We start from the raw sequence: 112,551 nt of genomic DNA on the forward strand, positions 1-112,551 counted from the left end.
GCCGCGTACCAGGTGCCGCTCTACACGGCGCTGGCCGGCTGCGCGGACGAGCGGCTGGCGGCGGTCGGCGCGAAGGCGCGCAAGGAGTCGGCGTACCACCTGGACCACGCGGCGCTGTGGGTGAAGCGGCTCGGCGACGGCACCGAGGAGTCGCACCGGCGCATGCAGGACGCGGTCGACGAGGTGTGGCCGTACGTCCACGAGCTGTTCGACCCCGATCCGGCGGCGCCGGTCGACCCGGCCGCCCTTCGGGCCGACTTCGACGCCACTGTGGCCGCCGTGCTGGACGAGGCGACGCTCACCCGCCCGGAGACGGGCTGGACGCCCGGCGGCGGCCGGGACGGCCTGCACACCGAACACCTCTCCTACCTGCTCGCCGAGATGCAGGTGCTGCACCGCGCCCACCCCGGAGCAAGCTGGTGACAAGCGCGAGGGACGCCGCGGCGGCGGTGGTGGACCCGGAGATCCGGGTCATCACCATCGACGAGCTGGGCATCCTGCGCGCGGTCGACGAGGAGCCCGGCACCGGCCGGGTCGTCGTCACGATCACCCCCACCTACACCGGCTGCCCGGCCATGGACGTGATCCGCGAGGACATCCGCCGGGCGCTGACCGTCGCCGGGCATCCGGACGCCGAGGTGCGCACCGTCTACCACCCGGCGTGGAGCACGGACTGGCTCTCCGACGCGGGCCGGGCCAAGCTCGCCGCCGCCGGTATCGCCCCGCCCGCGCCGCGCGGCGACGACACGGTGGTGCCGCTGACCCTTGCCGTACGCTGCCCGCGCTGCGGGTCGCCGGAGACCACGCAGATCAGCCGCTTCGGCTCGACCGCGTGCAAGGCGCTGTGGCGCTGCCGCTCCTGTTCCGAACCCTTCGACCACCTGAAGGCGCTGTGACTGTCACCATCACGCGGCCGGTTCGCCGCCGGCCGGTCTTCCACCCGCTGCCCGTGGCCGCCGTGGACCGGCTCACCGACGACTCGGTGTCGATCACGTTCGCGGTGCCGGAGGAGCTGCGCGAGACGTTCGCGTTCTCCGCCGGCCAGCACCTCACCGTCCGCCGCCCGGCCGACGCCGACGGCGGGGAGGTGCGGCGGTCGTACTCGATCTGCTCTACCCCCGACGAGCTGGCCCGGCACGGCCGGTTGCGGGTCGGGGTGCGTGAGGTGCCGGGCGGGGCGTTCTCCGCGTACGCCTGCGGTGCGCTGCGCGGCGGCGACACCGTCGAGGTGCTGCCGCCGCTGGGCCACTTCACCTCCGCGTTCACCCCGGACCGGGTCCGCCGGTACGGCGCGGTGGTCGCCGGTTCCGGCATCACCCCGGTGCTCGGGCTGGCCGCGACCGCGCTGGCGGTCGAGCCGCGCAGCACGTTCACGCTGGTGTACGGCAACCGCACGGCGAACTCGGTGATGTTCGCCGAGGAGCTGGCCGACCTGAAGGACCGCTACCCGACCCGGCTGCACCTGGTGCACGTGCTGTCGCGGGAGATGGGCGAGTCGGCGCTGCTGTCCGGTCGGATCGACGCCGACCGGCTGACCCGGCTGCTCGACACCGTCGTACCGGGGGACGAGATCGAGGAGTGGTTCCTCTGCGGCCCGTACGGGATGGTGGTGGACGCCAAGGCGGTGCTGGCGGGTCGCGGCGTGCCGGACGCGGCGGTGCACACCGAGCTGTTCCACGTCGACGCCCCGCCGGAGCCGGTGCGCCGCGAGGTCGAGCGGTCCGGCGCCGGCGCCGAGGTGACGATCGTGCTGGACGGGCGCTCGTCGAGTTTCACGATGGGCCGGGACGAGCGGGTGCTGGACGCGGCCCTGCGGGTGCGCGGCGAGCTGCCGTACGCGTGCAAGGGCGGGGTGTGCTCGACGTGCCGGGCCCGGGTGATCTCGGGCGAGGTGACGATGGCGCGCAACTACGCGCTGGAGCCGGACGAGGTGGCCGCCGGTTACGTGCTGACCTGCCAGTCGAGCCCGGTCACCGACGAGCTGACAGTCGACTACGACGCGTGAGGTGACCGGCGGGCCGGCGCCCGCCGGTCAGATCGGCAGCGGCGCCATGGCCTGACGGCCCCGGGCCCGGCGGACGTGGCCACGCCATCCGGCGAGGAGCGCGAACAGCGTCCAGCCGACCGCGCCGAACACGAGCATGCTCCGCTTGCCGGCGACGTCGACGTCCTCGGCGTCGGCCAGTTCCACCTGCCGCTGCGGGTCGGTGAGCACCGTGAGCTGCTGGCCGACCCGGTAGCCGGGAGCGCTGCCGGAGTAGACGAGCGGCTCGTCGAGCGGACCCGCGTCGCCCCGGAGCGCGAACTCGTGCCGCTTGCCGGACGTCTGCACGTCGGTGATGGTGACCTGCTGGGCGACGCCCCGCTCCCGCAGCACCGCCTCGGGGGCGAGCTGCACGGTGCCCACCAGCACGAAGAGGGCCGGCACCACCGACAGGACAGCCAGCCACCAGGCCCGGTGCAGCAGGCGCAGGGCGACGGCGAAGGCGAAGCAGCCGGCCAGGCCGAGGCAGATCGGCACGGCCTGCGACAGCCGACGTCAGTAGCCGACGGCGTGTTCACCACGATTACGGCGGCCGCCGGCCACTACGTCATTCGGCAGGACCAGTGGCGGCGCCCGCCACGACGACCGGGGTGGCGGATGCGGTGCGACGGACACGCGGCGAGCCTAGGCGGCGGGCGCAAGATCCCTCGCGCCCGTCGCCCGGCGCGGCTCAGCTCGGCGCTTTGACCTCGCCGTCGAAGGCGATGCTGCGCCAGAGGTCAAACTGGCGGTCGTTGCCGATCAGCGGGTTGCCGACGAGCGCGACGGCGGCGTAGACCTCCTCGTTGTTGCGGAGCAGGCGGAAGTAACCGGGGCCGACCAGGGCGATGCCCCGGTTGGTGGACTGGATGAGCTTCATGTCGTCCTTCCAGAGTTCGAGGGGTGGGTTTCCGGTGAGCTGCCGGGCGACGTCGGCGCGCATGCTGTCGAGGTCGATGAAGGAGGGGTCGATCTTGCCGGTGGTGCTGGTCTCCCGGTGCCCGCGCGCGTAGGAGGCGTCGCGGCCCAGCCGGCGCAGCACGGCGGCGGTGGCGAGCACGGAGGCGGAGTACTGGGCGGGGGTCATCCGCTGGTCGACGCCGTTGTAGTCGATCTCCCAGCCGACCATGAGCGTGTTGCCGTCACCGGCCGGGATCGGCCCGCTGCCGCGGCTGGACCCGGCGTGGTTGGCCCGCCCGCCGGAGATGACGTGGAAGACGCCGTGGTAGTCGACGAGCGCGTGGCAGAGCGGCCCGGGCAGGTCGGAGCGGCCGTTGATGCAGATGCCCAGGGCGGGGTGCGGGTTGGTGGCGCTGGAGGTGGCGGCGGTGTGGTGCCAGAGCACGCCGATCGGGTTGAACGAGCTGCCGGCCACGCGGCCGAGCCAGTTGCCCTCCTCCACCACCGTGACGCCGGCCGAGCGCAGCACGTCGGCGAGCCACGGAATGGTGGCCATCAGCGCTCCAGCAGGTCGGCGAGGCACTCCGGCGCAGTGGTGGCCGCCGCGGCGGGGCGAGGGCCGGCGGTGAGGGCCAGGCCGCCGGCCGCGAGTGGCGCGAGGACGAGCAGGGCGCGCCGGGGGAGCGCGCGCCTCGTGCGGGGTACGGGTTCCTCAGTCATCGATGAATCGTAGGTTATCGATGGAATTCCCGGGGGGCGTGGCGCTCGTCACCGTGTTTCCCGCGCCGGATCCCCAGGGTGGGCCGGTCGGGGCCGGGGGCGGTCGGCGTACGCTCGGGAGTGTGACGGCGAACCGGGAGATCGACGACATCCTGCAACGCGGCGCGGACGGCGGGCGCATCACGCCCGAGGAGGCGCTGCTGCTCTACATCGACGCGCCCTTTCACGCGCTGGGCGAGGCGGCCGACGCGGTACGGCGGCGCCGCTACCCGGACAACATCGTCACGTACCTGATCGACCGCAACATCAACTACACGAACGTCTGTGTGACGGCGTGCAAGTTCTGCGCGTTCTACCGGGCCCCCAAGCACAAGGAGGGCTGGACCCACCCGACCGAGGAGATCCTGCGCCGTTGCGGCGAGGCGGTCGAGCTGGGCGCCACCCAGGTCATGCTCCAGGGCGGGCACCACCCGGACTACGGCGTGGAGTACTACGAGGAGCTGTTCTCCTCGGTCAAGAAGGCGTACCCGCAGCTCGCGATCCACTCGATCGGCCCGAGCGAGATCCTGCACATGGCGAAGGTCTCCGGTGTGAGCCTGGACGAGGCCATCGCCCGGATCAAGGCCGCCGGCCTGGACTCGATCGCCGGCGCCGGCGCCGAGATGCTGCCGGACCGGCCGCGCAAGGCGATCGCGCCGCTGAAGGAGTCCGGCGCCCGCTGGCTGGAGGTCATGGAGCTGGCGCACCGGCAGGGCCTGGAGTCGACGGCCACCATGATGATGGGCACCGGCGAGACCAACGCCGAGCGGATCGAGCACCTGCGGATGATCCGCGACGTGCAGGACCGCACCGGCGGCTTCCGGGCCTTCATCCCGTGGACGTACCAGCCGGAGAACAACCACCTGAAGGGCCGCACCCAGGCGACCACGCTGGAGTACCTGCGGCTGGTCGCGGTGGCCCGGCTGTTCTTCGAGACGGTGCCGCACCTGCAGGCGTCCTGGCTGACCACCGGCAAGGACGTCGGGCAGCTCGCGCTGCACATGGGCGTGGACGACCTCGGCTCGATCATGCTGGAGGAGAACGTCATCTCCTCCGCCGGCGCCCGGCACCGCTCCAACCTGCACGAGCTGATCGGCATGATCCGGTCGGCCGACCGGATCCCCGCGCAGCGGGACACGCTCTACAACCGGCTCGCGGTGCACCACACGCCCGCCGACGACCCGAGCGACGACCGCGTGGTCTCGCACTTCTCGTCGATCGCGCTGCCCGGCGGCGGGGCCGGGAAGTCGCTGCCGCTGGTCGAGGTCAACTGACCTCGTTCCCCCGTTCGGCCGGTCGGCCCCCGTCGTGCGGCCGGAGCTCCGGCCGTTTCCGGTGAAGCTTCCGCCAGGGGTCTTCACCTGCGTGATCACCGGCGGCTAGCCTGCCCGCGCGACACCACCGATCCGGCCCGCGAGCAGGCAGGTAACAGGTCGGCGGCGACCCGGGTGAGCACGGCCCGGCACGCCGGCGACGCCATTACGCTGGCGGCGTCCGTCGGGGACGGTCGTCCTCCATCGGCCCATGAGGGCCGTTCACATAACGCACCGCGGCAAGGGCGGGATGGGTGACCATCCCGCCCTTGCCGTCTGTCGGAATCGATGGGAACTCCCACCGTGGGACGCTGGCGCGACGCTGCGTCGCTCCGGTACCGTCCCTTCGTTCGTGCGTTGATCGGCGTCCCTACCCCCGGGGGAGCAATGACCTTCCGCTACCGGTCCACGCTGGCGAGCGCCGGCGTCGTGGCCCTTCTCTCCAGCGCCGGTCTCGGCGCGCTCGCCGGCCCGGCGCAGGCGGCCGACAAGGCCGACCTCCAGCTCATCCCGCTCAGCTACCAGATCGCCAACGGCGTCACCAAGGCGAAGGCCAAGCCGTTCAAGTTCCAGGTGAACAACACCGTCGGGACCGTCGACGCGAAGGGCGTCCGGGTCACTGTCGAGACGAAGAACCTCAAGACCGGCAAGGTGGGCGTGCTGGTCCCGAAGGGCTGCGACATCCGCGGCACCGCCTTCTCCTGCCTGCTGGGCGACCTGCCCGCCGGGACCACTGAGGACTTCGGCATCCCGCTGTTCTCCACCGGCGGCAAGGGCGCGGCCGGCACGCTCACGGTCGCGATCAGCGCGGCGAACGGCACCGGCGTGCTGGACACGGTCGAGCACGACATCACCGTCACCGACCCCGGCTACGACCTCACCACGTGGGTCCAGGACGTGTACGCCGACGTGGCGGTCGACGGCGACGACGCCGGTGAGTCGGGCCTGCGCCCGGTCCGGCCGGGCCAGACCGCGCCGCTGGACTGGGCCGTGTTCAACGACGGCAGCGAGAACGCCACCGGCATCAGCTACGGGATCACGCTGCCGGCCGGCGTGACCTTCGCCGAGCTGCCCGAGGGCTGCGTCGAGCAGAACCTGGGCGGGTTCGCGAACGCGTACTGCGAGGACCTGGGCGTGGTGCTCAAGCCCGGCCAGTACTACACCGCCGACGTGCGGGTGAAGGTCGGCGCGGACGTGACCGAGAAGCTGCTCCGGCCGGGCTTCGTCTGGGCCGCCGGGCTGGACGCCGCCACCGGAACGCCGGAGGAGCAGCCGAAGGTCGCCAGCTCGGCGCAGCGCCGCGCGTTCTCGGAGGCCGACGACGGCGACAACACCGCCCAGTTCGACGTCTTCGTCGACCAGAGCCCGCAGTCGACCCCGAGCCCGACGCCGACGGTCCAGCCGACCTCGACGCCGACCGCCGGGCCGACCCCGACCGGCAGCGTGACCGCCGTCCCGACCCCGACCGCCGATGGTGGCGCGGGTGGCGGCACCGGCGGCGGTGGCCTGCCGGTGACCGGTATGCAGGTCGGCCTGATCGGCGGGATCGGCGCGGCGGTCCTCGCCGCCGGTGTGGCGCTGATGATGCTGTCCCGGCGCCGCAAGGTGGTGCTCGTCACGCCGGGCGAGGAGCGCACCGAGGACTGACCCGTCACCGCGGACGCGGCGAGGGCGGGGTGGGCGACCACCCCGCCCTCTCGCGTACCCGGGGCGGGGCGGGGGCGGCGCGGCTGGCAGAGTGGAGGGGTGAGCCGTACCCCGCAGGGCCAGCGCGCCAGCCTGGACAAGCAGCCGCACGAGGTAGCCGCGATGTTCGACGGTGTCGCGGCCCGCTATGACCTGACCAACACCGTGCTCTCCTTCGGGCAGGACCGGTCCTGGCGGCGTGCCACCCGGGCGGCGCTCGGGTTGCGGCCGGGCGAGCGGGTGCTCGACGTGGGCGCCGGCACCGGCGTCTCGACCGAGGAACTGGCCCACTCCGGGGCGTACGCGGTCGGCGCCGACCTGTCGCTGGGCATGCTGTACGCGGGCAAGCGCACGCGCCCGTCGGTGCCGCTGCTGGCCGGGGACGCGCTGCGGTTGCCGTTCGCCGACGCCAGCTTCGACGCGGTGACCATCTCCTTCGCGTTGCGCAACGTCAACGACACCGACGCGGCGCTGCGCGAGCTGGCCCGGGTGACGCGGCCGGGCGGGCGGCTGGTGGTCTGCGAGTTCAGCACCCCGGTCAATCAGGCGTTCCGCACCGTCTACCTGTCGTACCTGATGCGGTCGTTGCCGGCCGTGGCGCGCGCGGTGTCCAGCAACCCCGACGCCTACGTCTACCTGGCGGAGTCGATCCGGGCCTGGCCGGACCAGCCGGCGCTGGCCGCGCGGATCGGCGCGGCCGGCTGGGGCCGGGTGGCGTGGCGCAACCTGACCGGGGGCGTGGTGGCCCTGCACCGGGCCGTCCGAAACTGACCGGACGACCAGGCGCGAGCCGGTCATTTCGTGAATATCCGGTTCTGGTCTACTTTGTCCCGTAGGCTCGCCCCCATGACGGGACCAGACCAGGCCGCCACCGACGACGACGCCGCCGAGCTGATCGCCCAGCTCCGCGAGTTGGCCGGCGCGGATCCCGCTGATGTCCGGCAGGTCGTCGCCGAGGTGCTGGCGGCGCTCGACCGCGCGGCGGGTGGCGCGTTGCGCGACCACCTGCCCGAGGCGATCCGGCTCGACGCCGGGCTCGGACCGGCGGCGCCGGCCCGCCCCTGACCGGTTTCGGTACTCCTACCGGCCCGTTTCCGCGAAGTTAGGCCCCCCTCAGCGCGGCCTGGTGTAACGGCGGTCATAGACTCCAACCGGATGGGCTTGTGAAGCATTTCACGAGCATGCGGGAGGAGGCGCGGATGACCGCGGTGGAGAACGACGCCGACGTCATCGTCGTGGGCGCCGGTCCCGGAGGATCGGCCACGGCGTACCACCTGGCGCGGCACGGCGTACGCGTGCTGCTGCTGGAGAAGACGGAGTTTCCCCGGGAGAAGGTCTGCGGCGACGGGCTCACGCCCCGCGCCGTGCGGCAGCTCATTCGGATGGGCGTGGACACCTCGCCCGAGGCCGGCTGGCTGCACAACAAGGGCCTGCGGGTGATCGGCGGCGGGGTGCGCCTGGAGCTGGACTGGCCCGACCTGGCCAGCTTCCCCAACTACGGCCTGGTGCGGACCCGGCTCGACTTCGACGACCTGCTCGCGCAGCGGGCCGTCGCCGCCGGGGCGAAGCTGCGCACCAGCGTCAACGTCCTCGGCCCGGTGCTCGGCGCCGACGACCGGGTGATCGGCGTGCAGGCCGAGGTCGGCCCGGAGAAGGAGCCCGCCACCTTCCACGCGCCGCTCGTGGTCGCCGCCGACGGCGTCTCCGGCCGCTTCCCGCTCGCCCTCGGGCTGACCAAGCGGGAGGACCGCCCGATCGGCGTGGCGGTCCGCCGCTACTACCGCTCACCCGCCAAGCACGACGACGACTACCTGGAGTCGTGGCTGGAGCTGCGGGCCAAGGGCAGCGACGCGCTGCTGCCCGGCTACGGCTGGATCTTCGGCCTCGGCGACGGCCGGGTGAACGTCGGCCTCGGCGTGCTGAACTCGTCCTCCGCGTTCGGCAAGACGAACTACCGCAAGCTGCTCACCGACTGGCTCGCGAACACCCCCGAGGAGTGGGGGATGACCGACGAGTCCAACGCGGAGGGTCCGACCCTCGGGGCCGCGCTGCCGATGGGCTTCAACCGGGTCCCGCACTACACCCGCGGCGTCCTGCTCGTCGGCGACTCCGGCGGCATGGTCAACCCGTTCAACGGCGAGGGCATCGCGTACGCGATGGAGTCCGGCGAGATGGCCGCGGAGGTCATGGTGCAGGCGCTGGCCCGCCCGGCCGGCGCGGAGCGGGAGCGGGCGCTGATGGCGTACCCGCAGGAGCTGAAGGCCCGCTTCGGCGGCTACTACCGGCTCGGCGGCGTGTTCGTGAAGCTCATCGGCCGCCCCGAGGTGATGCGGCTGGCCACCCGGCACGGCATGCCGCACCCGATGCTCATGCGCTTCGTGCTCAAGCTGCTGGCGAACCTGACCGACCCGCGCGGCGGGGACGCGATGGACCGGGTCATCAACGCGATGACGAAGGTGGCCCCGGCCGTGTAGGAGACGACCGGCCGCGGCCGACCGACCGACCACGAGCCGGACAGAGATCGACCCCCCGACGACCGAGGTCCCAGGGACGTGAATAGTGTGATTTTGGCCAACCACCGAGGTCAGGGAAGGACGAGCAGGGGACAACGATGACGCTCTCTCCTTACGCACCCATCATCGGGCTGTTCGCCCTCGCTGCGGCGTTCGCGCTGTTCTCCGTGGCCGCCGCCCGACTCGCCGGCCCGCGGCGTCTCAACAAGGCCAAGCTCGAGGCGTACGAGTGTGGCATCGAACCGAGCCCGCAGCCGGTCGGCGGCGGCCGGTTCCCGATCAAGTTCTACCTGACGGCGATGCTCTTCATCGTCTTCGACATCGAGATCATCTTCCTCTACCCCTGGGCGGTCTCCTTCGACGCCCTGCCGATCTTCGGCTTCGTGGAGATGGTCCTGTTCATCGTCGCGGTCTTCGTCGCATACGCCTATGTCTGGCGTCGCGGCGGCCTGGACTGGGACTGAGGAGGTAGCAGATGGGCATCGAGGAGAAGCTCCCCTCCGGCGTCCTGCTCACCAGCGTCGAGAAGCTGGTCAACTGGACGCGGAAGACCTCGGTCTGGGGCGCCACGTTCGGTCTGGCCTGCTGCGCCATCGAGATGATGGCGGCAGGCGGCCCGCACTACGACATGGGCCGCTGGGGCATGGAGGTCTTCCGCGCCTCGCCCCGGCAGGCGGACCTGATGATCGTGGCCGGCCGGGTGAGCCAGAAGATGGCCCCGGTGCTGCGCCAGATCTACGACCAGATGGCCGAGCCCCGCTGGGTCATCTCGATGGGCGTCTGCGCCAGCAGCGGCGGCATGTTCAACAACTACGCCATCGTGCAGGGCGTCGACCACGTCGTCCCGGTCGACATGTACCTCCCCGGCTGCCCGCCCCGGCCGGAGATGCTCATCGACGCCGTGCTCAAGCTGCGCGAGAAGATCATGCACGAGCCGCTGGGCCCGAACGGCCGCAAGATGCTGGAGGCCCGCCAGGCGCGCGGTGACGTGCCGGTCGTGCCGTACGGCTCGATGCCCTCGTCGTACCGCAGCGACAAGGCCCGGCGTGCCGAGTGGACGAAGGCCGTCCGCGAGGGGCGCGAGGAGCAGCTGCGGATCGAGAACTGGATGAAGGCGCAGAACCACCTTCAGGCGTCGCATAGGGGCCCGAAATGACCGCACCGAACGACAAGAACAACGACGGCGGGGTGCCGGTGCCGACCACCCCGGCCGGCGCCAGCTCCACCGCTCCGGCCGAGTACCCGCCGGCCAGCCCGGCCGGCCGGGGGATGTTCGGCAACCAGGGCACCGGTGACGTCTCCGGCTACGGCGGGCTGGTCCGCCAGCGCAAGCCGATCGAGGAGGCGACCCGCCCGTACGGCAGCTACTTCGACGAGGTGCGGGACGCGCTGGAGGAGGCGTACCCGGACTTCGGCGACGCGATCGAGAAGGTCGTGGTCGACCGGGGCGAGCTGACGCTGCACGTGCGCCCGGAGCGCATCGCCGAGGTCTGCCAGGTGATGCGCGACGACCTGTCGCTGCGCTTCGAGCTGCTCTCCTCGCTGTCCGGCGTGGACTACCTGGGCGCGGAACGCCGCCTGCACGTGGTCTACCAGCTGACCTCGATGACCTACCGCCGCATCGTCCGGCTGGAGGTGGCGGTCTCCGCCGAGCAGCCGCACGTGCCGAGCGTCACCGCCGTCTACCCGACCGCCGACTGGCAGGAGCGGGAGACGTACGACATGTTCGGCGTCGTCTTCGACGGCCACCCCGCCCTGACCCGGATCCTCATGCCGGACGACTGGGAGGGCCACCCGCAGCGCAAGGACTACCCGCTCGGCGGCGTACCGGTCGAGTACAAGGGTGCGGAGATCCCGCCGCCGGACCGGAGGAGGTCGTACCAGTGACCACGTCGAACTACGCGACCGAGCGCGAGACCACCGAGGGCAAGGTCTTCACCGTCACCGGTGGGGACTGGGACGAGGTCGTCTCCGGCGCGGACCCGATCAACGACGAGCGGATCATCGTCAACATGGGTCCGCAGCACCCGTCCACCCACGGCGTGCTCCGGCTGGTCCTAGAGCTGGAGGGCGAGACGGTCCGCGAGGCCCGCTCGGTCGTCGGCTACCTGCACACCGGCATCGAGAAGAACCTGGAGTACCGCAACTGGGTCCAGGGCTCGACGTTCGTGACCCGGATGGACTACCTCTCCCCGCTGTTCAACGAGACGGCGTACGCGCTCGCGGTGGAGAAGCTGCTCGGGATCACCGACGACATCACCGAGCGGGCCAACACCATCCGCGTGCTGATGATGGAGCTCAACCGGATCTCGTCGCACCTGGTCTGGCTGGCGACCACCGCCATGGAGCTGGGCGCGATCAACATGATGTTGTACGGCTTCCGCGAGCGGGAGTACGTCCTCGACATCTTCGAGACCATCACCGGCCTGCGGATGAACCACGCGTACGTGCGGCCGGGCGGTGTGGCGCAGGACGTGCCGGACGACGCGATCCGCAAGATCCGCGACTTCCTCACGCTGATGCCGAAGCGGCTCAAGGAGTACGAGGACCTGCTCTCCGGCCAGCCGATCTGGCTGGAGCGCACGCAGAACGTCGCGGTGCTCGACGTGACCGGCTGCATGGCGCTCGGCGTCACCGGCCCGGTGCTGCGCTCCGCCGGCCTCGCCTGGGACCTGCGCAAGACCATGCCGTACTGCGGCTACGAGACGTACGAGTTCGACGTGCCGACCCACACCGACGGTGACGTGTGGGGCCGCTACCTGGTCCGGGTCGCGGAGATCCGGGAGTCGCTGAAGCTCGTCGAGCAGGCGCTGGACCGCCTGAAGCCGGGCCCGGTGATGGTCTCCGACAAGAAGATCGCCTGGCCGGCGCAGCTCGCCATCGGTGTCGACGGCATGGGCAACTCCCTGGAGCACGTCGCGAAGATCATGGGTCAGTCGATGGAGTCGCTGATCCACCACTTCAAGCTCGTCACCGAGGGCTTCCGGGTTCCGCCGGGCCAGGTGTACGTCGCCATCGAGTCGCCCCGCGGCGAGCTGGGCGTGCACGCGGTGTCCGACGGCGGCACCCGGCCCTACCGGGTGCACTACCGGGAGCCGAGCTTCGTCAACCTCCAGGCCCTCCCGGCGATGGCCGAGGGCGGCCTGATCGCCGACGTGATCGCCGGCGGCGCCTCGCTGGACCCCGTGATGGGTGGTTGTGACCGATGAGCACGTTCACTGAAGAGACCCGGCTCCGGGCGCGGGAGATCATCGCCCGGTACCCGGCCGACCGGTCGCGCTCGGCGCTGCTGCCGCTGCTGCACCTGGTCCAGTCCGAGGAGGGGTACGTCTCCCCGGCCGGTGTCGAGTTCTGCGCCGAGGTGCTCGGGCTGAACAAGGCCCAGGTCGGCGCCGTCGCCACCTTCTACACCATGTACAAGCGCAAGCCCACCGGTGACTACCTGGTCAGCGTCTGCACCAACACCATGTGCGACGTGCTCGGCGGGCAGAAGGTCTACGACGCCCTGGCCGAGCACCTCGGCGTCGGGCACGAGGAGACCACCGCCGACGGGAAGATCACGCTGGAGCACGCCGAGTGCCTCGCGGCGTGCGACTACGGCCCGGTCATGACCGTCAACTACGACTTCTTCGACAACGTGGAGCCGCAGGGCGCGCTCGACGTGGTCGAGGAGCTGCGGGCCGGCGGCCGGCCGATGCCCACCCGGGGCGCGCGCCTGTGCACGCTCAAGGAGATGGCGGTCCAGCTCGCCGGTTTCGCCGACGAGCGCGACGGCGCGGTGGCCGACGGCGGGCCGGGCGAGCCGAGCCTGCGCGGCCTGCGCCTGGCCGAGCAGCACGGCGTGTCGGTGCCGGGCTTCGACCCGAAGACCCCGATCCGCAGCAAGGCCGAGGCCGACCGGGCCGCCGCCGAGGCGAAGGCCGAGGCCGCGAAGCCGGCGCCGGCCGTCGAGCCGGCCAAGCCGGAGGCGGCCACCGGCAGCACCGCGCCGGACGTGAAGGCGCCGGACGCCAAGTCGCCGCAGGTGCGTACCGCCGAGACCCGGCAGCCGGACGCGGCCACCGCCGTACCGGACGCGCCGGGCACCAAGGTCCCGGTGGACGGCCCGGCGCCGGTGCCCCGCGACGCGCAGGCGGCGCAGGCGGCCGGCACGGCGGCGAACCCGCCGGCCGGCGACGGCAAGCCCGCCGGCGACGCGGCCGGCGCGCAGGAGCGCAACCTCAAGGAAGCTGAGGCCGGTACGGGCGCGGACGGCGCCGACCGGGCGGACGCGAACGGATCGGGGGCCCGGAAGTGACCACTCCTCGGCCGGAGACGCTGGCCAAGCTCACGCCGGTGCTCACCAAGCGCTGGCTGTCGCCGGACGCCTGGCGGCTCGGCACCTACGAGAAGCTGGACGGCTACGCCGCCCTGCGCAAGGCGCTCAAGGCGCACCCGGACGACCTGATCCAGCTGGTCAAGGACTCCGGGCTGCGCGGCCGTGGCGGCGCGGGCTTCCCGACCGGCCTGAAGTGGGGCTTCATCCCGCAGGGCGACGGCAAGCCGCACTACCTGGTGGTGAACGCCGACGAGGGCGAGCCGGGCACCTGCAAGGACCTGCCGCTGATGACCTACGACCCGCACTCGCTGGTCGAGGGCGTCATCATCGCCTCGTACGCGATCCGGGCCAACCGCGCGTACATCTACATCCGGGGCGAGGCCGTGCACGCCGCCCGGCGGCTGCGCAACGCCGTCCAGGAGGCGTACGCCAAGGGTTACCTCGGCCGGAACATCCTCGGCTCCGGGTTCGACCTGGACCTGGTGGTGCACTCCGGCGCCGGGGCGTACATCTGCGGCGAGGAGACCGCGCTGCTGGACTCGCTGGAGGGCTTCCGCGGCCAGCCCCGGCTGCGCCCGCCGTTCCCGGCGACCCACGGCCTGTACGCCAGCCCGACGGTGGTCAACAACGTCGGCACCATCGCCAGCGTGCCGTACATCGTGCTCGGTGGCGCGGACTGGTGGAAGACCATGGGCACGGAGAAGTCGTCCGGCCCGATGATCTACTCGCTGTCCGGCCGGATCGCGAACCCGGGCCAGTACGAGTGCTCGATGGGCATCACGCTGCGCGAGCTGATCGAGCTGGCCGGCGGGATGCAGCCCGGGCACGACCTGAAGTTCTGGACCCCGGGTGGCTCGTCGACGCCGCTGCTGACCGCCGAGCACCTGGACGTGCCGCTGGACTTCGAGGGGGTGGCGGGGGCCGGCTCGATCCTGGGCACCACCGCCACGCAGATCTTCTCCGACCAGGACTGCCCGGTGTACGCGACCTACCGGTGGCTGGAGTTCTACCACCACGAGTCGTGCGGCAAGTGCACCCCGTGCCGGGAGGGCAACTACTGGATGGTCCGGGTCTACCGGCGCATCCTGGCCGGCCAGGGCACCCACGAGGACCTGGACACCCTGCTCGACACCTGCGACAACATCCTCGGCCGCTCGTTCTGCGGTCTGGGTGACGGCGCGACCAGCTCGGTCACCTCGTCGCTGAAGTACTTCAAGCAGGACTACCTCGACTACATCGAGGGACGTACCGCTCCGAAGCTGTCGGAGAAGACCCTGGTAGGGGCGCACTGATGACCGACGTAGCCAAGCAGACCGAGACCGTCACGCTGACCATCGACGGCGTCGAGGTCACCGCCCCCAAGGGGGCGCTGCTGATCCGGGTCGCCGAGCAGCTGGGCACCGAGATCCCCCGCTTCTGCGACCACCCGCTGCTGGCCCCGGCCGGCGCCTGCCGGCAGTGCCTGGTGGAGGTGGAGGGCCAGCGCAAGCCGGTCGCCTCCTGCACCCAGACCGTCGCCGACGGCATGGTGGTGCGGACCCAGCTCACCTCCCCGGTCGCCAAGAAGGCCCAGGAGGGGGTGATGGAGCTGCTGCTCCTCAACCACCCCCTGGACTGCCCGATGTGCGACAAGGGCGGCGAGTGCCCGCTGCAGAACCAGGCGATGTCCACCGGCCGGACGGACTCGCGGTTCCACGAGCACAAGCGGGAGTACCCGAAGCCGCTGCCGATCAGCACCCAGGTGCTGCTCGACCGCGAGCGCTGCGTGCTCTGCCAGCGCTGCACCCGGTTCTCCGAGGAGATCGCCGGGGACAAGTTCATCGACCTGATGGGACGCTCCTCGCACGAGGAGATCAACATCTACCGGGACGAGGAGTACGGCGAGGAGGGCGACGAGGGGGACGTTCCGTTCAACTCGTACTTCTCCGGCAACACCGTGCAGATCTGCCCGGTGGGCGCGCTGACCGGCGCGCAGTACCGGTTCCGGGCCCGCCCCTTCGACCTGGTCTCCACGCCGAGCGTCTGCGAGCACTGCTCGGCCGGTTGCGCGCAGCGCACCGACTGGCGGCGCGGCAAGGTGCTGCGCCGGCTGGCCGGCGACGACCCGGCGGTGAACGAGGAGTGGAACTGCGACAAGGGCCGCTGGGGCTTCCAGTACGCCCGCGCGTTCGACCGGATCAGCACCCCGATGGTGCGCGACGAGAAGACCGGTGAGCTGCGCGAGGCGTCCTGGAGCGAGGCGCTGACCCGGGCCGCCGAGGAGCTGCGCGAGGCCCGTGACGGCGCGACCGGCACGGCGGTGCTGACCGGCGGCCGGCTCACCGTCGAGGACGCCTACGCGTACGCGAAGTTCGCCCGCATCGCGCTGCACACCAACGACATCGACTTCCTGGCCCGCCCGGTCTCCCGCGAGGAGGCCGACTTCCTGGCCAGCAGCGTCGCCGGGGTCACCGACGTGACCTACACCGACGTGGAGAACGCTCCCGCGGTGGTGCTCGTCGGCCTGGAGCCGGAGGAGGAGTGCCCGATCCTCTTCCTGCGGCTGCGCAAGGCGTACCTGAAGAAGAAGCTCACTGTGTACGCGATCGCGCCGTTCGCGACGCGCGGCCTGGAGAAGCTCGGGGCCAAGCTGGCCCGGGTGGTGCCGGGCGAGGAGGCCGGCGTGCTGGCCGAGCACGCCACGGTGGCCGAGGCGCTGGGGCAGCCCGGCGCGATCCTGATCGTCGGCGAGCGGCTGGCCGAGGTTTCGGGCGGGCTGTCGGCGGCGGCGGACGTCGCCCGGCGTACCGGCGCCCGGCTGGTCTGGGTGCCGCGGCGCGCGGGCGACCGCGGCGCTGTCGACGCGGGCTGCCTGCCCAACCTGCTCCCCGGCGGCCGTGTGGTCACCGAGCCCGCCGCCCGCGCGGAGCTGGGCGAGGCGTGGGACATCCCGGCCGGGGTGATCCCGAGCCAGGCCGGCCGCGACACCGACGGCATCCTCAACGCCGCCGCGAACGGTCAGCTCGGCGCCCTGGTGGTGGCCGGTGTGGACCCGGCCGACCTGGCCGACCCGCGCCTGGCCGAGAAGGCCCTGGACGCGGTGCCGTTCCTGGTCAGCCTGGAACTGCGGATGAGCGCGGTGTCGCGCCGGGCCGACGTGGTCCTGCCGATCGCGCCGGTGGTCGAGAAGGCCGGCAGCTTCCTGGACTGGGAGGGCCGGCTGCGCACGTTCGAGAAGGTGCTGGACACCGGTGCGATGACCGACGCCCGGATCCTCGACGCGATCGCCGCGCAGCTCGACGTGCGGCTGGGCACCGGCGACGTGCCGAGCATCCGCCGCGAGCTGGGCGCGCTGCCGCGTACCCGGGTCGAGCGGCCGTCGGCGCCCTCGGTCGAGCCGGCCGCTGTCCGGCAGCCCGGCGCGGGCGAGGCCGTGCTGTCCACCTGGCACCAGCTCATCGACCTGGGCAGCCTCACCGACGGCGACGAGCACCTCGCCGGCACCGCCCGCCCGCCGGTGGTCCGGCTGGGCAAGGGCACCGCAGAGTCCCTCGGCGTGGCCGACGGCGACGCGGTCACCGTCGGCACCGACCGGGGCGCCGTCACGCTGCCGGCGGCGATCACCGAGATGCCGGACGGCGTCGTCTGGCTGCCGACCAACTCGCCCGGCTCCACCGTGCGGCGCAGCCTCGGCGCGACGTCCGGTTCGCTGGTGAAGGTCTCCGTCGGCGCCGCCGGCGGTCCGGCCGTCCCGGCCGGACGGGTCGCGGCGGACGCCGCGGACCGGCCGGGCCCGCTGCTGAACACCGGGAGTGCACAGTGAGCGCGCGCAGGCAACGAGCGGAGCGAGTACGCCTCGCGGTCGCGAACGAAAGGTGGGTGCAGTGAATCTCTACCTCGCGGCGCAGGACCCGACGCTTGCCGACTTCGGCAAGGACCCGTGGTGGCTGGTCCTCGGCAAGATCCTCTTCGCGTTCGTCGTCGCCGTGGCGGCCACGCTGCTGGGCGTCTGGTTCGAGCGCCGGGTCGTGGGCCGGATGGCGGTGCGGCCCGGTCCCAACCAGGCCGGCCCGTTCGGTCTGCTCCAGACGCTCGCCGACGGCGTGAAGCTGGCCTTCAAGGAGGACATCCTCCCGCGCAAGGCCGACAAGGTCGTCTACTTCTTCGCCCCGGTGATCTCCGTGGTCTGCGCGGTCACCGCGCTGTCGGTGATCCCGTTCGGGCCGATGGTGAGCATCTTCGGGCACCGCACGCCGCTGCAGGTCACCGACGTGTCGGTGGCGGTGCTGGTGGTGCTGGCCTTCTCCTCGCTGGCCGTGTACGGCATCGTGCTCGGCGGCTGGGCCAGTGGCTCCACGTACCCGCTGCTCGGTGGTCTGCGCTCCGCCGCCCAACTGGTGTCCTACGAGGTCACCATGGGTCTGAGCGTGGTCGCGGTCTTCATGACCGCCGGCACCATGTCGACCAGCGGGATCGTCGCCGCGCAGGGCGACGGCACCCGGCTGAGCATCGGCGGCTTCGACCTCGCGGCCCCCGGCTGGTACGCGATCCTGCTGCTGCCCAGCTTCATCATGTTCTTCATCGCCATCGTCGGTGAGACCAACCGGGCGCCGTTCGACCTGCCCGAGGCGGAGTCGGAGCTGGTGGCCGGCTTCCAGACCGAGTACAGCTCGCTGAAGTTCGCGCTGTTCATGCTCAGCGAGTACGTCGCGATGGTGACGATGTCGGCGTTCACGGTGACCCTCTTCCTCGGCGGCTGGCACGCGCCGTGGCCGATCACGATCTGGTCGGGCGCCAACGAGGGCTGGTGGCCGATGCTGTGGTTCTTCGGCAAGGTCATCCTGCTGGTGTTCGTCTTCGTCTGGCTGCGCGGCACGCTGCCCCGGCTCCGCTACGACCAGTTCATGCGCTTCGGCTGGAAGGTGCTGCTGCCGCTGAACCTGGTCTGGATCATGGTGCTCGCCGGGCTGCGCTCGATCGAGGACTGGCAGGCCCGGGACCGGCTGCTCGTCACCGCCGTCGGCGCGGGCGTGCTGCTGCTGGTCACCCTCTTCTGGCCGAGCCGGAAGAAGGAACTCAAGCCGTCGCCCCAGGAGCAGGCGGACAGCCGGCCGTACGGCAGCTTCCCGCTGCCGCCGATGGATCTTCAGGTTCCGCCGAGCCCGCGCACCAAGCGCGTGCTCGCCGAGCGGGAGCCGGCCAACGTCGTCGCCGGCCCGGACTCCAGGGAGGTGTGACGTGGGCGCGATCACCGGAACGTTCAAGGGCTTCGGTGTCACCTTCTCGCACATGTTCAAGAAGGTCGTCACCACCGACTACCCGTTCAAGCCGCCGGTCTCGGCGCCGCGCTACCACGGGCGGCACATCCTCAACCGGCACCCGGACGGGCTGGAGAAGTGCATCGGCTGCGAACTGTGCGCCTGGGCCTGCCCGGCCGACGCGATCTACGTTGAGGGTGGCGACAACACCGAGGAGCAGCGCTTCTCCCCGGGTGAGCGGTACGCCAGCATCTACCAGATCAACTACGCCCGGTGCATCTTCTGCGGGCTCTGCATCGAGGCCTGCCCGACCCGTTCGCTCACCATGAGCAACGAGTACGAGCTGGCCCGGGACAACCGGCAGGACCTCATCTTCACGAAGGAGCAGCTGCTCGCGCCGCTGCTCGAGGGCATGGAGCAGCCGCCGCACCCGATGCGGCTGGGCGACAGCGAGAAGGACTACTACGTCGGCGCGCTGACCAACCCGGGCACCTCGGCCGGCGCCGAGCGCTCGCCGATGGGCCCCGGCCGGTACCAGGTGGAGGAGCACCCCGGCGTGACCTTCCCCGGCGCCGAGCAGGCCGAGCAGCGGTCCGCCGCGGCGGGCAAGGGAGGCAAGGCATGACCTCGGCTACGGTGCTCGCCGCTGCGGGCCAGGTGTCCGGGGGTGAGGAGGTCACCTTCTGGATCCTCGCCCCGCTGGCCCTGCTCGGGGCGGTCGGCATGGTGTGGGCCCGCAACGCGGTGCACTCCGCGCTGTGGCTCGTGCTGACAATGCTCTGCCTGGGCGTGTTCTACGTGCTCCAGGCCGGGCCGTTCATCGGCATGGTGCAGATCATCGTCTACACCGGCGCGATCATGATGCTGTTCCTGTTCGTGCTGATGCTCGTCGGCCGGGACGCGTCCGACTCGCTCATCGAGACGCTGCGCGGCCAGCGGGTCGCCGCTGTCGTCCTCGGGCTCGGCTTCGCCGGTCTGGTGGGCAGCGGCCTGTACCGCGCGCTCGACGGCGTGCGGGCGGCCGGGCTCGACGAGGCGAACGCCGAGGGCAACGTGCAGGGCATCGCCCGGCTGCTGTTCACCAAGTACGTCTTCGCCTTCGAGCTGACCTCCGCGCTGCTGATCACCGCGGCGGTGGGCGCGATGGTGCTGGCGCACGTCGAGCGGCGCAAGGCGGACCGGATGGACCAGATCGCCACCATGAAGGCGCGGTTCCGTCCCGGCAACTACCCCGGCCCGAAGCCCGGCCCGGGTGTCTACGCGACCTCCTCCTCGGTGGCCACCCCGGCCCGCCTGCCCGACGGCCGGCTGACCGAGCGCAGCATCCCGGAGATCCTGCCGGTGCGCGAGCTGACGGCCGAGGAGACCGCACTGAAGGGGACGGATCGGTGAGCGCGAGGAGTGCAGCGGAGCGGAGCCCCGCAGTCGCGAACGAAAGGTCAGCACGGTGACCCCGGACTACTACCTGATCCTCGCGGCGGTGCTGTTCACCATCGGCGCCGTCGGCGTGCTGGTCCGGCGCAACGCGATCGTGCTGTTCATGTGCATCGAGCTGATGCTCAACGCGGCCAACCTGACTCTGGTCACGTTCAGCCGGATCAACGGCGACCTGAACGGCCAGATCATGGCGTTCTTCGTGATGGTGGTGGCGGCGGCCGAGGTAGTGGTCGGTCTCGCGATCATCATGGCGATCTTCCGTACCCGGCGCTCGGCGAGCGTCGACGACGCCAACCTGCTGAAGTACTGAGGGGCTCGTGGTGGAACAGATTCTGACGATCGCCCAGTCTGAGCCAGCCGAGGCCGTCACCTTCGCCACGGCGGACGGGATGCTGGGCTCGGTCTGGCTGCTGGTGGCGATCCCGCTGGTCAGCGCTGCGATCCTGCTGCTGCTGGGCAAGCGGGCGGACCGCTGGGGCCACTGGCTCGGCGTGGGCGCCATCGGCGCCGCCTTCCTGCTCGGGCTCACCTACTTCTTCCAGCTTCGCGGCCTGGAGAACAAGCAGGTCGAGCTGAGCCTCTGGGACTTCATGGTGGTCGGCGACCTGAAGGTGGACTTCGGTCTGCTCTTCGACCCGCTGGCCGCTGTCTTCGTCCTGCTGATCACCGGGGTGGGCTTCCTGATCCACCTCTACGCCGTGGAGTACATGGCGCACGACGAGGGCCGGCGACTGTTCTTCGCCTACTTCAACCTGTTCGTCGCCGCGATGCTGCTGCTGGTGCTCGGCAACAACTACGTGATGCTCTACTTCGGCTGGGAGGGCGTCGGTCTGGCGTCGTACCTGCTGATCTCCTTCTGGTACGGCCGGCCGAGCGCGGCCACCGCCGGCAAGAAGGCGTTCCTGATGAACCGGGTCGGCGACGCCGGCCTGGCCATCGGCATCTTCATCATGTTCGCCATGCTCGGCACCACCCAGTACGACGAGGTGTTCAACGGGGTCGGCTCGCTGACCTCGACCACGGTGCTGGTGCTCGGCCTGCTCCTGCTGCTCGGCGCGGCCGGCAAGTCCGGCCAGTTCCCGCTCCAGGCGTGGTTGCCGGACGCGATGGAGGGCCCGACCCCGGTGTCCGCGCTCATCCACGCGGCCACCATGGTCACCGCCGGCGTCTACCTGATCGCCCGCTCCAACGCGATCTTCTCGGCCAACGAGACGCTCCAGCTCGTGGTGGTCAGCGTCGGCGCGCTCACCCTGCTGATGGGCTGCATCATCGGCGCGGCCAAGGACGACATCAAGCGGGTGCTGGCCTGGTCGACGGTGAGCCAGATCGGCTACATGTTCCTCGGCGTCGGTCTCGGCGGCGGCGCGTACGCGCTCGCCATCGTGCACCTGCTGGCGCACGGCTTCTTCAAGGCCAACATGTTCCTCGGCGCCGGCTCGGTCATGCACGGCATGAACGACCAGGTCGACATCCGCCGCTTCGGCGGACTGTCGAAGTACATGAAGGTCACCTGGCTGACGTTCATGATGGGCTGGCTCGCCATCATCGGCATGTTCCCGTTCTCCGGCTACTTCTCCAAGGAGCCGATCATCGTGGCCGCGTTCGAGCGGGAGGGCTGGACGGCCTGGCTGTTCGGCCTGGCCGCGCTGCTCGGCGCCGGGCTCACCGCGTTCTACATGACGCGGCTGTTCGTGCTCACGTTCCACGGCCCGAAGCGCTGGACCGAGGACATCGAGCACCCGCACGAGTCGCCGAAGCTGATGACGATCCCGCTGATCCTGCTGGCGATCGGCTCGGTCGGCGCGGGCTTCCTGCTCGCCACCTCCGTGCCGGACTGGCTCACCGCCACCAACGGGCTCGCCGCCGAGAGCGGGGAGCACGCGCCGGTGCTGGCGCACTGGCTGCTCACCGCGCTGTCGCTGCTGATCACGGTGCTGGGCGCCGGGCTGGCCTGGTTCCTGTTCCGCGGCGGCACGGCGACCGAGCCGCAGCCGGCCGGCGTGGTGGTCACCGCCGCGCGCCGGAACCTCTACACGGACGCCTTCAACGAGGCGGTCTTCGAGAAGCCGGGCATCTTCCTCACCCGGGCGCTCGTGTTCCTCGACAACCGGGGCGTCGACGGGCTGGTCAACGGCCTGGCCGCCGCCGTGGGCGGGGGCTCGGGCCGGCTCCGGCGGCTCCAGACCGGCTTCGTGCGGTCGTACGCGACCTCGATCCTCACCGGCGCGCTGCTCGTGGTCGCGGCGTTCCTGGCGGTGCAGGCGGGGTGGCTGGCGTGATCGACCTCAACGCGGCCGCCCCCGCCGGCGGGCCACGCAGTCACGACGGAGGTAAGGCCGAATAATGTCCAACTTCCCGTTCCTCTCGGTGCTGACCGTGGCGCCGCTGGTCGGCGCCCTGGTGGTGGCACTGCTGCCCCGCAGCCGCCCGGACCTGGCCAAGCTGGTGGCGTTCGGCTGGTCGCTGCTGGTGCTGGTGCTCTCGGTGGTGATGTGGTTCGCCTTCTCCGCCGGTGGTGACCGGTTCCAGTTCCGCGAGTCGTACCCGTGGATCCCGAACTGGGGCGTGAACTTCACCTTCGAGGTGGACGGCATCGCGCTGGTCATGCTGATGCTGATCGCGATCCTGGTGCCGCTGGTGATCCTGGCGTCCTGGCACGACGCCGAGGCGTCGAAGCGCTCGGTGCCCGCCTACTTCGCGCTGCTGCTCGTCCTCGAGTGCACGATGATCGGCGTCTTCGCCGCCGCCGACGTCTTCCTGTTCTACGTGTTCTTCGAGGTCATGCTGGTGCCGATGTACTTCCTGATCGGCAGCTACGGCGGCCACCAGCGGCAGTACGCGGCGGTCAAGTTCTTCCTCTACTCGCTGGTCGGCGGTCTGTTCATGCTGGCCGCGGTGATCGGCCTCTGGGTGGTCGGCGGGAAGACCTTCGACTGGCAGGCGCTGAGCCAGGCGGAGTTCGCCACGGACACGGCCCGCTGGCTGTTCCTCGGCTTCTTCGTCGCCTTCGCGATCAAGGCGCCGTTCTTCCCGTTCCACACCTGGCTGCCGGACGCCGGTGGCGCGGCCCCGGCCGGCGCGGCCGCGCTGCTGGTCGGCGTGCTGGACAAGGTCGGCACCTTCGGCATCCTGCGCTACTGCCTGCCGCTGTTCCCGGAGGCGTCGCGCTGGTTCGCGCCGTGGGCGCTGGCGCTCGGCGTGATCGGCATCATCTACGCCGCGCTGCTGGCGGTCGGCCAGAACGACCTGAAGCGGCTGGTGTCGTACACCTCGATCGCGCACTTCGGGTTCATCGGCGTCGGCATCTTCGCGTTCACCACCCAGGCCGGCACCGGCGCGGTGCTCTACATGCTCAACCACGGCCTGGCCACCGGCCTGCTGTTCCTGGTGGTCGGCATGCTGATCGCCCGGCGCGGCTCGGCGCTGATCAGCGACTTCGGGGGCGCGGGCAAGCTGGTGCCGGTGCTGGCCGGCGTGCTCTTCTTCGCCGGTCTGGCCTCGCTGGCGTTGCCCGGCACCGCGCCGTTCGTCTCCGAGTTCCTGGTGCTGATCGGCACGTTCACCGTCAACAAGCCGGTCGCGGTGATCGCCACGCTCGGCATCATCCTGGCGGCGGCGTACGTGCTGTGGATGGTGCAGCGCACCACGCAGGGCACGCTGAACCCGGCGCTGACCGAGATCGAGGGCATGCGCCGGGACCTCACGCTGCGCGAGAAGGTGGTAGTCGCGCCGCTGATCGCGCTGATCGTGCTGCTCGGCTTCTACCCGAAGCCGGTCACCGATGTCATCAACCCCGCCGTCCAGGCGACCATGCAGGACGTCGGCAAGTCCGATCCCGCCCCTGAGGTCGGCAGCGTCCAGGAGGCCGCGAAGTGAGTGAACTGAAGCTGCCGTCGATCGACTACGCGGCGCTCGCTCCGATCCTGATCATGCTGGGCGCGGCCCTGGTCGGGATCCTGGTCGAGGCGTTCGTGCCGCGTCGCCTGCGCAACGCGGTGCAGCTCGGGCTCGCCCTGGTGGCGATGCTCGCGGCGATCGTGATGGTGATCCTGAACGCGGACGTCCGGCTGATCACTATCGGCGGGGCCATCGCGGTCGACGGGCCGACGCTGTTCCTCCAGGGCGCCATTCTGGTCCTGGCCGTGATGGCGCTGCTGCTCGTCGGCGAGCGCACGGTGGAGCGGGGCGGCGCGTTCGTGGCGCACGCCGCGGTCACCGCCGAGTCGGCGGAGGACCGCCGGCAGGCCGAGGGCGCCGGTGGCGCCACCGAGGTCTACCCGCTGATGTCGTTCGCGATCGCCGGCATGCTGATCTTCGTGGCGGCGAACGACCTGCTGACGATGTTCATCGCGCTGGAGGTCTTCTCGCTGCCGCTCTACCTGCTCTGCGCGCTGGCCCGCCGCCGGCGTCTGCTGAGCCAGGAGGCCGCGCTGAAGTACTTCATGCTCGGCGCGTACGCCTCGGCGTTCTTCCTGTTCGGTGTCGCCCTGATCTACGGCTTCACCTCCGGCATCCCGGGCCGTGGGGCCGGCGTCGACTTCGCCACCGTGCACGCCGCGGTCACCGAGTCCCCGTCCAGCCCGGTGCTGCTGTTCGCAGGCATGGCGCTGCTCAGCATCGGCCTGCTGTTCAAGGCCGCCGCCGCGCCGTTCCACGTCTGGACGCCGGACGTCTACCAGGGCGCTCCGACCCCGGTGACCGGCTTCATGGCCGCCTGCACCAAGGTCGCCGCGTTCGGCGCGCTGCTGCGCGTCTTCCACGTCGCGTTCGCCGGGGCCTCCTGGGACTTCACCCCGGTGCTCGGCGCGGTGGCGGTGCTGACCATGCTGGTCGGCGCGGTGCTCGCGGTCACCCAGACGGACATCAAGCGCCTGCTGGCGTACTCGTCGATCGCGAACGCCGGCTACCTGCTGGTCGGTGTGCTGGCGCCGAGCCGCGAAGGGCTCTCCGGCACGATGTTCTACCTGGCCGCGTACGGCTTCTCGGTGCTCGCCGCGTTCGCCGTGGTGACGCTGGTGCGCGACAGCAACGGGGAGGCCACCCACCTGTCCCGCTGGGCCGGGCTGGGCCGCCGCTCGCCGTTCTTCGCGGCGATCTTCACGTTCATCCTGCTGGCCTTCGCCGGCATCCCGCTCACCAGCGGTTTCACCAGCAAGTTCGCGGTCTTCGGCCCGGCCCTGGAGGCCAACCAGGTCTGGCTGGTGATCGCCGGTGTGCTGACCAGCATGGTGCTGGCCTTCCCGTACCTGCGGGTCGTGGTGATGATGTGGCTCTCCGAGCCGGGCGAGGCCACGCCGACGGTGACCGTGCCGGGCGCGCTCACCTCGGCGGCGCTGGTCATCGGCGTGCTGGCCACGCTGGTGCTCGGCGTGGTCCCGGGTCCGCTGCTCGACCTGACGACTGGCGCCGCCGAATTCGTCAGATGACCGAGGTGTTCCCACCGGGGGCCGGTACGCCGTGGCGTGCCGGTCCCCGGCCCGTATCCCCCTCGACGAGCAGGTCGAACGGGTGTGGCATGGTTGAGGACGTGGCGAATCCGGCTGGCGAGCGTTCAGGTCAGTTCGGCGCGCTCGGCCTGCACCTCGCGGACCCGCGCGTCGAAGCCTCAGTGCTGGGCGTGCTCGACCGGGTCGAGGCGGAGCTGCGGGCCAGCGTCGCCAGCGCGGACCCGCTGGTGACCGAGGCGGCCCGTCACCTGGTCGAGGCCGGCGGCAAGCGGTTCCGCCCGCTGCTGGTGGCGCTGAGTGCCCAGTTCGGCGACCCGGAGGCCGCGCAGGTCGTCCCGGCCGCCGTGGTGATGGAGCTCACCCACCTGGCGACGCTCTACCACGACGACGTGATGGACGAGGCCGCCGTGCGGCGGGGCGCGCCGAGCGCCAACTCCCGCTGGACCAACTCGGTGGCCATCCTGGTCGGCGACTACCTCTTCGCCCGGGCCGCGGACATCGCCGCCGACCTGGGCACCGAGGCGGTACGCCTCCAGGCGCGCACGTTCGCGCGGCTGGTGCACGGCCAGATCGCCGAGACGGTCGGCCCGCGCGACGACGACCCGGTCGCGCACTACCTGCACGTGATCGCCGAGAAGACCGGCTCGCTGATCGCCACGTCGGCCCGCTTCGGCGGCATGTTCGGCGGCGCGGCGCCCGAGCACATCGAGGCGCTCGCCGAGTACGGCGAGATCATCGGCGTCGCGTTCCAGCTCTCCGACGACCTGCTGGACATCTCCAGCGAGTCGATCCAGTCCGGCAAGACGCCCGGCACCGACCTGCGCGAGGGCGTGCCCACGCTGCCGGTGCTCTACGCGCTGGCCTCGGACGACGCGGACGCGGCGAGCGTACGGCTGCGGGAGATCCTCGCCACCGGCCCGCTGGTGGACGACGCGCTGCACGCCGAGGCGCTCGGCCTGCTGCGGGAGTCCCCGGCGCTCAAGCGCGCCCGGGAGACAGTGCGCAGCTACGCCGAGGACGCCCGCGCCCGGCTGGCCCCGCTGCCCGAGGGCCCGGCGCGGCGCGCGCTGGAGTCCCTCTGCGACTACATCGCCGACCGCACCAGCTGACCCCCGCGCCCGGGGCGAGGGCGGTCAGGGGAGCGCGGGGGCGCGGCGGAGCAGGCGGGCGCCGAGCAGCATCAGGACGGCGGCCAGGAGCATGAGCGCCGCTGCCGTCAGCCACATCGCCGGGTAGCCGGCCGCGCCGGCCAGCGCCGCCAGGCCGAGCGGACCCAGGCAACCGCCCGCGTACACGCCGGTCTGGGTGATCGAGGTCGCGGCGGCCGGTGCCTGCGGATGCAGCCGGACCACCGCGAAGTTCATCAGCCCCGGCCAGGCCCAGCCGAGCCCGAAGCCGAGCACCACGCCCGCGACCAGCGGCGCCGGGCCGGCCACCGCGAGCAGGATCAGGCCGACCGAGCCGGTCAGCAGCATCCCCGCGATCAGCCCGACGTGCCCGCCGGCGCGCCGGTCGGCGAGCCAGCCGACGCCCACCCGGGCCAGCACGCACACCGCGCTGCCGAGCGTGAGCGTCAGGCCGGCCAGGCCGGGGGAGAGGCCCCGCGCCGCCGCCGAGTCGACCAGGAACGTGCCCAGCGCGTTCGCCGCGGCCGCCGCCAGCGTCGCGGCCAGCCCGATCACCACCAGGGGCCCGGTGCCCCCGTAGCGGCCTCCGGAGGCGGCCCGGGCGCGCCGGTCCCGCCCGGTCCGGGGTACGGCCGGCAGCGCGGCCAGCGCCGCCCCGGCGGCCACCACGAAGGCCCAGCGCCAGCCGGCGGTGAGCGCGACGGTGGGGACCGCCACGCCGGCCAGCAGCGTGGCGACCGGTACGGCGGCCTGCTTCACGCCGAAGGAGAGCCCCTGGCGGTGGGCGGGCACGTGCTCGGCGAGCGCGGCGTTGCTGGCGAGCTGTCCGAGCGCGTTGGCGGCGGCCCTGAGCGCCAGCAGCGTCACCAGCATCGGGTACGACCGGGCCAGCCCGGCCACGGCGAGCAGGGAGGCGGCGGAGAGCAGGACGCCGGCGCGGGCGACGGTGGCCGGGCCGTACCGCTCGACCAGGGCCCCGGAGGGTACCGAGGCGAGCGCGCTCACGCCGAAGTAGATCGAGACGGCCAGGCCCAGGCCGGCCGGGCTGAACCGGAGTTCGTCGCCGAGCTGCACGGCGAGACCGCCGACGAGGAAGACGGGCAGGACGCACACGATCGTGGTGACGGTGGCGCCGGCGCCCGCCCGGACCGCCCGCCGGGCCGACGCGGGCGCGTCTTGCGAAACTGTTTCAGTCATTGCGAGCACACCCTACGCCCGCACGTTTTGGCTGCTCATCGTGTCCGTCGACCTACCGTCTGTGTCCGGTGATCTGGCATCCTCCATCCGAACAGGCATTTCGCACTCGGCCGGTTTTTCATATGGTGTAAGTCCCCGGCGGCGGAGGTGGTTGTGCGCGACCCCTTGGCGGAACCTTCGGACCTGATCCGCAGCGTGTCCCGCGCGCTTCGAGTGCTCGAGTCGGTCGGCCGTGCGCCGAGAGGGCTCACCGTGAAGCAGATCGCCCGGCGTTGCGAGTTGACAGTCGCCACGACGTACCATCTCGTGCGCACTCTCGCGTACGAGGGCTACGTGATCCGGCGCGAGGACGGGACGTACATCGTGGGGTTGGAGGTGGCCGACCGCTACCGCGAGCTCGTCACCGCGTTCCGGGGGCCGCCCGCGGTCGGCGAGGCGCTGCGCCGCGCCGCGTCGGACACCGGCTGGAGCCACTACCTCGGCCGTTTCATCGGCGGACAGGTGGCGGTGACCGCCTCCGCCGAGGGACCGCGCTCGCCCTACCTGGAAGACCTGGTGCCGGGCTTCGACGAGGGCGCCCACGCCACCGCGCTGGGCAAGAGCCTGCTCGCCACGCTCACCACCGAACAGCGCTTCCGTTACCTGCGCGAGTACGGCATGCGCCCGTTCACCACCGCCACGCTCACCACGGTCGAGGCGTTCGAGGCCGACCTGGCCGCCGGTGACCGCCGCGGCATGCAACTGGAACTCGGGCAGTTCCGGCAGGGTGTGGCGTGCGCCGCGGTGCTCGTCGCCCCGGACAAGGACATCGAGCGCCGGGTGGTGCTCGCGTGCGCGTTGCCGGCCGGCGAGATGATGACCTCCGCCCGGGTGGTCCGCGCGAAGCTGCTCACCGCCGCCAGGTCGATCGCCGACGGCATCGCCTCCGAGAACTAGGAAGGCCACCACCCTGGCGGGGTGGTGGCCTTCGGCGGGCGGTCCGGCGCCGGACCGCCCCGGGGTGGGTCAGCTGCCGACCGGGCCGCCGTCGAGGCGCCAGGTGACCACCACGCCGGGCTTGGCGTAGTCGCCGTCCGGCCAGGTGGAGGCCGGATTCTCCACCGACGCGCCGGTCACCTCGCCCGGGTGCTGCACCGCGACGAAGACCGAACGGTTGTCACCGGTGATGAACGGGCCGCAGGTCTCCGCGCCGAGCGGCACGGTGAGGAACTGCTTCAGGTGGCCCCGCTCCGGCCCCTCGACGGCGGTGGCGAACAGGCCGTCGTTGCTGCCGAGCGCGTTGCCGTCGGTCGAGATCCACAGGTTGCCGGTGGCGTCGAACGCGACGTTGTCCGGGCAGGAGATCGGCGAGACCTTGGTCTTGTCGTACCCGGCGAAGTAGGTCGAGGCGTCGGCCGGGTCGCCGCAGACGATCGGCAGCGACCAGGCGAAGGTCTCGGCGGTGTTGTCGCCGCGGTCCTCGACCAGTTCCAGGATCTGCCCGTGCCGGTTGTTGTTGCGCGGGTTCGCCTCGTCGGCCGGCGCCTTGCCCGCCTTGCCGCGGTCGCTGTTGTTCGTCAGCGCCACGTACACCTTGCCGGTGAGCAGGCTCGGCTCGACGTCCTCCGGGCGGTCCATCTTCGTCGCGCCGACCTTGTCCCCGGCCAGCCGGGTGAAGGTGAGCACGTCGGCGGCGGTCATGCCGTCGACGTACGAGCGGTTGCCGCTGACCAGCTTGATCCAGCGGCCCCGGCCACCGAAGCCACCGTCGGCCGGGAGGGTGCCGGAACCGTCGATCTCGGCGGCCGGGCTGTCCCCCTCGATCTTGGCCACGTAGAGCGTGCCCGACTCCAGCAGCGTCAGGTTGTGCCGCCGGGCCACCGCGGACTTCCCCGGCATGAACTTCTTGTCCGACACGAACTTGTAGAGGTAGTCGAAGCGCTCGTCGTCGCCCATGTACGCGACCACGCGGCCGTCGCGCGCCACTATGACGTTCGCGCCCTCGTGCTTGAACCGGCCCAGCGCGGTGTGCTTGCGCGGCTTGGACTGCGGGTCGAACGGGTCGATCTCGACGATCCAGCCGAACCGGTTCGCCTCGTTGGGGTGCCTGGCCAGGTCGAAGCGCTCGTCCGCCCGGTCCCACTTGCGGCTGCCGCTCGGATAGCGCACGTCCGTCGGGATGCCGTAGCGGGTCAGCTTCGCCTTCTGCTCCTCGGCCACGCCGTCGCCGCCGACGAAGTACTGGTTGAAGTTCTCCTCGCCGGAGAGCACTGTGCCCCACGGGGTGACGCCGCCCGCGCAGTTGTTCAGCGTGCCGATGACCGTCCGGCCCTTCGGGTCGGCGGCGGTACGCAGCCAGGCCGACCCGGCCGCCGGCCCGGTCAGCTCGAACTTCGTGGCCAGCGCCGTGACCCGGCGGTTGTACTCGCGCCGGCCGCGTCGCACCGGCTGCCACTGCCCGGTGTTCTCCACCCGCTCCAGCTCGACCACTGACATGCCGTGCGCGGCCATCGCCACCCGAAGCTGCTCCACGGTGAGCGCGTCCTGGCTGGTGAACCCGGGGAACATCAGGTCCTCGTTGGTGTACTCGTGGTTAACCACGAGCAGCGCGCGCCGACGGTCGATCGGCAGCACGCCGACGAAGTCGTTGTTGTAGCCGAACTGCCTGGACTGAGCGGAGGCGGTCTGCCGGCCCAGGTCGAACGCGGGCGCGCCGGGCACGACCTCGTCGCCCCAGCGGATCACCACCGAGTGGTCGTACCCGTTCGGCACGACGAGCGTGTCGAACTTGTTCGGCGGGATCGGCTTGAAGGTCAGCGCGCCGCTGCCGGGACGCCCCGCGCCGGTGGCGGCCACCCCGCCCCCGCCGGGCACTGGCGGAGCGGCGGGCGCGGCGGCCGCCGGAGCGCCGGCCAGCGCGCCCGCGGCGGCGCCGCCGAAGCCGAGCACCAGCGCGCCGACCGCGCCGGCCCGGACCACGCCGCGCCGGGAGATCTCGGTGTCGACCACGTCACCGAAGTACGGGTTGTCGGTCGGGTTGGGCACCGGGTGGTCACAGGCGTTCCCGCACCGGTACAGACAGGTCATCGCGTCGCGGCTGCCGTGGCGGGTGCCACCGAGCAGCGGAAGCAGGCGAGGCCGGTCGCTCATGAGGTGGAGCCTCCAGATCGGACGAGGGAGAAGGCGCACGGGCGAACGGCCCGCGCTCACCCGCCGGACGCTGCCAGGGCGCCGTGAGCGGCGGTCGGCCCGGAGCTGAACCGGACGTGAACAGCTCCGACGTGACCTGCGGCTGAACCGTTCGGCGGCACGGCACGTATGGAAGGGCGTACACATCGCCGGTTTCCCCGCCGCCGGAAGCGAGGTACCGCCATCAGCGACCACGACGCCCAACTGCTGCGCGCGCTGCACGACGAGCATGCCGACGCGCTGTACGCGCACGCCCTGCGGTTGGTCAACGGCGATCGGCCCCGCGCCGAGGACCTGGTGCAGGAGACGCTGCTGCGCGCCTGGCGGCACCCGGAGTCGCTGGATCCGCGACGCGGCTCGGTACGCGCCTGGCTGTTCACCACCGCGCGGAACCTGGCCATCGACGCCTGGCGGCGGCGCTCTGCCCGGGTCGGCGAGGTGTACACGGACGAACTGCCGGAGACCGCCGAGACGGTCGACGAGACGGAACGCGCGGTGGAGGCGTGGACCGTGGCCGAGGCACTCAACCGGCTCAGCCCGACCCACCGGGAAGTGCTCGTCGAGTGCTTCTATCAGGGGCGTTCGGTGGCGGAGGCGGCCGCCCGGCTGGGCGTACCGCCCGGCACGGTGAAGTCGCGCACCCACTACGCGCTGCGCTCACTACGGTTGGCGCTGGCCGAGATGGGGGTGACCGGATGACACGCTGCGAGTTCGCGCACGACGACGGGGCGTACGTGCTTGGTGCCCTCGCCCCGGCGGACCGGGTCGCCTACGAGCGGCACCTGGCCGGCTGCGCCCAGTGCCGGGAGGCGGTGGCCGAGATCGCCGTGCTGCCCGGCCTGCTGGGCCGGCTCGACCCGGCCGGGTTGGAGCAGTTCCTGGAGGTCGGACCGGAGACGTCGCGCGTGCCCGCGCTGCTCGACGCCGCGCGGGAGCGCAAGCGCCGCGAGCGGTCCCGCTCCCGCCGCCAGTACGCGCTGACCGCGCTCGCCGCCGCCGCGCTGGCGGTGGTGGCCGGTGTCGGGGTGGCGCTGGTCCAGCCGTCGGCCGAGCCGTCCACGCCGCAGGTGGCGCTGACCTCCATGCGGCCGGTGGCCGGGACGGTGCCGGTGCACGCCGAGGTGGGGCTGACCGAGACGCCGTGGGGCACCGAGGTCACCATGCACTGCGGCTACGACAGGCGGGCCGGGCACCGGGAGGCGTACACGTTCCGGCTGGTCGCGCACGGCCCGGACGGCGCGACGGAGCAGATCGGCTCCTGGCTCGCCGCCCCCGGCGACGACCTGCGCTTCTCCGGCGTCACCCGCTTCACGAAGGGCGAACTGGTCCGCCTGGAACTCCTCCGAGGCAACAACGCCCCGGTCCTGGCCTACGACTTCCGCTGACCCGCTGCCTCTCCCCGTTGATCTTGCACTTCCGGCCCTCGGCGCGGGCGTTTCACCCCTTTCGCCGGGGCGGTAAGTGCAAGATCAACGGGACGGGGTGGGGGTGGCGGCGGGGGTAGGGGTGGTGCGGGCGGCGGATCGGGTGCGGTGGGAGTGGTGGAGGGCGTCGGCCGTGAAGACCATCAGGGCCAGCCAGACCAGCGCGAAGCCGGCCAGCCGGACCGGGGGCATCGGCTCGTGGAAGATCAGCACGCCGCAGCCGAGCTGGAGGATCGGGGCGAGGTACTGCAACATGCCGACAGTGGACAGCGGCAGGCGGTTCGCCGCCCCGGCGAAAAGCAGCAGCGGGATCGCGGTGGCGGCGCCGGCGAGCACCAGCAGCGCGGTGTGCCCGGCCGAGACGTGCCCGAACGTCGAGTCGCCGCGCGCCGACAGCCAGCCCAGGTACGCCAGGGCGGGCAGCGCCAGCACCGCCGACTCGACGAAGAGCCCCTCCGTGGCGGGCAGCGCGAGGCGCTTCTTGACCAGGCCGTACCCGGCGAAGCTGAACGCCAGGGTGAGCGCCAGCCAGGGCAGCCGGCCGTAGTCCACGGTGAGCACCGCCACCGCGAACGCGCCGACGCCGAGCGCCGCCCACTGCGCCGGGCGCAGCCGTTCCCGCAGCAGGAACACGCCGAACAGCACCGACACCAGCGGGTTGATGAAGTAGCCGAGCGCCGTCTCCACCACCCGGTCGGAGTTCACGCCGTAGATGTACGTGCCCCAGTTGACGGCGATCAGCGCGGCGGCGAGCCCGATGCCGGCGAGCGCGCGGGGCCGCCGGGCCAGCTTGCGCAGGAAACCGGCGTGCCGCGTCGCGGCCAGCAGCAACGCGACGAACGCCACCGACCAGAGGATCCGGTGCGCGAGGATCTCCACCGGTCCGGCCGGGCGCAGCAGCTTGAGGTAGATCGGGAAGAAGCCCCAGATCAGGTACGCGCCGACGCCGTACAGGTAGCCGAGCCGGAGCTGGTTCACCGCTCCACCGTAAGTGGTGGATCGGTCTGCTGGTCCTTATCGGTGACCGGCGTCACCCGCTGATCCAGCTCCATCCACCGATCCGGCGCGACCGGGCGGAAGCCGAGCTTCGCGTAGACCCCGTGCGCGTCGAGCGTCGCCAGCAGAATCCGGCGTACGCCCAGCTCGTTCAAGTGGTCGCGGACCGCGCCGGCCAGCCAGGTGCCCAGGCCGCGACCCCGCTCGGCCGGGTCCACGTAGACGTCGCAGAGCCAGGCGAACGTGGCCCGGTCGGTGACCACCCGGGCCACCGCGACCTGCCGCCCGTCATCGGGCCGGTAGACGCCGAAGCCGATCGAGCCGGCGAACGAGCGCGCCACCATCGCCCGCTCCCGCCCGCGCGCCCAGTACGCGTCACCGGCGAGCCAGGCGTGCACCCGGTCCAGGTCGATCCGGTCCGGGTCGGTGCTGATCTGGTAGCCGTCCGCGCGGGTCAGAGTGAACACCCGGCCGACGTTAGCGCCGTCCCCCGGGCCGCTCGCCAGCCAATTCCCTCCTGGTGGCCCCGGCCGGTCGCCGTCGCGGCCGGCCGGGACCGGGGCGTCAGTCGCGGTCGAGGACGGCGCCGAGGATCCAGGTGACGATGCCGACGAACAGCGCGCCCAGCACCGCCTCCGGCCAGAACCCGTCCACGTGGAAGGGCAGCCCGGCCTCACCGGCGATCCAGCTGGTGAGCAGGAAGAGCAGGCCGTTCACCACGATCGCGATCAGGCCGAGGGTCAGCAGGTAGAACCCGCAGCCCACGGTCTTGATGATCGGCTGGAGCACCGCGTTGACCACACCGAAGATCACCGCGACGAGCACCAGCGTGATCACGGTCTCGGTGGCCGACTCGGAGTCCAGCGAGATGCCCGGGATGAGCAGCGTGGCGAGCCAGAACGCCACCGCCGTCGAGCCCACACGAATCAGAAGACCCTTCAGGAAATCCATGGCCGGGATCGTGCCACGGACGTACCACCAGGGAAAGCAGCGTCGTCCGACCGGGCGGGGCGCGGCGCCTCAGTGTCGCGCCGGGCGACCGACCAGTTGCGACTCCACAGGCGTCGGTGAGAGCAGCGCCCACCGCAGGGCCCGCCGGTTGACCACCGCCACCATGTCGTCGCGGATGCGGGTCAGCCAGTCGGCGGAGCCGCCGAGCCCGAGCGCCGCGCCGGCCAGCGCCGCCTCGTCCGGGTCGAGCGGTTGGAGGATCGCCAGATCGGCGCGAGCCAGCGCGGCCGTGTCGGCCGAGGTCAGCTCGTCGCGGACCACGAGCACCGACTGCCAGGCGGCATCCGGGCCGGCGTCCGGGGGCACCGGGCCGACGTCGACCACGATCAGCAGCGGGCACAGCGGCGAGCCGGACGCGCGGCCCACCGGACGCCCCGGTGGGAGCAGCGGTACGCCGCCGCCGAGCGTCCCGACACCGCGTACGAACGGCTCCCAGACCCGGGGGCGGCCGGTCTGCACCGCCACCCGGGCACCCAGCGCCAGTGCCCGCAGCACGAGCAGTTGAGCGGCCGGTACGCCGCCGACCAGCAGGACCCGTGTCGTGGCCGGCCGGAACAGGCGCACGGTGAGCGCGGCGCCGTGGCGGTTGGCGCCCACCATCAGGCCGGCGGCGGCCAGGGGCAGGTCCAGCGCGGGCGGCGACGACCCGGGCCCGCCGGTCACCCCCAACGGCAGCGTGGCGGCCAGCCCGACCAGGTGCCCCCCGTCCAGCCGGCGCAGCTCGGCGCCGACGTCACCGGCGACCCGCCGCAGCGTCCGATCCGCCGCCGACAACTCGTCCACGCTGCCCGCGGCGACCCGCACCGCCAACTCGGCCGGGGCCGGACCCGCACCGGTGCGGGGGCCCACAGTCAGCGCGACGGTGGTGGCGGTGGCCGGCACCGCGAGCAGCCGGGTGACCAGACCCCGGGCGGCCTCGCCGCGCGGATCCGGCCACCGGCGCAGTCGCCAGGTGGCCTGCGCCAGCCCGCCCAGCGCGAGCAGCGGCCACGTCTCCCGGACCGGTGCGCCGGGCTCGTGATGCGCCAGCTCGGCGATCACCCGCAGCGCCGCGTCCCCGCCGAGCGGCCGGGCGGTGAGCGGCCCGAGCCGGCGGACGATCCGCCGCAGCGTGCCGGAGAGCGCCCGCAGCAACTCCTCGTCCGGCCAGCCGTCCGCGCGCAACACCTGAACGGCCAGGACCGCCCGCGCCCGCCCGGCCACCCGGCCGTCGGTGAGCTGCCGGTACGACGTCCCGGCGGGACCGGCCGCGACGGCCGGCGCGGGCGCGGGGGAGGACGAGAAGACGAGCTGCAGCCGGATCGCAGGGGCGTCCGGGCTGCTCGGCGGGAGCAGGTCCAACGGCGCGGGCAGCCGGCGCGCGTGGTCACCGAGCAGGTCGTCCGGGTCGCCGAGTTCCAGCAGCGCGGTCAGGCCGGCGGCGTCGTGCAGCACGGCGGCCGGACCGCCGGCCAGCTCGGTGGAGCCGGCCACCGAACCCGGCCGGACCAGCTCCAGCAGCGCCGCCGGATCGGCGGCCGCCGGCAGGGCGCGACGCCGGGTCAGGTACGCGACGGCGGTGACGAGCCATTCGTGCAGCCAGCGGCCACGTACCCGGATCCAGGCGGCCGGCAGCACCAGCGCGGCCGTGAGCAGCGCGACGGCGGTCGCCACGACACCCCGCCCGGCGGCAGCCACCAGCACGGCTGCCGCGACCTGTGTCGCCACGACCTGACCGGCCCGCTGCCGGGGGCTCGGCCGGTGTGTCCACAGCGGAGTGGGCGCGGCCGGTCGGGTCGTTGTCGTCGCGGTCACCGCACCTCCTCGCCCGGGCCTCGCTGTGACGCCACCGTGGCACATCGTAATGGGCGGGTTGTCCACAGGGGAGCCCGAAGGGGTAGCAGAACCGGAATGGGACGGCTACCGTCAGCGACGAAATCGTCGAGTCGCGTGTCCGCCGCCGCCTGGCCTTCCCCTCCACCGGCCCCGGACGCCCTCCCGGCGAGTCCACGGTGGTCACTGTGGTGACCAGCCACGACCGAGGAGACGAGGTGACGTCCGGGATGTCCCAGACCCAGGCAGAAGCCGCGGTGATGCAGCAGACCGCCGCGAAGTTCGAGCAGGTCGACCAGTCGCTGCAGACCATGCTCAGCGGCCTGATGGCCGAGCTGGAGGTGTTGCAGCAGGCCTGGCGGGGCGCCGGTGGGCGCTCGTTCGCGCAGGTCAAGCAGCAGTGGTCGCAGGACCAGGCGGCCCTTCAGCGAGCGCTGCGGGAGACCGCCACCGCGATCCGCACCGCCGGCCGGCAGTACGACCTGTCCGACACCGAGGCCGCCGGCCGGGTGGCGGGCACCAACCGCGGCATCCAGCTGCCCCTCTGACAACCGGAAGGATCGAACTCATGGAGCACGGTGTGCTGGTCGTCAACTTCGCCGCCCTGCAACAGGCCGGCGCGGACATCCAACGGGCGCTGTCCACCCTGGAGAGCCAGCTCGGCCAGCTGGAACGCGACGCCGCCCCGCTGGTGGCGAGCTGGAACGGCTCCGCCCGCGAGGCGTACGAGGTGCGGCAGTCCCGGTGGCGGGCCGCCTCGCAGGACCTCCAGGCGATGCTGCGTGACATCAAGCTCGCGGTGGAGGATTCCGCGGCCGACTACCTCGACACCGAGAAGCGCAACGCCAACCTGTTCCAGTGAAGCGGAGCCGTGCGGCCCGGGTCTCCCTGATCCGGGCCGCACGGCGGTTCAGGCCGGGTCGGCCGCCCGCCAGCGCCGCCGTGCTCCGCGCGGCAGCACCAGGGCGAGCGCCGTCACGAGCGCCACCGCCCCGCCCACGACGGCGGCGGTCAGCAGCGCCCGGTCCCGGGCCGTCCCGCGGCGAGCCGCGCGGGCCAGCGCGGCCGGATCCGGCCGGTCGGCGGGCAGCGCGGCGCCCGGCCGGGGCCGGGAGTCCACGGCGCCCGCCGACTCGGTCACCGCCCGGTACGGGTTGAGCACCCCCGCCCCGTAGCCGGCATCGCGCCCCGGTGCCGGGTCGGCGGCGGCCACGATCCGGGCGGCCACCTCGTCCGCGCTCAGCCGGGGCCGGTACTCACGCAGCAGCGCCGCGGTGCCGGCCACGAACGGGGTGGCGTAGCTGGTGCCCTCCGCCCGGTGGTGTCCCTGCCGGGGAGCCGCCATCAGCACCTCGCTGCCCGGGGCGACCACGTCGACGTACGGGCCGGTCTGGGAGAACGCCGAGCGGGTGCCCTCCGGGCCGATCGCGCCCACCCCCAGCACGCCGTCGTACGCCGCCGGATAGGGCCGGGGATCGCCGTTGTCGTGCAGGTTCCCGGCGGCAGCGACCACCACCACGTCCCGTCGTAGCGCGTAGGCGACGGCGGCGCGCACGTCGGGGTCGTCCGCGTACAGCACGACCGAGAGGTTGAGCACGTCGGCGTCGTGGTCCACCGCCCACCGGATCGCCCGGGCGAAACCGGCTGCGTCGACTGTGCGCCCCGACTCCCGTCCCTCGACCACCTGCTGCTCGCTCACCCGTACCGGCAGGATGCGCGCGTCCGGCGCGAGGCCGCGGAACGCGATGCCGGGCTGCGGGGCGGCGGCGACGATGCTCGCCACGCCGGTGCCGTGCCCGGCGCAGTCCCGGGTGCCGTCCCCGCCCCGCTCGAGGAAGTCGGCGCCGGACAGGACGCGCCCCGCGAGTTGCGGATGGGACCGGTCCACACCCGAGTCGACCACCGCGACCACGACTCCGGCGCCGGTGGCAAGCGGGGTGAGCCGGTCCGGGGCGTACCGTTGCTGCGGCCACGGCTGTTGCGCCACCGGCCGCGCCGGGGTGGGCGGCGAGGCGCAGCCGGCCGGTGCGCGAGCCGCCGCCGGGGCGACCGGAGACCCGATGAGGAGGAGCGTCGCCAGGGCGGCCACTGCGGGGTACGCGACAGGCCGAGACATCGACGACCTCCGTAACGTGTCGGCTCCGGGACGGGATGTTATCGCCTCGCGGACATCTGGGCCGACCGTCGATGGCCAGAAGTCCTGATCTTGCTGCCACCTTGTAGGTTGTAGGCGATGCCTGTGGCCTGTTCGCGGAAGGAGAGGTGGCCGTGACCGGATGGGAGCCGGCCACCGAGGCCGAGGTGGCGATGCGGGACGCGTTACGCGCCCAGGACCAGCAGCAGTACTTTCGAGCTCTGACGCGCGTCGATCTGTTCCTGCCGGTCGGCGGCTCGGCCGGCGGATGGGGCACCTGGACCTCCGGCGGCCGCACGCACGTGCTCGCCTTCACCTCCGCCGCCGCGCTGCGGGCCAGCCTGGGGGAGAACGCCGGTACGGCCCGCCGTGTCCCCTACCCGGAGCTGGCGGCCGGCTGGCCCAACCCGGAGTGGTGGCTGGCGGTCAACCCCGGGTTGCCGATCGAGGGCTACCTGCCCGCCTGGTACGTCGCTCAGCTCTCCCGGGGCGACGTCCGGCTGCCCGGCCGGACCATGGGCGCCCGGGCCCGGCTGGACCGGGTGGAGAGCGCGGCCCGGAGCGCTCGCAACGGCGTACCCGAGTCCGCGCCCCGCCCCTCGGCCGTGCCCGTCCCGCCGGCCGCCGTTCCGCCCCCTGTGGTTCCCCCGGCCGCGGTGCCGCCCGTAGCCGTTCCGCCTCCCGCGGTGCCGCCTCCCCCGGTACCGAACGGCCGGGGCGAGCGGCGGACGGAGCACGACGAGCCGCCCACGGTGCCGATGCGCGGCGCTTCGGTCCTGGGACGGCGGCTGCCGACCATGCCGCCCCGCCGCCGGGAGCCGGACCGGGACGGCGCGGGCCGCGCCGACGCCGGCGACGAACCGGGCACGGACGCCCTGGACGGCTGGCTCACCGATCTGCGCCGCCGCCCCGACGAGCCGGACCCGTTCGCCGCCCAGCCGGCGTCGACCGACGAGCCGCCGGAGACCCCCACCCCGCCGCCGCCGTCCCGCTCCTTCTTCGAGCCCGCCTCCGGCCGCTCGACACGCCGCTCGTCATCGCTGGACGCGCCGCGGCGGGCCGCCGACCGGGCCGCCCCGCCGACCCGGTTCGCCGGCGGCCAGCCGTTTCCGCGTCGCCGTCCGCTGAACGAGCCGGTACGCGAGGAGCCCACCCAGGCGTTCGCGACGCGGGCGGACGAGCCGCCTCCGGTTTCCCGGGCCGACGAGGCGACCCAGGCGTTCCGGCCGACCCGCCCACCCGAGGACGCCGTCGAGACGCTGCCCCGGCGTAACTCCGGCCCCGCCACCCCCGCGACGGACGCCTGGGCCGATCCGATCGGCCCCGACCGGGAGGCCCCGCCCTGGAACGCGGCCGAGGACCCGGCGGAGTCGCTGTCGCCGTCGATCGCCGAGCCGGTGTCGAGCCCGCCCGCGTCGCGCCGGGACTTCACTCCCATCGTCATCGAGGGCACCGTCATCGAGGCCCGCGACCTGACCGAGCCCGACCCGCCCTGGTCCTCGCAGTACGCCGACCCGGTGCGTTCCGCGCCCGCCGATCACGTGGCGGCACCCTGGGCCGGCGCCGCCGACCCGACCGCGCCGCTGCCGGCCGACCCGCTGCCGGCCGACCCGCTGGTGACGACCGGCGACGAGACGACGCACCTCACCGAGGCCGCCCACACCGTTCCACCAGCCGAAACGGCGCCGTTCGACCGGACCGGGCGGCTCGATGAGTCGACGGTGTCGTTCGCCTCGACGTCCGAACCCACCGCGCCGTTGCCCGGCTCGCCGCCGGAGCCGCTGTTCGACCGGACGTCGGAGGACGCCACCACGTCCCTGTTCGGGGCGTCGGCATCGTCGGCTGAGCCGACCCAGTCCCTGTTCGGGACGCCGTCATCGTCAGCCGAGCCGACGCAGTCCCTGTTCGAGCCGTCGGCCGAGCCGTCCGAGTCGCTTTTCGGGCGCCCGGCGTCGTCGACCGAACCCACCGTGTCCCTGTTCGAGGCGAACACGCCGTCGGCCGAGCCGACCACTCCGCTGTACGAGCCGACGCCGGCCGAGCCGACCACCTCGCTGTATGAGCCGACCCCGGCCGAGCCGACCACCTCGCTGTACGAGCCGACCCCGGCCGAGCCGACGGCTTCCCTGTTCGCGCCGGCCATCGCCGAGGAACAGGCCACCGTGTCGCTCTTCCAGCCGACCACCGACGCCGACCCGGCCACGCAGCCGACCGTCCACGCCGAACCGACGGCCGCCGAACCGACCGCCTTCGACAACTCCGCCACCACGTCGCTGTTCGCCCCGGGTGAGCCGACCGTCGCGCTGTCCACCCCGCACGAGGCGCCGGACGTGGCGGAGCCGCCCGCGCCCGTAGCGGAGCCGGCGCCGATCGGCGGCGACGCGGCGGACGCCGTCGCTCCGGCCGACTTCGTGCCGGCGAACGACGTGGAGGAGGAGTTGCTGGCCGCCGCGGGCAGCGGGCGCACCGACGGCTTCCTCACCACTTTGCTGCTGGCCCGGGTACTGCTGCCGGCCGCGCCCGACTCGGCCGCCGGCAGCCGACCGGGTGATCCGGGGTTCGTCTGGCACACCGAGCCGGTCGACGGCGAGACGTCCGTCTCGGTCTACACCTCCCCGGAACGCCTCGCCGAGCACGCCGGAGACGCGGTCGAGACGGTACGGGTCAAGTTCGTCCAGCTCATTCGCAAGTGGCCGGACGTGTCCTGGTCGTTCCGGGTGAACCCGGACAGCCCGGTCGGTGCGACGTACCCGGGGGAGCAGGTTCTCGCGCTCGCCAACTGGGCGGCCGAGGTCGGCCTCGGCGACGACCCGGAGCCGGCCGCCGCGCCGCAGCCGGCGGAACGACAGCGCCCGGCGGCGCCGACCATCGCCGTGAACCGGCCGGTGACCATGCAGAAGGCGATCGCGGCGAGCCAACTCGCGTACTACCTGGAGCGTGGCTATGACCGGGTCTCCGGTTTCGTGCACCGGGCCGGGGAGTTGGCGCACCTGAACAGCCCGGCGGTGCTGTACCGCGCGCTCGGCCTCGGCCACCCGGGATCCCCGTTCTCCCCGGACGACGAGGAGATCTACCTGCTGCGGTGGCCGGCCTACCGGCCGAGCCTCTACCGGATCCCCTACGGCGGCCCGAACGAGTCCGCCATGCGGGCGATGGAGGGCTGGGTGATCGAGCGGCTGCCGTTCCGCGGCAACGGCTTCGCCCCCGGGGAGAGCAGCGACGTGATCGCCGAGTTCAAGGTGGACAGCGCCCGCCTGCCGCACGGCGCCGAGCTGTGGCGACTCGGCGCGGACGGCGACACGCGGCTGGTCGCGGTCCTGGACACCGACGCGCTGGTCTGGCGGAAGGCGGACGAGGCGTGACCCGCGACGGCTACGTCGCCCGCTGGCGGGGGCGGGAGTATCAGGCCAGCCCCGCCGGGGACGAGGTCCGCCTCTACCAGCCCGGCCCGGACGAGGGATTCACCGAGGTACGCCCCGGCCGGTACGTCCGGGTGGTGCCGGCGGCCGAGGTCGACGATCTCGCGTACGTGCGGACCACCTGCACCTGGCAGGGGCAGCCGTTCATCGTGCTGGCCGAGCACGAGGGCTGGTTGCGGCTGGAGTACACGGGCGGGCGCTGGCCGGTGGCCGAGGCGATGGGGCTGGAGGCGTTCGACTTCGGCGTCTACCAGGGCTGGGCGCCCGCGTCCGAGGTGGCCGACCTGGGCGAGCAGCGGGTCTGAGTCAGGACTTCGCCCAGCGCAGGATCTCGCCGAGCACCAGGTCCCGGGCCTCCACGTGCGGGAAGTGCCCCACGTCGTCGAGCAGCCGCCACTCGTACGGCGCGCTGACGTAGCGGCCGGAGCCCTGGGCGGTACGGGGCAGCGAGGCGCGGTCGAGCGCGCCGTGCAGTTGCAGGGTCGGCGTGACGAGCGGCTTCTGCATCAGTTTCACGAAGCGGTAGCCGTGCAGCCGCAGCACCGAGCGGAACGCCCAGCGGTAGCCCTCCATCGCGCAGAACGCGGCCTGCGGGATCTGCATCGCGACCCGGCAGCAGTGGGCGTAGTCGGCGAAGTCGGGGCTGTCCGCCCAGCTTGGGCCGCCCCACCGGCGCAGGATCTCCTCCACCTCGGCGGCGTCGTCCCGGGTCAGGACGTGCTCGTAGCGGGGGAGCTGGAACTTCAGCGTCGCGGTGGCCGAGGCGAACTGGCCGCGCGGGTCGGCGAAGATGGCGGCCCGCAGCCGCAGCGGGTGCGGCGCGCCGAGCACCACGAGCCGCCGGACCAGGGTCGGGTGGAAGGAGGCGGCGGTCCAGCCGATGAGCCCGCCCGCGCCGGTGCCGACCACCGTGGCCGACCGCTCGCCCAGTGCGCGGATCAGGCCGGCGACGTCGGCGGCGAGCGTGTAGCCGTCGTACCCCCGGGGTGGCTTGTCGCTCGCGCCGTAGCCGCGCAGGTCGACGGCGACCGCCCGGAAGCCCGCGTCCGCGACCGCCGGAAGCATCTCGTGCCAGGCGTACCAGTACTCGGGGAAGCCGTGCAGGAAGAGCACCATCGGGCCGGCGCCCGCCTCGACGACGTGGAACCGGCTGCCGTTGGCGCCGACGAACCGGTGCGTCCACGGCCCTTCGGGCAGGACGCAGGACTCGTCGACGGGTCCGCCGCGCTGGTCGGTCATGGGGCACAGCCTAGGGCCGCCGGTCGCGCATCGGGCTCGCAGGTGACCAGGATCAGGGATTTCTCCGGGAGGCGACCCATGAGCCCCGAGACCGCTTGTGAGGTCAGGATTCGACGACGCGCATCGGGATGCCGGGACCGCAGTCGACCGAGCGGTCCCGCGCGGTGAGCCGCAGCGAGACGAAGTCGCCCTTGCGCAGTTCCCCGGTGTTCGGGCCGTAGACGGCGTACTCCGTGCCGTTCTCGTCCATCAGGCCGTAGCAGGGGCCGGAGCCGCCCCGGATGATCCAGCCGGCGACGACGCCGGCCGGCCGGTTGTCGGTCGGCTTCTTCGGGGGGCCGGCGGGGCGCCGCAGCGTCGGCAGTTCGGTGGCGGACAGCGGCGTGGGCCGGTCGGCAGGCGTGGCCGCGCCGCTCGCGGCCGGTGCGTCGGCTCGGGACGCGGGCGGCGTGGCCGGGCCGGCGGAGGGCGGCGTGACCGGGGTGGGCGGCTGGCGGTCGTCGGACACGGGTCCTCCGTTTCCGGCGCAGCCCGCGGCGGCGAGCAGCGCCATCGCGAGAGCGGCCGGCAGGGCGGTACGGGGCGTCACCGGGGTAGGACGCGGGCACGGGCCGGCGGGTTCCGGCGGAAAAGGGCGATGCCCGGGCGGTGAGCCCGCCCGGGCATCGCGTGGCGCGTCGATCAGTGGATCAGGAGAAGCGGACCTTCAGCGAGGTGCCGTTCTGCTCCAGGACCTTGATCTTGGTGCCGGTGGCCGGGAGCTTGACGCCGTGGTTCGGCAGCTCCGGGTACCAGTACTGCTTGGTGTCGTCGAACAGCGGCTGCGCCGCCTGGCCGCGGATGTACTGCGGCTGGCTGTTGATGTGCAGCGTGAACGAGTCGGCCTTCTTCAGGCTGAACGGCGCGTCGTAGACCTGGACACGGGCCCGCCAGGGCTGGCCGGTCAGGTTGTAGATCGGCCGCGGGTGCGCGTCGATGATCATGTTCCGACCCTCACCCGGGTGCGCGAACGTGTCGTTGTCCGCGAACCGGAGGTTCCAGTAGGAGATCAGCAGACCCTCCTGGTACGCGTAGTGGTCCACGTAGTCCGGGCGGGTGTTCGCGTAGCCGAAGAAGTACGGGCCGGTCTTGAGGTACTTGTCGTACGAGACGTACGACCGGTGACCGGCGATGTAGTAGTTGTCGAACTTACGGGTGTAGGTCTCCTCGACGATGCTGAAGCCGCTGAGGGTCCAGCCGTTCGCGCCGGCCTCGGCGCCGTCGGTGAGCACCGTCTGACCGTCGGCGGTCACGGTGACCGCGTCACCGTAGAAGCCGCCCTCGGAGACGCCGCCGTCCGTCTGGTAGCGGAGCCGGAACTGCACGACCTTGCCGGCGACCGCGTCCATCGGGATGTTGACGTCGACCCACTGGTTGTTGCTGGAGCCGTCCAGGGCGTAGCGCCCGGGGGAGATCTCCTTCAGCGGGGTGCCGTTGGCCGTACCGGGCAGCGAGGCCCAGGTCTGGCCACCGTCGGTGGACGCCTCGAAGAAGAGGTAGTCGTAGTCCGCCTCGATGCTGTAGCGACCCTTCATCGACAGCGCGGCGCTGGTCTTCCCGGTGAGGTCGACAGTGCGCGTCATCGTGTTGTTCAGGTCGTCGTCGTTGCCCGAGAAGAACTGCTTCGTACCCTCGAAGGGCTTGCCGTTCTGGAACGTGTACTCCCGCTGCGGCAGCACCACCACGGCGCCCTGGGCCTTGTTGGAGTTGTACTCCTGCGGCCCGAGTTCCAGGGTGCGCTTCTGGCCGGCCACGATCACCTCGTAGTCGAGCCAGCCGAGCTGGAGCTTGTTCCAGGCGCCGAGGTCGCCACCGCGCTCGCCGATGCCACCGTCGTTCTTGGCGCCGAGCCGGCTCTGGGCCATCAGGGTCCAGTGCTCGTTGTTGTTGTCCCCACCACTGACCACGTTGTAGTCGTCCGGCAGACCGAGGTCGTGGCCGTACTCGTGGTAGAAGACGCTGCGGCCACCGTTCTCCGGCTGGATCGTGTAGTCACCGATCCAGACGCCGGTGTTGCCGATCTGGGTGCCGCCGGCCGGGAAGTTCTCCGGGCCGGTGTTGCCCTGGTCGCTGGCGAAGGCGTACCACCGGTGGCTCCAGATGGCGTCCTCACCCTGGTACGGGTCACCGTCGGCCTCGTCACCGCCGGCGTGGACGATCTGGAAGTGGTCGATGTAGCCGTCCGGCTCGTTGAAGTCGCCGTCGCCGTCGAAGTCGTACCGGTCCCACTCGTCCATCGCCTTGACGTCCGCGGCGATCTCCGCGTCGGAGCGGCCCTGCGCCTTCTGGTCGGCGACCCACTGGTTGGCGGCGTCGCGGACCAGGGCCCAGGTGTTGGTGCAGACGTTCGAGGCGCACGGGTAGCCGCCGGAGCGGCCGTAGCGAGCCTCGTTGTACCGCACCTTCACCCAGTTGGTGACCTCGCCGTCGACGCTGTACCGACCCGAGGACTGGGCCTCGTAGTACTGCTTCAGCGACTCCTCGCCGGGCTTGGTGCCGAAGTACAGATCCCGGTAGTAGTCGGCGCTGTAGTCCGCCTGCCAGACCGTGGAGTTGTCCACCGCCCGGTTGGGCTGGGGGATCTGGTTGCGGAGCGGACCGTCGAACCGGGTCGGGCCCGGGGTGTCCGGGTCGGTGTCCTGGTCCGGGTAGTTCGGGTGCCGCTCGTCGCCGAACTCCGCGAGGATGACGAAGATCTTGTCGGTCCGCTCGCGGGAGAGTTCGACGTACTGGTCCTTGGTCGGACCCTTGCCTGCCTTGGTGCTCTTGGCTGCCTTGCCCGCCGCGGGACCGGCGACAGCCTGCTCGCCGACCTTGACGACCTTGCTGCCGTTGATCTTCTGGGCCTTCGCCCTGCCGGACAGGACCTCGCTGAGGCCCTCCTGGCGCAGCGCGCGCCGCTTCTCCTCCAGCGGGTTGGGCAGGTCGTGCTCAGCCTGCGCAGGCTCGGCCACCGACGGAGCGGCGGCCGGCAGCTTCGGCGTCGGCGCGGCGCTGGCGGATGTGCCTGCCATCAGCCCCGTCGCGGTCAGCGAAAGCCCGAGCAGACCCACTGCGACTTTGCGCACGTGGTACCTCCGGTGTGAGGGAACCGGCCCAACTGGGGGTACGGGCCGGTGGAACGTCCCACTAGTGGGACCAAGGGTGAACATAGACACTGCTGCGACTGGTGGGAAGATGCGTGCGTCGATTTGTTGCAACTTTTTGTTGAGAACGCTTTTCACCGTCACATGACCGCCGGTCGCCGAGCCGTTGACCAGCAACGATGCGCTCAGCGGTGAGTGCAGTGACATGCATGGATTAATCGGTTACGCGGAAGGGCCGGGAGCGCTCGCGCTCCCGGCCCTTCCCCCATCGAGCTGGATCAGATCATTTTTCGGTCATTCCGGTTCCGCTTTGACCGCGCCCGTTTCAGCTGCGCGGCGGTACCACGTACACCTGGGCGTACGAGTTGTCCTTGGCGGCCCGCTTGATGATGATCGAGACGCCGTACTGGACGCCCGCGTCACCCGGGTTGCCGGTGCCGAGCACGATCGCCCCGCCACCCAGCGTCGAACCGTAGTAGTCGGTCGCCGGAGTGCCGTCCGGGTTCACCACCCGGGTCGTGTACTGCTGGTTGCCCCGGGACGGGATGACCACCGAGGCGTCGTTGTCCCGCGCGTACGCGGCGCCGTCCCGGATCTCGATGCCCGGGTACCAGCCCTTGGCGTCGGTGAAGCCCTTCACCGGCGCCTGCGGGCCGAACTTCGTGCAGTACTCGCTGTACGGCTCGTCCGCCGCCTCCAGGCACTCCTTGAAGGGGTACGTGGGCTTGAGGCCGAACGCGGCGTTGGAGGACTGCGGCCGGCTGGGCAGGTTCTTCAGCACCGACGGGTCCTTCTCGGCCGCGGTGCCCTTGCGGCGCAGCGGGTCGTTGTGCGAGTCGACGATCAGCAGACCGCCCTTCGCGCCGTAGCTGGGCAGCGCGGTCATCTGCGCGGTGACGTGGTTGACGTCGCCGAGCTGGGTGTCCCGGTACCAGACCAGCATGCCCGGCGCGTTGTACGCGATCCGGTCGACCTTCCAGGCCTCGTGCGAGTAGACGGTGTCGTAGGTGTACTTCAGGCCGTTGTCGAAGCCGTCGAAGTTGCGCCACTCGGCCAGGTAGTAGTGCGACTTGACCTGCGTGCCCGAGTCGATGTACCAACCCGCGCCGCTGGTGTCGGTGAAGGTGCCGCCGGTCTGGGTCCAGCCCGCCGCGCCGCTCTCGACGTCGTCGCTCCACGTGGTCGCGCCGCCGCCGGTCACCGAGAAGTCGTCGGCGAACCAGCCGCGCTCGACGAACGCCTCGTCGGTGGCGTACCGCAGCCGCACCTGCACGGTCTGCCCGGCGAACGACGACAGGTCGACGTAGTCGTGCCGCCAGCCGCCGGTGCTGCCGGTCAGGCCGTACTTCTTGTTGCCGAAGTCGACCATCCGGCCGTTCGGGTCGGCGTAGCCGTCGTTGGTGGAGACCAGCGCGCCGCCCTCGGCGTACACCTTCTGCTCGTTCCAGGTGGCGCCGCCGTCGGTGGAGACCTCGACGAAGCCGAAGTCCCAGTCCGCCTCGATGACGTAGTTGTTCCACATCCAGAACTTCGCGTCGGCGGCGTTCGGGACGGTCACCGTGCGGCTCAGCTTGACGTCGGCCCAGTTCTGGTCCGCGCCGGAGTACCACATGTTCCCGCCGCTGTGCGGCGTCGCCAGCGAGATCACCTTGTCCGGCAGGTCGATCTTGATGCCGTCCTCGGTGCCGACCGGCGTACGCGAGGTCTGCCCGAGCTTGACCAGCTTGGACCGGTCACCCGGCCCGAACGTCTTCGGCTCGGCCCAGCCGAGCACCCACTTGTCCCAGAGGCCCATGTGGGTGGGGAGCGCCTGGAAGATCTCGCCGGAGTGCGAGCCGGACGCCATCAGGTCCCAGAAGTCCACGTCGGAGTCGGCGTTGCCGGAGGTGTCGTAGAGGTCCGGCAGGCCCAGGTCGTGCCCGAACTCGTGGGCGAAGACGCCGACGCCGGCGTCCTCCGGCTGCACGATGTAGTTCGACACCTTGAGGTTGGTGCCCGGGATCGTGTAGCCGCCGGTCACGGTCGAGGAGTGCGCCCAGACCGAGTAGATCCCGACATCGCCGCCGCCACGGGACTTGCCCTGGTTGGCGTGCACCAGCACCAGGTGGTCGATCACGCCGTCCGGCTCGTGGTAGTTGCCGTCGCCGTCGCGGTCGCTCTGGTCCTCGATGTCGTAGTCGGCCCACGGGAAGTTCGGGTCGGACGCGGCCAGCGCGTCGATCGCGTCGGTGGCGAGACGCCCGGCGCCCTGCGGGTTGTCCGGGTGGCCGTTCATCGACTGCTCACGCCCGGCGACCCAGTTGCCGTTCTCGTCCTGGAAGCAGCGCGACGCGGCGTACCAGCCCTCCGAGTGCGGCACCGTGATCCACGGGCTGGCCTGCCCGTCCACGGTGTACGCGCCCTTGGACATCTCCAGGTACATGTTGTGCATGGTCCGCCCGGCGAGGCTGATGCCCGGCTTGCCGTCCGGCCCCTTGAGGTCCTTGCGGACCCGCTCGGTGATGCCCTTCTTGCTGTAGAGCATCTTGTCGTAGTGGGCCGGCGAGAAGTCCGGCACCCACATCGAGTTGTTGTCCTTGTGCGGCAGCGTGGCCGGGTTCGGGATGGTGTTGTGCCGCGGCCCGTTCTGCACGGTGCCGGGAACGCAGGTGCGGTCCTCGAACACCGTCTTCGGGACCATCACGTTGGTGAAGTCGTCGTTGGCCTTGTCGTTGAACTCGACGAGCAGGGTCAGCAGCTTGGCGGTCTGCGTGCTCTTGGCCTTCTTGATCTTCCGCGGGCTGTGACCGGTCCGGATGGACTTGGCTTCCAGCTTGGCCAGCTCGCGGGCGGCGATCGGGTTGCCGCCGGCGTACTTGCGGTCGTAGGCGCGGGCCTCGTCCGCCGGTGAGGAGAAGACGCCGTCGCGACCCTTGATCTCCTTGCCGCCGGTGTCCGGCTGCACCTCGGGCTCGGCGTAGTTGATGTAGTGCTCGTCCGCCCCGATCGTGACCGGTGCGGACCGGGACGGCTGGGCCGCCGCGCTGCCCGTCGCGGTCAGCGACGTGGCCGCGAGCGCGATGACGGGCAGCGCGACGAGTAAGCGTCGCCGTGCCCTGTGCTGCGACATGGGGAGCATGCCACTCCGTTCGTAGGGAATGGTGGGGAACCGGCCGTCTCACTGACGCTCGTCGAAATCCGCCGGTGCGGCTGAACGTAACCGACAACCAGCGACATCGACAGTGGTGGAAAAGTGCTCTGGCCGATCAGGTCAGATCGGGTCCACCGATCGACCAGCGCGGATCCCGGGTACGACGAAGGGGGCGGACCGCAGTGCGGTCCGCCCCCTGGCCAGGCCGTGGTCAGTCCTCGTCGGACTTGCCGCCGCTCATCCCCGACGAGATCAACTCCATCACCGAGGAGTCCTGGAGCGTGGTCACGTCGCCGAGCGACCGGTTCTCCGCCACGTCCCGCAACAGCCGGCGCATGATCTTGCCGGACCGGGTCTTCGGCAGCTCAGGCACCAGCATGATCTGCCGCGGCTTGGCGATCGGGCCGAGCGTCTTCGCCACGTGGTTGCGCAGCTCGGCGATGAGCTGCTCGCCCGCGTCGCCGGCGGTCTCCGCGGTGCCGCGCGGGATGGCGAACGCGACGATCGCCTGCCCGGTGGTCGGGTCGGTCGCGCCGACCACCGCCGCCTCCGCCACCGACGGGTGGCTGACCAGCGCCGACTCCACCTCCGTGGTGGAGATGTTGTGGCCGGACACCAACATCACGTCGTCGACCCGGCCCAGCAGCCAGATGTGCCCGTCGTCGTCCTTCTTCGCGCCGTCACCGGCGAAGTAGACCCACTCGTCGCCGGTGTTGGCGCCCGCGCCGAACCGCGACCAGTACGTCTCCAGGAACCGGTTGTCGTCACCCCAGATGGTCCGCAGCATCGACGGCCACGGCTCCTTCAGCACCAGGTACCCGCCGCCGCCGTTCGGCACCGACTGGCCCTGGTCGTCCACCACGTCGGCGACGATGCCGGGCAGCGGGGTCATCGCGGAACCGGGCTTCGCCTCGGTCACGCCGGGCAGCGGCGAGATCATGATGGCGCCGGTCTCGGTCTGCCACCAGGTGTCCACCACCGGCAGCTCACCGCGGCCGACGTGCTGCCGGTACCAGATCCACGCCTCCGGGTTGATCGGCTCACCGACGCTGCCGAGCAGGCGCAGCGACGACAGGTCGTACCCGGCCGGGATGTCCTCGCCCCACTTCATCATGGTGCGGATCAGCGTCGGCGCGGTGTACAGGGTGGTCACCTTGTACTTGTCGACGATCTCCCAGAACCGGCCCTTGTGCGGGGTGTCCGGGGTGCCCTCGTACATGACCTGGGTGGCGCCGTTGGAGAGCGGGCCGTACACGATGTAGGAGTGCCCGGTCACCCAGCCGATGTCGGCCGTGCACCAGTAGACGTCCGTCTCCGGCTTCAGGTCGAACACCGCGTGCGTGGTGTACGACACCTGGGTCAGGTAGCCGCCGGTGGTGTGCAGGATGCCCTTCGGCCGGGCGGTCGTGCCGCTGGTGTAGAGGATGAACAGCGGGTGCTCGGCGTCGAACGCCTGGGCCTCGTGCTCCGGCGACGCGGTCTCCACCGTCTCGTGCCACCAGTGGTCCTTGCCCGACCAGGCGACCTCCTCACCGGTACGCCGGACCACCAGCACGTGCTCCACCGACGGGCACTTCGCCACCGCCTCGTCCACCGTCGGCTTGAGCGCCGACGGCTTGCCCCGCCGGTACCCGCCGTCCGCGGTGATCACCACCTTGGCGCTGGCGTCCTGGATCCGGTTGGTGAGCGCGTCGGCGGAGAAGCCGCCGAACACCACGCTGTGGGTGGCGCCGATCCGGGCGCAGGCGAGCATCGCCACCGCCGCCTCCGGGATCATCGGCATGTAGATCGCCACCCGGTCACCGGCGCTCACGCCCAGCTCGGTCAGCGCGTTCGCCGCCTGGCAGGTGAGCCGGTGCAGGTCGGCGTAGGTGACGGTGCGGGTGTCGCCGGGCTCGCCCTCCCAGTGGATCGCCACCTTGTCCCCGAGGCCCGCCTCGACGTGCCGGTCCAGGCAGTTGTACGCCACGTTCAGCCGGCCCCCGGTGAACCACTTCGCGAACGGGGCGTTCGACCAGTCGAGCACCTGCTCCCACGGCTGGGCCCAGGCCAGCCGGCCGGCCTGACGCTCCCAGAAGGCCAGCCGGTCACCGGCCGCCTCCTCGTACGCCTCGGCGGTCACGTTGGCGTTCGCGGCGAGTTCAGCCGGCGGCGGGAACTGGCGCGTCTCGTTCAGCAAGTTGGCCAATGCCTCGCTCATGCGGTGACTCCTTCGTCGCGTGACCTGCGTCTCCTACTCCGGGGAAGGTTAGTCCCGCCGTACCCCGGTCGCGACCGCCCGACCCCTCGCCGCGCGCCCAGCGGCCTTCCCCTCGCGCCGAGGTGTAAGGAAGGGCCCCCTGTTAACGCCTCCGGTAGAGGAAGGGCCCCTTCTTAACAACCCCGGGCATGCGGGGAGCCCGGCGGTCGCTAGCGTGACGGGGTGACCACCGATCCGCTCGCCCCGCTGCTCGCGCTCGCCGACGTCGCCCCCGCCGTCGAGCAGGCCCGCGACCGGGTCGACCAGGCCCACCGGCACCGCGCGCTGCGCCGCCAGGGCGGCCAGGTCGCCGCCGAGGTCAGCCTCCGCTCGGCCGTGGCCAGCGCCGCGCTGGAAGGCCGCGACCACGACCGCGAGGAGGTACGCGCCGGCACGGTCACCGACCCGGTGCTGCAGGGCGCGCTGCGGGTGGCCGGAGCGCTCCCCGGGCTCAGCGACCTCTGGCCCAAGGCGCCCCGGCAGGTGCTGGCTCGGCTGCACGTGCTCGCTGCCCGTGACGTGGTGACCGAGGAGGAACTGGGCCGGCCGGTCGCCGATCCGGTGGTCGCGGCCCGCCTCGACGGCCTGGCCGCCCTGGTCGCCGGCGGCACGAAGGTGCCACCGCTGGTGCTGGCCGCCGTCGTACACGGCGAGCTGCTGAACCTGCGCCCGTTCCCCGGCCCGTCCGGGGTGGTGGCCCGGGCCGCCGCCCGGCTGGTGCTGATCTCCACCGGGTTCGACCCCCGCGGGCTGGTCGCGGTGGACGTCGGTCACCGCGAGCGCGAACCCGAGTACGTGGGCGCGGCCGGCGCGTTCGCCACCGGCACGCCCGACGGCCTGCGCTCCTGGCTGCGGCACTACATGACGGCTGTGGAGGTCGGCGCGGACCAGATCACGCTCATCGGCGACGAGATCCTCGCCGCGTCCTGAGGGGTGGCCGACCTGTCCGGTGGCCCGTCCGGTCAGGCGGTGGGTGCGGCGGCGCGGGTGCGGCGGTGCCGGCCGTACCAGGCGATGCCGATGGCCACGCCGACGCCCACACCGAGCGCCGCCGCCGCGACCGGCACGGCCGGCCGCTCACGCAGGCGGCGGCCCAGCGGAATCGGGTGGCGGAACTCCAGCACCGGCCACGAGTTCTCCACCGCAAGCTTGCGCAGCGCCCGGTCCGGGTTGACCACCGTCGGATGCCCCACGCACTCCAGCAGCGGCCGATCCGAGTACGAGTCGGAGTACGCGTACGAGTCGCTGAGGTCGTAGTCGCGTTCCAGAGCCAGCTCGCTGACCGCCTCGACCTTGCTCGGACCGGCGGCGTAGAACTCGACCTCACCGCTGTAGCGGCCGTCCACCACACCCATGCGGGTGGCGATCACATCGGTGATCCCGAGCAGCTCGCCGATCGGCCGGACCATCTCGTCACCCGACGCGGAGACCAGCACCACGTCCCGGCCGGCTGCCTGGTGCTCCTCGATGAGAGCGGCCGCTTCGGCGTACACATAGGGGTTGATCAGCTCGTGCAGCGTCTCCGCGACGATCTGGCGGACCTGTTCCACCGGCCAGCCCTTGCAGAGTGTGGCCAGGTAGTCCCGGGTGCGGGCCATGGTCTGCTCGTCGGTGCCGCCCAGCCGGAACATCAACTGCGCGTACGCCGACTTGACCACGTCACGCCGAGTGATCAGCCCGTCCCGGTAGAACGGCCGACCGAATGCCAGGGCGCTCGATTTGGCGATGACGGTCTTGTCGAGATCGAAGAAAGCGGCGCTGCGGCCCACGGCGCGAAAGTCTAGCCCGACGGCGGCACGGAGGCGTCCGCCCAGGGTCATGGAAGTTGATGAGCACCCGCAGGAGTGACGGCGGTCACATCTGATGTGCGAGAAATTAGCTTTGCGTGGACTGAACACCACTCGACGTATAAGGGTCGGCTGCGGCATGCTTGTCCTCGCGACGGGAGTTCGCATTCCCGACGCCGCCGGCCTCGGCGGTTGCACCCCCCGTAACCGCTGAGTCGGTTCGGCTCGACCCCCCCGGAGCCGAACCACAAGACGACCCCCGTCTCCCCCCGACGGGGGTCGTCCCTTTGCCCCGTGAGCGTTCCGCCGCAGGTCACAGGCCCTCCCCGGCGTCGTCCAGGTCACCTCCCGGCGGTGATGCCAGCGCCGGAGGCGGCAGAAGCCACATGGGCCTCCAGGCGCTCGGCGAGCGCCGCTATGGCTGGTCAGTACCTCGACCGGAACGATGCAAGGCAACTTTCCAACCGACCGTGCGAGGAACGCAGGGCCACTGGGCGTGCAGAACACCTCTGCCGAGCTGACAACCGTGCGCGCGCACCTGCTCGTTGACGTGTGCGGCTACAGATCGGTCTCAGGGGTCTGTGACAGACCACCAAGCCGACATGATCGTCGGGAGCGGAAGGAGCGACGTGGGCGCGAAAACGGCACTGCTGGCGTTTACTGACGGCGACATTCGTCCGGCGCTGCGGAGCGCCAGGCAATCGGAGCGAGCCGACACCGAGGCGTTGGTGCGTCGAGTCCACCCCGGCTACGTCGTCGAGCCCGGCGATGACGACACCTTGCTCGACGGCGTCTACCCGCCGGACGGCGTCACGTACGCCACCGTGCTGGCCGGGGCGGAGCTGTACTGCGACCGACGGCTCGTGCTCGACCGCCCCTCTGAGCTGCCGGAGCACCTGCGCCTGGCCGGAGCAGGCCGGCGAATCATCATGCACGGGATGCACTCGGCCGTGGACTGGCTCGGCTTCGCGGTGTGGGAGGACGGCGTGCTGGTCAGATCACTGAGTCTGTCGCCCAGCGGCGGCATCCAGGAGAACATCGGCGAGCCGTACGACTTCGAGTTGCCGTACTGGACCGGTGAGCATTCCGTCGAGCCGGTCCCGGGCTGGCACGACCAGGACCCGTACCCGCTGCCGTTTCATCCCCTCGACCTTGGCGAGGAAGCGTTGCGTGCGCTGTTCGGTTTCATCATCGAGGGCCGTCCGTCGCCCGACGACATCGACCCTGACGACGTGCATCTGCACGGCTTTCACGCGACCGATCCGTCCGTTGACGCGCGGGCCGCGCGCGAGGCCGCCCATGCGGAGGCACTGCAGACCATGGGGCCACCGAGGATGTACCGCATGGGTCCGGACGGAACGATGCGCGAGGTCAGCTCCTGATCCGCCGACGGGCGGACCAGCAGGCGCATGCCCGGGTCAGGTGAGGCCGAGCGCCGTGAGGAGTTGCGTGAACCTGGGCGCCACGAGCCGCCAGGAGCATCGGCTGGGGTCGGTCCAGAAGTCACTGGCGACGACCCTCGGGTCAGCGAAATCGGTGCGGTAGTCGAGCGCGAGGGCGACGTCGTCTCCGGGGTTCCGGTTGACCGCGATGAGGACTGCACGATCGGCGTCGAGCCACGGCAGGTCGACCGGACGATCCATGCGGTTGCCGCGGGTCACTCGAAACAGCTGCGACGACGGGGCGTCGTCGGCGAAGAGATCCAGGGCGTCGTTCTCGAACCGCATCCGGTCAAGACTGGCGGGGAACATCAGTGGGTATTGGAACCACGGCATGACGCTCTGAAGCACGTGGTCCCCGGGGTGCCGCCAACGGTCCTGTTCCAGCACGTCGACCAGCGTGGTGGGCAGAGGAAGACCTCGGATCGTCCAATCCTGCCGATCAGAGTCCTCGTACACGTGACCTCGCAACGTCAGCTGTCCGCCAGGGCGGACAGGGTAGCTGTTCAGGGCGCGTAGCCGGGATCGGCGACGGCCTCGGCGATACGGGTGAGCCAGTGCAGGTCGTTGGCCCGGGACTCCGGACTGGCCTCGGAGTCGAGGATGCTGCGGAGAAAAGCGGCCACGTCGTCGAGATGCCGCTCGCCGCGGTAGTAACTCAGCAACCCCTGATCCGGCTCCACCGGCCCGTAGCCTCGCCGGAACAGTGCGGCCCGGTGCGCGTCGATCGGGTGGTCGCCGAAGTCCTGGCTGTGGACGAACATCAGGTCCCGCTCGCGCGGCGCGAGCATCGGCGCGTCCCAGTCCACGACGTGCAGCGGACCGTCGCCGTCGGCGATCAGGTTGCCCGGGTGGATGTCGGCGTGGGCGACGACGTGCCGAGCGCGCGTCACACCGGACGCAAGCTCGTCCACCGTGTCCGCCAGCCGGTGCAGCGCGGCACCGTACCGCTTCCAGAACGCGCCGAGGGCGTCGCTCGCCGCGGCCTGCTCGCCGAGCGTTCGCACCCGCTCGCCCGCGGTCGACCGGTAGGTCTCCACCGGCAGGACAGCGGCGAGTTCGGCGCTCGGCGTGACCTCGTGCAGCCGGCCCAGGAACTCGCCGTACTCGATCCACTGGCGGTCGGTGAGACCGCGAGTCCACAGACTGCCGCCCTCATGGAACGGGTAGAGCAGCAGCCGGTAGCCCTCGAAGCCGTGGACGGCGCCGCCGTCCGGAAGGTCGATCGGCGCGACGACCTGCCGTAGGCCCCGCGCGCGAAGGAAACCGGGCAGCGCGACGGCGGCCCGGGTGAACTCGCCGCGGCGCAGCTTCAGGAAGTACCGCCCACCGCTGGCCGTGTCCACCCGGTACGCCCAGGCGTTCCCGTCGAGCCTGACCGGCAGGAACACGAGGTCGGCGACGTCCAGTGACCAGGCGGCGGCTACCTCGGCCGCCACCATCTGCTCGTCAACGCCAGGTTTGTCGATCACGGCCCGGAGCGTCGCAGCCGGCATCCCGACCGGCAAGCGAGTTGCGGTCGGGTCAGCGGATCACCGCACGCATCGGGCGCCTGGCCGGCTCGAAACACACCAGCCCGCCGCCGCGCTCGTCGGTGACCACCCAGGGATGACCGACGTACGTCTGCTGCCGGTAGGACTGCCCGGGCTCGAGCAGCGCGTACCGCTGGCGCCGGCCCTCGTAGTTGAGCCAGTAGACGGTGACAGGCGCCCGCCGGGTGTTGACGAAGTCGATGAACGTCTCCGGTCCGCCGCCGTGTGAACGCAGCGTCCGTTCGCGTGACGGCGGCAGCGGGCTGAGCTCGCCAGGACCGATGACCGGCGGTTTCGACCTGGAACGTGAGGGCTTCGGCGACGCCGGCTTCCTGGTCGGAGCGGCGGCCCGGGTCGGCGCGGCCGTCCGGGTGGGCAGGACGGAGCGGCTGGAGAGCGACACCGGCGGCGGCGACCAGGACGCAGCCGGTGCCTCCGTGGCCTGCTCGGGCAGCGGCGGGGACGCCAGGATCGCCTGACCCTCGATCGGTGGCGGAAGGTCGGGGCGGCGGGGCGTCGCGAAGGCGCTGACGATGCTGGCGAGTACCACGACCACGAGCCCGACCGCGATCGCGGCGAGCGCTGTCGGTGAAGGATCACGCAGCCAGGCCTCGCCGCCGGTCGGTTCGCCGGGCAGCGCGTGACGTGGAGGTGGGGGAATCGCGAGGGGGTGCGACGAATCGGTCATGGCCTCGAATCCGCAAGCCGGTGCCGTCCATAGAGCGGCGAGGGGGTCCCGATTATCCGTTACTGATCATCCCCGTAGTCAATGGCTGACCGTGCGCTCAGTGCTCCGGCCCTCGCGGCACATAGCAGATCCACTCTTCCGCCGAGGTCTGTCCACATCACACTTCGTTGTCCACAGGCGAGCGGTCATTCCCCTCGCTCGGCTCGTCGGCTCGGCAGGCTGCCGGGCACGTCCGAGTCCGACCGATGGAGGCCGCCATGCCGCCGCGCACCCCGCTCCCGCCGTACCGCCGCCTGCCTCTGCTCGTCACCTCCGACGGCGACCTTCTCGACGAGCTGCTGCGGCTCGCGGCGGCCGGTGGCACCGAGGTCGAGCTGGCCGCCGACCCGGCGGCCGCCCGGGCCCGCTGGGCGCCGGCGCCGCTGGTGCTGGTCGGCGCCGACCAGGCGGCGGCCTGCCTGCGGGCCCGCCTTCCCCGCCGTCCCCGCACGGTCCTGGTCGGTCGCTCCGGCCAGCTCGATCCGGGTACGGAGTTGGCCGAGCTGATCGGCGCGGAGCACGTCGCGACGCTGCCGGCCGCCGAGCCCTGGCTGATCGACCGGTTCGCCGAATGCGGGGCCGGCCCGTCGGGACCGGCGTCGGCGCGGGTGGTGGCGGTGCTCGGCGGGCGGGGTGGCGCCGGGGCCAGTGTGCTGGCCGGCGGGCTCGCCGTCACCGCGGCCCGCTCGCGCCTGCGGACGCTGCTTGTGGACGCCGACCCGCTCGGCGGGGGCCTCGATCTCGTACTCGGGTGGGAGCAGCTCGACGGGTTGCGCTGGCCCGAGCTGGCCGGCACGGACGGGCGCGTCGACCCGCCGTCGCTGGTCCGCGCGCTGCCCAGCCGAGGTGACCTGGTGGTGCTCTCCTGGGATCGCGGGGACCTGCGGCACCTGCCGGCCGAGGCGATGGCCGCCACCGTCGACGCCGGCCGTCGAGGGCGGGACCTGGTCGTGCTCGACCTGCCCCGGCACCTCGACGACGCGGCGGTGATCGCGCTCCAGGCCGCCGACCGTGCGCTGCTCGTCGTACCGGCCGAGCTGCGGGCCGCAGCCGCTGCGGCCCGGGTCGCCGCCGTCGCCGCGCCACACTGCGTCGACCTGTCCGTGATCGTGCGCGGCCCGGCACCCGGCCGGCTTCGCGCGGCCGAGGTGTCCCGGGCGCTGGGGCTGCCGCTCGCCGGCACGCTGCGGCCCGAGCCGGGGCTGTGCCGAGGGCTCGAGCGGGGCGAGGCGCCGGGCGCGAGCGGCAAGGGCCCGCTCGCCGTCCTGTGCCAGCGGCTCGTGGACGAGCTGGTCGGGTCGCCAGCGGCAGGTGCGGCATGACCGGGCCGGCCGACCCCGGGGAGCTGGCCGTCCGGGTCCGGCACCGGTTCGCCGCCGAGGCGACGCCGGTCACGCCGGCGGCGATCGTCTCGGCCGTACGCGCTGAACCGGCGACCGCGGTCCTCGGCGACACCACGTTGCTGCGGATCGCCGACCGGGTGCACGACGACCTGATCGGCGCCGGCCCGCTCGCGCCGCTGCTCGCCGACCCGCAGGTCACCGACGTGCTGGTGAACGGGGTACGGGTCTGGGTCGACAGGGGGCAGGGGCTGCGTCAGGTGGCCGTGCCGCTGGGCACGCTCGACGACGTACGCCGGCTGGCGCAGCGCCTCACCGCCGCTGCCGGTCGCCGGCTGGACGACGCCTCCCCGTACGCCGACGCGCGGCTGCCCGACGGCACCCGGTTGCACGCCGTGCTGCCGCCGGTGGCGACCGACGGGCCGTACCTGTCGCTGCGTACCTTCCGGCAGCGGCCGTTCACCCTCGACGAGCTGGTGGATCGGGGCACCGTCGCCCGGCCGGTCGCCCCGCTGCTCGCCGCGGTGGTGGCCGCCCGCCTCGCGTACCTGGTCAGCGGCGGCACCGGCTCCGGCAAGACGACACTGCTCAACACGCTGCTCGGGCTGGTGCCCGGCACCGAGCGGATCGTGCTGGTGGAGGACGCCGCCGAGCTGCGGCCGGTGCATCCGCACGTGATCGGGTTGCAGGCGCGTACCGCGAACGTCGAGGGCGCCGGGGCGGTCGGGCTCGGCGATCTGGTCCGGCAGGCGCTGCGGATGCGGCCGGACCGGCTGGTCGTGGGCGAGTGCCGGGGCGCCGAGGTGGTGGACCTGCTCGCCGCGTTGAACACCGGCCACGACGGCGGGGCGGGGACGCTGCACGCGAACGCCCCGGCCGACGTCCCGGCCCGGCTGGAAGCGCTCGGGATGCTCGGTGGCCTGCCCCGGCTCGCGCTGCACGCGCAGGTCGCGGCCGCGTTGCAGGTCGTCCTTCAGCTCCGCCGGACCGGCGAGGGACGGGTGCTGGACTCCATCGGCCTGCTGCTGCCCGACGGCCCCGACCGCGTGGTGACTGTGATTCCGGCCTGGGTACGAGGGCGAGGCCCCGGTCCGGCGGCCCGTGCGTTCGGCGCCCTGCTGCGGCAGCGGGGTGTGCCGGTGCCGCCGATCCTCCAGGTGTCCGGGGCGGAACCGTCGTGACCGCCCGGCTCGGGCTGGTGGCTCTGCTCCTCGCGGTGGCGGCGGCGGCCGTCGCCTGGCCGGTACGCGCGGGTCGCGCCCGGCGACTGGCGGTCCTGGGCGGTGGTTCGGCCCAGCGCGGAAGGGGTCCGCGCCGGCCGCTCGACGCCGGGCCGCAGTCGTCCGGCCGACCGTCGGGCCGCGCTCGGGAACCACGTCGGCCCGGAGCCGGGCACCCGACACATCGGTGGGCTGGCCTCGGGCCTGCATCCGCGCCAGCGCATCGGGCAGCGCAATGGGCCGGCCTCGGGCCGGCCCACCGGGCAGGGGAGTGGGCCCGCCCCGGGCCTGCTTCCGCGCTGGCGCACCGGGCACGGCAGTGGGCCGGCCTCGGCCCGGCGACGCTCGCGGTGAACGGCGACCGATCGGCCGGCCCGTCGGCGCCTCCGCTGTTCACCCTCCGACGCGCGCTACCCGTGTCGGCGCTGTCCGGCGCCGTGACCGGGGTGCTGCTCGGTGGCCCGGTGGCGGCGCTGGCGCTGGCCACGTACGGCGTCCTCGCGGCGCGGGCGGTGCTGCGTCGGCATACCCATCGGGCGGCCGCCCTCGCGCACCGCCGCGACCTCGACCGGCTGGCCGCCGTCGCCGCCGACCTGCGGGCCGGGCTGCCGGCCGACCTCGACGACGGGCCGGGTCGGGTCGCGCGACTCGCCCGGGCCGCCGGAAAGCTCGCCGACAGCACCGGGGCGCCCCTGGCCGACCTGCTGGAACGGATCGAGGCCGACGCCCGCGCCGCCGACCGAGGGCTCGCCGCTGCCGCCGACCAGGCCGCCGGGGCACGGGCGACCGCCTGGTTGCTCGCCGCGCTGCCCCTGGGCGGGATCGGTCTGGGCTACGGCATCGGGGTGGACCCGGTGGCGGTGCTGCTGCACACGCCCGTGGGTGGCGGCAGCGCGCTCGCGGCCGTCGCGTTGCAGGTCGGCGGGCTGCTCTGGGCGGAGCGGCTCGGCGTCACACCGGGATGGGCCGCCTGATGTCCCGTCAGGTGCTGGCGGCCGTGTGCCTCGGTGGCGCCGCGTTGCTCCTGGTCGTCGCCGCTCCGACGGTCCGCCCGGCCCGGCGGTTGCGCCGGCTGGCCCCGGCGCCCCGGCCGCCCCGCCCGGCGTGGTGGCCGGATCGGGTACGGCTGGGCGCAGCGCTGGCCGGGCTGGCCGTGCCGGTGGTGGTCGGCGGCTGGACCGGTCTGGTCCTCGGGCTGCTGACCGGTGTCGCCGCCGATCGTCTGCTGCGGCGGATCGAGCCGCGCGCAGCCCGGGACCGACGTCTGCGGGAGACAGCCGATCTGCCGCTGGCCGCGGACCTGCTGGCCGCCGCGCTGCGGGCGGGCGCACCGGTCGACCGTTCGGTGCTGGCGGTCGCCGAGGCGCTCGGCGGCCCGCTCGCCAACCGGCTCGGCCGGGTGGGCCGCACGCTGGGCCTTGGCGGTACGGCAACCGAGGCATGGGCGCACCTGAGCTGCGTGGCCGGGGCCGAACCCGTGGTCGCGGCGGCGGTCCGGTCGGCGAACAGCGGCGCCGCGCTGGCTCGCGCGCTGACCCGGCTCGCCGACGATCTCCGCGCCGAACGGTCGACCGCCGCCGAGGCGGCCGCCCGGCGCGCGGGCGTGCTCATCGTGCTGCCGCTCGGGCTCTGTTTCCTGCCCGCCTTCATTCTCGCCGGTCTGGTGCCGGTGATCGTCGCCGTCCTCGGCGACGTGCTGTGAACCATCGAGAAAGGACTACCGAGATGCGCAAACTCCTCACCCGCCTGCGGGGTGACGCCGGCATGAACACCGCCGAGTACGCCGTCGGCACGCTCGCCGCGGTCGCCTTCGCCGGGATCCTGCTGAAGGTGCTCACCTCCGGCAACGTGCAGTCCGCGCTGACCGCCGTCATCGACCGGGCCCTGAAGTGATTCCGCGCCGGTGGGCCGGCCGTCACGGGCGCTGGTTCCCCGCTCCGACTTACCCGCTGAGCGTCCCGACCGGAGCGGGCCCGATCCGCGACGCCGCCGGCATCCGGGCCGGGGTGGTCGCGAGTGCGCTCGTCCGCCTGCTCCGCCGGGGACGTTCGTGGGTCGCGTGCGAGCGGGGCTCCTTCACCGCCGAACTGGCGGCCGGCCTGCCGGCGCTCATGCTGCTGCTCCTCGCGGGGCTGACGGCGGTGAACGCGGTGGGTACCCGGATCGGCTGCGTCGACGCGGCCCGGGAGGCGGCGCTCGCCGCGGCCCGGGGCGAGTCCGGCGCGGTCGCCGGCCTCCGGTACGCCCCCGACGGCGCCGAGGTGTCGGTGACTGTGGCAGGCGACCGGGTCACGGCGACGGTTCGGGCACCGGTCCGGACGTTCGGTGCTCGGCTGCCGAGACTGAGCGTGTCGGGGCAGGCGGCGGCGGCAGTGGAACCCGGCGCGCCGGGGCCGGTGCCGTGACAGCCATCCGGCCGTCGCGCCGAACCGCCGCCGAGCGGGGCGGAGCCACGGTGTGCCTGCTCGCGATCGGGCTGGTGTTCGTGCTGGTCGGGATGTTCGGCGCCGCGCTCGGGGCCGCCCGGTGCGCTCGGCACCAGGCCCGCAACGCGGCGGACCTCGGGGCGCTCGCCGGCGCCGGGCGGGTGCTCGACGGCGTCGAGGGCGCGTGCGCTCGCGCGGCCGAGCTGGTGGCGGCCAACGAAGGCCGGATGACCGGCTGCCGGGTCGACGGGCTCGACCTGATCGTCACAGCGCGGGTACGAGTCGAGCCGCTGCCCGGGCTGACCCGTCACGCCACCGCGGCGTCCCGGGCCGGGCCGGCCCGGCACGCCGACGGCTGACGCGGCCAGGCCGGGGCGGGACGTTGCCGGCCGAGGCGGCCGGGGCGGGACGGGACGCCGCTGGTTGACGTGTCGCCCAGCCCAGGGCGCCGCTGGGTGACGCGGCCGCGCCGGACCGGGCGTAGCCGGCTGACACGGCCGAGCCGGGGCGGTACGCCGATGGCGCTGACACGGCCGGAGCCGGGGCGTCATTCGCTGGCGCGCCCGGCTCCGGCCGGCGGGTTGAACAGGTGGCGCAGGGTCAGCGGGACTGGAGCGCATCCAGCCCGACGGCCATCGCGATCACCAGGCGACGGTCGATCTGCGGGTGGTGGATGTCGACGACGTACCGGTCGCGCAGGCCCCACTTCTTGTCGACCGAGAACACCGGCTGGCCACCGGCCACGAAGTCGAAGTGGTACGGCAGCCAGGAGAGCGAGTCGACGAACCGGCGCAGCAGCGCGACCGGCAGGCTGCGCTCCTGCCCGGTGGCCGGCGGCAGCCCGGGCTGCTCGACGTGCCACGTCGAGCGCAGCAGCGACTGCGCGAAGTCCTTGCGGAACAGTCCGATCGGATTGCCGGCGTGGTCGGTCACGTCGTAGGTGGCGCCGAGGTCGAGCCGCTGCCGGGCCTTGAAGCCGAGAAGGGGGTACTGCTTGGAGTCGTCGGTGTAGATGGTCACCTGCTCCTTGAAGGCGAGCCGCTTCTGCTGCGCGAACGCGAGCAGCCCGGCCTCGGAGCCGTCGGGCGCCGCGGCGTGCACCTCGTACTGGTTGACCATCATCCGGATTCGCTGGCGGACGATGAACCGGTTATGGGCCTGCAGATTGTCGAGCGACATCAGATCTCCTTCGAGGGGTCGCCGGAGTCTCGCACAGCAGGCCCGCCGCCGCTTACCCCCACTCGCGCCAGGATCACCGCTCGCGGGGGCCTCCGGCTTCCGGGCAACCACCCACCCCACAAGGCGAACGACGACGGAAGGTCAACGACCGCCGTCGACCGTGGCCTTCATCGCCCAGGTGTTCAGCACCTGATGAATGCCGCGCAGGCGCTCGTTGATCTGCTCCAGCCGCTCCGCCTGGGCGAGGGTGGCCAGCGCGGTGCCCAGCGCGATCTGCTGGTCGGGGGTGAGGTTTTCCTGGTCGATGGTGTAGAGCAACTCGACGGTCTCGGCGATCGTGTCGGCCATGGCGGCACCTCCGGCGGGACGGGTCTGGGGTCACCTCTGCGCTACCGGAAATGATGCATGGAAGCGCTCCCATACATCAATGCCCCGAGCGCCCTACGCTCATGCACCTGTCCCACCAACCAGACTCCCCGGGCCCCGCGGAACCGCACGGCCTAGCTTGATCGACACCAGTTCGGCGAAGTGGTGGGGTCCAGCACCTGTCGATACCGCAACGTCCCCGAACTGGCGGGCGGGCAGCGGCCCTGAGCGCCCGCCCGGCGTGGCTCGGCGGGGCCGGCCGGTCAGGCGGGTGGGCCACCGGCCGTCTGAGCTGGGCGGGCCACCCGGTCGCCCTGCCGGGGGAGCGCCTCGCCGCGCCCCGGGCCGGTATCCGCCTCCGGGCCGGCATCCGCCTCCGGGCCGGTATCCGCCTCCGGGCCGGCATCCGCCTCCGGGCCGGTATCCGCCTCCGGGCCGGCATCCGCCTCCGGGCCGGTATCCGCCTCCGGGCCGGCATCCGCCTCCGGGCCGGTATCCGCCTCCGGGCCGGCATCCGCCTCCGGGCCGGTATCCGCCTCCGGGCCGGCACCCGCCTCCGGGCCGGTATCCGCCTCCGAGCCGGCACCCGCCGCCGCGCCGCCGACCTTGGCGAGGTTTGCCAGCACCACGTCGAGGACCTTCACCGCCTCCGGCTTCGCCAGCGGGTTGTTGCCGTTTCCGCACTTCGGGGACTGGACGCAGGACGGGCACCCGGTCTCGCACCCGCACTCGGCGATCGCGTCCCGGGTGGCGCGCAGCCAGGCGGCGGCAGTGCCGTACGCCCGCTCGGCGAAACCCGCGCCGCCGGGATGCCCGTCGTAGACGAAGACCGTGGGCGCCTCGGTGTCCGGGTGCAGGGCGGTGGAGAGCCCACCGATGTCCCACCTGTCGCAGGTCGCCATCAGCGGCAGCAGGCCGATGGCGGCGTGCTCGGCCGCATGCAGCGCGCCCGGCACGTCGGCCGCCTCGACTCCGGCGGCGGTGAGCGACCCGAGGGAGAGCGTGAACCACACCGCGACGGTGCGCAGCTCCCGCGCGGGCAGGTCGAGCGGGCGGGTGTCGATCACCTCGCCGGTGGCGATGCGCCGCCGCTGGTACGACACCACCTGGCTGGTCACGTCCACCTCGCCGAGGAACAGCCCGACCGGGCCGGCGTCCACGTACGAGCGGACCGACACCACCGACAGCGAGGTGACGTCGCGGGCGTGGGTGGACCAGTCCGGCTCCTCGGCGTGCACCAGCGCGCACCCGTCGGCCAGGTCGAGCGAGTCGACCACGTACGAGACGCCCTGGTGCAGGTAGACCGCGCCGGTGTGCAGCAGGAAGTGCGCCGATCCGCCGTCGACGGTGCCGAGCAGCCGGCCGGTGGACTCCTCCACCACGCAGACCGGGGCGCCGCCCTCGCCGCGCAGGTCGACCTCGGGCCGTTCCCGGTGCCGCCAGTACCAGCCGGTGGGCCGCTGCCGCAGCGCCCCCGCCTCGACCAGCGAGTCCACCGCCTCCTTCGCGCCTTCACCGAACAGGTCCAGGTCGGCGGGGGTGAGCGGGGACTCGTGGGCGGCGCAGGCGAGTTGCGGGGCGAGCACGTACGGGTTGGCCGGGTCGAGCACCGTCGCCTCGACCGGCCGCCCGAACAGCGCCTCCGGGTGGTGGACCAGGTAGGTGTCGAGCGGGTCGTCGCGGGCCACCAGCACGGCGAGCGCCTCGTCGCCGGAGCGCCCGGCCCGCCCGGCCTGCTGCCACAGCGACGCGCGGGTGCCGGGCCAGCCGCAGATCAGCACCGCGTCCAGCCCGACCAGGTCGACGCCGAGTTCGAGCGCGTTGGTGGAGGCGAGCCCGAGCAGGTCGCCGTGCAGCAGCGCCCGTTCCAGCTCGCGGCGCTCTTCGCGCAGGTAGCCGGCCCGGTAGGCGGCCACCCGCTCGCCCAGCCCGGGCACCGCCTCGTCCAGCGACCGCCGGGCGTTCGCGGCGACCACCTCGGCGCCCCGGCGGGACCGCACGAACGCGAGCGTGCGTACCCCCTCGACCACGCTGTCGGCGAGCAGGTCCGCGGTCTCCCGCAGCGCGGAGCGCCGGACCTGGACGAGGTCGGCGTCGACCGACGAGTCGCTCGGCGGCAGCAGCGGCGGCTCCCAGAGCGCGAACGTCACCCCGCCGCGCGGCGACGTGTCCTCGGTGACGGCGGTGACGGGCAGGCCGGTGAGCCGCCCGGCCGCCGTCGCCGGGTCGCCCGACGTGGCCGACGCGAGCAGGAACACCGGTGTACGCCCGAAGCGCGCGCACTGCCGCCGCAACCGCCGCAGGACGTGCGCGACGTGGGAGCCGAACACGCCCCGGTAGGTGTGGCACTCGTCGACCACCACGTACGCGAGCCGGCGCAGGAACCCGGACCAGTGGGCGTGGCCGGGCAGGATGCCGTGGTGCAGCATGTCCGGGTTGGTCAGCACGAACCGGGAGTGCCGGCGGATCCACTCCCGCTCGGCGCGCGGCGTGTCCCCGTCGTAGGTGGCGGGGCGTACCCCGTCGAGTTCGAGACCGGCGACGGCGCGGAGCTGGTCGGCGGCGAGCGCCTTGGTCGGCGCCAGGTAGAGCACCGTGGCGCGCGGGTCGGCGAGCAGCGTGCTCAGTGCCGGCAGCTGGTACGCCAGTGACTTGCCGGACGCCGTGCCGGTGGCGACCACGACATGCTTGCCCGCGTACGCCAGCTCGGCGGCCTCGGCCTGGTGCCGCCACGGGGCGGTGACGCCGCGCCGTGCGAACGCCGCCCGCAGTTCCTCCGGTGCCCAGCCGGGCCACCCGACCGGCTCGCCGGCGCGGGCCGGGACGCGTTCGACGTGGGTGACCGGGTCGGTGGCGTGACGGAGCCGCAGCCGGCGCAGCAGCTCGCCCGGCGCACGCCGCGGGCCGGAGCTGTGGTCGGTCACGTCCTGCACTCTCGCACTGGTGTTCGGAATTGGGAACCGCGGGGTGGGGGTAAGGGAGGGGCGTGGCCGGTGATCCGATCGGGCTGCACGGGGGATGGTTAGATGCCCAGGAGAGTTTACCGAGGAGGGGCCGATGGAGCTGTCGCTGGCGACCCGCGCCGTGGGGGAGCACACGGTGCTCGAGGTCGGTGGTGAGGTGGATGTCTACACCGCCCCCCGCCTGCGGGAACGGCTTCTTGAGTTGATCGACGGCGGGGCCCGCCACGTGGTGGTCGACCTGGGCCGGGTGGACTTCCTCGACTCGACCGGACTGGGCGTGCTCGTGGGCGCGCTGAAGCGGCTGCGCTCGGCCGGTGGCTCGTTCGCCCTGGTCTGCGACAAGGAGCCGCTGCTCAAGATCTTCCGGATCACCGCCCTGGACCAGGTCTTCCCGCTGCACCCGACGGTCGACGCGGCCATCGCCGCCGACTCCACCGGCGCGTGATGGCCACCGTCAAGCTTTCCTTCTCTCCGGCCCCGGTGCACGTGCGCACCGCACGCCTGGTCGGCGTCGCGGTGGCGCGGCGGGCCGGCGTACGCGAGGACCTGCTGGACGAGGTGCGCCTGGCCATCGGTGAGGCGTGCACCCGGGCGGTCGCGCTGCACCGGCAGTACGGCCTGGCCGAACCGGTGTACGTGGAGATGTCCGACACCGGTGGCTACACGGTCCGGGTGGTCGACCGGGCTCCGATCGAGGCGGGCCTCGGCCTGGCCGCGCTCGGGCCGGACGAGCTGGCCAAGGAGTCGCTGAGCGAGGACGCGCTCACCACCGGGGTGGGCTTCGCGCTGCTCGCCGGTTTCGTGGAGGACCTCCAGGTCCGCCCGGTCGAGGAGGGCGTCGGCACCGAGGTCCGGATGACCTGGCCCGCCGGACGCGCCTGACCTTTCCGCTCACGCAGGCCGCGTTCCCCGCTCGGGGAGCGCGGCCTCGTCGTGTTGACCGGGCCATATATCAGATTTCTTCGCATAACACAGTTACGAAGATCATCGAGACACGGTGCCCCCTGCCTGTGACCCTCGCCACGCCAGAGGGCTACAGTACCCGGGTTGTCAGCAAGTGATCCGGTCCCGCAGCCAGCGGGAACGGGAGTAGATCGCTGGTCCGCCAGGGTGGGTTGGCGCGCGCTTGCGAGTCCGCATCCAGGCGTCGGCCCGTGCGTCTCCACCGGCCGGCGCGAGTTGTTCGGTACAGGAGGACATAGATGTCCGGGACCTTGGCCGCCGACGGCGGCGCACTGTCCCTTACCGGAGCCAACGTGACGTACGTCGTCATCGCCGCGGTCATCGCGCTGGTGGCGCTCGTCTTCGCGGCCGCCCTCACCAGGGCGGTCCTGGCGGCCGGTACGGGAACCCCCAAGATGCAGGAGATCTCCGGGGCGGTGCAGGAGGGCGCCTCGGCGTACCTGCTGCGGCAGTTCCGCACGCTGGCGATCTTCGTGGCGATCGCCGTCGTGTTGCTGTTCCTGCTGCCGGTGCACGACACCGACGGCAACGAAACGCTGGTGAAGGTCGGCCGCTCGGCGTTCTTCGTGGTGGGTGCGCTGTTCAGCGCGTTCATCGGCGGCGCCGGCATGTGGCTGGCCACCCGCGCCAACCTGCGGGTGGCAGCGGCCGCGCGGGAGCGCGAAGGCGGGCGCGAGGGCGCCATGAAGATCGCCTTCCGCACCGGCGGCGTGGTCGGCTTCCTCACCGTCGGCCTCGGCCTGTTCGGCGCGGCGCTCGTCGTGCTGATGTTCCGGGGCGACGCCCCGACCGTGCTGGAGGGCTTCGGCTTCGGCGCCGCGCTGCTCGCCATGTTCATGCGGGTGGGCGGCGGCATCTTCACCAAGGCCGCCGACGTCGGCGCCGACCTGGTCGGCAAGGTCGAGCAGGGCATCCCGGAGGACGACCCGCGCAACGCCGCCACCATCGCCGACAACGTGGGCGACAACGTCGGCGACTGCGCCGGCATGGCCGCCGACCTGTTCGAGTCGTACGCGGTCACGCTCGTCGCGGCGCTGATCCTCGGCCGGGCCGCGTTCGGTGAGACCGGCCTGGTCTTCCCGCTGATCATCTCCACCATCGGCGTGCTCGTCGCGATCGTCGGCGTCTTCATCACCCGGCTGCGCGCCAGCGACCGCAACGGCCTGACCGCCATCAACCGGGCGTTCTACCTCTCCGCGCTCCTCGCCGCGGTGCTCGTCGCGATCGCGGCGTTCGCGTACCTGCCGGCCACCTTCGCCGAGCTGGAGGGCGGGCTGACCGACGTCGACCGCGACCCGCGGCTGGTGGCCATCGGCGCGGTCGTGATCGGCATCGTGCTGGCCGCCGCGATCCAGGCGCTGACCGGCTACTTCACCGAGACCAACAGGCGTCCGGTGCAGGACATCGGCAAGAGCTCGCAGACCGGCGCCGCCACCGTCATCCTCGCCGGCATCAGCATCGGCCTGGAGTCGGCCGTCTACTCGGCGCTGCTGATCGGCGCCGGCGTGTTCGGCGCGTTCCTGCTGGGCGGCAGCTCGATCACGCTGTCGCTGTTCGCTGTCGCGCTGGCCGGCACCGGCCTGCTCACCACCGTCGGCGTCATCGTCGCGATGGACACGTTCGGCCCGATCTCCGACAACGCGCAGGGCGTGGCCGAGATGTCCGGCGACATCGACGAGCACGGCGCGCAGACGCTGACCGAGCTGGACGCGGTCGGCAACACCACCAAGGCGATCACCAAGGGCATCGCGATCGCCACCGCCGTGCTGGCCGCGACCGCGCTGTTCGGCTCGTACACCGACACGCTGAAGAACGCCTACAGCGACGCGACGGGGGCCGAGGAGACCGACGCGCTGATCGACCAGCTGCTCAACGTCGCCAACCCGCGCAACCTGGTCGGTCTGATCATCGGCGCCGCGGTTGTCTTCCTCTTCTCCGGCCTGGCCATCAACGCGGTCTCCCGCTCGGCCGGCGCCGTGGTGATGGAGGTACGCCGCCAGTTCCGCGAGCTGCCCGGCATCATGGACCGCACCCAGCGGCCCGAGTACGGCAAGGTCGTGGACATCTGCACCCGCGACGCCCAGCGTGAGCTGTTGACCCCCGGCCTGCTGGCCATCCTGGCTCCGATCGCTGTCGGCTTCGGCCTCGGCGCGGGCGCGCTCGCCGCGTACCTGGCCGGCGCGATCGGCGCGGGCACGCTGATGGCGGTGTTCCTGGCCAACTCCGGTGGCGCCTGGGACAACGGCAAGAAGCTGGTGGAGGACGGCGCGTACGGCGGCAAGGGCTCCGACGCGCACGCCGCCACTGTCATCGGCGACACCGTCGGCGACCCGTTCAAGGACACCGCCGGCCCGGCGATCAACCCGCTGCTCAAGGTGATGAACCTGGTGTCGCTGCTGATCGCCCCGGCCGTGGTGGCCTGGAGCGTGGGCGACGACAAGAACAACCCGCTGCGCATCACGATCGCCGTGGTCGCCGCGCTGATCATCGCGGGGGCCGTGGTGTTCAGCAAGCGCAAGGGCGTGGCGATGACCGACTCGGACAGCGACGCCGGCAAGCCGGACCAGCAACCGGAGACGGTCAACGCCTGATCTCCACGCGACGGTTCCCGGCCGGCCCCGGCCGGCCGGGAACCCCGTGCCCGCCAAACCTGAGCGGTGGCGGTTCCGCCTGGAGGTCGTACGCTGCAACGCATGCGTACGCGCCGGGCGGCAACCGCCGGAAAGCTCACGGTGGTCCTGGCCACGCTGGTCCTCGTCGTCGCCGGGTGCGGCGGCGGCCCGAGCCCGCGGGTCTGGGCCGCGTCGGTCTGCCAGGCGCTCACCCCGTGGCGCGCGGAGATCTCCAAGCTGACCAGCAGCACCCAGCAGCAGATGACCGCGCAGACCACTCCGACGCAGGCCAAGGAGAACCTGGTCCGCCTCTTCGCGGGTGCCGAGCAGGCCAGCGAGACGGCCCGGCGCAAGGTCGAGGAGGCGGGCGTGCCGGAGGCCGAGCGCGGCGCCGAGGTGTCCGCCGGGTTCCTGGGGTCGCTCAGCAAGATGCGCGACGCGTACGGCCGGGCCCGGGACGCCATCGACCAGCTCGACACCGCCCAGGCCGGCCCGTTCTACGACGGCGTGCGCGCCGCCGTGGACACGCTCAACAAGGAGTACGACGCGAGCGCGCTGGACACCAGCAAGCTCAACTCGACAGAGCTGAAAGAGGCCTTCGACGAGGTCCCGGAGTGTCGCTGACCCCTCCCACCCCGAAACCGGCCCGCCAGCCCTCGCTGTTCTCCACCGAGGCGGCCGATCCCGCGCTGGCGGATCTCGCCGGCCTGCTCGCCGGGCCGGGTGAGGTGGGGCGGATGGGCGGAACAGCCCGGATCTCCGTGGTGGTGGACGCCGCCTGGCGGGTGCACGTGCTGGTGGCGGAGCTGGGCGCCCGGGGCGTGCCGGCGAGCTGGGAGCCGACCGAGGACGGGCGGCACCGGGTGCGCACCGCGTACACGAGCATGCTGGCGCCGCTCGCGCGGGCCTGGCTGCGCGGGGCGGTGAAGCGGCCACCGGCCCGCTTCCACCTGGACGGGCGGCGGCTGCGGCTGTGGGCGGCAGCAGCCGGCACGGCCGAGCCGGCCGGGTTCCGGCTGCTGCTCGGCGCGGCCGACGAGCCGTGCTGGCCGGTGGTCCGCGCCGCGCTGGCGGCGGTCGGCCTGCCGGCCGCGTTCGTGGAGCCGGACGAGGGTGGGCCCGCGTTCCGGATCGGCGGGCGGCGCATGTCGCGGCTCGCCGAGTTGGTGGGGGAACGGCCGGCCACGGCGCCGGCGACGGAGTGGCCGGGCTCGCACGGCTGACCGTCCGGGTGTCCGAACCCGGACACCCGGAGACGACTCCGCCGGGTGTACGCGATCGTCACAGTGACACGCCTGCCGCCCTACCCACGGTGTACCGTGACGCCGTCCGGCAGGGTGCGGCCGGCGGTCGCCGGGAGAGCGGCCCGTTTGCCGCCCACGAAACCCGGAACGCGGACGGCGCGTTACGTTGGACATCCGGACCGCCCGTGGTCCGGGTGGCGCAACACGGCCCGAAGCGGGCATGGCGTAGGAGTGAGGTCGGGGAGAGACGTGCCGAGCAACGCTGGAACCACCCGTCTGGTCATCGTCGAGTCTCCGGCGAAGGCCAAGACGATCTCGGGCTACCTCGGCCCGGGGTACGTCGTGGAGGCCAGCTTCGGCCACGTCCGGGACCTGCCCCGCAACGCCGCCGACGTCCCCGCGAAGTACAAGGGTGAGCCGTGGGCGCGGCTCGGCGTCGACGTCGACAACGGCTTCCACGCGCTCTACGTGGTCTCGGCCGACCGTAAGCAGCAGATCAGCAAGCTGGTGAAGCTGGCCAAGGAGGTCGACGAGATCTTCCTGGCGACGGATGAGGACCGCGAGGGCGAGGCCATCGCCTGGCACCTGGTGGAGACGCTCAAGCCCAAGGTGCCGGTCAAGCGGATGGTCTTCCACGAGATCACCAAGCCGGCCATCCAGGCCGCGGTGGCCAACCCCCGGGAGATCGACCGCGACCTGGTCGACGCCCAGGAGGCGCGGCGCATCCTCGACCGCCTCTACGGGTACGAGGTCTCGCCGGTGCTGTGGAAGAAGGTCATGCCGAAGCTGTCGGCGGGCCGGGTGCAGTCCGTGGCGACCCGGATCGTGGTCGAGCGGGAGCGCCAGCGGATGGCGTTCCGGACCGCCGAGTACTGGGACATCCTGGCCACGCTCGCGGTGGCGAAGCCGGGCGAGGGCCCGCGCACGTTCAACGCCACGCTCGTCGCGCTGAACGGCGACCGGATCGCCACCGGCAAGGACTTCGAGCCGACCACCGGCAAGGTGCGGCCCGGCGCGGGCGTGGTGCACCTGGACGAGGGCGGCGCCCGTGGGCTGGCGGCCCGCCTGGCCGACCGGCCGTTCACAGTCACCCGGGTCGAGGAGAAGCCCTACCGCCGCCGCCCGTACGCGCCGTTCATCACCTCCACGCTCCAGCAGGAGGCGGCCCGCAAGATGCGGTTCTCGTCGCAGCAGACGATGCGCACCGCGCAGCGCCTGTACGAGAACGGCTACATCACCTACATGCGTACCGACTCGGTGAACCTGTCCGAGACGGCCATCGCGGCCGCCCGCCGGCAGATCGTCGAGCTGTACGGCGAGCGCAGCGTGCCGCCGGAGCCGCGCCGCTACACCGGCAAGGTGAAGAACGCGCAGGAGGCGCACGAGGCGATCCGCCCGGCCGGCGACAACTTCCGCACCCCCGGCGAGGTGGCCAAGGAGCTGTCCGCCGAGGAGTTCAAGCTCTACGAGCTGATCTGGCGGCGCACCATCGCCTCGCAGATGACCGACGCGGTCGGCTCCAGCGTGTCGGTGCGCATCCGCGCCGTCTCCTCCGCCCAGGAGGAGGCCGACTTCGGCGCGACCGGCAAGACCATCACCGACCCGGGCTTCCTGCGGGCGTACGTCGAGTCCAGCGACGACGAGAACGCCGAGGCCGAGGACGCCGAGCGGCGGCTGCCCACGCTGGTCAAGGACCAGCCGCTGACCGCCGACGAGCTGAACGCGCAGGGCCACCACACCCAGCCGCCCTCCCGTTACACCGAGGCGTCGCTGGTCAAGGCCCTCGAAGAGCTGGGCATCGGCCGGCCCTCCACGTACGCGTCGATCATGCAGACGATCCAGGACCGCGGGTACGTGGTGAAGCGCGGCCAGGCCATGATCCCGTCGTTCCTGGCGTTCGCCGTGATCGGGCTGATGGAGCGGCACTACCCGCGCCTGATCGACTACGACTTCACCGCCAGCATGGAGAACGAGCTGGACGAGATCGCCGGCGGTGACCACGCCGCCGTCGACTTCCTCACCTCCTTCTACTTCGGCAGCACCAACGGCACCGGCGACCAGGCCATCGCGCACGCCGGCGGCCTGAAGAAGCTGGTCACCGAGAACCTCAGCGAGATCGACGCGCGCAGCGTCAACTCCATCCCGCTGTTCACCGACGACGAGGGCCGCGAGGTCGTCGTCCGGGTCGGCCGGTACGGGCCGTACCTGCAGCGGGCGCTGCCCGGCTCGGTTTCGGGCTCGGCCTCGGCCTCGGGTGAGGGTGAGGGCGAGGAGGGCGGCTCGCAGGGGGACCGGGCGCCGATCCCCGAGGGCCTGGCGCCGGACGAGCTGACCCCGGAGAAGGTGCACGAGCTGTTCCTCGGCGGCGGCGGTGAGCGCAAGCTCGGCGACGACCCGTCGACCGGCGAGCCGATCCTGCTCAAGTCCGGCCGGTTCGGCCCGTACGTGGCCAGCGGCGATCGCAAGTCGTCGCTGCTGCGCTCGCAGACGCCGGACAGCCTCACCCTGGAGCAGGCGTTGCAGCTGCTGCGCCTGCCCCGGCTGATCGGCGTGGCCCCGGACGGCGCCGAGGTCGTCGCCAACAACGGCCGCTACGGCCCGTACGTCAAGCGCGGTGACGACTTCCGCTCGCTGGACTCGGAAGACAAGATGTTCACCGTCACGCTGGACGAGGCGCTGGCGTTGCTGGCCGCCCCGAAGACGCGCCAGCGCCGGGCCGCCGCGCCGCCGCTGCGGGAGATGGGCAACGACCCGCTCACCGAGAAGCCCCTGGTGATCAAGGACGGGCGCTTCGGGCCGTACGTCACCGACGGCGAGTTCAACGCGTCGCTGCGGCGCGGGCAGACGCCGGAGGAGCTGACGCTGGAGCAGGCGTCGGAGATGCTCGCCGAGAAGCGTGCGAAGGGCCCGGCCCCCAAGAAGAAGGCCGCGAAGAAGGCCGCCCCGGCGAAGAAGACAACGGCCGCGAAGAAGACAACCGCAGCGAAGAAGACGACGGCCGCCAACGCCAAGGCCACGGCGGCCAAGAAGGCCCCCGCGAAGAAGGCCGCTCCCAAGAAGGCGACCTCAACCCCGAACGAGTGATCTTGGTACGGAGGCGCCCCTGGAAGGGCGGTTCTGTACCAAGATCTCAGCCGGGCCAGCCTGCGGATCGCAGGGCGGCACGCAACTGTGTGATCACGCGAGTGGGGTCGTTGCGGACGGCCCAGGCGGGGAAGCGGAGTACCCGGTCACCGGTTGCCCAGACGTCGTTCTGCCGCTGCATGTCGGCCCAGGCGGTCCTGGGGTCGAGGTGCTGCCCACCGTCGACTTCGACGTGCACCCGCCACCGCTCGAACCACACGTCCAGGTAGCGTCGCCGCCCGGTGGCGTCCCGTCGCACGGCCTGGAGGGACGGCTCGGGCAGCCCGGATCGCCGGACGAGATCGAGGAAGTCGAGTTCGGCGAGCGAGTGGGCGCCGCCCGCCGCGTCCGTGGCGGTTGCCAGGATCAGGCGACGGCGACGCGCTCGGGGAAGCCGTTCCAGCACCCGGTGCAGGTCCTCGCCCCAGACCAGGCGTTGCTGGAAGCCCGCCGCGATGACGGCCCGTGCCTCCTCGTCGGTCGCCGCCCACTGTGCCGCGTCCACCAGCGAACGGGCCGGCATGGTCCGGCGGGGCTGGCCGACGGCGAGCACGTCCTCCGGTGCCAGCACCGTGGTGCGGTGGATACGTACGCCCGGTGGCAGCGCCCGGGTCTGGTGTCGAGCCGGTAGCAGTAGATGGATCAGAGGGCTCTCGTAGCGCCTGAGTCCCCAGCACTGGGCCGCGGTGAGCCCGCCCAGCATCGCGGCCGGTCCTGCTGCCAGCACGGCCACCCAGCGTCGCTCCGTCGCGCCGACCGGGCCGTCATGGGTGACGTAGACCCTCGGGTGCACCTGCTGCCAGCGCCCGCTGGCGACCCGGTGTCGGATCGCCTTCTCGGACAGGAACCGTCGCGCCTGCGCCGCACCGAGCACGCGCCCCTGACGGAACAGCAACCAGCTCAGTTCCCCCGCGAAATCCCTCGGCATCTCCACACCAGCAACCCCACCGGAGCGGCACCCGTCGTCGCTGCCCCTGTGGACAGCCCCGCCGAGATCTTGGTACGGATCCGCCCCTCCACGGGCGCCCTCGTACCAAGATCTTCAGGAGCCTAGGACCTGGGACGAGTAGGGGTTCTGGAAAAGGTTGTGGGGATCCAGGCGGGAGCGGACGGCCTGGAAGTCGGCGAACCTCGGGTAGGCCGTCGCCAGGGACTCCGCGTCGCGCCAGTGCAGCTTGCCCCAGTGCGGTCGGCCGCCCAGCTCGGTCGCCACCTGCTCGAACGCCCGGAAATAAGGCTCGTACGGCATGCCCACGTACTGGTGCACGGCGATGTACGCCGAGTCCCGCCCGTACGAGTGGGACAGCCAGATGTCGTCGGCGGCGGTGAACCGCACCTCGACCGGGAACAGCACCTTGAACGGCAGCCGGTCCACGATCCGGCGCAGCTCGGTCAGCGCGGTGGGCAGCGCCTCGCGCGGCAGCCCGTACTCCATCTCCACGAAACGGACCCGGCGCGGTGTGCAGAAGACGCGGTCGGAGCGGCCGGTGTAGGTGCGTTCGGTGAGCGCGCGGGCGGAGACGGCGCTGATCGTGGGCGCGAGGGCGGGCACGGCGCGGCCGAGGCGGCAGGCCCCGGCGAAGACGGTGTTGGAGAGGAACTCGTCGTCGAGCCAGCCGCGCCAGCCGGGCAGCGGCCGGTCGTCGGCGGGTACCCGGTCGTTGGTCTTGACCTGCACCCGGTCGGTGTACGGGAACCAGTAGAACTCGGCGTGGTCGTGCGCCTCGTACAGGGCGGGCAGGTCGTCGAGCACCTCGGCGAGCGGGGCCGGGCGTTCGTGCGCACGCAGCACGAAGGCGTCGACGCAGCGCAGCGTGACCTCGACCAGCACGCCGACCGCGCCGAGCCCGACCCGGGCGGCGTCGAAGACGTCGCGGTTCTCCTCGGCCGAGCAGCGCAGCACCTCGCCGGTGCCGGTGACGAGCGTCAGCCCGGCCACGAAGGTGGACAGGCAGCCGAGTTTCGCCCCGGTGCCGTGGGTGCCGGTGGAGAGCGCGCCGGCGATGGTCTGGGCGTCGATGTCGCCGAGGTTCGGCATCGCCAGGCCGTGCCCGGCGAGCAGTTCGTTGAGCGTGTGCAACGTCATCCCAGCCGGTACGGTGACCAGGCGGCGCGCCACATCGACGCTGACGTCTGTCTCCAGTTCGGCGAGGTCGATGCGGTGCCCGTCGGCCACAGCCGTGGCGGTGAAGGAGTGGCCGCTGCCGGTGGCCCGGACGGTCCGGCCTGCCGCGGCGGCCTGGCGGACCGCCTCGACGACGTCGGAGACGCTACGCGGGCGCACGGTGAGGAGCGCGGTGCTGTGCTGGTTGCCGGCCCAGTTGGACCAGGTGGCGGTGGTACCGGTCATCGCGGCCACTCCTCGACATGAATATGAACTGAATTCATATCAGGAACGTTGTGCCTGGTAAATACCGCAATCGAGCCCGGCTCGTTGTACCGGTAGTCACAGACTCGTGACGTGCAGATATGTTCATCCGTCGAAGGGGGGTGGCGCCGAGTGTCCACACCAGCCGCCACGACCGGGCCGCTGCGTCGGGTACCGGTGCAGGGTCGAAGTGTCGCGCGGGTCCAGCGGATGCTGGACGCCTGCGCCGAGCTCGTCGACGAGGTGGGGTACGAAGGGCTGACCACGACCCTGCTCGCCGAGCGCGCCGAGGTGGCGATCGGGTCGGTGTACCAGTTCTTTCCGGACAAGCGGGCCATCGTGCAGGCGCTGACGCTGCGGACCATGGAGTCCTACCTCCAGCGGCTCGACGAGCGGTTCGCCTCGGACGATCTGACGCACTGGTGGGACGGCGTCGACGCGGCGATCGACGAGTACATCTCGATGCACCGCACCGTCCCCGGTTTCCGTACCCTGCACTTCGGCGACGTGGTCGACCTGCACCTGCTGGACGACCAGCGCGACAACAACGGGGTCATCGCGGAGCAGCTCGCCCGCGTGCTCACCGAGCGTTTCGGCCTGGCCGGGGTGCCCGACCTGCGGTTCCACCTGGAGGTCGCGGTCGAGGCGGCCGACGCCCTGATCAAGCTGGCCTTCCGCCGCCGCACCGACGGCGACGAGCGGGTGCTGGTCGAGGCGAAGGCGCTCATCCGGGAGTACCTGCACCGGCAGGTCAACGCCCCGGCCGAGGCCGTGTCCCAGGGCTGAGCGGCACGCCGAGCGGCGGGTTCCCGGGTGCGCCGGGGCCCGCCGTCGTCACGTCGCTGGTGCGTCAGAGGAAGGCGTGGCCCTCGCCCCGGTAGGTGGGCACCGTCGCGACCACCGCGTCCCCGTCGACCAGGTGCACCTCGTTGACGTGCTCGCACATCTCGCCGGCCTTGGCGTGGCGGAACCACACCCGGTCACCGACCCGCAGGTCGTCGGCGGCGTCCCCGGCGAGCGGCGTCTGCACCTCACCGGCGCCCTCCGCGCCGAGCAGCTTCAGGCCGTCCGGCAGCCAGGGCCGGGGCAGCCGGCTGCTCGCCGCCTGGCCGGAGGCGATCCAGCCGCCGCCGAGCACCGTGGCCAGCCCCGGCGCCGGGCGGCGGACCACCGCGCAGGCGAAGAACGCCGCCGGGGTCGGCCGCCAGGCACGGTACGCGTCGAACAGCGTCGGCCCGTACAGGCCGGAGCCCGCGGTGACCTCGGTGACCGCGGGGTCGGCACTGGTGGCGGCCACGCTGCCGGTGCCGCCGCCGTTGACGAACTCCAGGTCGGCGTGCTCGCGTACCGCGGCGACCGCGTCCGAGCGGCGGGCCAGCAGTTCCCGGTACGACCCGCGCTGCGCGACCCGGATCGCCGAGCCGAGCACCGCCTGCCCGGGCGGCGCGTCGCCCAGGCCGGCGATCTGCGCCTCGTACGACATCAGGCCGACCAGCCGGAAGCCCGGCCGCCCGGCGACGGCGGCGGCGAGCGCGCCTGCGGCCGTGGCGCTGTGCACCGGGGAGCGGCGCACACCGACGTGCACCCGGCCCCGCAGCGGCCGCCAGGAGGCGTCCAGGTCGAGGCAGACCCGCAGCGCGGGGCGGCGCTCGGGCGGGCAGACCTGGTCGATCAGGTCGAGTTGGGCGGCGTCGTCGACCATCAGCGTCACCGCGTCGGCGAGCGCCGGGTCGGCGGCCAGTTCGGCGAGGCCCGCCCGGTGCGCCGTCGGGTACGCCACCAGCACGTCGTCGCTGACGCCGGAGCGGGCGAGCCACACCGCCTCGGGCAGGGTGAAGGCCATCACGCCCTGCCAGCCGGGGCGTCCGAGTACGCGGGTCAGCAGCTCGCGGACCCGTACCGACTTGCTCGCCACGCGCAGCGGCTTGCCGTCGGCCCGGCCGGTCAGCGCGCCGGCGTTGGCGTCGAACGCGGAGAGGTCGACCACCGCGTACGGCGGGTCGAGGTGAGCGGTCGCCCGGTCGAGACGCTCGCGAAGTTTGTCACGGTCGATGGCCACGTCTGCACGCTAACTGTCTGGGCGAGAATGCGAAATACCCTCGCGTCTGTCCGGGCTGCGGGCGGTGGTCCCGGCGGCCTAGGCTCAGCGAGCAGGTGAATGTCGCGCAGGACCACTCCTCCCACGCGACTAGAGTGTTCCACCGGGGATGCCCAGACCTGGGCCGGCACGTGGAGGTACGGCCATCGAAAGCCAGAACAACGGCGAGTCGCCCGGCGTGTCGTCGCCCGGGACAGCCGCCGACCACTCCGGCCTCGCCGCCATCCGCTCGGTGCTGCGCATCCGGCCGTTCCGCAGGCTGTGGATCGTACTCAGCGCCGCCTCCTTCGGCGACTGGCTCGGCCTGCTCGCCACCGCGCTGTTCGCCGCGTCCCAGGTCTCCGGCAGCACCGCCCAGGGCGCCGCGTTCGGCGGTGTGACAGCGATCCGGCTGCTCCCGGCGCTGGTGCTCGGCCCGGTGGCGGGCGTCTTCGCCGACCGGTTCGACCGCCGGTGGACGATGGTCATCTGCGACGTGCTGCGCTTCGTGCTGTTCGCCTCGATCCCGCTGTACGCGCTCACCGGCGCCGCGGGCGGGCTGGTGGTCGGCTGGGCGCTGATCGCCACGTTCCTGATCGAGTCGATCACCCTGCTGTGGATCCCGGCCAAGGAAGCGGCGGTTCCCAACCTCATCCCGCGTACCCGGCTGGAGGCGGCGAACCAGCTCACGCTGATCACCACGTACGGCCTGACGCCAGTGGCCGCGGCCGTCGCGCTGGCCGTGCTGGACCGGGGCGTACGCGGCGCGGTCGGCGGCGACCTGCCCGACTGGGCCGAGCCGGCCCAGCTCGCGCTCTGGTTCAACGCCTTCTCCCGGCTGGCCACCGCGCTCGTGGTGGCGTTCGGGATCAAGGAGATCAGCCAGGCCCAGCGCGGCGAGGCGGAGCGCTCCGAGCAGAGCATGTTCCGGCAGTTCTCCGAGGGCTGGAAGTACATCGGCCAGACCCCGCTCGTCCGCGGCCTGGTGCTGGGCATCTTCGGCGCGTTCGCCGGCGGCGGCATCGTGGTCGGCACGGCCAAGTTCTTCGCCAACTCGCTCGGCGCCGGTGACGCCGCCTTCTCGCTGCTCTTCGGCGCGATCTTCGTCGGCCTGGCGCTCGGCATCGGCCTCGGGCCGATGATCGTGCGGGACATGTCCCGCCGCCGCTGGTTCGGCATGAGCATCGTGCTCGCCAGCGCCTCGGTGCTGGTGCTCGCCTTCGCCATCCACCTGTCGATGGCCATCCTCGGCGCGATCCTGGTCGGCGCCGGCGCCGGCATGGCGTTCCTGGCCGGCACCACGCTGCTCGGCGGCGAGGTCGCCGACGAGGTACGCGGCCGCGTCTTCGCGGTGGTGCAGATCGGCACGCGGCTGGTGCTGATCCTGGCCATCGCGCTCAGCAGCCTCCTGGTCGGCGTCGGCGGCTCCCGCCAGCTCACCATCGCCGACCTGGGCATCTCCATCTCCTCGACCCGCCTGCTGCTGCTCGCCGCCGGCGCGGCCGGCATCATCGCCGGCATCAGCGCGTTCGGCCAGATGGACGACAAGAAGGGCGTACCGGTCCTCGCCGACCTGTGGGGCTCGATCCGGGGCCGCCCGCTGATGCCGGCCGAGCCGTTCGTCTCCAGCGGCCTGTTCGTGGTCTTCGAGGGCGGCGAGGGCGCCGGCAAGTCCACCCAGCTCGCCGTGCTCGCCGAGCGCCTGCGCGGGCAGGGGCGGGACGTGGTGGTCACCCGCGAGCCGGGCGCCACCCCGGTCGGTGAGCGGATCCGCTCGCTGGTGCTGGACACCGGCAAGGACGAGGCGCCGTCGCCGCGCGCCGAGGCGCTGCTCTACGCCGCCGACCGGGCGCACCACGTCGCGACTGTCGTCCGCCCGGCGCTCGTGCGCGGCGCGGTGGTGATCAGCGACCGGTACGTCGACTCGTCACTGGCCTACCAGGGCGCCGGCCGGACGCTCCCGGTGGACGAGGTCTCCTGGCTCTCGTCCTGGGCCACCGGCGGCCTCAAGCCGGACCTGGTGGTGCTGCTCGACGTCGAGCCGCGTACCGGCCTGAGCCGGGTCGAGGACCGCAACGAGGGCACCGACCGGCTCGAGGCCGAGTCGCTGACGTTCCACGAGCGGGTCCGGTACGCCTTCCTCGACCTGGCCGCCGGTGACCCGAAGCGTTACCTGGTGCTCGACGCGTCCCGGCCGGTGGACGAGATCGCCGAGGCGGTGGCGCGCCGGGTGGGTGAGCTCCTCGCCGACCCGGGCGGGATCGTGCACCCGCGTCCGGCGCAGGGCCCGGACACCTCGGTCCAGCCGGAGTTATCCGACGCGGAGCTGGTGACGATGGAGCAACCCCGAAGATGACAGACGTCTTCGGCGATCTGGTCGGGCAGGACGAGGCGGTGGACACGCTGCGGCGGGCCGCCGCCTCGGCCGCCGCGCTGCTGCGCGCCGCCGTGCCCGTCGCGGCCGGCGCGCCAGCCGGCGGGTACGACGACCTCGACGCGCTCGCCGAGGAGTTCGACGGCACGGACACCGACCCGGGTCCGGCGCCCGCCGCTGACGCCGATCCCGGCGCCGGGATGACCCACGCCTGGATCTTCACCGGGCCGCCCGGATCGGGCCGGTCGGTGGCTGCCCGCGCGTTCGCCGCCGCGCTCCAGTGTGTGCACGGCACCGGATGCGGCAGCTGCCCGGGCTGCCACACCACGCTCACCGGCACGCACGCCGATGTGCGGCTCGTCGTGCCCGACGGGCTCTCCATCGGCGTCGGCGAGATGCGCGCGCTCGTGCTCCGCGCGGCGAGCACCCCGTCCGGCGGCCGGTGGCAGGTCGTCATCATCGAGGACGCCGACCGGCTCACCGAGGCCGCCGGCAATGCGCTGCTCAAGGCGATCGAGGAGCCGCCGCCGCGTACCGTCTTCCTGCTCTGCGCCCCGTCCACCCACCCGGACGACATCTCCGTGACCATCCGGTCGCGCTGCCGCGTCGTACCGTTGCGCCAGCCGCCACCGGCCGCGGTGGCCGAGGTGCTGGTCCGTCGCGACGGCGTCGCGCCGGACGTGGCCGAGTGGGCCGCGGCGGCCGCGCAGGGGCACGTGGGGCGGGCCCGGCGGCTGGCCCGCGACCCGGAGGCCCGGCAGCGGCGCGACGCGGTGCTGGCCGTGCCGCGCCGGCTGACCGGCGTCGGCGCGGCGTTCGACGCCGCCTCGGCGCTGATCGAGGCCGCCGAGGCGGAGGCCGCCGCCTCGGTCGTCGAGATCGACGAGGCGGAACGGTCGGCGTTGCAGACCGCGCTCGGCGCGGGCGGCACCGGCCGGGGCGCGGCCGGCGCGATGCGCGGCGCCGCCGGTCAGCTCAAGGACCTGGAGAAGCGGCAGAAGTCGCGGGCCACCCGCGCCCAGCGGGACGCGCTCGACCGGGCGCTTGTCGACCTGGCCGGGTTCTACCGGGACGCGCTCACCATGGCGTTGCGGGCGCCGGTCGCTCCGGTGCACACCGACATCGCGGCGCTTGCCGGGGCGGGCGCGCAGAAGTGGGATGCCGAGGGCTCGCTGCGCCGCCTGGAGGCGGTGCTGGAGTGCCGGGCGGCGATCGAGGCGAACGTCAAGCCGCGGATCGCGGTGGAGGCGATGATGCTCGCCCTCTGGCGCGGCTGACCCACTCCCGTTCCGCGCTGTCCACAGGGCATCGACACGCGCGATTAGCGTGCGGTACGGTCCCCGGTGATGCCGCGGTGATCGAGGCGGCACGCTCAGTGATGTTGGGGCCGACCGGCCGGGAGGAGTCCGCCGATGCCGCGGGGCGAGATCGACGAGGCCTGGATCGAGGAGGCGGTGCGGCGCTACCGCCGCATCGAGAACCTGCAGGCCGAGTTCGACCAGGCGGTGGCCACTGTCGAGGTCACCGTCCGCTCGCCCGACGGCCTCGTCGAGGTGGTGGTGACAGCCGGTGGGCGGATCACCGACGTGCGTTTCCTCGGTCCGCTGCACCACCGCAGCCCACGTGACGTGGCCGGTTCGGTGCAGGCGGCGGTCACCGCCGCCGCCGACGCGGCGCAGTGGGCGCGGGAGAAGCTGCACAACGAGACGTTCGCGGCCTACCGGCCGCTGGCGGGAGCCTGACATGGAGACGCTGCGCGCCCTGGCCGCCCGCCTCGACGAGGCCGGCGCGACCCTCGCCACGCTGGCCCGCACGGTCACCGCCACCGACCCGCCGCACCCCGCGTTCGGCGCGCACGCCGCCGGCCGCCCCGGCGACGTGGGCCGCGCGCTGCACCGGCAGTGGACCGCCGCCACCGCCGACCGGGCACGCGAGGCGCAGGCCGCCGCCGTCCGGCTCGCAGCCGCCGCGGCGGCGCTGCGCAGCGCCGCCGACCGCTACGCCGCCGCCGACGACGGCGTGGCCCGGCGGCTGGCCCGGGAGGCCTGATGGACGCGCTCGACCGCCTCGCCGAGCCGGGGCTCGACCTGCTCGCCCGCGTCGACACGCTGCTCGCCGCCGGTGCGCCCGAGGGGCACCGCCTCTGGCCGCTGCTGCGCCGCATGCAGGTGCTTCCCGGCGCGGCCGTGCGCGAGTTCCTCGACCTGCACCCCGCGCCGCTGACCGGCGCCGGCCACGCCGTGCGCCGGCTCGTCCGGGGGTACGACGACACCTGCGCCGTGCTCGGCGACGCGATCGCCTGGTCGGGTGCTGCCGCGTCGGCGTACGACGAGGCGCGCGCGACACTGCTCCGGCACCTGGACGAGGGGCCGGAGAGCCTGGTCGGGCGGCTGGAGTCGACGGCGAGCTACGCGGACGCGCTGGCCGGCTGGGTGGAGGGCAGTCGGGTCGCGCTGGCCCGCGCGCTGGCCGAGGTGCTGGGTTCGTCCGAGGCGGTCGCCGTACACGCGGCGACCCGCCCCGGCGTCCAGCCCGGACCGGCCGGGGCGTCGGCCGCTGCCGAGATCGCCACCCGGATCCTCGGCGTGCTCGGAGTCGCCTACGACGGCGCCGAGACGCTGCTGCGTCAGTGGGGGCCGAGTCTCGCCGAGACGGTCTGGCGGGATCGGCCGGCGGTCGCGCCGCACTACGGCGGCACCACCCGAATCGGCTACTGACGGTCCACGGCGCCGCGCGCCGGACCGGCCGTGGCCGGGCAACGGCGGCGACGCCGTGGACTTCCCCTGCACCCCCCGCAGGTATGTCTTCACTCAACGCTGTCGACACACGCTTGTCCCGGCAGCGGGCGAGGTTTCAGCCGTCCGGGCGAGGCGAAGGGAGCGATTCGGCCGGATCGACGGACCCGATCGCCGCAGTCGGTGACCGGACGGCGACCGCCCGCCGTACGGCGGGCGTCGATCCGCGTAGGGTGGGGCGCATGGGCATGCTCTGCGCGGTCAGTTTCAACCGGTACGGGCGCCTCTACTACCTCGACCCGGGCGAGCTGCGCCCGCAGGTGGGCGACCGGGTGCTGGTGCCCACCGACGAGGGACCCGAGGTGGCCGAGTGCGTCTGGGCCGCCCAATGGGTCAGCGAGGACACCGACGGGTTCCCGAAACTCGCCGGGCTCGCCGAGGACGACGACCTGCGCCGCGACGAGACGCTGCGCCGGCGCAAGGCCGAGGCGAAGGTGGCCGCCAAGCGGCTGATCCGCGAACACGGCCTGCCGATGAAGGTGGTCGCCGTCGACCACGTCCTGGCCACGCCGGAGAACGGCAGCGACCGCACCACCATCTACTTCACCGCGCCGCACCGGGTCGACTTCCGCTCCCTGGTCCGTGACCTGGGCGCCACCCTGCACTGCCGGGTCGAGCTGCGGCAGCTGTCCGCCCGTGACTCGGCACGGGTGCAGGGCGGCATCGGCTCCTGCGGACGTGACCTGTGCTGCGCCACGTTCCTCAACGACTTCGAGCCGGTCACCATCCGGATGGCGAAGGACCAGGACCTGCCACTCAACCCGCTGCGCATCTCCGGCGCGTGCGGGCGGCTGATGTGCTGCCTCAAGTACGAGCACCCGCTGTACCAGAAGTTCCAGGAGTCGGCCCCCGCGGTCGGCAGCCGGGTCTCCACGCCGCAGGGCGAGGGCAAGGTGGTCGGCCACAGCGTCCCGCGCGACGCGGTGACGGTACGCCTGGACGCCGACGGCTCGCGCTCGATGTGCTCGCGAGCCTCGGTCTGCGGCCCCCGGCAGGCCCACGACCAGCACTACCCCCAGCCCTGACCCCTTCCCTCCCGCCCCTTCGGCGCTGATCAGGGGTCAGCGGATGACGATCGGGGGTTCGGCGAGGCGGGGGGTCAGCGGGGTCTTCGGGGTCAGCCACGGTGCCGTCGGGGACTGGTCGGGGTTGAGCTGCCAGCCGTGGGAGACCTTGTCCACAGCGATCGGATAGATCGTCAGCGTGCCGTCCGGGTCGATCCGGAACCGCAGGAACGCCTTCGAGTCCTCGATGCCCTGGGCGGCGAACAACTCGTTCAGGTTGACCCCGAACGCGCCGGCCACCAGCAGGTAGAGCGCGACAAGTTGGCTGGCGACAAGACCGCTCACCGGCCCGTAGAGCACCACCGCGGCGACCGCCGGCATCGGCCATGGCCAGTCGTAGAACGGAAGCTGCAACCAGACCCACGTGCCCCCGGCGGCGAGCGCCACCTGGGCCAGCCCGTGCGCCACCCCGAGGATCCAGTGCCGGGCGTGCCGTTTCCCGCCCGCCGTCGGCGGCTTGGCGAAGAACACCGCGCCCATCATCGCCACCACCAGCATGATCGCCAGCGGCACGCTGAACAGCCGCTGCTCGGTGGTGCCCACCCGCTGCACCGCCACCCCGGCCATGGCCAGCATCAGCAGCGTGTGCAGGGTGCCGAGCAGAGTGGTGAAGCCCGGATTGCGGAACGGCAGCCGGGCGAAGATCCCCCAGCCGTACCGGCGGGAACGCGCCTTGTCCGGGTAGCGCGCGGCCAGGTCGTACTCCTGGGTGTTGCTGGCCCGCCGGGTGAGCGTGTCACGCGGCGGCACCTCCAGCTTCTCCGGCAGCCGGTGCGTGGGGTAGAGGTAGGCGCCGCCACCGCCGCACGTGATGAGCTGCCGGCCCGCCCCGGCGTATCGGGCGTAGTGGTGCAGGTCGCCGGAGACCAGCACCCGCACCTGCGCCCCGGTCGGCGCGACGAGGGTACGGATGAAATAGTCGATCGAGTCGTACGCGTTGGGGTGGTCGACGGCCTTGACCCACGTGGGCGCCGGCACCGCCAGGATCACCTTCGACTCCGGGGCGAGCTTGCGGGCCACCTCGTCGAAGTAGGTGAGCTGCGGGTCGTCCAGGTACGACCCGGACTGGTCGTCGAGGCCGAGTAGCCACCAGCCGGCCGGCAGTTCGACCGCGAAGTACGAGCGGGACTGGCCGGTGCCCCAGCCGCCGAAGTGCCGGTCCCGGGTCCGCACGAACAGCCGCAGGAACGCCGTCAGCCCGTCGTACCAGTCGTGGTTGCCCGGCACCGCGAACAGCGTCGGCTGCTCCGGCGGCGCGACCGGCAGAGCCGCCTGGTACGGGCCCTTGCAGCGGTCCTCGTACGCCTCGTAGCCCGCCGCCGGGTAGACTTGGTCGCCGCCCATCACCAGCGTCTGCGCCCGCGGAAGCCGGTGCCCGTCCACAGTCAGCTCCGGCTGGGCGAGCAGGTACGCCACCGAGTACGTGGCGTCGAAGCCGTCACCCAGGTCCGCCACGTAGTCGAGCCAGAGCCCGCCGTCCGGCCCGACCTGCCGGAACGTGCCGTCGCCGAACGCGTTCTGCAGCTCGCGCTTGTCCAGGTACGCCCCGAACAGCATCGCCAGCAGCGTACGCAGGCCGGTGCTGATCAGCAGCAGCGGCGCGAGCCAGGGCACCGGCCGGCGTGGCGTGAAACCCAGCTCCCGAGGGTCCATGCTGCGGGGGCGGCGGGTGGCGCGCTCGCCGGGATGCGCCTCGGGGGCCGCTGGCCGCGGCGGTTCGTCGGTCACCCGCCGCAGGGTAGTCGGGACGCGGCGCGAAGTCTCTCCCGTGACGGGGCGGATGTGGTCCGGTGTCCGGGTACGGGGGCCGGGGATCCGGTTCGGCTTCCGCCGGGGCGTGCCGTACACTTTACGATCGTTGCCGCCTTAGCTCAGTCGGCTAGAGCGACGCACTCGTAATGCGTAGGTCGACGGTTCGATTCCGTCAGGCGGCTCCACAGAAAGGCCCAGGTCACCGGCTTGATCGCCGATCATGACCTGGGCCTTTTGCCTACCCTCGCGAGGCCGGGCAGCCAAGCGAGCAGCCAACCTACACACCTGACCACAGCGCCCCCTCCAACCGCGAAGCCGCTTCCCGCGCGATCTCCGGAGCTACGTGGGCTTTGGTCAGGTGATGCCGCCGTCGCTGTTCAAGAGTTGGCCGTTGATCCAGCCTCCGTCGGGTGAGCACAGGAACGCGACGAGGTTCGCGCAGTCCTGGGGGCGCCCGAGGCGACCGAGCGGTGTGGCCCGTAGGACCGCGTCCTTGGTTTCTGTGGTCATCCAGCCGGTATCGGTCGGGCCCGGATCGATGGCGTTGGCGGTCACGCCGAGGTGGGCCAGTTCTTGAGCGGCGGCCAGGGTGATCCGATCGAGTGCGCCTTTGCTGGCTCCGTAGGGAAGGTTGCCGACAGTAGCGTCGCTGGTCAGGCTGATGATGCGTCCCGTGCCGTGTGGCCCGTGGAACCGTTGGGCGTACTCGCGAATCAGGAGCCAGCTTGCCCGGGTGTTGACTGCGAAGTGACGGTCGAAGCTTTCGATGCTGGTGTCGAGCAGGCCCGAGTTGACGCTCTCGCAGTGGGCGAGGACGAGCGCGCTGACCGCGCCGAGTTCTCGTTCCACGGCCTCGAAGATGCCGGCCGTGGCGTGAGGATCAGCGAGGTCCGCCTCGACTGCTGCGGTTCTCGCCCCGTGCTTGGCGGCTTGGCTGCTGAGCTGTGTCATGGCCTTGGGATCGGCTCCCCAGGGCATCCGCTCGTCGTACGGGGTCCAGTAGGTGAAGCCGACATCCCAGCCGGTCTGGGCCAGCGTCAGCACCACCGATGCGGCGATGCCGGCGCTGCGGCCGGCGCCGGTCACCAGGGCGACGGGTCGATGTTGGTGGTTGACGCCATCCGTAAGTGCCATCCGTGGTCGCACCCCCTTCGATGCGCCATCCTTGCTGCCCGCCCAAAGGCCGTCATCGGAATTACCCCGCCAATACAGCCGAGCTGGCGATACATCGCCACAGCGTCAAGCATCAACCGAGGTCGCAGTGTCAACCATCAACCAGCGCAGGACAGCGACTGCCGGCGATGTTGGGTCTCGGGACGTGCGTGACGGAGCAGTCTCAGGACGTGCGTGACACGTCCGGCTAGACGATCTTGTCTGCCTCCGGGCAGTTCGTGTCGACAGAGTTGCGGACGGTACGTGTAGGCGGACGCGGTTGCGCCACCTCCCTGCGGTGGGGCCTTTCTGTATTGGGTTCGATGCTTGAACTGGATCGACAGCGAGAGGGGCAGATGATGGACGAGCATGCCGGTAAGCAGGAGGGGCTGTCCGCGGATGAACTCGCGCGCCGCACCAGGTGGTTTGAGCAGTACGTCGAGGCGTTGAACCAGCGATCTGTAGTGGCTGAAGCGGGTGGCGAACCGTACGCGTGCCCCTGCTGTCGGCACCCGACGCTTGAGGGGCGAGGTCAGTTCGAGATTTGCTTCGCCTGCGGCTGGGAGGACGACGGGCAGGATGACGAAGACGCTGACACGGTGCGAGGCGGCCCCAACGGTTCGCTCAGTCTGACGGATGCCCGGCGTGCCTACGCCGAACGGCCGGTCAGCCTGGCAGATGCGCGGCGTGCCTACGCCAGACGACAAGCCCGTTGGGAAGAGCGCAGACGCCGATCGGCGCCCGAGACGACTTGACGTGATTGGATCGCACGCCGATCGCTTCGGCGCTGTCGCGGAGTGTCACCCAGGTCCCTGATACCGATCCGTCACGAAGGTTCTGAGACCGGACAGCCGACTGCCAGCATGTGATCGGACATCTGATGTGCGACGGGCAGCGCGCGCAGTTGCCGAGTTGCCGCCACGCAGACCTACGAGCCCGAGGTGAGCGGCCCGCATTTAATCCGCATCCCGCGTTGCGACCGCCTCGTCCAGCCGGTTGGCGACGGCGTCCAGGTCGTCACCGAACAAAACCACGTACACGTCCAGGTGATGGTGCGGGGGAGTAAGACCATCTGGCGGCAGCGGCCCAGGCCAGCAGTACGCCCATGGTCAGGCCGGGCGGCAGGTACCAGAACGTGAGGAAGCCGGCTGGTGGCGTCAACGGCAGCGCCGCGACGAGCGCCCATGCGACGCGGCGCGGCAGCACGCCGCGCCGCAGTCCCTGCAGCCCACACCAGACGGTGCCCACCAGCGCCGTCAACAGGGCCACGAGGTCGAACATCCACCCGTACCCGGGGCTGCTGTATTCCAGGCCGATCGCGATGGCCGCGGTGAGGAGCCCGTACCTCGTGAGGCGGCGGGGCGTCGCGGTGGCGTGGCCGGTGACCGTCCAGACGAGCGGCAGCGCCAGCAGCACAGACACGAAGAAGGGGCCGCGCCAGATCCACGCCGGCTCCCCACCGTCGAACAACGGCAGGTTCTCGGCCATCCATCGCGACGGAGCGGGGAGGGAGCTGACGGCTCGGCCGCCGCCGACCTCCCACTGCGTGGCCATCGCGGCGCCGAGCACCGCCGCGATCACCGGCGCGAGAACCGCCAGGACGCGCCGCCAGCGGGCGACCGGCAACTTGCCCTCGACGCCGGTCGGGCCGGCGCAATCGGGTACGTGCTGCGGATGCTCCTGTCGCATCGGACGATCGTCATTGCGTCGCCGGGAAATCTCATCAGGGGAACAGCCGAGATCACCATCGGCGTATCGGCGGTCCACGTGGGTTGTCTCGGTCCGCGGCGGTCAGCGCACCAGCAGGTCGATGACGCCCGTGAGGTCCTCCTCGCCGCTGCCCTCGGCCAGGCGGCGGCGCATCAGCTCGAAGTAGGGGCTGAGCAGTTCTGGGCTGACGCCCTGCTGCTCGGCGGTGCGGAGGAACGTCGGTGTGCCGGCCACCTGCATGGCGAGAGTGGAGACGACGCCCTTCGTATAGTCGCCGCTCCGCAGCTGGTCGGCGGTCTGGTGAACGGCGGGGGCCATCGCGACGAGCCAGTCGGCGAGCAGCGGGGCCAGCGACGCGGGGTCGATGTCCTCCCGGCGGATCAGGGCGAAGGCGTGCGCTGCCCCGGCGAACATCCCGTACATGGCGCTGAGCAGGGCGACGTCGTGCAGGGCGGCGAAGCCGGCGTCCCGGCCGACGTAGGTGGTGCCGGCGGGGACGGCGAGCGTCTCCCGGTGCCGTTCGAACAGCTCGCGGGAGCCGCTGTAGAAGACGTAGCCGCCGGAGTCCGGGACGCCGATCATCGGAGGAACGGCCATGATCCCGCCGTCGAGGTAGCGGGCGCCGCGCTCGCGGGCCCAGCCGGCTCGGACGCGGGCCTGGGCGGGCGTACTCGTGGTCAGGTTGACCAGGTCCTTGCCGGCCAGGTCGGTGCCGGCCAGCACCTCCTCGACCGAGGCGTCGTCCAGCAGGCAGACGACGACAAGGGTGTTGGCGGCGACGGCCTCGGCGGCGCTGTCCGCGGCCCGCGCTGCTTCGGCGCAGATCGCCGCGGCGCGGGCCGGGGTGCGGTTCCAGACGGTGAGCGGGTGGCCGGCGGCGAGCCAGGCGCGGCCCAGCGCGGCACCCATCGCGCCCAGGCCCAGCAGCGTGACTGAAGTCTTCTCCACAGTGTCGTGTGCCATGCCGATCAGGCTGGTCGCAGGCCCGCAGGTGATCAAGTACGCACTTCGGAGTAGGTGGTTACTCTGAGGTGAGCGAGCAGGTCGGAAGGGCGGGGGCATGACGACGTTGAACCGGCCGGGCGCACCGGACGGCCATGTCTGCGGGATCGACGCCGCGATGGAGGTGATCGGGGGCAAGTGGAAGGTCCTGATCCTCTGGGCACTCCACGAGCACCCGTACCGCCGCTTCGGCGAATTGCGCCGGCTGCTGCCGGGGATCACCGAGAAGGTGCTTGCCGCACACCTGCGCGAGATGGAGGCGGACGGCGTCGTGCGCCGCGTCTCCTACGACGAGGTGCCGCCGCGCGTCGAGTACTCGCTGACCGAGGACGGCGTACGCCTCAACGACGCGCTCGAACCGCTGGCCGCGTGGGGACGTGAGCGGCCGTCGAGGACCGCTACCGGCACGGTCGCCTCGTAGCGGCGGCAGGCGTCACCGTTGCTTCGCGCGCTGCCGGGCGGCCTCGTACAGGGCCACCGTCCCGGCCGCCGCCGCGTTCAGCGAACTGGCCGCGCCGACGATCGGGATGCGTACCATCCGGTCGGCCGCCTCCTGCCAGCCCTTGCTGAGTCCGTGCGTCTCGTTGCCGACGAGCAGGACAGTGGGCCCGGTCAGGTCGTGCTCCGCGACGTCCACGTCGCCGTGTTCGTCCGTACCGATGATCTGGATCTGGGGTCCCTCCTTCCGCGCCGCGGCGACCCAGTCGAGGACGGCGTGGTGGCTGGGGACGCGCACGGCCGGTACGGCGAACAGCGACCCGGTGCTGGCCCGCACCGCCTTCGGGTCGTAGGGGTCGGCGGCGTGGCCGGTGACCACCACGCCGGACGCGCCGAAGGCGTCGGCGGAACGGATCAGCGTGCCGATGTTGCCCGGGGTCTTGGGGCGGTCGAAGACCACCACGAGCATGTCGGGCCCGACCGGGATGCGGGCCAGGTCGTCATCGGGCTGCGCCACCACGGCCAGCAGCTCGGGTGACTCCTCCTCCTTGCCGCTGAGTTCCCGCATCAGTTCGGGCGCGAGGGCGACCCGCCGGGCGTCGGCGCGGTCGAGCAGTTCCCGGCACCAGCGGGACAGCGGCTGCCGGTCCGGGTACAGCAGCGCCCGGATCTCCCACCCCTGTTCCAGGGCCACGGTGATCGGGCGTACCCCCTGGACCAGGAACTCCCCGGCACGCTGGCGCTTGTTGCGGTTGGTCAGCAGCGCCTGCCACTGCTGGAAGCTCGCGTTCCGGGTGGTGATCGTCAAGGTCTTCGCCACGTAGCCGATTCAACCCCATCGGGGGTCGGTCCCGGGGTTGCGGCCCCCGGCGACGATGGCCAGGTGATCAACCGCCGGTCGTTCCTGATCCACCTCGCATGCGTACTGCTGGTGGCCGGCGGCGGCGCGTTGCTGTGGCTGCCGTTCCACACCCAGGCGGAGCTGGACGACTGGGCGGTGACGCTGCGCGAGCGGGGTACGCCCGCGCGGGCGGTCGTCGTCGATCAGGTGACGAAGAGCGGCGGCAACCGGAGTTCCTCGTCGAGGACCATGTACTTCAGCTACGAGCTCGACGGCCGGACGCACGCGCAGGAGGTGGCCTGCTTCGAGGTGTGCCGGGCCGCCGGGGCCGAGGTGCCGATCTGGGTGAACCCGGCCGACCCGGGCGACTTCGTGACCGACTTCGGTCAGCTCAGCGGCCACCGCGGCCGTGTGCAGGGCGTCCTCGGCGTGGTCGGGCTGGCCGTCCTGGGCGTCGGGGTGGTGCTGACCCTGTCCCGTATCAGGCGCCGGCGTGCCAACCGGCCGCGCCGCGACCGGCCGCGCCGGGTGGAGCCGGCGGCGGACGGTCGCGGATACGTGGGCCGGGGCAAGCGCAAGCGCAACGTCCGGCCCTGACCACGGACCTCAGCGGTACAGGGTCTCCAGGTAGGCCGGGCCGTAATGGCGTTCCAGGTCGGCCAGGCTCTCCGCCGGGGCCTCCACCTCCTTGATCAGCCGGGCCCGGGTCGGCAGCACGTCCGGCTGCCAGGTCTCCGGCTGCCACAGCTCGGAACGGAGGAAAGCCTTCGCGCAGTGGTAGAAGATCTGCTCGATCGCGACCTCGACGGCCAGCAGCGGCCGGTGGCCCTTGACCTCCATGTCGGCGAACCACGGCGCGTCGGCGATCAGCCGGGCGCGCCCGTTGATCCGCAGCGTGTCGGTGCGGCCGGGGATCAGGAAGATCAGCCCGACGTGCGGGTTGGCCAGGATGTTGCGGTAGCCGTCGGCCCGCCGGTTGCCGGGCCGCTCCGGGATGGCGATCGTGGTGTCGTCCAGCACGAGCGCGAAGCCGGGCGGGTCGCCCTTCGGGGAGACGTCGCAGGTGCCGTCCGCGCCAGCGGTGGCGATCAGGCAGAACGGTGACGCGGCGAGCCACTCCCGGTCGCGTTCGTGCAGCGTACGGCGGTCCTTGGCGGCCGCGCGCGGCATCGGCGTCCCGATCAGCTCGCGTAGTTCGGCCTCGCTGGTGATCTCCCGGGTCGTCACGTCTTCCTCCCCCGTCCGTTGATCGTCACGACGGTTCCGGCCCGCGACGGGCTGGTTTCCGCCACTGTCAGCCTAGGAGACGCGTCGAGTGCCGGGTTTGCCCCCGGGACCGGCGGGTAGGGACCGGTTCGCAGCGTGCGTCCGGACGCGACGGATGGAGGCCGAGATGGAGAGCCGACTGAAGGTGCTCGGCCATCCCGTGCATCCGATGCTCGTGATGTTCCCGGTGGCGCTTCTGGTTACCGCGGTGATCTTCGATGTGGTGGACACCGTGGGCGGTCCGGACTTCCTCGGCGAGGTCGCGTACTGGAACATCACAGTCGGCCTGATCGGCGGCCTGCTGGCCGCCGCGGCCGGGGCGTTCGACCTGCTCGCCCTGCCGGTCGGCACCCGCGCGAAGCGGGTCGGGCTCACCCACGCCGCCGCCAACGTGGCGGTGATCCTGCTGTTCGCCGCGGTCTGGGTGGTCCGGCTCAACGCCGACTCGCGGGCCGCCGGTGGCGCGCTGATCGCCATCGAGGTGGTCGCCGTGGCGATCCTCGGGGTCAGCGCCTGGCTCGGCGGTGAGCTGGTGGACCGGCTCGGCGTCGGCGTCGACCCGGAGCACGATCTGAACGCGCCGAGCTCGCTGCGATCCCCCTCGGCGACCCAGCGGATCGGAGACGTGCGATGACCGAACAGAACGGCGGACGGGGCTGGCGTGGCCGCCAGCAGGGTTGGGACCCGATGGGCGAGCTGCAGTCGCTGCGCTCCGAGCTGAGCCGGCTGGTCGGCGGACGCTCCGGCGGCCAGGACGTGGATCTGGCCGAGACGGCAGACGGCTGGGAGGTCGTCGTCCGGCTGCCCGGCGTGGCGCCGGAGGAGGTCGCCGTCGAACTGGACGACCGGGAGCTGTGCGTGCGCGCCCGGTCGGAGGCCGAGGTCAACGCCGACCACGGCATCCCGGGCGGGTTCACCACGCGCGGCTTCGAGTACCGCGTCGACCTGCCGTCCCGCGTGGACCCGGACCGGATCGACGCGGTGATGGACCACGGTCTGCTGCGGGTGCGGCTGCCCCGGGCGGCCCGGCCCACGCCGCGCACCATCACCGTCGGCCGCACCGGCCCGCGCGCGAGCGTCGACCGTACGCCGATGCCGGCCGACCCGGCCGCGGACCGGGAGCTGCACCACCCGGACACCGCGCTCGACGAGATCGACCGGCCGTAGGGGCCGCGTGACCAGTCCAGCGCTGCTCGGTCCGGTCGGCGAGCGCGTACCCGACGTCGAGCGCATCGCCGTGCTGCGCGCCAACGCGCTCGGCGACTTCATCTTCGTGCTGCCGGCGCTGGACGCGCTGCGGTCGGCGTACCCGTCGGCGGAGATCGTGCTGCTCGGCGCGCCGTGGCACGCGGCGCTCTGGCGCGACCGGCCCGGCCCGGTGGACCGGGTGCTGGTGGTGCCGGCGGCGCCCGGCATCCGCGATCCCGGCGCCGGCGAGGAGCCGGGAGACGTCGCGGAGTTCCTGGCCGCGGCCCGTGCCGAGCGGTTCGACCTGGCGTTGCAGGTGCACGGCGGTGGCGCGAACTCCAATCCGCTGGTGGCGGGCCTGGGCGCGCGGGTCACCGCCGGCCTGCGGGCCGAGGGCGCGCCGCCGCTCGACCGCTGGCTGCGCTACGTCTACTACCAGCACGAGGTGATCCGTTACCTGGAGGTCGCCGCGCTGGTCGGCGCGTCGGCCACCACGATCACCCCGTCGCTGGCGGTCACCGCCGCCGACCGGGCGGAGGCCGCCGCCGTGCTCGGCGAACCCACCCGGCCCCGGGTCGCGCTGCACCCGGGCGCCACCGACACGCGGCGGCGCTGGCCGCCGGAATGCTTCGCCGAGGTCGCCCGCGAGCTGACCGGAGACGGGTACGAGGTGCTGGTCACCGGCACTCCCGCCGAGCAGGAGACGGTGGACGCGGTGGTGGCGGCCGCCGGCGTGCCGGTACGTCCGCAGGTCGGCACGCTCAGCCTCGGGGCGCTGGCCGCCGCGTACGCGGACTGCGCGCTGGTGGTCTCCAACGACACCGGCCCGCTGCACCTGGCCGCCGCCGTGGGCGCGCCGACTGTCGGTGTGTTCTGGGTCGGCAACCTGATCAACGGGGCTTCGCCGCTGCGCGGCCGGCACCGCCCGATCGCCGCCTGGACCACCCACTGCCCGGTCTGCGGCGTCGACTGCACACCGGGGATCTACCCGCACCGGCCCGGCGACGGGGAGTGCCCGCACCGGGTGTCGTTCGTGGCCGACGTCCCCGCCGCCGAGGTGATCGAGGCGGCCCGCGAGCTGCTCACACCTCCGCCGTCGACTCGCTGAGCACCACTTCCCACGCCTCCACGTCCCGCTCGGTGACAGTGGTCGGCGACTCCAGGTGGTAGGCCCCGCTGGGCAGCACACCGGCGCCGCCGTGGCGCGCCAGCACCGCGAGCTGGGCGGCGACGTCCTCGCCCTGGTGCCGGTCGGGCAGCCGCTCCCAGAAGTCGAAGCCACCGGCCTCGACCAGCTTCGCCCGGTCGTAGAGCACGCAGCCGCCGATCCAGGACACCTTGTACGCGCGCCACTGCCCCGGCGGCAGGTTCAGCTTCTCGGTGACGTGCAGCAGGTTCGCGGCCGGGTGGATGGAGGCCCGATGCCATTCCGGCGTACCGGGCAGGATGCGTTCCGGCACCGGCCGCCCGGTCCACTCCTCGTAGTGCTCGTGCGTCTCCGGGCGGACGTCGTCGGCGTAGGAGAGCCCGTGCACCGCGTTGCCGACGAACCCGCAGCCCAGCTCGTCCAGCGCGGTGACCAGCCGGGACAGCGTGCCCGGCTCCAGCCACACGTCGTCGTCTAGGCAGAGCACGGCGTCCGCCGCCGACTGGGCCAGCAGGTAGGACCGGTGTTCGGCCAGGCCCCGCCGGGGCAGCCGCCGGGTCAGCAGCACCGGGTGCCCCCGGTGCCGCAACGCCCGGACCATCGTGGCGGCGGCCGGGTGCGCGTACGCGGGCTCGCCATCGGACTGGTCGCTGACCACCACCCCGAAGCCGGGTACGCCCTCCTGGGCGGCCAGCCCGGAGAGGGTGACAGCCAGTTCGGCGGGCCGGTTGCGGGTGGGGATCAGCACGTCGAGGCGGCGGTGCTGCCGGAACTGCCCGGGCGTGCCCGGGTCGAGCGGTCGGGTCACGCCGGCCTGCCTTCGCCCACGGGGCTGCCCTCGCTTCGCTCGGTGCGTTCGGTGCGTTCGGTCATGCTGTGCGACTGGGCGCGGATCCGGTCGATGATCGCCGAGGTGGAGCGGTCCGGCACGTACCCGAGCGTGCGTACCTGCCCGCCCAGCCGCCGCACCAGCGGCGCCTCCGGCACCATCTCCGGCGGGTAGTCGCCGCCCTTGACGTAGACGTCCGGCCGGACCGCCTCGATCAGCCGGGCCGGCGAGTCCTCCTCGAAGACCACCACGTGGTCGACGCAGGCCAGCGCCGCCAGCAACGCGATGCGGTCCTCGACCGGGTTGACCGGCCGGTCCGCGCCCTTGAGCCGGCGGACGCTGCCGTCCGAGTTGACCGCCACGATCAGCAGGTCACCGAGCGCGCGGGCCTGGGTCAGGTAGCGGACGTGGCCCGGGTGCAGCACGTCGAAGCAGCCGTTGGTGAACACCACCGACCGGCCGGCCTGCCGGTGCTCGTCCACCAGCGCGGCCAGTTCGTCGGCGCCGACCAGCGCCGGATGCCCGCCCTCCTCCGGGCCGGTGCCGAGCGCGGCGAGCAGGTCCTCCCGGCGGCACACGCAGGTGCCGGTGTCGGCCACCGTGATGGTGGCGGCGAGCTGCGCGAGCTGGGCGGCGGTGGGCAGGCCCGAGTCGGCGGCGAGCGCCAGCGTCATGGCCGCCAGGTACGCGTCCCCGGCGCCCACCGCATGGCTGGCCGGGACCGGGGTGCTGTGGCTGCGCCGGGGCTCACCCTCGGCGCCGCCGACCACCGCGCCCTCGGTGTCCAGGGTCACCGCCACCACGTCCGCGCCGGTGTGCGCGCGCAGCTCGGGCAGGCGCGACTCGGCCAGCACGGCCCGGTCCACGCCGGTGCCGGCGGTCGCGCTCACCGTCACGCCGGTGCCGGTGACGCTCAGACCGTCCCCGGTGAACGCCACCCGTTCCTCGCCGGGCGTCGGCTCGCCGGTCGGGCCGGTCGAGCCGCCGGTGGCCCGGGTGGCGGGCGCGCCCGAGGTCGGGTGCGGGCTGCCAGGCGCGCGGTCGCCGGAGCCGCCGGGCGCCGCGCCGACCATCAGCTCGGACGGGCCGTCGGCCTCCGGCGGGTGGTCCAGGTGCAGGTCACCACCATTGGGTACGGCGTTGCGCTCGCCGTGCGCGAAACCGGCGGCGGCGCGGGCCAGCAGCCGGGTCGCCTCGGCGAAGCTCGGCGTCACCACAGTCGGGTTCAGTCCCCGCCAGTCGGCCAGGTCGTGCGCGTCCAGCGCCACGGTGCCGTAGCGGTCCCGGTTGGCGACCAGCCAGGCGCGCACCGCCGACGGCAGGGCACCCAGTCCGTAGTCGCAGACCACGAGCGTGAGCGGCTGTCCCGGCGCGACGGCGCGCAGCTCCTCGGTGGCGCAGTGCAGCGCGGTCAGCAGCCGTGCCACCCCGTCGTCGTCCAGCGCGTCCTCCGGGCCGCCGGAGTCCTCCCGGAGCAGGATCTGGTTGCCGGCGAGCATCCGCCGCTTGACCGGCGTCGGGCGGCCGGGCTGGCTCACCGTACGGTCCCAGACCGCCGCGCGGTCCAGGCAGTCGTGCAGCTCGTCACCGGCCACGTCGGCGCCGACCGGGGCGACCAGCGCGGCCCGGCCGCCGAGCGCCGCGACGTTCACCGCCGTGTTGGCGGCGCCCCCGGCCGCGGAGATCCGCCGCCGCAGGGTGAGGACCGGCGCGGGCGCCTCGCGGCAGAGCCGCTCCGACTCGGCGAACCGCCACTCGTCCAGCATGGCGTCCCCGACGACCAGCACGGGACGCTGCTGCCAGCTCGCCACCACGGTGGCCAGCCGGCGCTCTTCCGCTGCTGCTCCTGCCATGCCTCTGCGGATCCCCCCAGGCCGTCGGGCCAAACCTGAGCGCCGGCGGGGTGGGCGGGGATGCGACGGGGGCCACCCGGTGCGTCCGGTTTCGCCGCATCGGCCGGGGGAACGGTTCAGACATACCCCGGAGAGGAGAAGAGCATGGCAGCGACACTTCAGGGCAAGCGCATCGCCTTCCTGGCCGCCGACGGCGTCGAGGAGGTCGAGTACACCCAGCCCCGGGAGGCGGTGGAGAACGCCGGCGCTCAGGTCGAGCTGGTCTCCCTCGACTCCGGCTCGATCCAGGCCTTCAACCACCTCGACCACGGCAAGCAGTACCAGGTCGACGTCACCGTCAAGGAGGCGGACGCCGGGGCGTACGACGGTCTGGTCCTGCCCGGTGGCGTGGCGAACCCGGACTTCCTGCGCGCGGACCCGGACGCGGTCCGGTTCGTGAAGTCATTCTTCGACGCCGGCAAGCCGGTCGGGGTGATCTGCCACGGCCCGTGGACGCTGGTCGAGGCGGACGTGGTGCGGGGCCGCACCATCACCTCCTGGCCGAGCCTGCGCACCGACCTCACCAACGCCGGCGCGAACTGGGTCGACAAGGAGGTCGTCACCGACAACGGGCTGGTCAGCAGCCGCAAGCCGGACGACCTCCCGGCGTTCTGCGTCAAGATCGTGGAGGAGTTCGCCGAGGGCCGGCACGCCGCCTGAGAAAAGTCACAGGCCCACCGGGGGCATGATCCGCCCCCGGTGGGATAGGAAGCGGGATGACCGCCCAGACCGCCCCGCCCGCGCTGCCCGCCCGCCAGATCCGCCTGCTGATGTTCGGTCTGATGACCGGCATGCTGCTGGCGGCGCTCGACCAGACCATCGTCGGCACCGCGCTGCCGACGATCGTGGGGGAGCTGGGCGGCATCAACCACTACTCGTGGGTGGTCACCGCGTACCTGCTGGCCTCGACCGCCTCGACGCCGCTGTACGGCAAGATGGCCGACCTGTACGGACGCCGGCCGGTCTTCCTGTTCTCGATCGGCATGTTCCTGCTCGGTTCGTTGCTGGCCGGGCTGTCGCAGAACATGACCCAGCTGATCGTCACGCGCGGCGTGCAGGGTATCGGCGCGGGTGGCCTGATGACGCTGGCGTTCACCATCATCTCGGACGTGGTCTCGCCCCGGGAGCGTGGTCGCTACCAGGGGTTGTTCGGCGCGGTGTTCGGCGTGTCCTCGGTGGCCGGGCCGCTCGTCGGCGGTTACTTCGCGGAGACCAACTGGCGGTGGATCTTCTACATCAACGTGCCGCTGGCGATCCTCGCCATCGTGGTCTGCTGGCACGTGATGCGGCTGGTGCCGTTCGAGCGCCGGGAGCACACAGTCGACTGGATCGGCGCGGCGCTGCTGGTCGCCGGGGTGAGCTGCCTGCTGCTGGCGCTGAGCTGGGGCGGCGCCGAGTACGCCTGGGGTTCCGGCGTGATCGTCGGCCTGTTCGCCGCGGGCGTGGTGCTGGGTGTGCTGTTCGTCGTCCAGGAGGCGCGGACCCGGGAACCGATCCTGCCGCTGCGGTTGTTCCGCAGCGCCACGTTCGCGCTCGCCAACGCGGCGGGCTTCGTCCTCGGTCTGGTGATGTTCGGGTCGATCATCTTCATCCCGCTCTACCTCCAGATCGTCAAGGGCGCCTCGCCGACCCGCAGCGGTCTGCTGATGTTGCCGATGATGGCCGGCGTCATCATCACCTCGATCGTCACCGGCCGGGCGATGAGCCGGATCGGCAGGTACAAGTGGTTCCCGGTGGCGGGCGCGGCCGTGCTGGTGGTCGGCATGCTGCTGTTCCAGCAGCTGCGGGTGGCCACCTCGCTCTGGGCCGCGTTCGGCTACATGGTGGTGATCGGCATCGGGCTGGGCCTGTGCATGCAGTCGCTGATCCTCGCGGTGCAGAACGCGGTGAGCGTGCGCGACCTGGGCGCGGGCACCTCCTCGGCCACGTTCTTCCGGTCGCTCGGCGGCTCGTTCGGCGTGGCCATCCTCGGCGCGGTGCTGTCGTCCCGGCTCACCTCCGAACTGGCCGGCCGGCTGCCGGGCGCGCTCGCGCAGCTTCCGCCGGAGCAGCGGGCCGCGGTGTCGGCCGGCGGGAACTTCTCGATCAACGACCCGGCGGCCATCCTGGCCCTGCCCGCCCCGGTACGCGCCGCCGTGCAGGCCGCGTTCGTCGAGTCGCTGCACCTGGTCTTCCTGACCACCGGGCTGATCGCGATCGTCGCGGTGCTGGTCACGCTGGCGATGCCGAACCACCAGTTGCGCGGTACCGGTCCGCAGGGCGCCACCGGCGGCGCCGACCCGATCGGCGGCAAGGCCCCCGCGCCGGGCGGCAAGCCGCTCACCAAGGAGTCGAAGGAGGAGGCCGCCGCGGACATGGAGGCGAAGTCGCAGACGATGCTGTGACCGGCGGCTATTTGAGGATCAGCCGGTTCGTCTGCTCGAACACGTCCAGGTCGGCGAGTGTCTCGTGGACGCTCGACGAGAGCGGGTGCGGGAAGTCCGCCGCACGGAAGAAGCCGGCGTCGGTGGTCTCGTCGGTGAACCGGTCCAGCTCGCCGTCCCACTCGTCGACCCGGAACGCGGCGGTGAAGACCTGGTACGTGTGCCCGTACATGTTGGTGTGGGTGCGGTCCGGGCCGGTGTAGAGCGCGAACGCGCTGACCCGCAGCGCCCGCAGGCCGGTCTCCTCGCGCACCTCCCGGACCGCGCAGTCGGCGATCGACTCGCCGAGCTCCATGGCGCCGGCCGGCAGTGCCCACTGGCCGTTGTCGGAGCGCTGGATCAGCAGCACCCGTGCGGCGTTGTCGCGCACCACGGCGCGGGCGCCGACGAACATCAGGGTGCGGTCACCGGCCAGGGCGCGGAGTTGCCCCACGTACGAGTCGGCCCACGAGATGCTCACCCGGACAATCTACGCATCATCCGCGATCACCTCGGTGGTTCCGGGGGGTTCCGTAGATGTGACCGCCGCCACTACTTTGTTACCCATGCGTAGCACGATGATGGACGCCCCCCTTCAGGTCGCCCGGATCCTCGAACACGGCGCCACCGTGCACGGCACGGCCGAGGTGGTCACCTGGACCGGCGCCGAGCCCCGCCGGATGACGTACGCGGAGGTCGGCCGCACGGCCGCCCGGCTGGCCCACGCGCTGCGCGAGGAGTGCGGCGTGACCGGCGACGAGCGGGTCGCGACGTTCATGTGGAACAACAACGAGCACCTGGTGGCCTACTTCGCCGTGCCGAGCATGGGGGCGGTGCTGCACACGCTCAACATCCGGCTCTTCCCCGACCAGGTCTCCTACATCGCCAACCACGCCGAGGACCGCGTGGTGCTCGTCGACACCACGCTCATCCCGCTGCTCGCCCGGGTGATCGGCGAGATGACAGGCGTGGCGCATGTGGTGGTGGTCGGCGGCGGCGACCCGGCTCCGCTGCTGGCCGCGGCCGGTGACCGGATCACCGTGCACCACTGGGACGCGCTGCTGGCCGACCGCCCCGACCACTACGACTGGCCGGAGGTGGACGAACGCGACGCCGCCGCGCTCTGCTACACCTCGGGCACCACCGGCCACCCCAAGGGCGTCGCCTACTCGCACCGCTCGATCTACCTGCACTCGCTCCAGGTCTGCATGCCGGAGGGCTTCGGCCTCGGCCCGAACGACCGTGAGCTGGCCATCGTCCCGATGTTCCACGCGATGTCCTGGGGCCTGCCGTACGCGGCCTTCCTCTCCGGCGCCTCACTGATCATGCCGGACCGGTTCCTCCAGGCCGAGCCGATCGCCGCGATGATCGCCGCCGAGCGCCCCACGCTCGCGGGCGCGGTGCCGACCATCTGGACCGACCTGCTGGCCTACCTGGACGCGCACGAGGTGGACCTCTCCTCGCTGAAGGAGGTCATCGTGGGCGGGTCGGCCTGCCCGCCGGCGCTGATGCACGCGTTCCACGACCGCTACGGCATCGACGTCATCCACGCCTGGGGCATGACCGAGATGTCGCCGCTGGGCTCGGTGTCCCGGGCGCCGGCCGGCGCGACCGGCGACGACGCCTGGCGCTACCGCTACACGCAGGGCCGCGTCCCGGCGGGCGTGACCGCGCGGATCGTCGGCCCGGCGGGTGAGCCGCTGCCCGCCGACGGGACGTCGGTGGGCGAGCTGGAGGTGCGCGGGCCGTGGGTGACGGCCCGGTACATCGGCGACGACGTGCCGGAGGAGGAGAAGTTCCGGGACGGCTGGCTGCGCACCGGTGACGTCGGCACGCTCTCGCCGGACGGCTACATCACGCTCACCGACCGCGCCAAGGACGTGATCAAGTCGGGCGGGGAGTGGATCTCCTCGGTCGAGCTGGAGAACGCCCTGATGGCGCACCCGGCGGTGCTGGAGGCGTGCGTGGTGGGTGTGCCGGACGAGCGCTGGGACGAGCGTCCGCTGGCCACCGTGGTGGTCCGCGAGGGCGCCTCGGTGACCGCCGAGGAGCTGCGGGACTTCCTGGCCGGCTCGGTGGCCCGCTGGCAGTTGCCGGAACGCTGGGCGTTCATCGACGCCGTGCCCAAGACCAGCGTCGGCAAGTTCGACAAGAAGGTGGTGCGCTCGCGGTACGCCGACGGCGGGCTCGACGTGCGGGAACTGACCGCGTCGTAACGTTTCGGGGCGTACCGTCGCCTACACGGGCAGGAACACGTTTCCAACGGGCATTCCTCCCAGAGGGCGGCCCCGGCGTTCGCACCGCGCCGGGGCCGCCCGTCCGTTACGGGCTGACCCGCACCGTCATTGTTGCGAAACTTCTTCGCGTCTGTCCGGCTGTCGGGGAAATCCGGTCGCCTACTCGTCCGCGGTGGTGACCAGCACCTTGCCCACCACGCTGTCCTGCACCGCCTGCTGCGCGGCGGCGGCGTCCGCCAGCGGATACCGGTGCAGCGGCAGCCCGGCGTCCTCACCGACCCGGATCGCGCCCTGCGCCACCGCCGCCGCGATGTCCGTGACCGCCTGCGCCTTGGCGACCTTCGGCGCGGTGTAGATCAGCACGAACTGCCAGCGCGCGTTCGGACCCATCAGCGGCCGGATCGGCAACGTGACCTCGTCGCCGCCGTCGTCGGCGTACACGCAGACCGCCGCGCCGGTGCGCAGCATCCGCACGTCGGCGGCGGCGTTGCGGGCGGCGGAGACCTCGACGATCGTGTGCACCCCGTCGGGCGCGACCTTGCGGACCTCCTCGACCACGTCCTGCTCGCGATAGTTGATCACGAAGTCCGCTCCGGCCGCCGCCGCGAGCTGCGCCTTCTCCGGGCTGCTCACAGTGGCGATGACACAGGCGTCGGCCCAGCTCGCGAGCTGGATCGCCGCGTTGCCCACCGCGCCCGCGCCGCCCTGCACCAGCACCACGTGGTCGCTCAGCGCGCCCGCGTGCAGCTTGTCCGGCATGTACTCGCCGGCGGTCAGGCAGCGGTGCGCGGTCATGAACGGGATGCCGAGCGCCGCCCCCAGGTCGAACGACGCCGGACCGAGCGGCACCGCGTGCCGGACCGGAACCAGCGTGTACTCCGCTGCGGTGCCCCACGGCCGCTGCCACGCCGCCTCCCACACCCAGACCCGCTCGCCGATCAGCGTCTGGTCCACGCCCTCACCGACCGCCTCGACCACCCCGGCGCCGTCCTGGTGCGGGATCTGCCAGCCGGCCGGGAGCGGCCACGCCTGCCGGGCCTTCCAGTCGGTCGGATTCACCCCCGACACGGCCATCCGCACCAGCACCTCGCCCGGGCCGGGCTCCGGCACGGGCCGCTCGACCACCTGGAGCACCGAGGCGTCCCCGGTGCGCTCGTACACGATCGCCTTCATCCGCCCTCCCCTTCCCACCTGCGCTACCCCTCCGCCCGCCGATCATTCAAGGAAGGGCCCCCTGTTAACGCCTCAGGTAGAGGAAGGGCCCCTTGTTAACACCCCTCGACCACCTCGGGCGTGAGCGCGTCGATCGAGGGGAGCAGCACGGCCGCGAGCGCCTCGGCGTCCGGATCGAGCGGGTACGACCCGTGCGGCACCGCCACCACCCGGCACCCGGCGGCAGCCGCCGAACGGACCCCGTTCGACGAGTCCTCCACCGCCACGCAGCGGGCCGGGTCGACACCCAGCCGCCCGGCCACGGCCAGCCACACGTCCGGCGCCGGCTTGCCCCGGGCGGTCTCCTCCGTCGACAGCGTCGCCCCGAACGAGCCGGCCAGGCCCGTCGCGTCCAGCGCCGCAGCGATCAACCGGGTCGGGGAGGAACTGGCCAACCCCAGCGGCCACCGCGCGGCGATGCGGCGCACGACCTCTTCCGCCCCGTCGATCACCGGTACGCGCTGCGCGTACCGCCGGGCCATCTCGGTCACCACCTCGGTGGCGACCTGCTCGGCCGACCTGTCGACGCCCAGCTCACCGCTGAGGTACTCGGCCCACTCGCCGGTGCTCATGCCCATCAGCCGGCGCTGCGTGTCCGGTTGCCAGGTGCCGCCGTGCTCGGCCACGTACGCGCGCCGGACCTCCTCCCAAACCGGCTCGGAGTCCACGATCACGCCGTCCAGGTCGAAAAGCACCGCGTCCACCATGCCGCCATCCTGCCCCAGCCGGCGGCCCGGCTCACCGTGGCAGCGCGGCTCCGGCCGACCGCTGCGCCGGCAGGCCGATCGGCGCCTTGGCCGGGATGATCGTGCGGCAGCGCGTCGCGATCGGCTCCAGCAGCTCCCGCAGCCGGGCGGTACGCTCCGCGCCCAGCGCCCGCCACGGGCCCGACGCGGCCCGGTCGGTGGCCTCCTCGACCGCGCGGAACGTCTCGGTGGCGTACGGCGTGGGGCTCAGGTCGTCGGTCAGCCAGCCCTTGTCCACCAGGCCCTGCTCGGCAGCGGCCCACTGCTCGTCGGTCCAGCCTCGGGCCGGCTGGTGGAACTCGCGGGACTGGTCGACCCGGCACCGCCAGGCCACCACCTCGGCCGGTTCCAGCCCGGTCGTCACCAGCGCCGCCACGTGGCCGTCGCCGCGGTGCTCGCGCAGCGTGGTGGCGGCCTGCCAGAGCCGGGCCAGCGGGTACTCGCCCCGGGGCAGGGCGGCGTTGACCGCGCCGAGCACCCGGCCGGCGACGTCCACCCGCGCGGCCGCCTCCTCCAGCAGGTCGGCGGCCTCGACCAGGTGCGACTCGGGCAGCTCGTAGGTGAACTCGGCGAGCGCCTGCACACCGCCGGTGAGCCGGGCCCGCAGCGCCTCCTCCGGGCTGGCCAGGCGCCACACCGACGGCAGCGCGCGGGTCACCATGGCCGGCGCGAAGCTGAAGAACGCAGCAGTCACGGCGGGCGCGTCGACAGCGCCCAGCGGCGCGGCCCGCCCGGCGAAGTAGCCGCGCCAGTAGCCGCGCAACCCGACCGCCTCGAACGCGGCGCGGGCCCGCGGGTGGAAGTAGGTCACCGCGTGGACCGGCTCGTACAGCGTCCACATCTGCCGGGTCGCCCCGGCCCCGTCCAGCGCCGCCACGTGCACCTCCGCGTCGGTGAGCAGATCACCGCGGACGGGCGTACCGCCCGCGGTGACCATGAACCTACTGCCGCAGGGTGACCGGGCGGAAGCCCGGAGTGAGCTACTGCGCAGCCAGCACGTCGACGACGAAGCGCAGCGGCCCGGCCGGACGGCCGCCCGCCGCGTCGTTGCCGTACGCCAGATCGGCCGGCAGGTCCAGCTGCACCCGGCTGCCCACCGGCACGCCGACCAGGCCCTGGTCCCAGCCCTTGATGACCTGGCCCACGCCGATCTGGAAGGTGGCCGGCTGGCCGTTGTCCCACGACGCGTCGAACTGCTTGCCGTCCTTGTAGAACACGCCCACGTAGTTCGTGGTGATGTTCTGCCCGGCCTTCACCGCCGGTCCGGTGCCCTTCACCAGCGTGGTGACGGTGAGCTTGGTCAGCTCGCCGGTGCCGGCCTGCACGGCCGGCTTGGTCTTCAGCGCCGGGTCGATGCCGGCGGGCAGCTCCTGAGCGGGCACTTCGCTGGACTCGGCCGGGGCGGTGGGGCTGGCCGAGGAGCCGGCGGTGGCCGTCTTGTCGTCGTCCCCGCTGTTCAGCCAGACCAGGCCGCCGACCAGGGCCACCACGGCGAGCACGCCGACCGCCGCGCCGAGCATCGACTGCCGGCGGCGACGCGCCTCGGCTGCCTTCTTCTCGGCCAGCTGGGCGGCCAGCCGCCGCTGTGCCTTGGTGGCCGGGGCCTGGCCCGCCGACCGGTTCTCCACACGCTCGCTCACGTCGACTCCCTGCAGGGTGGGTGGGTGCGCCCCCGGCGGGCCGCCGCCGAGGCCAGCGCACACGGTACCCGCCCGGACCCCCAGCGTGCCCATACGCCCGCACCGATCAGGACACAGACACCGATACGGGGGCGCCGCACAGGGTACGTTTCGGCCATGGCGATCCTCAGCGAAGAAGACGTGGCCCTGCTCGCCGAGCCGCAGCTCGCGCACGTGGCCACCGTCGAGTCCGACGGCACCCCGCACGTCACCCCGGTCTGGGTGGACACCGACGGTGAGCACATCGTGTTCAACACGGCCAAGGGGCGGCAGAAGTACCTGAACATGTCGCGCAACCCGGTGGTCGCGGTCTCGGTGGCGGACAAGGCCGACGACTTCCGCACGCTCTGGATCAAGGGCACCGTCGAGTTCGTCACCGAGGGCGCCGACGAGCACATCGACCGGATGGCGAAGAAGTACCTCGGCCAGGACACGTACCCGTGGCGGCGCCCCGGCGAGGAGCGCGTCATCGTCCGGGTCACCCCGACCGAGAAGCTCGGCCGAGGCTGAGCGGTCCGGCCCCGCTCTCCACCGGGGGCGGGGCCCCGGCCGTACGCGCGTCAGGCGCTCTTCTTCGCGGCCGTCTTCTTCGCCGGCGTCTTCTTGGCGGCGGTCTTCTTGGCCGGCTCGGCCTTCTTCTCCGCCGTCTTCTTCGCGGGCGTCTTCTTGGCGGCGGTCTTCTTCGCCGGCTCCGCCTTCTTCTCGGCCGTCTTCCTGGCCGGCGCCTTCTTCGCCGACCGGGCCGACGAGATCGGCGTGGGCTCGGCCCCGCCGCCGGACGGCGCCTCGCCCCGGGCCGCCCGGGCCCGCTCCACGGACGCCTTCAGCGCGGCCATCAGGTCCACCGCGGCGGCCGGGGCGGCCTCTTCCTCCTCCGGCTGCACCACCTCGCGGCCCTCGACCTTCGCGTCGATGACCTCCTGCAGCGCCGCCCGGTAGTCGTCGGTGAAGGCGTCCGGCTCGAACTCGCCGGCCATCGAGTCGATCAGCGAACTGGCCATCGCCAGCTCCGGCGGGCGTACCTTCAGGTCCTCGTCGAGGAACCCGAAGTCGGGCCGGCGGATCTCGTCCGGCCACAGCATGGTGTTGAGCAGCAGCACGCCCTCGCGTACCCGCAGCGTCGCCAACTGCTCCCGCTGGCGCAGCGCCACCTTGACGATCGCCACCCGCTCCGAGTCCGACAGCGCGTCACGCAGCAGCACGTACGGCTTGGTGGCCGAGCCCTCCGGCTCCAGGAAGTACGCCTTGTTGTAGAGGATCGGATCGACCTGCTCGGCCGGTACGAACTCCAGCACGTCGATCGCGTGCGAGGTGCTCAACGGCAGGTCGGCGAAGTCCTCGTCGGTGAGGATGACCATCTCGCCGCCGCCGATGTCGTACCCCTTGGCGATGTCGTCGTAGGTGACCTCCTCGCCGCAGACCGAGCAGGTGCGCTTGTAGCGGATCCGGCCGCCGTCCTCACGGTGCACCTGGTGGAAACGGATGTCCTTCTCCTCGGTGGCCGAGTAGACCTTCACCCCGATCGACACCAGGCCGAACGACACCGCTCCTTTCCAGATCGCCCGCATTCCGCGCTCCTCTCCCCGGTTGACCACCAGAATCGCAAATGATCGAACGGGACGCACGCGCTTCGGCACCCAACTACAGTCGGAACGTGCCCGGCGCGCCGTTGAAGCCGATGCTCGCGACGACCGGGCAGCTCCCGGCCGGCGCCGCCTGGGCGTACGAGTTCAAGTGGGACGGGGTCCGCGCGCTCGCCGACATCTCACGCGGCGACCGGCACTTCTACGCCCGCTCCGGCGTCGAGATCACCACCGCGTACCCGGAACTGCTCAACCTGGCCGAGCAGGTCGGCGACGCGCTGCTCGACGGCGAGGTGGTGCTCTTCACCGACGGGCAGCCCTCGTTCACCGCGCTCGCCGAGCGGATGCACGTGCGCAACCCGGCCAAGGCGGCGCGGCTCGCGGCGACCGTACCCGTCACGTACATGATCTTCGACCTGTTGCGGCTCGACGGCGAGGACCTGACCGCCCGGCCGTGGCGGGAGCGGCGGGCGGCGCTGGAGGCGCTCGGGCTCGGCGCCGCCCGGTGGGCGGTGCCGCCGGTCTTCGGCGACGGCCCGGCCACCTACGCGGCGGCCGGCGAGCACGGGCTGGAGGGGGTGATGGCCAAGCGGGTCGACTCGCTCTACCGGCCCGGCGTGCGCTCCCCGGACTGGGTGAAGGTCAAGCTGGAGGTCACCGGCGACTTCGTGGTCGGCGGCTGGCGGCCCGGCGCGCGCCGCGTCGGCGGCCTGCTGGTCGGCGTGCCCGGCCCGGACGGGCGGCTGATCTACCGGGGGCGGGTCGGCGGCGGGATCGGCGCGGCCATCGAACGGGAACTGCTGCGCGAGCTGGAACCGCTGCGGGCCACCGCGTCGCCGTTCGCCGCCGGGGTGCCGCGCGAGGATGCCCGCGGCGCGATCTGGGTAAGTCCCCGGATCGTGGTGGAGGTCAAGTACGGCCAGCGCACGCCGGACGGCCGGCTGCGCTTCCCGCGCATCCTGCGCCTGCGCCCGGACAAGCCGCCCGAGGAGGTCGACGATGCCGGCTGACCGGCTCAAGGTCGAGGTCGAGGGGCGCTCGCTGGAGCTGTCCAACCTGGACAAGGTGCTGTTCCCGCAGGCCGGCTTCACCAAGGGCGAGGTCATCGACTACTACACCCGGATCGCCCCCGTCCTGCTGCCGCACCTGCGTGACCGCGCGCTGACCCGGATCCGGTTCCCCAACGGCGTCGACGGCGGCTCGTTCTTCGAGAAGAACGCGCCCGCCGCGACCCCCGGCTGGGTACGCACCGAGAACCTGCCCGCCCCCGGGTCGAGCAAAGGGCGGGAGACCATCGACTACGTGGTCTGCGACGAGCTGCCCACGCTCGTGTGGCTGGCCAACCTGGCCGCGCTGGAGTTGCACACTCCGCAGTGGAAGGTCGGCGCGCACCCGGACATGATGGTGGTCGATCTGGACCCGGGCGCCCCGGCGGCGCTCAAGCAGTGCTGCCAGGTGGCGGTGCTGATGCGCGACCGGCTGGCTTCCGACGGGATTTCCTCGTTCCCGAAGACGTCGGGGAAGAAGGGCATGCAGCTCTGCTGCCCGATCGCCGGCACGCAGGACGCCGAACTCGTCTCCGACTACGCCAAGCGGATCGCGCAGGAACTGGAGAAGGCACACCCGAAGCTGGTCGTGTCGAAGATGGCGAAGAACCTGCGTCCCGGCAAGGTCTTCATCGACTGGAGCCAGAACAACGCGGCGAAGACGACAGTCGCGCCGTACTCGCTGCGGGCCCAGTCGGTGCCGGCCGTGTCGACGCCGCTGACCTGGGACGAGGTGGAGGCCGGGGCGGCCGGGAAGCGGCCGTCGTCCCGGCCGTACACCGCCGGTGAGGTGCTCAAGCGAGTGGAGAAGCAGGGCGACCTGCTGGCGCCGCTGCTCGACGGCGGTCCCGAGCTGCCGACCGGCTGACCCGCCACCACGCGCCGCCGACCAGCAGCAGCACGATCACGCTGATCGCCACGTCACCCACCAGCGCCGCCGCCGGGCTCGCCGGGGCATAGGTCGGCACCGTGTACGCGAGCGCGGCCGCGACGACCAGACCTGCCGAGCCGGTGGCGAGCACGTGCGGCTGCTCCCAGCCGGGCCGCCGGGACCAGCACGTCAGCAGGACGGCGGCGACAGTGGCGAGCGCGAGGGCGAGCGTGACTCCCGGCCAGCCCGGGGCGACAGTGGACCCCAGGTACGCCACCACCACGACCAGCGCGGGCCAGACCGGCCGGGGCGGGCCGGCTTCGGCGTGCGGTCGGCCGGCGAGCGTTGTTCCGGCGGGCGTCGGCGCGGGCGTTCGCACGACGGGCGTTGGCGCCCCGGGCATCGGCCCGTGCGCTGGCGCGACGGGTGACGGCCCGGCGTGCCGGCGGCGGAGCAGGGCGGCGGTGATCAGGGCCAGCGCCACGCCGGTGGCGAATGCCAACTGGGTCGGCGAGGCCAGGAAGTTCTTGCGGCCACCGTCGTCGGCGAACACCAGCAGGCTGCCGCCGAGCCAGAGCAGCGCCGCCACGGCCAGCCCCGGTCGGCCCAGCCAGGGCCGCGTCCGGCGGCCCGCACCGAGGTACGACTCGACGAGCGCGATCGGCGCGCAGATGGTCAGCACCACGTGGTTGCCGACGTAGTCGACCGCCTGCCGCGCGCTGAACCCGGGGCCGGGCACCAGGCTGGCCTCGGCCGCAGCCCGGGTGTTGGCGAACTCGGTGTCGTCCAGGAACCCGGGGTTGAACAGCGACTGGTCGACCAGGCCGGCCTGGACCACGCCGAACGCGGCGGCCAGCAGCGCGATCCCCGGCCAGCCGAGCCCGAGCCGCCGGGCCGTCTCGCGGATCAGCAGCGCGGCCCCGCCGTACATCGGGGCGAGCACCAGCACGACGAACGGCATGCCGGTGAGGGTGAAGCCGCCCCAGGAGCACTCGGCGGTCCACGGGGCGAGCAGCAGCAACGCGATCGCCGGCACCAGCCGCCGGCGCGGGGGTTCGGTCGTCATGGCCGCACCGTCCCGCAGCCATCCGGCCCTTCGATACGGCCGTCGGGCGACCGGGCCCGCGACCAAAGTCGACGGCCGCGGACCGGTGGGCCCGGCTAGATCGCGAACAGCAGGGCGGCGCTGACGAGGACGACCACGGCGGTGGCGAAGTGGATGCCGAAGGCGGTCGCCCGGGAGCCGCCGTGCCGCAGCACGATGACGGTGTCGCCCAGCGGCGCCAGCGCGACGACAAGCATGAACCAGGCGACGGCGTCGGCGCTGGTGAAGGCGATCAGGGCGAGGCCGACCAGGCCGTAGGTGAGGTCACGTAGCCCTTTGACGGTGAGGTACGCGGGATCTCCGGCGCCCTCCGCGGCCGGGACGCCGTAGCCGGCGGCGGCAGCTCGGGGAGCCAGCAGAAAGCGTGCGCCGATCAGGACGATGAACAGGCTGAGGACGATGGCGAGCCCGTAGGCGATGGGGGTGAGCATGTCGGCTCCGTTTTCTAGCAGCGCTAGGGATAGGAGCGAAGCTAGCAGAGCGTCGATAGTTTGGCTAGCGGTGCTAGAGTTTCGGTCATGTCGATTCGGGCCCGCCGGGAGCGGGAGCGGGCGGAACGCGAACGGGCGATCATCACCGCCGCCCGTGACCTGGCCGAGTCGGAGGGCTGGGACGCGGTCACCACCCGCCGCCTGGCCGCCGAGATCGAGTACAGCCAGCCCGTCCTCTACAGCCACTTCAAGGGCAAGGACGCCATCATGGCGGCGGTCGCCGTGGAGGGCTGCGCCGAACTCGCAGTCGAACTCGCCGCCGCCCGGGCCGCCGCGACCGACCCGCGGGCCGCGGTGGTCGGCATCGCCACGGCGTACGCCGCATTCGCCGAACGCCGGCCCGCGCTCTACGACGCGATCTTCACCCTTCCCGTCGCCCTCTCCTTCGCCAGCCAGGACACGCCGGTCGAGCTGGTCCGGGCCTTCGCCGAGCTGGCCGAGACGCTGCGCCCGTTCGCCGGTGACGACGACCTGGAGACGTTCACCGAGACGTTCTGGAGCGGGCTGCACGGCCAGGTCACGCTGATGCGCGACGGCCGTCTTCGGCGGGCGGAACACGAGCGGCGGTTGGCCCTCCTGGTCGACCGGTTCACCCGGCTAGGGTGAGCTGACCGCCAGGGAGGAGCACATCCGATGGCCACCCGCGCACCCGCCGCCGTCGCTACCGACGAGCCGCTGCTGACCTACCTCGACGACGCCACCGGCGAGC

Annotated in this window: 106 protein-coding genes, 1 tRNA gene and 1 pseudogene (2 of these 108 cut by a window edge); 67 read left to right on the forward strand and 41 right to left on the reverse strand. The window is 72.5% G+C overall.

Annotated elements, in window-relative coordinates; translation table 11 throughout:
- The 3 genes in view from paaC to paaE are tightly spaced (each overlapping or abutting the next) and all read left to right on the forward strand, a layout consistent with a single transcriptional unit that may run on beyond the window.
- On the forward strand, positions 1-423 hold the 3' portion of the coding sequence (gene paaC / locus MicB006_RS01945) for a 1,2-phenylacetyl-CoA epoxidase subunit PaaC (protein WP_116503457.1). 300 nt of this gene lie to the left of the window's left edge; only the last 423 of its 723 coding nucleotides appear in the window; its start codon lies beyond the left edge, outside the window; it ends in the stop codon at positions 421-423.
- The gene (gene paaD / locus MicB006_RS01950; protein WP_116503459.1) at positions 420-896 is read left to right on the forward strand and encodes a 1,2-phenylacetyl-CoA epoxidase subunit PaaD; all 477 of its coding nucleotides are present in this window, start codon (positions 420-422) and stop codon (positions 894-896) included. The genes paaC and paaD overlap by 4 nt, the downstream gene beginning before the upstream one ends.
- Complete coding sequence (paaE, locus tag MicB006_RS01955; protein ID WP_116503461.1) at positions 893-2,005, forward strand: 1,2-phenylacetyl-CoA epoxidase subunit PaaE; 1,113 nt, start codon at positions 893-895, stop codon at positions 2,003-2,005. Before paaD ends, paaE begins: the two co-directional genes overlap by 4 nt.
- Positions 2,006-2,032: 27 nt before the next feature.
- Here paaE and MicB006_RS01960 read toward each other — a convergent pair whose 3' ends face one another.
- From MicB006_RS01960 to MicB006_RS31930, 3 genes are all read right to left on the reverse strand, one after another.
- Positions 2,033-2,521 (reverse strand): hypothetical protein, encoded by a 489-nt coding sequence (locus MicB006_RS01960; protein WP_225980606.1) that lies wholly within the window; start codon positions 2,519-2,521, stop codon positions 2,033-2,035.
- A 193-nt stretch (positions 2,522-2,714) separates the two neighbouring features.
- Positions 2,715-3,479, reverse strand: coding sequence for an N-acetylmuramoyl-L-alanine amidase (locus MicB006_RS01965; RefSeq protein ID WP_225980607.1), 765 nt, complete (start codon positions 3,477-3,479; stop codon positions 2,715-2,717).
- On the reverse strand, positions 3,479-3,643 hold the full coding sequence (locus tag MicB006_RS31930) for a hypothetical protein (protein WP_192900173.1): 165 nt from the start codon (positions 3,641-3,643) through the stop codon (positions 3,479-3,481). The genes MicB006_RS01965 and MicB006_RS31930 overlap by 1 nt, the downstream gene beginning before the upstream one ends.
- Positions 3,644-3,765: 122 nt before the next feature.
- Here MicB006_RS31930 and mqnC point away from each other — a divergent pair, with 122 nt between their 5' ends.
- From mqnC to MicB006_RS02065, 20 genes are all read left to right on the forward strand, one after another.
- On the forward strand, positions 3,766-4,956 hold the full coding sequence (mqnC, locus tag MicB006_RS01970) for a cyclic dehypoxanthinyl futalosine synthase (protein ID WP_073826356.1): 1,191 nt from the start codon (positions 3,766-3,768) through the stop codon (positions 4,954-4,956).
- A gap of 426 nt (positions 4,957-5,382) precedes the next feature.
- Positions 5,383-6,642 carry a cell wall anchor protein gene (locus MicB006_RS01975; RefSeq protein ID WP_116503463.1) on the forward strand — a complete coding sequence of 420 codons (1,260 nt, stop codon included), beginning with the start codon at positions 5,383-5,385 and terminating at the stop codon, positions 6,640-6,642.
- Positions 6,643-6,741: 99 nt separating this feature from the next.
- Entirely contained in the window at positions 6,742-7,452 is a 711-nt protein-coding gene (locus MicB006_RS01980; RefSeq protein ID WP_116503465.1) for a demethylmenaquinone methyltransferase, read from the forward strand.
- 75 nt (positions 7,453-7,527) lie between these two features.
- Positions 7,528-7,746, forward strand: a complete 219-nt coding sequence (locus tag MicB006_RS01985) for a hypothetical protein (protein ID WP_030500769.1) — start codon at positions 7,528-7,530, stop codon at positions 7,744-7,746.
- A 134-nt stretch (positions 7,747-7,880) separates the two neighbouring features.
- Positions 7,881-9,155 carry a geranylgeranyl reductase family protein gene (locus tag MicB006_RS01990; RefSeq protein WP_116503467.1) on the forward strand — a complete coding sequence of 425 codons (1,275 nt, stop codon included), beginning with the start codon at positions 7,881-7,883 and terminating at the stop codon, positions 9,153-9,155.
- A gap of 137 nt (positions 9,156-9,292) precedes the next feature.
- The gene (locus tag MicB006_RS01995) at positions 9,293-9,658 is read left to right on the forward strand and encodes an NADH-quinone oxidoreductase subunit A (protein ID WP_013283601.1); all 366 of its coding nucleotides are present in this window, start codon (positions 9,293-9,295) and stop codon (positions 9,656-9,658) included.
- An 11-nt stretch (positions 9,659-9,669) separates the two neighbouring features.
- Complete coding sequence (locus tag MicB006_RS02000) at positions 9,670-10,350, forward strand: NADH-quinone oxidoreductase subunit B family protein (RefSeq protein ID WP_013283602.1); 681 nt, start codon at positions 9,670-9,672, stop codon at positions 10,348-10,350.
- Positions 10,347-11,081, forward strand: a complete 735-nt coding sequence (locus tag MicB006_RS02005; RefSeq protein ID WP_116503469.1) for an NADH-quinone oxidoreductase subunit C — start codon at positions 10,347-10,349, stop codon at positions 11,079-11,081. The genes MicB006_RS02000 and MicB006_RS02005 overlap by 4 nt, the downstream gene beginning before the upstream one ends.
- Positions 11,078-12,403, forward strand: a complete 1,326-nt coding sequence (locus tag MicB006_RS02010) for an NADH-quinone oxidoreductase subunit D (RefSeq protein ID WP_073826339.1) — start codon at positions 11,078-11,080, stop codon at positions 12,401-12,403. The genes MicB006_RS02005 and MicB006_RS02010 overlap by 4 nt, the downstream gene beginning before the upstream one ends.
- Positions 12,400-13,491, forward strand: coding sequence for an NADH-quinone oxidoreductase subunit NuoE (gene nuoE, locus MicB006_RS02015; protein ID WP_116503470.1), 1,092 nt, complete (start codon positions 12,400-12,402; stop codon positions 13,489-13,491). The genes MicB006_RS02010 and nuoE overlap by 4 nt, the downstream gene beginning before the upstream one ends.
- Positions 13,488-14,804 (forward strand): NADH-quinone oxidoreductase subunit NuoF, encoded by a 1,317-nt coding sequence (gene nuoF, locus MicB006_RS02020; RefSeq protein ID WP_116503472.1) that lies wholly within the window; start codon positions 13,488-13,490, stop codon positions 14,802-14,804. Before nuoE ends, nuoF begins: the two co-directional genes overlap by 4 nt.
- Positions 14,804-17,314 carry an NADH-quinone oxidoreductase subunit G gene (locus MicB006_RS02025; RefSeq protein WP_116503474.1) on the forward strand — a complete coding sequence of 837 codons (2,511 nt, stop codon included), beginning with the start codon at positions 14,804-14,806 and terminating at the stop codon, positions 17,312-17,314. The genes nuoF and MicB006_RS02025 overlap by 1 nt, the downstream gene beginning before the upstream one ends.
- Before the next feature lie 61 nt (positions 17,315-17,375).
- Complete coding sequence (gene nuoH / locus MicB006_RS02030) at positions 17,376-18,728, forward strand: NADH-quinone oxidoreductase subunit NuoH (protein WP_030500777.1); 1,353 nt, start codon at positions 17,376-17,378, stop codon at positions 18,726-18,728.
- Between the two features lies 1 nt (position 18,729).
- A complete protein-coding gene (nuoI, locus tag MicB006_RS02035) occupies positions 18,730-19,374 on the forward strand; it encodes an NADH-quinone oxidoreductase subunit NuoI (RefSeq protein ID WP_073826325.1) in 645 nt (214 codons plus the stop codon).
- Positions 19,371-20,141 carry an NADH-quinone oxidoreductase subunit J gene (locus MicB006_RS02040; RefSeq protein ID WP_073826322.1) on the forward strand — a complete coding sequence of 257 codons (771 nt, stop codon included), beginning with the start codon at positions 19,371-19,373 and terminating at the stop codon, positions 20,139-20,141. The genes nuoI and MicB006_RS02040 overlap by 4 nt, the downstream gene beginning before the upstream one ends.
- A 55-nt stretch (positions 20,142-20,196) precedes the next feature.
- Positions 20,197-20,496, forward strand: a complete 300-nt coding sequence (gene nuoK, locus MicB006_RS02045) for an NADH-quinone oxidoreductase subunit NuoK (protein ID WP_013283611.1) — start codon at positions 20,197-20,199, stop codon at positions 20,494-20,496.
- Positions 20,497-20,503: 7 nt separating this feature from the next.
- On the forward strand, positions 20,504-22,465 hold the full coding sequence (gene nuoL / locus MicB006_RS02050) for an NADH-quinone oxidoreductase subunit L (protein ID WP_073826318.1): 1,962 nt from the start codon (positions 20,504-20,506) through the stop codon (positions 22,463-22,465).
- 64 nt (positions 22,466-22,529) lie between these two features.
- On the forward strand, positions 22,530-24,062 hold the full coding sequence (locus MicB006_RS02055; RefSeq protein ID WP_116503475.1) for an NADH-quinone oxidoreductase subunit M: 1,533 nt from the start codon (positions 22,530-22,532) through the stop codon (positions 24,060-24,062).
- Positions 24,059-25,612, forward strand: coding sequence for an NADH-quinone oxidoreductase subunit NuoN (nuoN, locus tag MicB006_RS02060; RefSeq protein ID WP_116503477.1), 1,554 nt, complete (start codon positions 24,059-24,061; stop codon positions 25,610-25,612). The genes MicB006_RS02055 and nuoN overlap by 4 nt, the downstream gene beginning before the upstream one ends.
- A gap of 89 nt (positions 25,613-25,701) precedes the next feature.
- Positions 25,702-26,742, forward strand: a complete 1,041-nt coding sequence (locus tag MicB006_RS02065) for a polyprenyl synthetase family protein (protein ID WP_116503479.1) — start codon at positions 25,702-25,704, stop codon at positions 26,740-26,742.
- Positions 26,743-26,766: 24 nt separating this feature from the next.
- Here MicB006_RS02065 and MicB006_RS02070 read toward each other — a convergent pair whose 3' ends face one another.
- Positions 26,767-27,957, reverse strand: coding sequence for an MFS transporter (locus tag MicB006_RS02070; protein WP_116503481.1), 1,191 nt, complete (start codon positions 27,955-27,957; stop codon positions 26,767-26,769).
- A 153-nt stretch (positions 27,958-28,110) separates the two neighbouring features.
- Between MicB006_RS02070 and MicB006_RS02075 the strand changes: the two genes are divergently transcribed.
- Positions 28,111-28,893 carry an IclR family transcriptional regulator gene (locus MicB006_RS02075; protein ID WP_073826302.1) on the forward strand — a complete coding sequence of 261 codons (783 nt, stop codon included), beginning with the start codon at positions 28,111-28,113 and terminating at the stop codon, positions 28,891-28,893.
- Between the two features lie 69 nt (positions 28,894-28,962).
- Here the strand turns inward: MicB006_RS02075 and MicB006_RS02080 are convergent, their stop codons facing one another.
- Entirely contained in the window at positions 28,963-31,086 is a 2,124-nt protein-coding gene (locus MicB006_RS02080) for a PhoX family phosphatase (RefSeq protein WP_116503483.1), read from the reverse strand.
- 168 nt (positions 31,087-31,254) lie between these two features.
- Between MicB006_RS02080 and MicB006_RS02085 the strand changes: the two genes are divergently transcribed.
- Both MicB006_RS02085 and MicB006_RS02090 read left to right on the forward strand, forming a co-directional pair.
- Positions 31,255-31,824: a sigma-70 family RNA polymerase sigma factor gene (locus tag MicB006_RS02085; protein ID WP_013283619.1), complete on the forward strand. Its 570-nt coding sequence runs from the start codon at positions 31,255-31,257 to the stop codon at positions 31,822-31,824.
- Positions 31,821-32,510, forward strand: a complete 690-nt coding sequence (locus MicB006_RS02090) for an anti-sigma factor (protein WP_116503485.1) — start codon at positions 31,821-31,823, stop codon at positions 32,508-32,510. The genes MicB006_RS02085 and MicB006_RS02090 overlap by 4 nt, the downstream gene beginning before the upstream one ends.
- Before the next feature lie 84 nt (positions 32,511-32,594).
- Here MicB006_RS02090 and rarD read toward each other — a convergent pair whose 3' ends face one another.
- The 4 genes from rarD to eccE all read right to left on the reverse strand — a co-directional run bounded on the left by rarD (position 32,595) and on the right by eccE (position 36,350).
- Complete coding sequence (gene rarD, locus MicB006_RS02095) at positions 32,595-33,527, reverse strand: EamA family transporter RarD (RefSeq protein ID WP_116503487.1); 933 nt, start codon at positions 33,525-33,527, stop codon at positions 32,595-32,597.
- Positions 33,524-34,012, reverse strand: coding sequence for a GNAT family N-acetyltransferase (locus tag MicB006_RS02100; RefSeq protein WP_116503489.1), 489 nt, complete (start codon positions 34,010-34,012; stop codon positions 33,524-33,526). The genes rarD and MicB006_RS02100 overlap by 4 nt, the downstream gene beginning before the upstream one ends.
- Before the next feature lie 97 nt (positions 34,013-34,109).
- Positions 34,110-34,496: a phage holin family protein gene (locus tag MicB006_RS02105; protein ID WP_116503491.1), complete on the reverse strand. Its 387-nt coding sequence runs from the start codon at positions 34,494-34,496 to the stop codon at positions 34,110-34,112.
- A 69-nt stretch (positions 34,497-34,565) separates the two neighbouring features.
- Positions 34,566-36,350 (reverse strand): type VII secretion protein EccE, encoded by a 1,785-nt coding sequence (gene eccE / locus MicB006_RS02110; RefSeq protein ID WP_116503493.1) that lies wholly within the window; start codon positions 36,348-36,350, stop codon positions 34,566-34,568.
- A 248-nt stretch (positions 36,351-36,598) separates the two neighbouring features.
- Between eccE and MicB006_RS02115 the strand changes: the two genes are divergently transcribed.
- On the forward strand, positions 36,599-36,916 hold the full coding sequence (locus MicB006_RS02115) for a WXG100 family type VII secretion target (protein ID WP_073827061.1): 318 nt from the start codon (positions 36,599-36,601) through the stop codon (positions 36,914-36,916).
- A 20-nt stretch (positions 36,917-36,936) separates the two neighbouring features.
- Complete coding sequence (locus MicB006_RS02120; protein WP_073826279.1) at positions 36,937-37,230, forward strand: WXG100 family type VII secretion target; 294 nt, start codon at positions 36,937-36,939, stop codon at positions 37,228-37,230.
- 48 nt (positions 37,231-37,278) lie between these two features.
- Here the strand turns inward: MicB006_RS02120 and mycP are convergent, their stop codons facing one another.
- On the reverse strand, positions 37,279-38,484 hold the full coding sequence (mycP, locus tag MicB006_RS02125; protein WP_116503495.1) for a type VII secretion-associated serine protease mycosin: 1,206 nt from the start codon (positions 38,482-38,484) through the stop codon (positions 37,279-37,281).
- 152 nt (positions 38,485-38,636) lie between these two features.
- On the opposite strand from mycP, the gene MicB006_RS02130 reads away from it, so the two are divergent.
- The gene (locus tag MicB006_RS02130) at positions 38,637-41,864 is read left to right on the forward strand and encodes an SseB family protein (protein ID WP_225980608.1); all 3,228 of its coding nucleotides are present in this window, start codon (positions 38,637-38,639) and stop codon (positions 41,862-41,864) included.
- The gene (locus MicB006_RS02135; protein WP_073826273.1) at positions 41,861-42,226 is read left to right on the forward strand and encodes a hypothetical protein; all 366 of its coding nucleotides are present in this window, start codon (positions 41,861-41,863) and stop codon (positions 42,224-42,226) included. The genes MicB006_RS02130 and MicB006_RS02135 overlap by 4 nt, the downstream gene beginning before the upstream one ends.
- A 1-nt stretch (position 42,227) precedes the next feature.
- Here MicB006_RS02135 and MicB006_RS02140 read toward each other — a convergent pair whose 3' ends face one another.
- From MicB006_RS02140 to acs, 5 genes are all read right to left on the reverse strand, one after another.
- On the reverse strand, positions 42,228-43,160 hold the full coding sequence (locus tag MicB006_RS02140; RefSeq protein ID WP_116503497.1) for an alpha/beta fold hydrolase: 933 nt from the start codon (positions 43,158-43,160) through the stop codon (positions 42,228-42,230).
- A 103-nt stretch (positions 43,161-43,263) separates the two neighbouring features.
- Positions 43,264-43,668 carry a hypothetical protein gene (locus tag MicB006_RS02145; RefSeq protein WP_225980609.1) on the reverse strand — a complete coding sequence of 135 codons (405 nt, stop codon included), beginning with the start codon at positions 43,666-43,668 and terminating at the stop codon, positions 43,264-43,266.
- Between the two features lie 181 nt (positions 43,669-43,849).
- On the reverse strand, positions 43,850-46,252 hold the full coding sequence (locus MicB006_RS02150; protein ID WP_073826268.1) for an immune inhibitor A domain-containing protein: 2,403 nt from the start codon (positions 46,250-46,252) through the stop codon (positions 43,850-43,852).
- 358 nt (positions 46,253-46,610) lie between these two features.
- Positions 46,611-49,394 (reverse strand): immune inhibitor A domain-containing protein, encoded by a 2,784-nt coding sequence (locus MicB006_RS02155; RefSeq protein ID WP_225980610.1) that lies wholly within the window; start codon positions 49,392-49,394, stop codon positions 46,611-46,613.
- A 232-nt stretch (positions 49,395-49,626) separates the two neighbouring features.
- Complete coding sequence (gene acs, locus MicB006_RS02160; RefSeq protein WP_116503501.1) at positions 49,627-51,615, reverse strand: acetate--CoA ligase; 1,989 nt, start codon at positions 51,613-51,615, stop codon at positions 49,627-49,629.
- A 222-nt stretch (positions 51,616-51,837) separates the two neighbouring features.
- Here acs and MicB006_RS02165 point away from each other — a divergent pair, with 222 nt between their 5' ends.
- Positions 51,838-52,584: an oxidoreductase gene (locus tag MicB006_RS02165; protein ID WP_073826258.1), complete on the forward strand. Its 747-nt coding sequence runs from the start codon at positions 51,838-51,840 to the stop codon at positions 52,582-52,584.
- A gap of 32 nt (positions 52,585-52,616) precedes the next feature.
- On the opposite strand, the gene MicB006_RS02170 is transcribed toward MicB006_RS02165, so the two are convergent.
- The gene (locus MicB006_RS02170) at positions 52,617-53,423 is read right to left on the reverse strand and encodes an HAD family phosphatase (protein WP_043327262.1); all 807 of its coding nucleotides are present in this window, start codon (positions 53,421-53,423) and stop codon (positions 52,617-52,619) included.
- Positions 53,424-54,070: 647 nt separating this feature from the next.
- On the opposite strand from MicB006_RS02170, the gene MicB006_RS02175 reads away from it, so the two are divergent.
- Positions 54,071-54,823: a hypothetical protein gene (locus MicB006_RS02175; protein WP_116511084.1), complete on the forward strand. Its 753-nt coding sequence runs from the start codon at positions 54,071-54,073 to the stop codon at positions 54,821-54,823.
- Positions 54,824-54,859: 36 nt separating this feature from the next.
- On the opposite strand, the gene MicB006_RS02180 is transcribed toward MicB006_RS02175, so the two are convergent.
- From MicB006_RS02180 to MicB006_RS02190, 3 genes are all read right to left on the reverse strand, one after another.
- A complete protein-coding gene (locus MicB006_RS02180; protein WP_152037812.1) occupies positions 54,860-55,270 on the reverse strand; it encodes a hypothetical protein in 411 nt (136 codons plus the stop codon).
- 116 nt (positions 55,271-55,386) lie between these two features.
- Positions 55,387-56,352: a phosphotransferase enzyme family protein gene (locus MicB006_RS02185; RefSeq protein WP_116511086.1), complete on the reverse strand. Its 966-nt coding sequence runs from the start codon at positions 56,350-56,352 to the stop codon at positions 55,387-55,389.
- 52 nt (positions 56,353-56,404) lie between these two features.
- Positions 56,405-57,100 carry a hypothetical protein gene (locus MicB006_RS02190; RefSeq protein ID WP_116503505.1) on the reverse strand — a complete coding sequence of 232 codons (696 nt, stop codon included), beginning with the start codon at positions 57,098-57,100 and terminating at the stop codon, positions 56,405-56,407.
- A 257-nt stretch (positions 57,101-57,357) separates the two neighbouring features.
- Here MicB006_RS02190 and ssd point away from each other — a divergent pair, with 257 nt between their 5' ends.
- From ssd to MicB006_RS02225, 7 genes are all read left to right on the forward strand, one after another.
- Positions 57,358-58,461 carry a septum site-determining protein Ssd gene (ssd, locus tag MicB006_RS02195; protein ID WP_116511087.1) on the forward strand — a complete coding sequence of 368 codons (1,104 nt, stop codon included), beginning with the start codon at positions 57,358-57,360 and terminating at the stop codon, positions 58,459-58,461.
- The gene (locus MicB006_RS02200) at positions 58,458-59,660 is read left to right on the forward strand and encodes a TadA family conjugal transfer-associated ATPase (RefSeq protein WP_116503507.1); all 1,203 of its coding nucleotides are present in this window, start codon (positions 58,458-58,460) and stop codon (positions 59,658-59,660) included. The genes ssd and MicB006_RS02200 overlap by 4 nt, the downstream gene beginning before the upstream one ends.
- Positions 59,661-60,049: 389 nt before the next feature.
- Entirely contained in the window at positions 60,050-60,673 is a 624-nt protein-coding gene (locus MicB006_RS32695) for a hypothetical protein (RefSeq protein WP_370013406.1), read from the forward strand.
- The gene (locus tag MicB006_RS02210) at positions 60,673-61,401 is read left to right on the forward strand and encodes a type II secretion system F family protein (RefSeq protein ID WP_116511091.1); all 729 of its coding nucleotides are present in this window, start codon (positions 60,673-60,675) and stop codon (positions 61,399-61,401) included. The genes MicB006_RS32695 and MicB006_RS02210 overlap by 1 nt, the downstream gene beginning before the upstream one ends.
- Positions 61,402-61,424: 23 nt before the next feature.
- On the forward strand, positions 61,425-61,592 hold the full coding sequence (locus tag MicB006_RS02215) for a DUF4244 domain-containing protein (RefSeq protein ID WP_013283643.1): 168 nt from the start codon (positions 61,425-61,427) through the stop codon (positions 61,590-61,592).
- A gap of 113 nt (positions 61,593-61,705) precedes the next feature.
- Positions 61,706-62,104, forward strand: a complete 399-nt coding sequence (locus MicB006_RS02220; protein ID WP_225980612.1) for a TadE family type IV pilus minor pilin — start codon at positions 61,706-61,708, stop codon at positions 62,102-62,104.
- Positions 62,101-62,484 carry an Rv3654c family TadE-like protein gene (locus MicB006_RS02225; protein WP_192900174.1) on the forward strand — a complete coding sequence of 128 codons (384 nt, stop codon included), beginning with the start codon at positions 62,101-62,103 and terminating at the stop codon, positions 62,482-62,484. The genes MicB006_RS02220 and MicB006_RS02225 overlap by 4 nt, the downstream gene beginning before the upstream one ends.
- A gap of 241 nt (positions 62,485-62,725) precedes the next feature.
- Here the strand turns inward: MicB006_RS02225 and MicB006_RS02230 are convergent, their stop codons facing one another.
- The 3 genes and pseudogenes from MicB006_RS02230 to MicB006_RS02245 form a co-directional block, all read right to left on the reverse strand.
- Positions 62,726-63,304 carry a hypothetical protein gene (locus MicB006_RS02230; protein ID WP_030503750.1) on the reverse strand — a complete coding sequence of 193 codons (579 nt, stop codon included), beginning with the start codon at positions 63,302-63,304 and terminating at the stop codon, positions 62,726-62,728.
- 141 nt (positions 63,305-63,445) lie between these two features.
- Positions 63,446-63,652 (reverse strand): hypothetical protein, encoded by a 207-nt coding sequence (locus MicB006_RS02235; RefSeq protein WP_073826232.1) that lies wholly within the window; start codon positions 63,650-63,652, stop codon positions 63,446-63,448.
- Between the two features lie 629 nt (positions 63,653-64,281).
- Positions 64,282-66,594 (reverse strand): annotated as a pseudogene (locus MicB006_RS02245) (DEAD/DEAH box helicase); the annotation flags it as partial.
- A 133-nt stretch (positions 66,595-66,727) separates the two neighbouring features.
- Here MicB006_RS02245 and MicB006_RS02250 point away from each other — a divergent pair.
- The 6 genes from MicB006_RS02250 to topA all read left to right on the forward strand — a co-directional run bounded on the left by MicB006_RS02250 (position 66,728) and on the right by topA (position 74,536).
- Positions 66,728-67,078: an STAS domain-containing protein gene (locus tag MicB006_RS02250; RefSeq protein ID WP_013283649.1), complete on the forward strand. Its 351-nt coding sequence runs from the start codon at positions 66,728-66,730 to the stop codon at positions 67,076-67,078.
- Complete coding sequence (locus tag MicB006_RS02255) at positions 67,078-67,515, forward strand: ATP-binding protein (protein WP_116503509.1); 438 nt, start codon at positions 67,078-67,080, stop codon at positions 67,513-67,515. The genes MicB006_RS02250 and MicB006_RS02255 overlap by 1 nt, the downstream gene beginning before the upstream one ends.
- A gap of 320 nt (positions 67,516-67,835) precedes the next feature.
- Positions 67,836-70,187 carry a sodium-translocating pyrophosphatase gene (locus tag MicB006_RS02260; protein ID WP_116503511.1) on the forward strand — a complete coding sequence of 784 codons (2,352 nt, stop codon included), beginning with the start codon at positions 67,836-67,838 and terminating at the stop codon, positions 70,185-70,187.
- 102 nt (positions 70,188-70,289) lie between these two features.
- The gene (locus tag MicB006_RS02265; protein ID WP_116503513.1) at positions 70,290-70,832 is read left to right on the forward strand and encodes a hypothetical protein; all 543 of its coding nucleotides are present in this window, start codon (positions 70,290-70,292) and stop codon (positions 70,830-70,832) included.
- The gene (locus MicB006_RS02270; RefSeq protein ID WP_073826216.1) at positions 70,823-71,431 is read left to right on the forward strand and encodes a hypothetical protein; all 609 of its coding nucleotides are present in this window, start codon (positions 70,823-70,825) and stop codon (positions 71,429-71,431) included. Before MicB006_RS02265 ends, MicB006_RS02270 begins: the two co-directional genes overlap by 10 nt.
- A gap of 270 nt (positions 71,432-71,701) precedes the next feature.
- Positions 71,702-74,536 (forward strand): type I DNA topoisomerase, encoded by a 2,835-nt coding sequence (gene topA, locus MicB006_RS02275; protein WP_116503515.1) that lies wholly within the window; start codon positions 71,702-71,704, stop codon positions 74,534-74,536.
- Positions 74,537-74,582: 46 nt separating this feature from the next.
- Here topA and MicB006_RS02280 read toward each other — a convergent pair whose 3' ends face one another.
- Positions 74,583-75,503 (reverse strand): DUF559 domain-containing protein, encoded by a 921-nt coding sequence (locus MicB006_RS02280; protein ID WP_116511097.1) that lies wholly within the window; start codon positions 75,501-75,503, stop codon positions 74,583-74,585.
- A 114-nt stretch (positions 75,504-75,617) separates the two neighbouring features.
- Positions 75,618-76,934, reverse strand: a complete 1,317-nt coding sequence (locus MicB006_RS02285) for a D-arabinono-1,4-lactone oxidase (protein ID WP_192900175.1) — start codon at positions 76,932-76,934, stop codon at positions 75,618-75,620.
- Positions 76,935-77,153: 219 nt separating this feature from the next.
- Here MicB006_RS02285 and MicB006_RS02290 point away from each other — a divergent pair, with 219 nt between their 5' ends.
- The gene (locus MicB006_RS02290; RefSeq protein ID WP_073826205.1) at positions 77,154-77,729 is read left to right on the forward strand and encodes a TetR family transcriptional regulator; all 576 of its coding nucleotides are present in this window, start codon (positions 77,154-77,156) and stop codon (positions 77,727-77,729) included.
- 64 nt (positions 77,730-77,793) lie between these two features.
- Here the strand turns inward: MicB006_RS02290 and MicB006_RS02295 are convergent, their stop codons facing one another.
- The gene (locus MicB006_RS02295; RefSeq protein WP_116503519.1) at positions 77,794-79,002 is read right to left on the reverse strand and encodes an amino acid deaminase/aldolase; all 1,209 of its coding nucleotides are present in this window, start codon (positions 79,000-79,002) and stop codon (positions 77,794-77,796) included.
- Positions 79,003-79,219: 217 nt separating this feature from the next.
- Between MicB006_RS02295 and tmk the strand changes: the two genes are divergently transcribed.
- The 6 genes from tmk to MicB006_RS02325 all read left to right on the forward strand — a co-directional run bounded on the left by tmk (position 79,220) and on the right by MicB006_RS02325 (position 85,214).
- A complete protein-coding gene (gene tmk / locus MicB006_RS02300; protein WP_225980613.1) occupies positions 79,220-81,376 on the forward strand; it encodes a dTMP kinase in 2,157 nt (718 codons plus the stop codon).
- The gene (locus MicB006_RS02305) at positions 81,373-82,671 is read left to right on the forward strand and encodes a DNA polymerase III subunit delta' (protein WP_116503520.1); all 1,299 of its coding nucleotides are present in this window, start codon (positions 81,373-81,375) and stop codon (positions 82,669-82,671) included. The genes tmk and MicB006_RS02305 overlap by 4 nt, the downstream gene beginning before the upstream one ends.
- Before the next feature lie 135 nt (positions 82,672-82,806).
- Complete coding sequence (locus MicB006_RS02310) at positions 82,807-83,136, forward strand: YbaB/EbfC family nucleoid-associated protein (RefSeq protein WP_013473591.1); 330 nt, start codon at positions 82,807-82,809, stop codon at positions 83,134-83,136.
- A 1-nt stretch (position 83,137) separates the two neighbouring features.
- Complete coding sequence (locus MicB006_RS02315; protein ID WP_073826196.1) at positions 83,138-83,443, forward strand: hypothetical protein; 306 nt, start codon at positions 83,138-83,140, stop codon at positions 83,441-83,443.
- Complete coding sequence (locus MicB006_RS02320) at positions 83,443-84,111, forward strand: hypothetical protein (RefSeq protein WP_116503522.1); 669 nt, start codon at positions 83,443-83,445, stop codon at positions 84,109-84,111. The genes MicB006_RS02315 and MicB006_RS02320 overlap by 1 nt, the downstream gene beginning before the upstream one ends.
- A 260-nt stretch (positions 84,112-84,371) precedes the next feature.
- Positions 84,372-85,214: a regulatory iron-sulfur-containing complex subunit RicT gene (locus tag MicB006_RS02325; RefSeq protein WP_073826189.1), complete on the forward strand. Its 843-nt coding sequence runs from the start codon at positions 84,372-84,374 to the stop codon at positions 85,212-85,214.
- 36 nt (positions 85,215-85,250) lie between these two features.
- Here MicB006_RS02325 and MicB006_RS02330 read toward each other — a convergent pair whose 3' ends face one another.
- Positions 85,251-86,981 carry a metallophosphoesterase gene (locus MicB006_RS02330; protein WP_116503524.1) on the reverse strand — a complete coding sequence of 577 codons (1,731 nt, stop codon included), beginning with the start codon at positions 86,979-86,981 and terminating at the stop codon, positions 85,251-85,253.
- Positions 86,982-87,113: 132 nt separating this feature from the next.
- Between MicB006_RS02330 and MicB006_RS02335 the strand changes: the two genes are divergently transcribed.
- A tRNA-Thr gene (locus tag MicB006_RS02335) sits at positions 87,114-87,190 on the forward strand.
- Between the two features lie 169 nt (positions 87,191-87,359).
- Here the strand turns inward: MicB006_RS02335 and MicB006_RS02340 are convergent.
- Entirely contained in the window at positions 87,360-88,139 is a 780-nt protein-coding gene (locus MicB006_RS02340; RefSeq protein ID WP_116503525.1) for an SDR family oxidoreductase, read from the reverse strand.
- 341 nt (positions 88,140-88,480) lie between these two features.
- Here MicB006_RS02340 and MicB006_RS02345 point away from each other — a divergent pair, with 341 nt between their 5' ends.
- On the forward strand, positions 88,481-88,912 hold the full coding sequence (locus MicB006_RS02345) for a CPCC family cysteine-rich protein (RefSeq protein ID WP_225980614.1): 432 nt from the start codon (positions 88,481-88,483) through the stop codon (positions 88,910-88,912).
- A gap of 262 nt (positions 88,913-89,174) precedes the next feature.
- Here the strand turns inward: MicB006_RS02345 and MicB006_RS02350 are convergent, their stop codons facing one another.
- Together MicB006_RS02350 and MicB006_RS02355 are read right to left on the reverse strand one after the other, a co-directional pair.
- A complete protein-coding gene (locus MicB006_RS02350; RefSeq protein ID WP_116503527.1) occupies positions 89,175-89,846 on the reverse strand; it encodes a hypothetical protein in 672 nt (223 codons plus the stop codon).
- Positions 89,847-89,948: 102 nt separating this feature from the next.
- Positions 89,949-90,830 carry an NAD(P)-dependent oxidoreductase gene (locus MicB006_RS02355; RefSeq protein ID WP_116503529.1) on the reverse strand — a complete coding sequence of 294 codons (882 nt, stop codon included), beginning with the start codon at positions 90,828-90,830 and terminating at the stop codon, positions 89,949-89,951.
- Positions 90,831-90,927: 97 nt separating this feature from the next.
- Between MicB006_RS02355 and MicB006_RS02360 the strand changes: the two genes are divergently transcribed.
- A complete protein-coding gene (locus MicB006_RS02360; protein WP_113972173.1) occupies positions 90,928-91,290 on the forward strand; it encodes a helix-turn-helix domain-containing protein in 363 nt (120 codons plus the stop codon).
- A gap of 12 nt (positions 91,291-91,302) precedes the next feature.
- Here MicB006_RS02360 and MicB006_RS02365 read toward each other — a convergent pair whose 3' ends face one another.
- Complete coding sequence (locus MicB006_RS02365) at positions 91,303-92,127, reverse strand: TrmH family RNA methyltransferase (protein ID WP_073826166.1); 825 nt, start codon at positions 92,125-92,127, stop codon at positions 91,303-91,305.
- 63 nt (positions 92,128-92,190) lie between these two features.
- On the opposite strand from MicB006_RS02365, the gene MicB006_RS02370 reads away from it, so the two are divergent.
- Positions 92,191-92,745, forward strand: a complete 555-nt coding sequence (locus tag MicB006_RS02370; protein WP_225980615.1) for a DUF3592 domain-containing protein — start codon at positions 92,191-92,193, stop codon at positions 92,743-92,745.
- A 9-nt stretch (positions 92,746-92,754) separates the two neighbouring features.
- Here the strand turns inward: MicB006_RS02370 and MicB006_RS02375 are convergent, their stop codons facing one another.
- Positions 92,755-93,375, reverse strand: coding sequence for a pyridoxamine 5'-phosphate oxidase family protein (locus MicB006_RS02375; protein WP_116503531.1), 621 nt, complete (start codon positions 93,373-93,375; stop codon positions 92,755-92,757).
- A 166-nt stretch (positions 93,376-93,541) separates the two neighbouring features.
- On the opposite strand from MicB006_RS02375, the gene MicB006_RS02380 reads away from it, so the two are divergent.
- From MicB006_RS02380 to MicB006_RS02390, 3 genes are read left to right on the forward strand one after another with little or no spacing between them, the layout of a single operon-like run.
- Positions 93,542-94,048 carry a DUF2231 domain-containing protein gene (locus MicB006_RS02380; protein ID WP_116511105.1) on the forward strand — a complete coding sequence of 169 codons (507 nt, stop codon included), beginning with the start codon at positions 93,542-93,544 and terminating at the stop codon, positions 94,046-94,048.
- Positions 94,045-94,581 carry an Hsp20/alpha crystallin family protein gene (locus tag MicB006_RS02385; RefSeq protein WP_116503533.1) on the forward strand — a complete coding sequence of 179 codons (537 nt, stop codon included), beginning with the start codon at positions 94,045-94,047 and terminating at the stop codon, positions 94,579-94,581. The genes MicB006_RS02380 and MicB006_RS02385 overlap by 4 nt, the downstream gene beginning before the upstream one ends.
- A gap of 7 nt (positions 94,582-94,588) precedes the next feature.
- Positions 94,589-95,710 carry a glycosyltransferase family 9 protein gene (locus MicB006_RS02390; protein ID WP_116503535.1) on the forward strand — a complete coding sequence of 374 codons (1,122 nt, stop codon included), beginning with the start codon at positions 94,589-94,591 and terminating at the stop codon, positions 95,708-95,710.
- On the opposite strand, the gene MicB006_RS02395 is transcribed toward MicB006_RS02390, so the two are convergent.
- The gene (locus MicB006_RS02395; RefSeq protein ID WP_116503537.1) at positions 95,685-96,557 is read right to left on the reverse strand and encodes a glycosyltransferase family 2 protein; all 873 of its coding nucleotides are present in this window, start codon (positions 96,555-96,557) and stop codon (positions 95,685-95,687) included. The two genes, MicB006_RS02390 and MicB006_RS02395, sit on opposite strands and share 26 nt — an antisense overlap.
- Complete coding sequence (gene rfaE2, locus MicB006_RS02400; protein ID WP_225980616.1) at positions 96,554-98,431, reverse strand: D-glycero-beta-D-manno-heptose 1-phosphate adenylyltransferase; 1,878 nt, start codon at positions 98,429-98,431, stop codon at positions 96,554-96,556. Before rfaE2 ends, MicB006_RS02395 begins: the two co-directional genes overlap by 4 nt.
- 144 nt (positions 98,432-98,575) lie before the next feature.
- On the opposite strand from rfaE2, the gene MicB006_RS02405 reads away from it, so the two are divergent.
- Together MicB006_RS02405 and MicB006_RS02410 are read left to right on the forward strand one after the other, a co-directional pair.
- A complete protein-coding gene (locus tag MicB006_RS02405; protein WP_116503539.1) occupies positions 98,576-99,130 on the forward strand; it encodes a type 1 glutamine amidotransferase domain-containing protein in 555 nt (184 codons plus the stop codon).
- Between the two features lie 56 nt (positions 99,131-99,186).
- A complete protein-coding gene (locus MicB006_RS02410) occupies positions 99,187-100,854 on the forward strand; it encodes an MDR family MFS transporter (RefSeq protein WP_116503541.1) in 1,668 nt (555 codons plus the stop codon).
- A 7-nt stretch (positions 100,855-100,861) separates the two neighbouring features.
- Here the strand turns inward: MicB006_RS02410 and MicB006_RS02415 are convergent, their stop codons facing one another.
- Entirely contained in the window at positions 100,862-101,353 is a 492-nt protein-coding gene (locus MicB006_RS02415; protein ID WP_116503543.1) for an NUDIX domain-containing protein, read from the reverse strand.
- 85 nt (positions 101,354-101,438) lie between these two features.
- Here MicB006_RS02415 and MicB006_RS02420 point away from each other — a divergent pair, with 85 nt between their 5' ends.
- Positions 101,439-103,088, forward strand: coding sequence for a fatty acid--CoA ligase (locus tag MicB006_RS02420; protein WP_116503545.1), 1,650 nt, complete (start codon positions 101,439-101,441; stop codon positions 103,086-103,088).
- Positions 103,089-103,268: 180 nt separating this feature from the next.
- Here the strand turns inward: MicB006_RS02420 and MicB006_RS02425 are convergent, their stop codons facing one another.
- From MicB006_RS02425 to MicB006_RS02440, 4 genes are all read right to left on the reverse strand, one after another.
- Positions 103,269-104,282, reverse strand: a complete 1,014-nt coding sequence (locus tag MicB006_RS02425; RefSeq protein WP_116503547.1) for an NADPH:quinone reductase — start codon at positions 104,280-104,282, stop codon at positions 103,269-103,271.
- 95 nt (positions 104,283-104,377) lie between these two features.
- Positions 104,378-105,028: an HAD family phosphatase gene (locus tag MicB006_RS02430; RefSeq protein ID WP_116503549.1), complete on the reverse strand. Its 651-nt coding sequence runs from the start codon at positions 105,026-105,028 to the stop codon at positions 104,378-104,380.
- Positions 105,029-105,059: 31 nt separating this feature from the next.
- Positions 105,060-105,908, reverse strand: coding sequence for a hypothetical protein (locus MicB006_RS02435; protein WP_192900254.1), 849 nt, complete (start codon positions 105,906-105,908; stop codon positions 105,060-105,062).
- A gap of 139 nt (positions 105,909-106,047) precedes the next feature.
- On the reverse strand, positions 106,048-106,800 hold the full coding sequence (locus tag MicB006_RS02440; protein WP_116503553.1) for an FKBP-type peptidyl-prolyl cis-trans isomerase: 753 nt from the start codon (positions 106,798-106,800) through the stop codon (positions 106,048-106,050).
- A gap of 63 nt (positions 106,801-106,863) precedes the next feature.
- On the opposite strand from MicB006_RS02440, the gene MicB006_RS02445 reads away from it, so the two are divergent.
- On the forward strand, positions 106,864-107,256 hold the full coding sequence (locus MicB006_RS02445) for a PPOX class F420-dependent oxidoreductase (protein WP_073826123.1): 393 nt from the start codon (positions 106,864-106,866) through the stop codon (positions 107,254-107,256).
- 50 nt (positions 107,257-107,306) lie between these two features.
- On the opposite strand, the gene MicB006_RS02450 is transcribed toward MicB006_RS02445, so the two are convergent.
- Entirely contained in the window at positions 107,307-108,314 is a 1,008-nt protein-coding gene (locus MicB006_RS02450; protein WP_116503555.1) for a Ku protein, read from the reverse strand.
- 86 nt (positions 108,315-108,400) lie between these two features.
- Here MicB006_RS02450 and ligD (MicB006_RS02455) point away from each other — a divergent pair, with 86 nt between their 5' ends.
- Together ligD (MicB006_RS02455) and ligD (MicB006_RS02460) are read left to right on the forward strand one after the other, a co-directional pair.
- The gene (gene ligD, locus MicB006_RS02455) at positions 108,401-109,339 is read left to right on the forward strand and encodes a non-homologous end-joining DNA ligase (RefSeq protein WP_116511107.1); all 939 of its coding nucleotides are present in this window, start codon (positions 108,401-108,403) and stop codon (positions 109,337-109,339) included.
- Positions 109,329-110,243, forward strand: a complete 915-nt coding sequence (gene ligD / locus MicB006_RS02460; protein WP_116503557.1) for a non-homologous end-joining DNA ligase — start codon at positions 109,329-109,331, stop codon at positions 110,241-110,243. The genes ligD (MicB006_RS02455) and ligD (MicB006_RS02460) overlap by 11 nt, the downstream gene beginning before the upstream one ends.
- Here the strand turns inward: ligD (MicB006_RS02460) and MicB006_RS02465 are convergent.
- On the reverse strand, positions 110,170-111,312 hold the full coding sequence (locus tag MicB006_RS02465) for a hypothetical protein (RefSeq protein WP_116503559.1): 1,143 nt from the start codon (positions 111,310-111,312) through the stop codon (positions 110,170-110,172). The two genes, ligD (MicB006_RS02460) and MicB006_RS02465, sit on opposite strands and share 74 nt — an antisense overlap.
- 95 nt (positions 111,313-111,407) lie before the next feature.
- Positions 111,408-111,782 (reverse strand): DUF4267 domain-containing protein, encoded by a 375-nt coding sequence (locus tag MicB006_RS02470; protein ID WP_116503561.1) that lies wholly within the window; start codon positions 111,780-111,782, stop codon positions 111,408-111,410.
- Positions 111,783-111,869: 87 nt separating this feature from the next.
- On the opposite strand from MicB006_RS02470, the gene MicB006_RS02475 reads away from it, so the two are divergent.
- Both MicB006_RS02475 and MicB006_RS02480 read left to right on the forward strand, forming a co-directional pair.
- Positions 111,870-112,448, forward strand: coding sequence for a TetR/AcrR family transcriptional regulator (locus MicB006_RS02475; protein WP_116503563.1), 579 nt, complete (start codon positions 111,870-111,872; stop codon positions 112,446-112,448).
- Between the two features lie 27 nt (positions 112,449-112,475).
- Positions 112,476-112,551: the start of a TIGR03089 family protein gene (locus MicB006_RS02480; RefSeq protein WP_116503564.1), read on the forward strand. Its footprint extends 623 nt past the window's final position; only the first 76 of its 699 coding nucleotides appear in the window; the start codon lies at positions 112,476-112,478; its stop codon lies off the right edge, out of view.

Origin of the sequence: Micromonospora sp. B006, from assembly GCF_003408515.1 — a bacterium.
GTDB classification, from domain to species: Bacteria; Actinomycetota; Actinomycetes; order Mycobacteriales; family Micromonosporaceae; genus Micromonospora; species Micromonospora echinospora_A.

What these genes read in the sequence shown, in the direction of transcription:
- MicB006_RS02310 (WP_013473591.1), top strand. Translation starts at nt 82,807, where the DNA reads ATGCCGCGGGGCGAGATCGACGAGGCCTGGATCGAGGAGGCGGTGCGG.
- MicB006_RS02470 (WP_116503561.1), bottom strand. Translation starts at nt 111,782, where the DNA reads ATGCTCACCCCCATCGCCTACGGGCTCGCCATCGTCCTCAGCCTGTTC.
- MicB006_RS02410 (WP_116503541.1), top strand. Translation starts at nt 99,187, where the DNA reads ATGACCGCCCAGACCGCCCCGCCCGCGCTGCCCGCCCGCCAGATCCGC.
- MicB006_RS01975 (WP_116503463.1), top strand. Translation starts at nt 5,383, where the DNA reads ATGACCTTCCGCTACCGGTCCACGCTGGCGAGCGCCGGCGTCGTGGCC.
- MicB006_RS02435 (WP_192900254.1), bottom strand. Translation starts at nt 105,908, where the DNA reads ATGTGGACGCTGTACGAGCCGGTCCACGCGGTGACCTACTTCCACCCG.
- MicB006_RS02040 (WP_073826322.1), top strand. Translation starts at nt 19,371, where the DNA reads ATGACCTCGGCTACGGTGCTCGCCGCTGCGGGCCAGGTGTCCGGGGGT.
- MicB006_RS31930 (WP_192900173.1), bottom strand. Translation starts at nt 3,643, where the DNA reads ATGACTGAGGAACCCGTACCCCGCACGAGGCGCGCGCTCCCCCGGCGC.
- MicB006_RS02350 (WP_116503527.1), bottom strand. Translation starts at nt 89,846, where the DNA reads ATGCGACAGGAGCATCCGCAGCACGTACCCGATTGCGCCGGCCCGACC.
- MicB006_RS02200 (WP_116503507.1), top strand. Translation starts at nt 58,458, where the DNA reads ATGACCGGGCCGGCCGACCCCGGGGAGCTGGCCGTCCGGGTCCGGCAC.
- MicB006_RS02025 (WP_116503474.1), top strand. Translation starts at nt 14,804, where the DNA reads ATGACCGACGTAGCCAAGCAGACCGAGACCGTCACGCTGACCATCGAC.
- MicB006_RS01990 (WP_116503467.1), top strand. Translation starts at nt 7,881, where the DNA reads ATGACCGCGGTGGAGAACGACGCCGACGTCATCGTCGTGGGCGCCGGT.
- MicB006_RS02155 (WP_225980610.1), bottom strand. Translation starts at nt 49,394, where the DNA reads ATGTCGCAGCACAGGGCACGGCGACGCTTACTCGTCGCGCTGCCCGTC.
- MicB006_RS02345 (WP_225980614.1), top strand. Translation starts at nt 88,481, where the DNA reads ATGCTTGAACTGGATCGACAGCGAGAGGGGCAGATGATGGACGAGCAT.
- MicB006_RS02420 (WP_116503545.1), top strand. Translation starts at nt 101,439, where the DNA reads ATGCGTAGCACGATGATGGACGCCCCCCTTCAGGTCGCCCGGATCCTC.
- MicB006_RS01965 (WP_225980607.1), bottom strand. Translation starts at nt 3,479, where the DNA reads ATGGCCACCATTCCGTGGCTCGCCGACGTGCTGCGCTCGGCCGGCGTC.
- MicB006_RS02085 (WP_013283619.1), top strand. Translation starts at nt 31,255, where the DNA reads ATGGAAGGGCGTACACATCGCCGGTTTCCCCGCCGCCGGAAGCGAGGT.
- ligD (WP_116503557.1), top strand. Translation starts at nt 109,329, where the DNA reads ATGCCGGCTGACCGGCTCAAGGTCGAGGTCGAGGGGCGCTCGCTGGAG.
- MicB006_RS02265 (WP_116503513.1), top strand. Translation starts at nt 70,290, where the DNA reads ATGCGTACGCGCCGGGCGGCAACCGCCGGAAAGCTCACGGTGGTCCTG.
- MicB006_RS02065 (WP_116503479.1), top strand. Translation starts at nt 25,702, where the DNA reads ATGGTTGAGGACGTGGCGAATCCGGCTGGCGAGCGTTCAGGTCAGTTC.
- MicB006_RS02255 (WP_116503509.1), top strand. Translation starts at nt 67,078, where the DNA reads ATGGCCACCGTCAAGCTTTCCTTCTCTCCGGCCCCGGTGCACGTGCGC.
- MicB006_RS02445 (WP_073826123.1), top strand. Translation starts at nt 106,864, where the DNA reads ATGGCGATCCTCAGCGAAGAAGACGTGGCCCTGCTCGCCGAGCCGCAG.
- MicB006_RS02430 (WP_116503549.1), bottom strand. Translation starts at nt 105,028, where the DNA reads ATGGTGGACGCGGTGCTTTTCGACCTGGACGGCGTGATCGTGGACTCC.
- MicB006_RS02320 (WP_116503522.1), top strand. Translation starts at nt 83,443, where the DNA reads ATGGACGCGCTCGACCGCCTCGCCGAGCCGGGGCTCGACCTGCTCGCC.
- MicB006_RS02355 (WP_116503529.1), bottom strand. Translation starts at nt 90,830, where the DNA reads ATGGCACACGACACTGTGGAGAAGACTTCAGTCACGCTGCTGGGCCTG.
- MicB006_RS02230 (WP_030503750.1), bottom strand. Translation starts at nt 63,304, where the DNA reads ATGTCGCTCGACAATCTGCAGGCCCATAACCGGTTCATCGTCCGCCAG.
- MicB006_RS02440 (WP_116503553.1), bottom strand. Translation starts at nt 106,800, where the DNA reads ATGGGCACGCTGGGGGTCCGGGCGGGTACCGTGTGCGCTGGCCTCGGC.
- MicB006_RS02080 (WP_116503483.1), bottom strand. Translation starts at nt 31,086, where the DNA reads ATGAGCGACCGGCCTCGCCTGCTTCCGCTGCTCGGTGGCACCCGCCAC.
- mycP (WP_116503495.1), bottom strand. Translation starts at nt 38,484, where the DNA reads ATGTCTCGGCCTGTCGCGTACCCCGCAGTGGCCGCCCTGGCGACGCTC.
- MicB006_RS02005 (WP_116503469.1), top strand. Translation starts at nt 10,347, where the DNA reads ATGACCGCACCGAACGACAAGAACAACGACGGCGGGGTGCCGGTGCCG.
- MicB006_RS02465 (WP_116503559.1), bottom strand. Translation starts at nt 111,312, where the DNA reads ATGACGACCGAACCCCCGCGCCGGCGGCTGGTGCCGGCGATCGCGTTG.
- MicB006_RS02215 (WP_013283643.1), top strand. Translation starts at nt 61,425, where the DNA reads ATGCGCAAACTCCTCACCCGCCTGCGGGGTGACGCCGGCATGAACACC.
- MicB006_RS02385 (WP_116503533.1), top strand. Translation starts at nt 94,045, where the DNA reads ATGACCGAACAGAACGGCGGACGGGGCTGGCGTGGCCGCCAGCAGGGT.
- MicB006_RS02380 (WP_116511105.1), top strand. Translation starts at nt 93,542, where the DNA reads ATGGAGAGCCGACTGAAGGTGCTCGGCCATCCCGTGCATCCGATGCTC.
- nuoE (WP_116503470.1), top strand. Translation starts at nt 12,400, where the DNA reads ATGAGCACGTTCACTGAAGAGACCCGGCTCCGGGCGCGGGAGATCATC.
- MicB006_RS02425 (WP_116503547.1), bottom strand. Translation starts at nt 104,282, where the DNA reads ATGAAGGCGATCGTGTACGAGCGCACCGGGGACGCCTCGGTGCTCCAG.
- MicB006_RS02000 (WP_013283602.1), top strand. Translation starts at nt 9,670, where the DNA reads ATGGGCATCGAGGAGAAGCTCCCCTCCGGCGTCCTGCTCACCAGCGTC.
- MicB006_RS02090 (WP_116503485.1), top strand. Translation starts at nt 31,821, where the DNA reads ATGACACGCTGCGAGTTCGCGCACGACGACGGGGCGTACGTGCTTGGT.
- MicB006_RS02105 (WP_116503491.1), bottom strand. Translation starts at nt 34,496, where the DNA reads ATGGATTTCCTGAAGGGTCTTCTGATTCGTGTGGGCTCGACGGCGGTG.
- MicB006_RS02340 (WP_116503525.1), bottom strand. Translation starts at nt 88,139, where the DNA reads ATGGCACTTACGGATGGCGTCAACCACCAACATCGACCCGTCGCCCTG.
- MicB006_RS02405 (WP_116503539.1), top strand. Translation starts at nt 98,576, where the DNA reads ATGGCAGCGACACTTCAGGGCAAGCGCATCGCCTTCCTGGCCGCCGAC.
- acs (WP_116503501.1), bottom strand. Translation starts at nt 51,615, where the DNA reads ATGAGCGAGGCATTGGCCAACTTGCTGAACGAGACGCGCCAGTTCCCG.
- MicB006_RS02325 (WP_073826189.1), top strand. Translation starts at nt 84,372, where the DNA reads ATGGGCATGCTCTGCGCGGTCAGTTTCAACCGGTACGGGCGCCTCTAC.
- MicB006_RS02475 (WP_116503563.1), top strand. Translation starts at nt 111,870, where the DNA reads ATGTCGATTCGGGCCCGCCGGGAGCGGGAGCGGGCGGAACGCGAACGG.
- MicB006_RS02280 (WP_116511097.1), bottom strand. Translation starts at nt 75,503, where the DNA reads ATGCCGAGGGATTTCGCGGGGGAACTGAGCTGGTTGCTGTTCCGTCAG.
- MicB006_RS01995 (WP_013283601.1), top strand. Translation starts at nt 9,293, where the DNA reads ATGACGCTCTCTCCTTACGCACCCATCATCGGGCTGTTCGCCCTCGCT.
- rfaE2 (WP_225980616.1), bottom strand. Translation starts at nt 98,431, where the DNA reads ATGGCAGGAGCAGCAGCGGAAGAGCGCCGGCTGGCCACCGTGGTGGCG.
- MicB006_RS02190 (WP_116503505.1), bottom strand. Translation starts at nt 57,100, where the DNA reads ATGACCGATTCGTCGCACCCCCTCGCGATTCCCCCACCTCCACGTCAC.
- MicB006_RS02055 (WP_116503475.1), top strand. Translation starts at nt 22,530, where the DNA reads ATGTCCAACTTCCCGTTCCTCTCGGTGCTGACCGTGGCGCCGCTGGTC.
- MicB006_RS02250 (WP_013283649.1), top strand. Translation starts at nt 66,728, where the DNA reads ATGGAGCTGTCGCTGGCGACCCGCGCCGTGGGGGAGCACACGGTGCTC.
- MicB006_RS02290 (WP_073826205.1), top strand. Translation starts at nt 77,154, where the DNA reads ATGCTGGACGCCTGCGCCGAGCTCGTCGACGAGGTGGGGTACGAAGGG.
- MicB006_RS02210 (WP_116511091.1), top strand. Translation starts at nt 60,673, where the DNA reads ATGTCCCGTCAGGTGCTGGCGGCCGTGTGCCTCGGTGGCGCCGCGTTG.
- MicB006_RS02115 (WP_073827061.1), top strand. Translation starts at nt 36,599, where the DNA reads ATGTCCCAGACCCAGGCAGAAGCCGCGGTGATGCAGCAGACCGCCGCG.
- MicB006_RS02260 (WP_116503511.1), top strand. Translation starts at nt 67,836, where the DNA reads ATGTCCGGGACCTTGGCCGCCGACGGCGGCGCACTGTCCCTTACCGGA.
- MicB006_RS01985 (WP_030500769.1), top strand. Translation starts at nt 7,528, where the DNA reads ATGACGGGACCAGACCAGGCCGCCACCGACGACGACGCCGCCGAGCTG.
- MicB006_RS02360 (WP_113972173.1), top strand. Translation starts at nt 90,928, where the DNA reads ATGACGACGTTGAACCGGCCGGGCGCACCGGACGGCCATGTCTGCGGG.
- MicB006_RS02120 (WP_073826279.1), top strand. Translation starts at nt 36,937, where the DNA reads ATGGAGCACGGTGTGCTGGTCGTCAACTTCGCCGCCCTGCAACAGGCC.
- MicB006_RS02315 (WP_073826196.1), top strand. Translation starts at nt 83,138, where the DNA reads ATGGAGACGCTGCGCGCCCTGGCCGCCCGCCTCGACGAGGCCGGCGCG.
- MicB006_RS02450 (WP_116503555.1), bottom strand. Translation starts at nt 108,314, where the DNA reads ATGCGGGCGATCTGGAAAGGAGCGGTGTCGTTCGGCCTGGTGTCGATC.
- MicB006_RS02305 (WP_116503520.1), top strand. Translation starts at nt 81,373, where the DNA reads ATGACAGACGTCTTCGGCGATCTGGTCGGGCAGGACGAGGCGGTGGAC.
- ssd (WP_116511087.1), top strand. Translation starts at nt 57,358, where the DNA reads ATGCCGCCGCGCACCCCGCTCCCGCCGTACCGCCGCCTGCCTCTGCTC.
- MicB006_RS02140 (WP_116503497.1), bottom strand. Translation starts at nt 43,160, where the DNA reads ATGACCGACCAGCGCGGCGGACCCGTCGACGAGTCCTGCGTCCTGCCC.
- MicB006_RS02070 (WP_116503481.1), bottom strand. Translation starts at nt 27,957, where the DNA reads ATGACTGAAACAGTTTCGCAAGACGCGCCCGCGTCGGCCCGGCGGGCG.
- MicB006_RS02235 (WP_073826232.1), bottom strand. Translation starts at nt 63,652, where the DNA reads ATGGCCGACACGATCGCCGAGACCGTCGAGTTGCTCTACACCATCGAC.